General features: G+C 77.0%; 120 protein-coding genes (1 of these 120 cut by a window edge). 45 read left to right on the forward strand and 75 right to left on the reverse strand.

Going from position 1 to position 108,661, the window contains the following annotated elements:
* The coding region (locus PGB27_RS21315; protein WP_274202424.1) for a DUF4389 domain-containing protein at positions 1-931 on the forward strand (931 nt) is incomplete at its 5' end.
* 61 nt (positions 932-992) lie between these two features.
* Here the strand turns inward: PGB27_RS21315 and PGB27_RS21320 are convergent.
* Complete coding sequence (locus tag PGB27_RS21320) at positions 993-1,787, reverse strand: DUF6544 family protein (protein ID WP_274202425.1); 795 nt, start codon at positions 1,785-1,787, stop codon at positions 993-995.
* A gap of 158 nt (positions 1,788-1,945) precedes the next feature.
* On the opposite strand from PGB27_RS21320, the gene PGB27_RS21325 reads away from it, so the two are divergent.
* Positions 1,946-2,404 carry a CBS domain-containing protein gene (locus PGB27_RS21325; protein ID WP_274202426.1) on the forward strand — a complete coding sequence of 153 codons (459 nt, stop codon included), beginning with the start codon at positions 1,946-1,948 and terminating at the stop codon, positions 2,402-2,404.
* A gap of 32 nt (positions 2,405-2,436) precedes the next feature.
* On the opposite strand, the gene PGB27_RS21330 is transcribed toward PGB27_RS21325, so the two are convergent.
* Complete coding sequence (locus tag PGB27_RS21330) at positions 2,437-3,231, reverse strand: hypothetical protein (RefSeq protein WP_274202427.1); 795 nt, start codon at positions 3,229-3,231, stop codon at positions 2,437-2,439.
* A gap of 128 nt (positions 3,232-3,359) precedes the next feature.
* Here PGB27_RS21330 and PGB27_RS21335 point away from each other — a divergent pair, with 128 nt between their 5' ends.
* Complete coding sequence (locus PGB27_RS21335; RefSeq protein WP_274202428.1) at positions 3,360-4,238, forward strand: CBS domain-containing protein; 879 nt, start codon at positions 3,360-3,362, stop codon at positions 4,236-4,238.
* Here PGB27_RS21335 and PGB27_RS21340 read toward each other — a convergent pair.
* Positions 4,207-4,809: an Rv1733c family protein gene (locus PGB27_RS21340; RefSeq protein ID WP_274202429.1), complete on the reverse strand. Its 603-nt coding sequence runs from the start codon at positions 4,807-4,809 to the stop codon at positions 4,207-4,209. The genes PGB27_RS21335 and PGB27_RS21340 overlap by 32 nt on opposite strands.
* Before the next feature lie 216 nt (positions 4,810-5,025).
* Here PGB27_RS21340 and PGB27_RS21345 point away from each other — a divergent pair, with 216 nt between their 5' ends.
* From PGB27_RS21345 to cydD, 3 genes are read left to right on the forward strand one after another with little or no spacing between them, the layout of a single operon-like run.
* Positions 5,026-6,426, forward strand: a complete 1,401-nt coding sequence (locus PGB27_RS21345; RefSeq protein WP_274202430.1) for a cytochrome ubiquinol oxidase subunit I — start codon at positions 5,026-5,028, stop codon at positions 6,424-6,426.
* Between the two features lie 31 nt (positions 6,427-6,457).
* Positions 6,458-7,507 (forward strand): cytochrome d ubiquinol oxidase subunit II, encoded by a 1,050-nt coding sequence (gene cydB / locus PGB27_RS21350; RefSeq protein ID WP_274202431.1) that lies wholly within the window; start codon positions 6,458-6,460, stop codon positions 7,505-7,507.
* Complete coding sequence (cydD, locus tag PGB27_RS21355) at positions 7,504-10,962, forward strand: thiol reductant ABC exporter subunit CydD (RefSeq protein ID WP_274202432.1); 3,459 nt, start codon at positions 7,504-7,506, stop codon at positions 10,960-10,962. The genes cydB and cydD overlap by 4 nt, the downstream gene beginning before the upstream one ends.
* On the opposite strand, the gene PGB27_RS21360 is transcribed toward cydD, so the two are convergent.
* Genes PGB27_RS21360 through PGB27_RS21370 form a run of 3 tightly spaced genes read right to left on the reverse strand, consistent with a single transcriptional unit; the run spans position 10,943 to position 14,830 of the window.
* Positions 10,943-12,052: an acetate/propionate family kinase gene (locus PGB27_RS21360; RefSeq protein ID WP_274202433.1), complete on the reverse strand. Its 1,110-nt coding sequence runs from the start codon at positions 12,050-12,052 to the stop codon at positions 10,943-10,945. The genes cydD and PGB27_RS21360 overlap by 20 nt on opposite strands.
* Positions 12,052-14,565 carry a phosphoketolase family protein gene (locus PGB27_RS21365; protein WP_274202434.1) on the reverse strand — a complete coding sequence of 838 codons (2,514 nt, stop codon included), beginning with the start codon at positions 14,563-14,565 and terminating at the stop codon, positions 12,052-12,054. Before PGB27_RS21365 ends, PGB27_RS21360 begins: the two co-directional genes overlap by 1 nt.
* 31 nt (positions 14,566-14,596) lie before the next feature.
* The gene (locus tag PGB27_RS21370) at positions 14,597-14,830 is read right to left on the reverse strand and encodes a hypothetical protein (protein WP_274202435.1); all 234 of its coding nucleotides are present in this window, start codon (positions 14,828-14,830) and stop codon (positions 14,597-14,599) included.
* A gap of 219 nt (positions 14,831-15,049) precedes the next feature.
* Between PGB27_RS21370 and PGB27_RS21375 the strand changes: the two genes are divergently transcribed.
* Positions 15,050-15,376, forward strand: a complete 327-nt coding sequence (locus PGB27_RS21375) for a MarR family transcriptional regulator (protein WP_274202436.1) — start codon at positions 15,050-15,052, stop codon at positions 15,374-15,376.
* A gap of 28 nt (positions 15,377-15,404) precedes the next feature.
* Here PGB27_RS21375 and PGB27_RS21380 read toward each other — a convergent pair whose 3' ends face one another.
* Complete coding sequence (locus PGB27_RS21380) at positions 15,405-16,178, reverse strand: universal stress protein (protein WP_274202437.1); 774 nt, start codon at positions 16,176-16,178, stop codon at positions 15,405-15,407.
* A gap of 170 nt (positions 16,179-16,348) precedes the next feature.
* Here PGB27_RS21380 and PGB27_RS21385 point away from each other — a divergent pair, with 170 nt between their 5' ends.
* Positions 16,349-16,627, forward strand: a complete 279-nt coding sequence (locus tag PGB27_RS21385) for a hypothetical protein (RefSeq protein ID WP_274202438.1) — start codon at positions 16,349-16,351, stop codon at positions 16,625-16,627.
* A gap of 25 nt (positions 16,628-16,652) precedes the next feature.
* Here the strand turns inward: PGB27_RS21385 and PGB27_RS21390 are convergent, their stop codons facing one another.
* From PGB27_RS21390 to PGB27_RS21440, 11 genes are all read right to left on the reverse strand, one after another.
* A complete protein-coding gene (locus PGB27_RS21390) occupies positions 16,653-17,537 on the reverse strand; it encodes a universal stress protein (RefSeq protein ID WP_274202439.1) in 885 nt (294 codons plus the stop codon).
* The gene (locus PGB27_RS21395) at positions 17,534-18,514 is read right to left on the reverse strand and encodes a universal stress protein (protein WP_274202440.1); all 981 of its coding nucleotides are present in this window, start codon (positions 18,512-18,514) and stop codon (positions 17,534-17,536) included. Before PGB27_RS21395 ends, PGB27_RS21390 begins: the two co-directional genes overlap by 4 nt.
* A gap of 131 nt (positions 18,515-18,645) precedes the next feature.
* Entirely contained in the window at positions 18,646-19,035 is a 390-nt protein-coding gene (locus PGB27_RS21400) for a hypothetical protein (protein ID WP_274202441.1), read from the reverse strand.
* A complete protein-coding gene (locus tag PGB27_RS21405) occupies positions 19,032-19,940 on the reverse strand; it encodes a universal stress protein (RefSeq protein WP_274202442.1) in 909 nt (302 codons plus the stop codon). Before PGB27_RS21405 ends, PGB27_RS21400 begins: the two co-directional genes overlap by 4 nt.
* Before the next feature lie 112 nt (positions 19,941-20,052).
* Positions 20,053-20,556, reverse strand: coding sequence for a universal stress protein (locus PGB27_RS21410; RefSeq protein ID WP_274202443.1), 504 nt, complete (start codon positions 20,554-20,556; stop codon positions 20,053-20,055).
* Positions 20,553-21,203 carry a phosphoribosyltransferase gene (locus PGB27_RS21415; RefSeq protein WP_274202444.1) on the reverse strand — a complete coding sequence of 217 codons (651 nt, stop codon included), beginning with the start codon at positions 21,201-21,203 and terminating at the stop codon, positions 20,553-20,555. Before PGB27_RS21415 ends, PGB27_RS21410 begins: the two co-directional genes overlap by 4 nt.
* 61 nt (positions 21,204-21,264) lie before the next feature.
* Complete coding sequence (locus PGB27_RS21420; RefSeq protein ID WP_274202445.1) at positions 21,265-21,792, reverse strand: flavodoxin family protein; 528 nt, start codon at positions 21,790-21,792, stop codon at positions 21,265-21,267.
* A 30-nt stretch (positions 21,793-21,822) separates the two neighbouring features.
* Positions 21,823-23,307, reverse strand: coding sequence for a bifunctional aminoglycoside phosphotransferase/ATP-binding protein (locus PGB27_RS21425; protein WP_274202446.1), 1,485 nt, complete (start codon positions 23,305-23,307; stop codon positions 21,823-21,825).
* A complete protein-coding gene (locus PGB27_RS21430; RefSeq protein ID WP_274202447.1) occupies positions 23,304-24,182 on the reverse strand; it encodes a universal stress protein in 879 nt (292 codons plus the stop codon). The genes PGB27_RS21425 and PGB27_RS21430 overlap by 4 nt, the downstream gene beginning before the upstream one ends.
* Entirely contained in the window at positions 24,182-25,069 is an 888-nt protein-coding gene (locus PGB27_RS21435) for a universal stress protein (protein ID WP_274202448.1), read from the reverse strand. Before PGB27_RS21435 ends, PGB27_RS21430 begins: the two co-directional genes overlap by 1 nt.
* Positions 25,070-25,209: 140 nt before the next feature.
* Positions 25,210-25,746: a universal stress protein gene (locus PGB27_RS21440; RefSeq protein ID WP_274202449.1), complete on the reverse strand. Its 537-nt coding sequence runs from the start codon at positions 25,744-25,746 to the stop codon at positions 25,210-25,212.
* Between the two features lie 165 nt (positions 25,747-25,911).
* On the opposite strand from PGB27_RS21440, the gene PGB27_RS21445 reads away from it, so the two are divergent.
* Positions 25,912-26,913 (forward strand): Acg family FMN-binding oxidoreductase, encoded by a 1,002-nt coding sequence (locus PGB27_RS21445; protein ID WP_274202450.1) that lies wholly within the window; start codon positions 25,912-25,914, stop codon positions 26,911-26,913.
* Here PGB27_RS21445 and PGB27_RS21450 read toward each other — a convergent pair whose 3' ends face one another.
* Complete coding sequence (locus PGB27_RS21450; RefSeq protein WP_274202451.1) at positions 26,914-28,548, reverse strand: GAF domain-containing sensor histidine kinase; 1,635 nt, start codon at positions 28,546-28,548, stop codon at positions 26,914-26,916.
* A 277-nt stretch (positions 28,549-28,825) separates the two neighbouring features.
* Between PGB27_RS21450 and PGB27_RS21455 the strand changes: the two genes are divergently transcribed.
* Positions 28,826-31,516 carry a GNAT family N-acetyltransferase gene (locus tag PGB27_RS21455; RefSeq protein ID WP_274202452.1) on the forward strand — a complete coding sequence of 897 codons (2,691 nt, stop codon included), beginning with the start codon at positions 28,826-28,828 and terminating at the stop codon, positions 31,514-31,516.
* Between the two features lie 68 nt (positions 31,517-31,584).
* Positions 31,585-32,913: a GAF domain-containing protein gene (locus PGB27_RS21460; RefSeq protein ID WP_274202453.1), complete on the forward strand. Its 1,329-nt coding sequence runs from the start codon at positions 31,585-31,587 to the stop codon at positions 32,911-32,913.
* 3 nt (positions 32,914-32,916) lie between these two features.
* Here the strand turns inward: PGB27_RS21460 and PGB27_RS21465 are convergent, their stop codons facing one another.
* Complete coding sequence (locus PGB27_RS21465; RefSeq protein ID WP_274202454.1) at positions 32,917-33,519, reverse strand: Rv1733c family protein; 603 nt, start codon at positions 33,517-33,519, stop codon at positions 32,917-32,919.
* A 141-nt stretch (positions 33,520-33,660) separates the two neighbouring features.
* Complete coding sequence (locus PGB27_RS21470; protein ID WP_274202455.1) at positions 33,661-34,083, reverse strand: pyridoxamine 5'-phosphate oxidase family protein; 423 nt, start codon at positions 34,081-34,083, stop codon at positions 33,661-33,663.
* A 189-nt stretch (positions 34,084-34,272) separates the two neighbouring features.
* Between PGB27_RS21470 and PGB27_RS21475 the strand changes: the two genes are divergently transcribed.
* The 3 genes from PGB27_RS21475 to PGB27_RS21485 all read left to right on the forward strand — a co-directional run bounded on the left by PGB27_RS21475 (position 34,273) and on the right by PGB27_RS21485 (position 39,111).
* On the forward strand, positions 34,273-35,352 hold the full coding sequence (locus PGB27_RS21475; RefSeq protein WP_274202456.1) for an Acg family FMN-binding oxidoreductase: 1,080 nt from the start codon (positions 34,273-34,275) through the stop codon (positions 35,350-35,352).
* Complete coding sequence (locus tag PGB27_RS21480; protein WP_274202457.1) at positions 35,349-37,823, forward strand: glycoside hydrolase family 65 protein; 2,475 nt, start codon at positions 35,349-35,351, stop codon at positions 37,821-37,823. The genes PGB27_RS21475 and PGB27_RS21480 overlap by 4 nt, the downstream gene beginning before the upstream one ends.
* Positions 37,824-37,977: 154 nt before the next feature.
* Positions 37,978-39,111: an acyltransferase family protein gene (locus tag PGB27_RS21485; RefSeq protein WP_274202458.1), complete on the forward strand. Its 1,134-nt coding sequence runs from the start codon at positions 37,978-37,980 to the stop codon at positions 39,109-39,111.
* A gap of 14 nt (positions 39,112-39,125) precedes the next feature.
* Here PGB27_RS21485 and PGB27_RS21490 read toward each other — a convergent pair whose 3' ends face one another.
* Positions 39,126-39,530, reverse strand: coding sequence for a hypothetical protein (locus PGB27_RS21490; protein ID WP_274202459.1), 405 nt, complete (start codon positions 39,528-39,530; stop codon positions 39,126-39,128).
* Positions 39,531-39,675: 145 nt separating this feature from the next.
* Here PGB27_RS21490 and PGB27_RS21495 point away from each other — a divergent pair, with 145 nt between their 5' ends.
* Complete coding sequence (locus PGB27_RS21495) at positions 39,676-39,954, forward strand: hypothetical protein (protein WP_274202460.1); 279 nt, start codon at positions 39,676-39,678, stop codon at positions 39,952-39,954.
* A 12-nt stretch (positions 39,955-39,966) separates the two neighbouring features.
* Here PGB27_RS21495 and PGB27_RS21500 read toward each other — a convergent pair whose 3' ends face one another.
* Complete coding sequence (locus tag PGB27_RS21500) at positions 39,967-40,146, reverse strand: hypothetical protein (RefSeq protein WP_274202461.1); 180 nt, start codon at positions 40,144-40,146, stop codon at positions 39,967-39,969.
* Positions 40,147-40,371: 225 nt separating this feature from the next.
* On the opposite strand from PGB27_RS21500, the gene PGB27_RS21505 reads away from it, so the two are divergent.
* A complete protein-coding gene (locus tag PGB27_RS21505; RefSeq protein WP_274202462.1) occupies positions 40,372-43,137 on the forward strand; it encodes a cation-translocating P-type ATPase in 2,766 nt (921 codons plus the stop codon).
* 52 nt (positions 43,138-43,189) lie between these two features.
* Positions 43,190-43,603 (forward strand): pyridoxamine 5'-phosphate oxidase family protein, encoded by a 414-nt coding sequence (locus PGB27_RS21510; protein WP_274202463.1) that lies wholly within the window; start codon positions 43,190-43,192, stop codon positions 43,601-43,603.
* Between the two features lie 114 nt (positions 43,604-43,717).
* On the opposite strand, the gene PGB27_RS21515 is transcribed toward PGB27_RS21510, so the two are convergent.
* The 6 genes from PGB27_RS21515 to PGB27_RS21540 all read right to left on the reverse strand — a co-directional run bounded on the left by PGB27_RS21515 (position 43,718) and on the right by PGB27_RS21540 (position 47,151).
* On the reverse strand, positions 43,718-44,185 hold the full coding sequence (locus PGB27_RS21515) for a universal stress protein (RefSeq protein WP_274202464.1): 468 nt from the start codon (positions 44,183-44,185) through the stop codon (positions 43,718-43,720).
* The gene (locus tag PGB27_RS21520) at positions 44,182-44,676 is read right to left on the reverse strand and encodes a universal stress protein (RefSeq protein WP_274202465.1); all 495 of its coding nucleotides are present in this window, start codon (positions 44,674-44,676) and stop codon (positions 44,182-44,184) included. Before PGB27_RS21520 ends, PGB27_RS21515 begins: the two co-directional genes overlap by 4 nt.
* Entirely contained in the window at positions 44,669-45,664 is a 996-nt protein-coding gene (locus PGB27_RS21525) for a universal stress protein (protein ID WP_274202466.1), read from the reverse strand. Before PGB27_RS21525 ends, PGB27_RS21520 begins: the two co-directional genes overlap by 8 nt.
* On the reverse strand, positions 45,661-46,098 hold the full coding sequence (locus PGB27_RS21530) for a hypothetical protein (protein WP_274202467.1): 438 nt from the start codon (positions 46,096-46,098) through the stop codon (positions 45,661-45,663). The genes PGB27_RS21525 and PGB27_RS21530 overlap by 4 nt, the downstream gene beginning before the upstream one ends.
* 9 nt (positions 46,099-46,107) lie before the next feature.
* Positions 46,108-46,587, reverse strand: coding sequence for a universal stress protein (locus tag PGB27_RS21535; RefSeq protein WP_274202468.1), 480 nt, complete (start codon positions 46,585-46,587; stop codon positions 46,108-46,110).
* A 132-nt stretch (positions 46,588-46,719) separates the two neighbouring features.
* Complete coding sequence (locus tag PGB27_RS21540) at positions 46,720-47,151, reverse strand: CBS domain-containing protein (protein WP_274202469.1); 432 nt, start codon at positions 47,149-47,151, stop codon at positions 46,720-46,722.
* A gap of 179 nt (positions 47,152-47,330) precedes the next feature.
* On the opposite strand from PGB27_RS21540, the gene PGB27_RS21545 reads away from it, so the two are divergent.
* Complete coding sequence (locus PGB27_RS21545) at positions 47,331-48,662, forward strand: DUF4010 domain-containing protein (protein WP_274202470.1); 1,332 nt, start codon at positions 47,331-47,333, stop codon at positions 48,660-48,662.
* Between the two features lie 22 nt (positions 48,663-48,684).
* Here the strand turns inward: PGB27_RS21545 and PGB27_RS21550 are convergent, their stop codons facing one another.
* From PGB27_RS21550 to PGB27_RS21560, 3 genes are all read right to left on the reverse strand, one after another.
* Positions 48,685-49,569 (reverse strand): alpha/beta fold hydrolase, encoded by an 885-nt coding sequence (locus PGB27_RS21550; RefSeq protein ID WP_274202471.1) that lies wholly within the window; start codon positions 49,567-49,569, stop codon positions 48,685-48,687.
* On the reverse strand, positions 49,566-50,060 hold the full coding sequence (locus PGB27_RS21555) for a universal stress protein (protein WP_274202472.1): 495 nt from the start codon (positions 50,058-50,060) through the stop codon (positions 49,566-49,568). Before PGB27_RS21555 ends, PGB27_RS21550 begins: the two co-directional genes overlap by 4 nt.
* 110 nt (positions 50,061-50,170) lie before the next feature.
* Positions 50,171-51,169: a zinc-binding alcohol dehydrogenase family protein gene (locus PGB27_RS21560; protein ID WP_274202473.1), complete on the reverse strand. Its 999-nt coding sequence runs from the start codon at positions 51,167-51,169 to the stop codon at positions 50,171-50,173.
* A gap of 178 nt (positions 51,170-51,347) precedes the next feature.
* Between PGB27_RS21560 and PGB27_RS21565 the strand changes: the two genes are divergently transcribed.
* Both PGB27_RS21565 and PGB27_RS21570 read left to right on the forward strand, forming a co-directional pair.
* Positions 51,348-51,599 (forward strand): SHOCT domain-containing protein, encoded by a 252-nt coding sequence (locus PGB27_RS21565; RefSeq protein ID WP_408630106.1) that lies wholly within the window; start codon positions 51,348-51,350, stop codon positions 51,597-51,599.
* A 148-nt stretch (positions 51,600-51,747) separates the two neighbouring features.
* Positions 51,748-52,197, forward strand: a complete 450-nt coding sequence (locus PGB27_RS21570) for a CBS domain-containing protein (RefSeq protein WP_274202474.1) — start codon at positions 51,748-51,750, stop codon at positions 52,195-52,197.
* Between the two features lie 106 nt (positions 52,198-52,303).
* Here PGB27_RS21570 and PGB27_RS21575 read toward each other — a convergent pair whose 3' ends face one another.
* Positions 52,304-52,519: a DUF1918 domain-containing protein gene (locus tag PGB27_RS21575; protein WP_274202475.1), complete on the reverse strand. Its 216-nt coding sequence runs from the start codon at positions 52,517-52,519 to the stop codon at positions 52,304-52,306.
* 166 nt (positions 52,520-52,685) lie between these two features.
* On the opposite strand from PGB27_RS21575, the gene PGB27_RS21580 reads away from it, so the two are divergent.
* The 6 genes from PGB27_RS21580 (at position 52,686) to PGB27_RS21605 (ending at position 56,760) form a co-directional block, all read left to right on the forward strand.
* A complete protein-coding gene (locus tag PGB27_RS21580) occupies positions 52,686-53,051 on the forward strand; it encodes a VOC family protein (protein WP_274202476.1) in 366 nt (121 codons plus the stop codon).
* The gene (locus PGB27_RS21585) at positions 53,048-54,061 is read left to right on the forward strand and encodes a carbohydrate kinase family protein (protein ID WP_274202477.1); all 1,014 of its coding nucleotides are present in this window, start codon (positions 53,048-53,050) and stop codon (positions 54,059-54,061) included. Before PGB27_RS21580 ends, PGB27_RS21585 begins: the two co-directional genes overlap by 4 nt.
* 77 nt (positions 54,062-54,138) lie before the next feature.
* On the forward strand, positions 54,139-55,413 hold the full coding sequence (locus tag PGB27_RS21590) for a site-2 protease family protein (protein WP_274202478.1): 1,275 nt from the start codon (positions 54,139-54,141) through the stop codon (positions 55,411-55,413).
* Positions 55,410-55,679, forward strand: coding sequence for a DUF1876 domain-containing protein (locus PGB27_RS21595; protein ID WP_274202479.1), 270 nt, complete (start codon positions 55,410-55,412; stop codon positions 55,677-55,679). The genes PGB27_RS21590 and PGB27_RS21595 overlap by 4 nt, the downstream gene beginning before the upstream one ends.
* 155 nt (positions 55,680-55,834) lie before the next feature.
* Positions 55,835-56,416, forward strand: a complete 582-nt coding sequence (locus PGB27_RS21600; RefSeq protein WP_274202480.1) for a proteasome activator — start codon at positions 55,835-55,837, stop codon at positions 56,414-56,416.
* 44 nt (positions 56,417-56,460) lie between these two features.
* Positions 56,461-56,760 carry a hypothetical protein gene (locus PGB27_RS21605; protein WP_274202481.1) on the forward strand — a complete coding sequence of 100 codons (300 nt, stop codon included), beginning with the start codon at positions 56,461-56,463 and terminating at the stop codon, positions 56,758-56,760.
* Between the two features lie 79 nt (positions 56,761-56,839).
* On the opposite strand, the gene PGB27_RS21610 is transcribed toward PGB27_RS21605, so the two are convergent.
* Entirely contained in the window at positions 56,840-57,307 is a 468-nt protein-coding gene (locus PGB27_RS21610; RefSeq protein ID WP_274202482.1) for an Hsp20/alpha crystallin family protein, read from the reverse strand.
* Between the two features lie 153 nt (positions 57,308-57,460).
* Between PGB27_RS21610 and PGB27_RS21615 the strand changes: the two genes are divergently transcribed.
* Complete coding sequence (locus PGB27_RS21615) at positions 57,461-58,750, forward strand: protein kinase family protein (protein ID WP_274202483.1); 1,290 nt, start codon at positions 57,461-57,463, stop codon at positions 58,748-58,750.
* Positions 58,751-58,758: 8 nt separating this feature from the next.
* Here the strand turns inward: PGB27_RS21615 and PGB27_RS21620 are convergent, their stop codons facing one another.
* The 5 genes from PGB27_RS21620 to PGB27_RS21640 all read right to left on the reverse strand — a co-directional run bounded on the left by PGB27_RS21620 (position 58,759) and on the right by PGB27_RS21640 (position 63,802).
* Positions 58,759-59,097, reverse strand: coding sequence for a hypothetical protein (locus tag PGB27_RS21620; RefSeq protein ID WP_274202484.1), 339 nt, complete (start codon positions 59,095-59,097; stop codon positions 58,759-58,761).
* Complete coding sequence (locus PGB27_RS21625; protein WP_274202485.1) at positions 59,094-59,963, reverse strand: sigma 54 modulation/S30EA ribosomal C-terminal domain-containing protein; 870 nt, start codon at positions 59,961-59,963, stop codon at positions 59,094-59,096. Before PGB27_RS21625 ends, PGB27_RS21620 begins: the two co-directional genes overlap by 4 nt.
* 99 nt (positions 59,964-60,062) lie before the next feature.
* Complete coding sequence (ppsA, locus tag PGB27_RS21630) at positions 60,063-62,408, reverse strand: phosphoenolpyruvate synthase (protein ID WP_408630107.1); 2,346 nt, start codon at positions 62,406-62,408, stop codon at positions 60,063-60,065.
* Positions 62,409-62,453: 45 nt separating this feature from the next.
* Positions 62,454-62,882, reverse strand: coding sequence for a SpoIIAA family protein (locus PGB27_RS21635; RefSeq protein ID WP_274202486.1), 429 nt, complete (start codon positions 62,880-62,882; stop codon positions 62,454-62,456).
* A gap of 137 nt (positions 62,883-63,019) precedes the next feature.
* Positions 63,020-63,802, reverse strand: coding sequence for a SpoIIAA family protein (locus tag PGB27_RS21640; protein WP_274202487.1), 783 nt, complete (start codon positions 63,800-63,802; stop codon positions 63,020-63,022).
* Between the two features lie 377 nt (positions 63,803-64,179).
* Between PGB27_RS21640 and PGB27_RS21645 the strand changes: the two genes are divergently transcribed.
* The gene (locus PGB27_RS21645; RefSeq protein ID WP_274202488.1) at positions 64,180-64,359 is read left to right on the forward strand and encodes a 2TM domain-containing protein; all 180 of its coding nucleotides are present in this window, start codon (positions 64,180-64,182) and stop codon (positions 64,357-64,359) included.
* Between the two features lie 6 nt (positions 64,360-64,365).
* Here PGB27_RS21645 and PGB27_RS21650 read toward each other — a convergent pair whose 3' ends face one another.
* Both PGB27_RS21650 and PGB27_RS21655 read right to left on the reverse strand, forming a co-directional pair.
* Positions 64,366-64,557 (reverse strand): hypothetical protein, encoded by a 192-nt coding sequence (locus PGB27_RS21650; RefSeq protein ID WP_274202489.1) that lies wholly within the window; start codon positions 64,555-64,557, stop codon positions 64,366-64,368.
* Entirely contained in the window at positions 64,554-64,751 is a 198-nt protein-coding gene (locus tag PGB27_RS21655) for a hypothetical protein (RefSeq protein WP_274202490.1), read from the reverse strand. Before PGB27_RS21655 ends, PGB27_RS21650 begins: the two co-directional genes overlap by 4 nt.
* 364 nt (positions 64,752-65,115) lie before the next feature.
* Here PGB27_RS21655 and PGB27_RS21660 point away from each other — a divergent pair, with 364 nt between their 5' ends.
* Positions 65,116-65,721, forward strand: a complete 606-nt coding sequence (locus PGB27_RS21660) for a MarR family winged helix-turn-helix transcriptional regulator (protein WP_274202491.1) — start codon at positions 65,116-65,118, stop codon at positions 65,719-65,721.
* Between the two features lie 13 nt (positions 65,722-65,734).
* On the opposite strand, the gene PGB27_RS21665 is transcribed toward PGB27_RS21660, so the two are convergent.
* Together PGB27_RS21665 and PGB27_RS21670 are read right to left on the reverse strand one after the other, a co-directional pair.
* Complete coding sequence (locus PGB27_RS21665; protein ID WP_274202492.1) at positions 65,735-66,439, reverse strand: phosphoribosyltransferase; 705 nt, start codon at positions 66,437-66,439, stop codon at positions 65,735-65,737.
* On the reverse strand, positions 66,436-67,773 hold the full coding sequence (locus tag PGB27_RS21670; protein ID WP_274202493.1) for a phosphoribosyltransferase family protein: 1,338 nt from the start codon (positions 67,771-67,773) through the stop codon (positions 66,436-66,438). The genes PGB27_RS21665 and PGB27_RS21670 overlap by 4 nt, the downstream gene beginning before the upstream one ends.
* Positions 67,774-67,987: 214 nt before the next feature.
* Between PGB27_RS21670 and PGB27_RS21675 the strand changes: the two genes are divergently transcribed.
* A complete protein-coding gene (locus PGB27_RS21675) occupies positions 67,988-68,773 on the forward strand; it encodes a slipin family protein (RefSeq protein ID WP_274202494.1) in 786 nt (261 codons plus the stop codon).
* On the opposite strand, the gene PGB27_RS21680 is transcribed toward PGB27_RS21675, so the two are convergent.
* On the reverse strand, positions 68,719-69,597 hold the full coding sequence (locus PGB27_RS21680) for an esterase/lipase family protein (RefSeq protein WP_274202495.1): 879 nt from the start codon (positions 69,595-69,597) through the stop codon (positions 68,719-68,721). The genes PGB27_RS21675 and PGB27_RS21680 overlap by 55 nt on opposite strands.
* A 123-nt stretch (positions 69,598-69,720) precedes the next feature.
* Here PGB27_RS21680 and PGB27_RS21685 point away from each other — a divergent pair, with 123 nt between their 5' ends.
* The 3 genes from PGB27_RS21685 to PGB27_RS21695 are packed head-to-tail and all read left to right on the forward strand — an operon-like array spanning position 69,721 to position 74,041.
* A complete protein-coding gene (locus PGB27_RS21685) occupies positions 69,721-71,148 on the forward strand; it encodes a WS/DGAT domain-containing protein (protein WP_274202496.1) in 1,428 nt (475 codons plus the stop codon).
* Positions 71,145-72,662 carry a long-chain-fatty-acid--CoA ligase gene (locus PGB27_RS21690; protein ID WP_274202497.1) on the forward strand — a complete coding sequence of 506 codons (1,518 nt, stop codon included), beginning with the start codon at positions 71,145-71,147 and terminating at the stop codon, positions 72,660-72,662. Before PGB27_RS21685 ends, PGB27_RS21690 begins: the two co-directional genes overlap by 4 nt.
* Before the next feature lie 11 nt (positions 72,663-72,673).
* Positions 72,674-74,041 carry a wax ester/triacylglycerol synthase family O-acyltransferase gene (locus PGB27_RS21695; protein ID WP_274202498.1) on the forward strand — a complete coding sequence of 456 codons (1,368 nt, stop codon included), beginning with the start codon at positions 72,674-72,676 and terminating at the stop codon, positions 74,039-74,041.
* A gap of 49 nt (positions 74,042-74,090) precedes the next feature.
* Here PGB27_RS21695 and PGB27_RS21700 read toward each other — a convergent pair whose 3' ends face one another.
* Positions 74,091-74,732: a response regulator transcription factor gene (locus PGB27_RS21700; protein WP_274202499.1), complete on the reverse strand. Its 642-nt coding sequence runs from the start codon at positions 74,730-74,732 to the stop codon at positions 74,091-74,093.
* Positions 74,733-75,072: 340 nt separating this feature from the next.
* On the opposite strand from PGB27_RS21700, the gene PGB27_RS21705 reads away from it, so the two are divergent.
* The 3 genes from PGB27_RS21705 to PGB27_RS21715 are packed head-to-tail and all read left to right on the forward strand — an operon-like array spanning position 75,073 to position 78,508.
* Positions 75,073-75,549, forward strand: coding sequence for a hypothetical protein (locus tag PGB27_RS21705; protein ID WP_274202500.1), 477 nt, complete (start codon positions 75,073-75,075; stop codon positions 75,547-75,549).
* A 47-nt stretch (positions 75,550-75,596) separates the two neighbouring features.
* On the forward strand, positions 75,597-78,074 hold the full coding sequence (locus PGB27_RS21710) for a cation-translocating P-type ATPase (protein WP_274202501.1): 2,478 nt from the start codon (positions 75,597-75,599) through the stop codon (positions 78,072-78,074).
* Positions 78,071-78,508, forward strand: coding sequence for a hypothetical protein (locus PGB27_RS21715; protein WP_274202502.1), 438 nt, complete (start codon positions 78,071-78,073; stop codon positions 78,506-78,508). The genes PGB27_RS21710 and PGB27_RS21715 overlap by 4 nt, the downstream gene beginning before the upstream one ends.
* On the opposite strand, the gene PGB27_RS21720 is transcribed toward PGB27_RS21715, so the two are convergent.
* From PGB27_RS21720 to trxA, 6 genes are all read right to left on the reverse strand, one after another.
* Complete coding sequence (locus PGB27_RS21720) at positions 78,459-79,418, reverse strand: alpha/beta hydrolase (protein ID WP_274202503.1); 960 nt, start codon at positions 79,416-79,418, stop codon at positions 78,459-78,461. The genes PGB27_RS21715 and PGB27_RS21720 overlap by 50 nt on opposite strands.
* Positions 79,415-79,969: a flavodoxin domain-containing protein gene (locus tag PGB27_RS21725; protein WP_274202504.1), complete on the reverse strand. Its 555-nt coding sequence runs from the start codon at positions 79,967-79,969 to the stop codon at positions 79,415-79,417. Before PGB27_RS21725 ends, PGB27_RS21720 begins: the two co-directional genes overlap by 4 nt.
* A gap of 103 nt (positions 79,970-80,072) precedes the next feature.
* Positions 80,073-80,246, reverse strand: a complete 174-nt coding sequence (locus tag PGB27_RS21730; RefSeq protein WP_274202505.1) for a methyltransferase domain-containing protein — start codon at positions 80,244-80,246, stop codon at positions 80,073-80,075.
* The gene (locus PGB27_RS21735; protein ID WP_274202506.1) at positions 80,246-80,668 is read right to left on the reverse strand and encodes a DUF302 domain-containing protein; all 423 of its coding nucleotides are present in this window, start codon (positions 80,666-80,668) and stop codon (positions 80,246-80,248) included. The genes PGB27_RS21730 and PGB27_RS21735 overlap by 1 nt, the downstream gene beginning before the upstream one ends.
* 83 nt (positions 80,669-80,751) lie before the next feature.
* A complete protein-coding gene (locus PGB27_RS21740) occupies positions 80,752-81,057 on the reverse strand; it encodes a dsRBD fold-containing protein (protein WP_274202507.1) in 306 nt (101 codons plus the stop codon).
* A gap of 101 nt (positions 81,058-81,158) precedes the next feature.
* Positions 81,159-81,602, reverse strand: coding sequence for a thioredoxin (trxA, locus tag PGB27_RS21745; protein WP_274202508.1), 444 nt, complete (start codon positions 81,600-81,602; stop codon positions 81,159-81,161).
* A gap of 183 nt (positions 81,603-81,785) precedes the next feature.
* Here trxA and PGB27_RS21750 point away from each other — a divergent pair, with 183 nt between their 5' ends.
* Positions 81,786-82,526 carry an SRPBCC family protein gene (locus tag PGB27_RS21750; protein WP_274202509.1) on the forward strand — a complete coding sequence of 247 codons (741 nt, stop codon included), beginning with the start codon at positions 81,786-81,788 and terminating at the stop codon, positions 82,524-82,526.
* Here the strand turns inward: PGB27_RS21750 and PGB27_RS21755 are convergent.
* The 6 genes from PGB27_RS21755 to acsA form a co-directional block, all read right to left on the reverse strand.
* Positions 82,509-83,933: a M23 family metallopeptidase gene (locus PGB27_RS21755; RefSeq protein ID WP_274202510.1), complete on the reverse strand. Its 1,425-nt coding sequence runs from the start codon at positions 83,931-83,933 to the stop codon at positions 82,509-82,511. The two genes, PGB27_RS21750 and PGB27_RS21755, sit on opposite strands and share 18 nt — an antisense overlap.
* 218 nt (positions 83,934-84,151) lie before the next feature.
* On the reverse strand, positions 84,152-84,415 hold the full coding sequence (locus PGB27_RS21760; RefSeq protein ID WP_274202511.1) for a phosphopantetheine-binding protein: 264 nt from the start codon (positions 84,413-84,415) through the stop codon (positions 84,152-84,154).
* A complete protein-coding gene (locus tag PGB27_RS21765; RefSeq protein WP_274202512.1) occupies positions 84,412-85,851 on the reverse strand; it encodes a dihydrolipoamide acetyltransferase family protein in 1,440 nt (479 codons plus the stop codon). The genes PGB27_RS21760 and PGB27_RS21765 overlap by 4 nt, the downstream gene beginning before the upstream one ends.
* A 3-nt stretch (positions 85,852-85,854) precedes the next feature.
* Entirely contained in the window at positions 85,855-86,829 is a 975-nt protein-coding gene (locus tag PGB27_RS21770; RefSeq protein WP_274202667.1) for an alpha-ketoacid dehydrogenase subunit beta, read from the reverse strand.
* Between the two features lie 50 nt (positions 86,830-86,879).
* Positions 86,880-87,860, reverse strand: coding sequence for a pyruvate dehydrogenase (acetyl-transferring) E1 component subunit alpha (gene pdhA, locus PGB27_RS21775; protein ID WP_274202513.1), 981 nt, complete (start codon positions 87,858-87,860; stop codon positions 86,880-86,882).
* Positions 87,857-89,632 (reverse strand): acetate--CoA ligase, encoded by a 1,776-nt coding sequence (gene acsA, locus PGB27_RS21780; protein WP_274202514.1) that lies wholly within the window; start codon positions 89,630-89,632, stop codon positions 87,857-87,859. The genes pdhA and acsA overlap by 4 nt, the downstream gene beginning before the upstream one ends.
* A gap of 163 nt (positions 89,633-89,795) precedes the next feature.
* Here acsA and PGB27_RS21785 point away from each other — a divergent pair, with 163 nt between their 5' ends.
* Positions 89,796-90,089 (forward strand): hypothetical protein, encoded by a 294-nt coding sequence (locus tag PGB27_RS21785; RefSeq protein ID WP_274202515.1) that lies wholly within the window; start codon positions 89,796-89,798, stop codon positions 90,087-90,089.
* Positions 90,090-90,130: 41 nt separating this feature from the next.
* On the opposite strand, the gene PGB27_RS21790 is transcribed toward PGB27_RS21785, so the two are convergent.
* The 5 genes from PGB27_RS21790 to PGB27_RS21810 form a co-directional block, all read right to left on the reverse strand.
* Positions 90,131-90,379: a hypothetical protein gene (locus PGB27_RS21790; RefSeq protein ID WP_274202516.1), complete on the reverse strand. Its 249-nt coding sequence runs from the start codon at positions 90,377-90,379 to the stop codon at positions 90,131-90,133.
* A 129-nt stretch (positions 90,380-90,508) separates the two neighbouring features.
* Positions 90,509-90,703, reverse strand: a complete 195-nt coding sequence (locus tag PGB27_RS21795) for a hypothetical protein (RefSeq protein ID WP_274202517.1) — start codon at positions 90,701-90,703, stop codon at positions 90,509-90,511.
* Entirely contained in the window at positions 90,700-91,164 is a 465-nt protein-coding gene (locus PGB27_RS21800; protein ID WP_274202518.1) for a universal stress protein, read from the reverse strand. Before PGB27_RS21800 ends, PGB27_RS21795 begins: the two co-directional genes overlap by 4 nt.
* Positions 91,161-91,508 carry a hypothetical protein gene (locus PGB27_RS21805; protein ID WP_274202519.1) on the reverse strand — a complete coding sequence of 116 codons (348 nt, stop codon included), beginning with the start codon at positions 91,506-91,508 and terminating at the stop codon, positions 91,161-91,163. Before PGB27_RS21805 ends, PGB27_RS21800 begins: the two co-directional genes overlap by 4 nt.
* Positions 91,509-91,605: 97 nt before the next feature.
* Positions 91,606-92,007 (reverse strand): avidin/streptavidin family protein, encoded by a 402-nt coding sequence (locus PGB27_RS21810; protein WP_274202520.1) that lies wholly within the window; start codon positions 92,005-92,007, stop codon positions 91,606-91,608.
* Between the two features lie 240 nt (positions 92,008-92,247).
* Between PGB27_RS21810 and PGB27_RS21815 the strand changes: the two genes are divergently transcribed.
* On the forward strand, positions 92,248-92,787 hold the full coding sequence (locus PGB27_RS21815; protein ID WP_274202521.1) for an Hsp20 family protein: 540 nt from the start codon (positions 92,248-92,250) through the stop codon (positions 92,785-92,787).
* A gap of 164 nt (positions 92,788-92,951) precedes the next feature.
* The gene (locus PGB27_RS21820; protein WP_274202522.1) at positions 92,952-93,470 is read left to right on the forward strand and encodes a universal stress protein; all 519 of its coding nucleotides are present in this window, start codon (positions 92,952-92,954) and stop codon (positions 93,468-93,470) included.
* A gap of 62 nt (positions 93,471-93,532) precedes the next feature.
* Here the strand turns inward: PGB27_RS21820 and PGB27_RS21825 are convergent, their stop codons facing one another.
* The 8 genes from PGB27_RS21825 to PGB27_RS21860 all read right to left on the reverse strand — a co-directional run bounded on the left by PGB27_RS21825 (position 93,533) and on the right by PGB27_RS21860 (position 98,260).
* Positions 93,533-94,528, reverse strand: coding sequence for a universal stress protein (locus tag PGB27_RS21825; RefSeq protein ID WP_274202523.1), 996 nt, complete (start codon positions 94,526-94,528; stop codon positions 93,533-93,535).
* A gap of 52 nt (positions 94,529-94,580) precedes the next feature.
* Entirely contained in the window at positions 94,581-95,105 is a 525-nt protein-coding gene (locus PGB27_RS21830) for an HdeD family acid-resistance protein (protein ID WP_274202524.1), read from the reverse strand.
* A 35-nt stretch (positions 95,106-95,140) separates the two neighbouring features.
* Positions 95,141-95,815, reverse strand: a complete 675-nt coding sequence (locus tag PGB27_RS21835) for a hypothetical protein (RefSeq protein ID WP_274202525.1) — start codon at positions 95,813-95,815, stop codon at positions 95,141-95,143.
* 11 nt (positions 95,816-95,826) lie between these two features.
* Positions 95,827-96,324: a nitroreductase/quinone reductase family protein gene (locus tag PGB27_RS21840; protein ID WP_274202526.1), complete on the reverse strand. Its 498-nt coding sequence runs from the start codon at positions 96,322-96,324 to the stop codon at positions 95,827-95,829.
* The gene (locus PGB27_RS21845) at positions 96,321-96,515 is read right to left on the reverse strand and encodes a LiaI-LiaF-like domain-containing protein (RefSeq protein ID WP_274202527.1); all 195 of its coding nucleotides are present in this window, start codon (positions 96,513-96,515) and stop codon (positions 96,321-96,323) included. The genes PGB27_RS21840 and PGB27_RS21845 overlap by 4 nt, the downstream gene beginning before the upstream one ends.
* On the reverse strand, positions 96,505-97,140 hold the full coding sequence (locus tag PGB27_RS21850; RefSeq protein ID WP_274202528.1) for a hypothetical protein: 636 nt from the start codon (positions 97,138-97,140) through the stop codon (positions 96,505-96,507). Before PGB27_RS21850 ends, PGB27_RS21845 begins: the two co-directional genes overlap by 11 nt.
* On the reverse strand, positions 97,137-97,598 hold the full coding sequence (locus PGB27_RS21855; protein WP_274202529.1) for a PspC domain-containing protein: 462 nt from the start codon (positions 97,596-97,598) through the stop codon (positions 97,137-97,139). The genes PGB27_RS21850 and PGB27_RS21855 overlap by 4 nt, the downstream gene beginning before the upstream one ends.
* Before the next feature lie 230 nt (positions 97,599-97,828).
* Positions 97,829-98,260: a hypothetical protein gene (locus PGB27_RS21860; protein WP_274202530.1), complete on the reverse strand. Its 432-nt coding sequence runs from the start codon at positions 98,258-98,260 to the stop codon at positions 97,829-97,831.
* A gap of 165 nt (positions 98,261-98,425) precedes the next feature.
* Between PGB27_RS21860 and PGB27_RS21865 the strand changes: the two genes are divergently transcribed.
* The 3 genes from PGB27_RS21865 (at position 98,426) to PGB27_RS21875 (ending at position 102,413) form a co-directional block, all read left to right on the forward strand.
* Positions 98,426-101,461 (forward strand): AAA family ATPase, encoded by a 3,036-nt coding sequence (locus PGB27_RS21865; protein WP_274202531.1) that lies wholly within the window; start codon positions 98,426-98,428, stop codon positions 101,459-101,461.
* Positions 101,462-101,587: 126 nt separating this feature from the next.
* Complete coding sequence (locus PGB27_RS21870; RefSeq protein ID WP_274202532.1) at positions 101,588-101,860, forward strand: hypothetical protein; 273 nt, start codon at positions 101,588-101,590, stop codon at positions 101,858-101,860.
* 76 nt (positions 101,861-101,936) lie between these two features.
* Positions 101,937-102,413 carry a hypothetical protein gene (locus PGB27_RS21875; protein ID WP_408630108.1) on the forward strand — a complete coding sequence of 159 codons (477 nt, stop codon included), beginning with the start codon at positions 101,937-101,939 and terminating at the stop codon, positions 102,411-102,413.
* Positions 102,414-102,455: 42 nt separating this feature from the next.
* On the opposite strand, the gene PGB27_RS21880 is transcribed toward PGB27_RS21875, so the two are convergent.
* A complete protein-coding gene (locus tag PGB27_RS21880) occupies positions 102,456-103,673 on the reverse strand; it encodes a serine hydrolase domain-containing protein (RefSeq protein WP_274202533.1) in 1,218 nt (405 codons plus the stop codon).
* Positions 103,674-103,958: 285 nt separating this feature from the next.
* On the opposite strand from PGB27_RS21880, the gene PGB27_RS21885 reads away from it, so the two are divergent.
* Entirely contained in the window at positions 103,959-104,903 is a 945-nt protein-coding gene (locus tag PGB27_RS21885) for a potassium channel family protein (protein WP_274202534.1), read from the forward strand.
* On the opposite strand, the gene PGB27_RS21890 is transcribed toward PGB27_RS21885, so the two are convergent.
* Positions 104,904-105,878 (reverse strand): AraC family transcriptional regulator, encoded by a 975-nt coding sequence (locus tag PGB27_RS21890; RefSeq protein ID WP_274202535.1) that lies wholly within the window; start codon positions 105,876-105,878, stop codon positions 104,904-104,906. It lies immediately after the preceding gene.
* 349 nt (positions 105,879-106,227) lie between these two features.
* On the opposite strand from PGB27_RS21890, the gene PGB27_RS21895 reads away from it, so the two are divergent.
* Complete coding sequence (locus PGB27_RS21895; protein ID WP_274202536.1) at positions 106,228-106,731, forward strand: ATP-binding protein; 504 nt, start codon at positions 106,228-106,230, stop codon at positions 106,729-106,731.
* 39 nt (positions 106,732-106,770) lie between these two features.
* Here the strand turns inward: PGB27_RS21895 and PGB27_RS21900 are convergent, their stop codons facing one another.
* From PGB27_RS21900 to PGB27_RS21910, 3 genes are all read right to left on the reverse strand, one after another.
* The gene (locus PGB27_RS21900; RefSeq protein WP_274202537.1) at positions 106,771-107,508 is read right to left on the reverse strand and encodes an anti-sigma factor; all 738 of its coding nucleotides are present in this window, start codon (positions 107,506-107,508) and stop codon (positions 106,771-106,773) included.
* A complete protein-coding gene (locus PGB27_RS21905) occupies positions 107,489-108,118 on the reverse strand; it encodes an RNA polymerase sigma factor (RefSeq protein ID WP_274202538.1) in 630 nt (209 codons plus the stop codon). The genes PGB27_RS21900 and PGB27_RS21905 overlap by 20 nt, the downstream gene beginning before the upstream one ends.
* Positions 108,119-108,188: 70 nt before the next feature.
* Positions 108,189-108,661: the 3' portion of a class F sortase gene (locus PGB27_RS21910; protein ID WP_274202539.1), read on the reverse strand. Its footprint extends 97 nt past the window's final position; the window shows 473 of its 570 coding nt (coding positions 98-570); the start codon falls outside the window, past its right edge; it ends in the stop codon at positions 108,189-108,191.

Below are 108,661 nucleotides of genomic sequence, written 5' to 3' on the forward strand. Positions count from 1 at the left end.
CGGCCTCCTGGCCCTCGTCGCGATCGTCGTGCACGCCGTCCGCGGGTCGTACCCGCGACAGCTGTTCGACCTGATCATGGGCTTCGACCGCTGGGTCCTGCGCGTCGCGGCCTACGTGTTCCTGACGACGGACCGCTACCCGCCCTTCGTGCTCGAGCCGGGACCGCGCGAGCCGGGCGCACCCGCGACGACGGCGCCCTCGCCCGCACCGTCGCCGCGTCCGGGCTGGACGGTGGGCCCGGTCCTGGGGCTCGCCCTCGGCGCGGTGCTGTGCCTCGGCGCGGTGGCGCCGGTGGTCGGCGGGGTGACCGGGCTGGCGACCGACGCGGCGGGCCGCGACGCCACCGGCTACCTCACCACCCCGCCGACGGTCGTGACGGGCACGGGGTACGCGGTGCGGTCCCCGGAGCTGCTGCTCGACCCGACCGAGCCGACGTCGTTCTCGCCCGGCGCCGCGCTGGGCGACGTGCGGGTGCGGGCCGCCGCGCTCGAGCCGGGACGCCCGGTGTTCCTCGGGATCGCCCCGCGCGACGCGGCCGACCGCTACCTCGCCGGCGTGGCCGTCGGCACGGTCGCCGAGGGCCGGGACGGCGACACGCGGCCGCGTGTGGTCGAGCAGCCCGGCGGACCGCCGCCCGAGCAGCCCGCCGCCGCCGGCATCTGGGCCGCACAGACCTCGGGTCCGGGGACGCAGACCCTGACGTGGCGCCCGACGCCGGGCGACTGGGTGCTCGTCGTGCTCCAGCCCGACGGTCGCCCCGGGATCGACGTGGCCGCGGACGCCGGGGCCACCGTGCCCGGCCTGCGAGCCCTCTCGCTGGCCCTGCTCGCCGCGGGCGCGGTGCTGGTCGCACTCGGGGCGACCGCGGTGACCGTGGCCGTGGCGACGGCGCACCGTCGGGGACGGCCGACGGGCGAGCCGACGGCCTGAGACGGACGACGGCCCCGCCTCCCCTGACGGGGAGGCGGGGCCGTCGTCCGAGCGGGGCCGGCTACCAGAGCTCCCCCTCGGCAGCGTCGCCCGGCACGGCCTCGCACAGCTCGTCGAGGACCGGCCCGCCGGCGTGGACGGGTTCGAGACCCGTGAGCTGGAAGCGCAGGACCTCGCGGGTGGGCCCGGGCCCGTCGAGGCGCCACCCGAGGATGCCGGTGCTCGGCACGGTCAGGCCGTGGAACGTGCGGTGCTCGAGGATCTCCGCGCCGAAGGGCACGTCGCGGAAGAAGCCGGTGCGGTCGGGGTCGCCCCAGCGGACGGTGGTGATCCGGCGGGGCAGGCCGCCGCGGTGCAGGGTGAGGCGCACCTCGACCGGGGCCCCCGCGACCGCGAACGCGACGGAGGCCGTGTCGCGGTCCTCGACGCTCCAGCGGGCGTGCTCCGCGGGGAGCAGCACCGGGGGCACCCACATCGCGCTCAGTGCGGCGTGCGCGAGGTCGGCCCGCGCGAGGTCCGGGCCGACCAGCGCGGGGTGCACGCCCAGGCCGAGCACGGTCGTGGCGCGCCGCGCGCGGCCCGCGACCCAGGAGTCGACGACGCGCAGTCCCCCGGCCACCCGCACCTCGCGGAAGTAGCCGTGGGTCGGCAGCGTCACCTCGTGCCCGCGGTAGGGCCACCAGGTGCGGCCGACGCGCACGACGCCCCGGGTGCGCAGGCGCGCACCGATCACGTCGCGGGCCGACGGCGCCACCGAGTGGTCCCGGTACCGCGCCGCGATCGCCGGGTGGGTGTCGGGCTCCTCCTCGAGCACCGGCCCCGTGCCCTGGGCCCGCCGCTCGTCCGTCGCCACCATCGTGTCCTCCTCCGTCGCGCTCTGCGTGGCCCCCAGCGTCGGTCGCGGGACGGGGGCGCCGGCAGGGCCGGCGGCGTCGTGTGGTGACCCCGGGCGGCCTGTCATCTCCGGGCCCTCCGGCCCTGCTCGCACCGATCGCGCCCGACGACCGTCGGGTCATGACCACGCCGCCCGTGACCACCGCGACCAGCGCCGCGAGCGCCCCGCCCGAGGCCCTCGACGACGACCAGCCGGTGGGTTTCCTCATGGGTCCGCTCGCGCCGCTCGAGGTGCCGGCCACCACCCGGGTGAGCACCGCCCTGCACCGGCTGCGCGCGCTCGGCACCGACCACCTGGTGGTCCGCGGGCACGGGCCGGTGCGGGCCGTGAGCGAGGTCGACCTCCTGCGCCACCTGCTCGACGGCGGGGCCCGACCCGCACGTCAGCTGGACACGGTCGGCGCGCTCGCGACGCGCGTGCCGACGGTCGCGCCCACGGTGCGCCGGTCGCGGGCCGCGGAGCTGATGCTCGCCGAGGGCCACGCGCTGCTGATCGTCGTCGCCGACGGCGAGCCGTGCGGCGTCCTCGACGCCCGGACGCTGCTGCGCAGCGTGGCGGAGCGCTTCCGCCGGCGGTGACCCCCTGGCGGTTCCCCGTCCCCGAGCCGCCCTCAGGGGAACAGGCGGAGCGCCGCGTGCCCGACCCCGGTCTCGTGCTCCGCGGCGGCGAGCGTCGCGGCCCGGACCGCGGCGTCGTCGAAGGCCTCGACGTGCGCCTCGACCTGCAGTCCGCGCAGGGCGGCCTCGACGACCGCCCGCTCGAGCACGACGCCGGCCAGCACGGCCTCGCGCACGCCGTCGACGTGGGTGCACACCGCCAGCACGGGGTCGCGGCGCCACGGCAGATCCAGCGTGAGGGTGTCGGCCGGGACGGTCGCCGGGGTCCGCCAGGCCGGGACGCCGTCGCGGGTCGGTCCGTTGAGCAGGTGCAGCCAGGCCCCGCGGGAGGCCGCGGCGTGGGCGACGTCCACGACGCGCGACGCGTCGGCCGGCGCGGCGTAGCGCGGCGAGGCCGCACCGCCCGGGCGGCGGTCGACCCGCCGGCGGACCAGGTCCATCGGGGTCGCGGGGCGGCGCCGCGTCGCGGACACCGCGGCGAGCGGCCGCGCGTCGGCGTCGGTGGCGACGACCGTGCGGGGCGCCCACCCGAAGGAGCGCAGGGCGTTCTCCACGGCCCCGACGAGGCGGCCGGCGTGCACCAGCACGTGGTGCGCCGGGACGTCCGCCGGAGACGGGGCTCGACCGTGGAGAGCCGCCGGGTCGAGGGTGAGCTCGACCCGGCGGTCGCGCACCGACACCGCGCACGCGGGCGCCCCCGGCTCGGCCAGGGGCTCCAGGGCGTGCAGCAGGGCAGCGACCTCCGTGGGGCTCCACCGCTCGGACGACCGGGTACGCGTCGCGCTCATGCCTGGACCGTGCCCGGGTGCGCGGGCGCGCCCCAGGGCCGGACGTCACCGTCGTCGGGCCCTCCGTGCCCCCGGCACCCGGTCCGGTGGCCCTGCCGCGGCCGTGGGAACCCTCGGACGATCGCGGCATGGACACCGCCTCCGGCCCGCGCAGGGCCCGCGACCTCATGACCAGCCCCGTGCTCACGGTGCCGCCCGACGCGCCCCGCGCGGCCGTCGCGGCGCTGCTCGTGTCCCACGGCATCGCGTCGGCCCCCGTCGTCGACGCCCGCGGCCGCCTGCTCGGCGTCGTGGACGAGCGGCGGCTCGTCGGGGCCGCCGACGACGCGCCCGCCGCGGAGCTGATGACCCACGTCCCCACCGCCGACCCCGACACCCCGGTCGACGAGCTCGTGGACCGCCTCCTCGACGCCGGCTGCCGTGCCGTGCCGATCCTCCGGGAGGAGATCCCGGTCGGTGTCGTCAGCCGGCGCGACGTGCTGCGCCGCGTGGCCCGCGGCGAGCTGGACGTGCACGGGTCGCACGTCGCGGCGGATGCGCCCGTGGTCGTGGGCGTGGACGGGTCCGACGAGTCCGTGCAGGCCCTGCGCTGGGCGGCCGGGGTCGCGCAGGCGGAGGGAGTACCGCTGGTGGCCCTCACCGCCTCCGGCCCGCCCGACCTCTACGGCACCACCGGCGACCTCGCGCAGGCCGCACGCCGGCTGTTGGAGGGCGCGGTGCGTCGCGCGCTCGGCGACGACGCCGCGGAGCGGGTCCGGCTGAGACTGGAGGTCCGCGAGGGCCGGCCCGCGCGCGTGCTGCTGCGCGCGAGCGAGGACGCCCGCATGCTCGTGCTCGGCACCCGCCACGTCGAGGGCCTGGGCGACCCGCCCGGGGGCTCGGTGACGGCACGGCTGGTCAGCCGCGCCTGGTGCCCGGTCGTCGCCGTGGTGCCGGTGCCGGAGCACGCGCCGGCCGGACACGCGGCGGACGCGGTCAGCGCCGGCTGGGGTGGTCAGGCCCGGTGAAGCGGCGCCACGCCTCGTCCCACGCCCGCAGCCGGGCCCGGTCGAGCAGCCAGCGCAGGCCGGCGAGGAGGGCCGCCGAGAGCAGGAGGTCGCCGAGCAGGATGACGAGCGCGGTCGCGACACCCTGGGTGACGGGGAGGCCGGGGTCCATCGGCTCGCCGGTGGGCCGGTCGGCGGCGTCCACCCACAGCACCCGGGTGTCACCGGGCCGGGCCCGCTCGGGGACCCGCACGACCGCCTCACGGGTGGTGCCGTCCGCGGCGGTCCACCGGACGGGCGCGCGCACCTCGTCCACGACCACGTCGGGACGGCGCGACACCTGACGCGGGTCCGCCATCACCTCGCCGACGACCTGGTGACGCTCGGCCCGTTGCGCGGCGACCTGCGGTGCCAGGTCCGCCGTCACCTGGCTACCGACGGCCAGCGCCACGGGCACCGCGAGCAGACCGACGAGCAGCAGCACCCAGCGCGCCGCCACCTCGACGCGGTCACTGCGCCGCCGCAGCGTCGAGCGCTTCGGCACGAACAGCCCGATCGCGCGGTGCACCGCTCCTGTCCCCGTCGTGCTCACCGTGGCCGCCTCCTCCGTCGATGCGGGACGGAGTCGAGCGTGGGCGGGCGCAGGGGCCGTCGGCACGGGCGGCGGGCCCGTCCCCGACGGGCGGTCGGCCCGTCCGTCGGGGACCACCGGCAGGACCTTCGACCCTGATCATGAGCGGGCCCGCCCCGGCACCGTTCCTGCCGATCCCCGCGTCCGGTGCGGGGCAGGACGCGGGAGGCCCCCGAGATGGCGCTGGACCTGGCGCGCTGGCAGTTCGGCGTGACGACCGTCTACCACTTCCTGTTCGTGCCGCTGACGATCGGCCTGTCGCTGCTGGTCGCGGGCATGCAGACCGCCTGGGTCCGCACCGGCGACGAGCGCTGGCTGCGGATGACGAAGTTCTGGGGCAAGCTCTTCCTGATCAACTTCGCCATGGGCGTGGTGACCGGGATCGTCCAGGAGTTCCAGTTCGGGATGAACTGGAGCGACTACAGCCGCTTCGTCGGCGACGTCTTCGGGGCACCGCTGGCGATCGAGGGGCTGCTCGCCTTCTTCCTCGAGTCGACCTTCCTCGGCCTGTGGATCTTCGGGTGGGGCCGGCTGCCGAAGAAGGTGCACCTGGCCACCATCTGGGCCGCCGCGATCGGCACCCTGCTCTCGGCCTACTTCATCCTCGCGGCCAACTCGTGGATGCAGCACCCGGTCGGGTCCTGGGTCAACCCGGTCACCGGGCGCGCCGAGCTCACCGACTTCGGCGCGGTCCTGACGAACTCCACCGCGGTCGGCGCCTTCACCCACACCATCACCGCGGCGTTCCTCACCGCCGGCATGTTCGTCCTGGGCATCTCGGCCTGGCACCTGGCGCGGGGGAACGAGACGCGGGTGTTCCGCTCCTCGCTGCGCCTGGCGCTGGTGACCGTGCTCGTCGCCGGCGTCGGCACGGTGGTCACCGGCGACGTGCAGGCCCGCCTCATGACCGAGCAGCAGCCGATGAAGATGGCCGCCGCCGAGGCCCTGTGGGACACGAGCTCGCCGGCGTCGTTCTCGCTGTTCACCATCGGCAGCCTCGACGGCTCGCAGGAGGTCTGGAGCGTCCGCGTGCCGAAGGTGCTCTCCTTCATGGCCACCGGTGACCCCGACGGCACGGTCGAGGGGATCAACGACGTCCAGCGGGCCTCCGAGGCGCAGTTCGGACCGGGCGACTACCGGCCCAACGTGCCCGTCGCCTACTGGACCTTTCGCGTCATGATCGGCTTCGGCGCCCTCGCGATGCTCCTCGCGCTGGCCGGTCTGTGGCTGCAGCGCGGGGGTCGCGTGCCCGCGTCGCGGTGGTTCACCTGGGCGGCGCTGGCCGGCATCGGGTTCCCGGTCGTCGCCAACGCCGTCGGCTGGATCTTCACCGAGATGGGCCGCCAGCCGTGGGTCGTGTACGGCACCCTGCGGACCGCCGACGGCGTCAGCCCCTCGGTCGGCGCCGCCACCGTCGCCACCTCGCTGATCGTGTTCACCGTGCTCTACGGCGTGCTCGCCGTGGTCGAGGTGACCCTGCTCGTCCGCTACGCCCGCAAGGGGCCCGACCCCCTGCCCTCGCCCGACGAGGACGCGCCGAGCACGCCGGCGCCGCGTCCGCTCGCCGTCGCGTACTGACCCCCGGCGACCCGGGAGAAGTGAGGACATCGTGTTCGGCCTCGCGCTGACCGACATCTGGTTCCTGCTCATCGCCCTGCTCTGGACGGGCTACTTCGTCCTCGAGGGCTTCGACTTCGGCGTCGGCGCCCTGCTGACCCTGCTGGGCCGCGACGAGGTCGACCGCCGCCGGGTCGTCAACACCATCGGCCCGCTCTGGGACGGCAACGAGGTGTGGCTGCTCGTGGCCGGCGGCGCGACCTTCGCGGCGTTCCCCGAGTGGTACGCGAGCCTGTTCTCGGGGTTCTACCTGGCGCTGCTGGTGCTGCTGGTCGCCCTCATCGGACGCGGGGTGGCCTTCGAGTACCGCGGGAAGGTCGACGACGACACGTGGCGCCGACGGTGGGACGCCGTCATCGTCGCGACCTCGGCGATCCCCGCGCTGCTGTGGGGCGTGGCGTTCGCCAACATCGTCGCGGGGGTCCCGCTCGACGCCCAGCACGAGTACACCGGCACGCTGCTGACGCTGCTCAACCCCTACGCGCTGCTCGGCGGCCTGACCACGCTGCTCGTGTTCCTGCTCCACGGCGCGGTGTTCGTCGCGCTGAAGACCGACGGCGAGCTGCGCCGGCGGGCCCACCGCCTGGCCCTGCGCCTCGGGCTGGGCGCGGTGCCGGTGGCCGCCGGCTTCCTGGTCTGGACCGAGCTCGCCCACGGCGGCGGCTGGACGTGGATCAGCGCGGTCGTCGCGGCCGTGGCCCTCGTCGGCGCGGTCCTGCTGGTCGGGCGGCAGCGCGAGGGCTGGGCGTTCACGCTGACCGCGGCGACGATCGTGGCCACGACGGTGACGCTGTTCGGCTCCCTCTACCCCGCGGTCCTGCCGTCGTCCACCGACCCGGCCGGCACGCTCACGACGACCAACGCCGCCTCGACGCCGTACACGCTGCAGATCATGACCTGGGTCGCGCTCGCGGTGACCCCGGTCGTGCTGGCCTACCAGGCCTGGAGCTACTGGGTGTTCCGCCGGCGCCTGACCCGCGACGACATCCCGCCGGCCACCGGCCTGCCCCCGCGCGAGCGGCGGCCGCGGGTGCCGCGGTGAAGCCGCTGGACCCCCGCCTGCTGCGCCACGTCCGCCCGGCCCGCACCTTTGTGGTGCTCGCGGCCGCGGCGGGCGTGGCCACGGCCGGGCTGGTCGTCGTCCAGGCGGACCTGCTCTCGCGGGTGGTGGCCCGGGCGTTCCTGGACGGCGCGCCGCTCGCGGCCCTGACGACCCTGCTGGCGGGCCTCGTCGTCGTGGTCGCCGGGCGGGCGCTGCTGGCATGGGCCACCGAGGCCGCCGCCGTGCGGGCGAGCGCCCGCGTGATCGGGCAGCTGCGGGCCGACCTCGTCGACCTCGTCCTGCGACTCGGCCCGCGCGACCCCCGCCTGCCCTCGACCGGCGAGCTCGGGACGCTCGCCACCCGCGGGATCGACGCCCTCGACGGCTACCTGCGCCGCTACCTGCCCACCCTGCTGCTGGCCACGACGGTCCCGCTGCTGGTCGGGGTGCGGCTGCTGACCGCCGACTGGCTCTCCGCGGTGATCGTGGCCGTCACCGTGCCCCTGATCCCCCTGTTCATGGTCCTGGTCGGCCTGCGCACCCGCGACGACACGGCGCGGCGCTGGCGGGCCCTCGCGGTGCTGGGCCACCACTTCCTCGACCTCGTCGCCGGCCTCGACGTGCTGGTCGCCTTCGGTCGCGCCGGCGCCCAGGCCGGGCGGCTGCGCGCCGTCGCCGCCGAGTACCGGCGGGCCACGATGCGGACGCTGCGGGTGGCCTTCCTGTCCGCGCTGGTGCTCGAGGTGCTGGCGACGCTCTCGGTCGCCCTGGTCGCGGTGTCGGTGGGCCTGCGCCTGGCCGAGGGTCGCCTCGACCTCGCCACCGGGCTGCTGGTGATCATGCTGGCGCCGGAGATCTACCTGCCGCTGCGCGCGGTCGGCGCCCGGTTCCACGACAGCGCCGAGGGCCTGGCCGCCGCCGACGAGGTGTTCGCGGTGCTGGGGACGGAGCCGGCGGGCCCGGGGGGCGCCCGCCGGCCCGCGCCCGACCCGTCGCGGGTCCCGGTGCACCTCGAGCGGGTCGGCGTCGACGGACGCAGCGGCCCCGTGCTCGACGACCTCTCCCTGACCGTGGCCCCCGGCGAGGTCGTCGGGCTGCGCGGCCCGAGCGGCGCGGGCAAGTCGACGCTGCTCGACCTGGTCACGGGCCTGCGTCGCCCCGACCGCGGCCGGGTGCTCGTCGGCGGGGTCCCGCTCGACGAGCTCGACCCCGCCGCCTGGCGCGCCCGGATCGCGTGGGTGCCGCAGCGACCCGTGCTCGTCGCGGGCACGGTCGCCGACAACGTCCGCCTCGGCGCCCCCGAGGCTCCCGACGCGGCGGTCGCCCGCGCCGTCCGGGTCGCCCGCGTCGACCTGGCGCTCGACGCCCCCGTCGGCGAGCGGGGCGCGGGGCTCTCCACCGGTCAGCAGCGCCGTGTCGCCCTGGCCCGCGCGCTGCTCGCCGACCGTCCCCTGGTCCTGCTCGACGAACCCACCGAGGGCGTCGACGCGGAGACCGAGGCGGCCCTGCTGGCGTCCCTGCCCCACGCCCTCGCCGGCCGCAGCGCGATCGTCGTCAGCCACCGCCCCGACGTCCTCGCCGCCTGCGACCGGGTCGTCGACCTCGCCGGCCTCCTCACGGCCCCTGCCGCTGTCCCTGCCGCTGTCCCTGCCGCTGCCCCGACGACTGCCCCGACGGCGCCGCGGTCCGCGGCCGGACCGTCGCCGGCGGCCGAGGAGCACGACGCGCCGACGCCCGCCGCCGGTCGTGGGTCGGGTGCGCTGCGGTGGTTCGCCGCCGCCGCCCGCCCCCGCGCGGGCCGGCTCGCGGTCGCGGTCCTGCTCGGCGCCGGGGCGCTGGGCAGCGCGGTGGCGCTGACCGCCACGTCCGCGTGGCTGATCTCCGCGGCCGCGCTGCAGCCGCCGCTGCTGACGCTGATGGTCGCGATCGTCGCGGTGCGCGCGTTCGGGCTGGCCAAGGGCGTCCTGCGCTACCTCGAGCGGCTGGCGTCCCACGACGCCGCCCTGCGCCTCGGCGCCGACCTGCGCGTGCGGGTCTGGCGGGCCCTCGTGCGCCGCGGCCCGGCGGCGACCGCCGCGCAGCGCCGCGGCGATCTGCTGTCCCGCCTCACCGGCGACGTCGACGCCCAGCAGGACGTGCTGATCCGGACCGTCGTGCCCGCGGCGTCCGCGCTGCTCGTCGGCGCCGCGCTGGTCGGTCTGTTCACCGTCCTGCTCCCCGAGGCCGGCCTCGCCCTCGCGCTGGGCCTGCTCCTCGCGGGCGTCGTCGCCCCGCTGCTCGGCGTCCTCGCCGGCCGGCGCGCCGCGCGGACGACCGCCACGGCCCGTGCCGCGGTGGCCACCGGCACCCTCGAGCTGCTCGACGGTGCCGCCGACCTCCTCGTCCTGGGTGCCGCGGACCGTCGCCGTCGCCGGCTCGCCGCCCACGACACCGAGCTCGCCGGCCGTCTGGTGTCGCAGGCGGGTGGAGCGGGCGTCGGCGCGGGCCTCGGGGTCCTCGGGCTGGGTCTCGCGATGGTCGCCGCGACGGTCCTCGGCGTGCTCGCGCTGACCGACGGCCGGCTGGCGCCGACGGCCCTCGCGGTCCTGGCGCTCACGCCGCTGGCCGCCGCCGAGCTCGTCGCCGGGCTGCCCGACGCCGCGACGCGTCTCGCCGAGGCGGTCCCGGCCACCCGCCGGCTCGCCGGGCTCGAGGCGGCGCCCGCGCCCGTCGTCGACCCGCGCCGACCCGCGGCCGTGCCGGCCGACCCGGTCGTGGCGGCCGAGCAGCTCGCCGTCCGCTGGCCGGACGCGACACGCGAGGCGGTCAGCGGGGTGTCGTTCGCGCTCCCGCCCGGCGAGCGGATGGTGCTCGCCGGCCCGTCGGGCGCAGGCAAGAGCACGGTGCTCGCCGCGGTCCTGCGCACCCTGGCGGCGGCCCGCGGCGCGGTCACCCTCGACGGCCGCGACACCGCGACCATGGCGGCCGAGGACGTGCGCGCCCACATCGCGTGGTGCGGGCCGGCCGCGCACCTGTTCGACAGCACGCTGCGGGAGAACCTGCGCCTCGCCCGGCCCGCGGCGACCGACGAGGAGCTCGTCGACGCCCTGCGGCGCGCCCGTCTCGGCGGGTGGTTCGCGTCGCTGCCCGCGGGGCTCGACACGCCGCTGGGCGAGCACGGCGGCCCGGTGTCCGGGGGCGAGCGCCAGCGGCTCGCGGTGGCCCGGGTGCTGCTCGCCGACCGCCCCGTGCTCGCCCTCGACGAGCCCACCGCCCACCTGGACGCGCCCACGGCCACGGCGCTCGCCGGTGAGATCGGCGAGATGAGCCGCGGCCGGACGACCATCGTCGTCTCCCACCGACCGGCGGAGTTCCCGGACCTGCCCGTGGTCACGATCGGGGCGACGCGTGACGGGTCGGCCGGGCGCCGACGGGCGGCCTCGCCGCTCGCCGCCGTCACGCGAGGGCGTCGATGACCTCACGGGCGATGACGAGGTCCTCACGGGCGTGCACCACCACCGTGCGCGCCGTCGCGCCGGGCGCCGACACGTCGCCCTCCGCGCCGTCGACCGCCGCCGCGTCGGCGCGCGGGTCGACGGCGAGGCCGAGGAAGCCGAGCCCCTCGACCACGCGGCGTCGCAGCACCGGGGCGTTCTCCCCAACCCCGCCGCTGAACACCAGCACGTCGACCCCGCCGCAGGCCGCCGCCATCGCCGCGAGCTGCCCGCGGGCCCGGTGCACCCAGACGTCGACGGCGAGCTGCGCGTCCGGTTTTCCCGCCTCGCCGGCGGCGAGCACGCGCCGCATGTCGGCCTCCCCGGCGAGGCCCACCAGGCCCGAGGCGTGGTCGAGGGCGTGGTCGACCTCGGCGGTCGGCACGTCGGCGTGGAGCGTCAGCCACGCCACCGCCGACGGGTCGAGGTCGCCGCACCGCGTCGCCATCACCAGCCCGGCCGTGGGCGTGAACCCCATCGTCGTGTCCACCGAACGGCCGCCGCGGACCGCGCAGGCCGAGGCGCCGGAGCCGAGGTGTGCCACGACCACCCGGAGCTCGTCGAGCGGCCGGCCGACGATCTCCGCCGCCCGCGTCGAGCCCCACGCGTGCGCGAGCCCGTGGAACCCGTACTTGCGCATCCCGTGCTCGGCGCGCCAGGTCGCGGGCACCGCGTAGGTGCTCGCCGCGGCCGGCATCGTCGCGTGGAAGGCCGTGTCGAAGCAGGCCACCGACGGCACGTCCGGCAGCGCCTCGGCCACCGCGCGCAGGCCCGCGACGGCGGGCGGCTGGTGCAGCGGGGCGAGCACGGTGAGGCGGGCGATCCGCGCGAGCACGTCCCCGGCGACGACCACCGGCGCGGTGAAGTCGGCACCTCCGTGCACCACCCGGTGCCCCACGGCGTCCACGCCGCCGGCCGCCCGGGCGAGCCGGTCGACGGCGTCCTCGAGCGCGCCCTCGGCCGGTCGCCCGCGCGGGGCGTCGAGGTCGGTTCGGTGCGTCACCACGCCCTCGGGCTCGACCACGCGCAGCTTGACACTGCTCGACCCCGCGTTGACGACGAGGACCCGCATCAGCCCGGTCGCCCCGCGCCCGCGTCCTCCCGGACGTCGGCCAGCGGGTCGTGCTGGTCGGGGCCGACGCGGACGTCGTCGGGGAAGTCCGACGCGGTGTCCGCGGACGCGCCGGGCCGTCCCGCCCGCCCGTCCGGATCCCCGGAGCCCGTCCACACCCAGTCCCGCACGTCGGGCCGGTCCTCCCCGTGGCGGCGGGTGTACTCGCGGCAGGCGAGCCGCTCGTCGGCCATCCGCTGGCGCAGCCCGGCGTGGCGCACCCCCAGCCCCGGCACCCGGTCGATCACGTCCATGACCAGGTGGAAGCGGTCGAGGTCGTTGAGCATCACCATGTCGAAGGGCGTCGTGGTCGTGCCCTCCTCCTTGTAGCCGCGCACGTGCAGGTTGGCGTGGCCGGTGCGGCGGTAGGTCAGCCGGTGGATCAGCCAGGGGTAGCCGTGGTAGGCGAAGATGATCGGCTTGTCCGGCGTGAACAGGGCGTCGAACTCCCGGTCGGGCAGCCCGTGCGGGTGCTCGGTCGGGTCCTGGAGCCGCATGAGGTCCACGACGTTGACCACACGCACCTCGAGGTCGGGCAGGTGGCGGCGCAGCAGGTCGACCGCGGCGAGGGTCTCCAGCGTCGGGACGTCCCCGGCGCACGCCAGCACGACGTCGGGCTCGGCGGAGTCGTCGTTGCTGGCCCACTCCCACACCCCGAGCCCGCGGGTGCAGTGCGCGACCGCCTCGTCCATCCCCAGCCACTGCGGCGCGGGCTGCTTGCCGGCGACGATGACGTTGACGTAGTCCCGGGTGCGCAGACAGTGGTCGGCGGTGGAGAGCAGGGTGTTCGCGTCCGGCGGCAGGTACACCCGCACGAGCTCGGCCTTCTTGTTCACCACGTGGTCGATGAAGCCCGGATCCTGGTGGGAGAAGCCGTTGTGGTCCTGGCGCCACACGTGCGAGGTGAGCAGGTAGTTCAGCGAGCCGATCGGCCGCCGCCACGGGATGTCCCGGGTGACCTTCAGCCACTTGGCGTGCTGGTTGAGCATCGAGTCGACGATGTGGATGAACGCCTCGTAGCAGGTGAACAGCCCGTGTCGCCCGGTGAGCAGGTAGCCCTCCAGCCAGCCCTGACACATGTGCTCCGACAGCATCTCCACGGCGCGGCCCGTCGGGGCCAGGTGGTCGTCACCGTCGACGATCTCCCCGTCGAACTGCCGGTCGGTGACCGCGAAGACGTCCTGCAGGCGGTTGGAGGCGATCTCGTCGGGCCCGAAGACGCGGAAGTTCTCGGGGTTCTGCCGCACGACCTCCCGGATCCAGCCGCCCATCACGCGGGTGGCCTCCGCGACGGGCCCGCCGGGGCGGTCCACCGCGACGCCGTGGTCGCGGAAGTCGGGCAGGCGCAGGTCACGCAGCAGCTCGCCGCCGTTGGCGTGGGGCGTGGCGCTCATCCGCCGATCGCCGCCGGGGTGCAGGTCGGCGAGCTCGGGACGCAGCCGGCCGTCGTCGTCGAAGAGCTCCTCGGGCCGGTAGGAGCGCATCCACTGCTCGAGCTGCGCCCGGTGCTCCGCGTTGTCGCGGGTCCCGGCCAGCGGCACCTGGTGCGCCCGGTAGGTGCCCTCGACCCGTTGCCCGTCGACCTCGCGGGGCCCGGTCCAGCCCTTCGGCGTGCGCAGGACCAGCATCGGCCAGCGCGGGCGCGGCACCTCGCGGCCGGCGGCCTCGGCCTCGGCGGCCTCGCGACGGATGCGGGCGATCTCGTCGACGATCTCGTCCATCGTGTCGGCCATCCGCCGGTGCACCGCCGCGTGGTCCTCGTCGAGACCGGCCTCGACGACGGAGGGCCGGTAGCCGTAGCCCGTGAACAGCGCGAGCAGCTCGTCGTCGGGGATGCGCGCCAGCACCGTCGGGTTCGCGATCTTGTAGCCGTTGAGGTGCAGGACCGGCAGCACCGTGCCGTCGTGGACGGGGTGGCAGAACTTGTTCGCGTGCCACGCGGTGGCCAGCGGCCCGGTCTCGGCCTCGCCGTCCCCGACGACGCAGGCCACGAGCAGGTCGGGGTTGTCGAAGACGGCGCCGTAGGCGTGGGCCAGGGAGTAGCCCAGCTCGCCGCCCTCGTGGATCGAGCCCGGGGTCTCGGGCGCGACGTGGCTCGGGATACCGCCGGGGTAGGAGAACTGGCGGAACAGCGTCCGCATCCCCTCCTCGTCGGCGGTGACGTGGGAGTACCGCTCGGAGTAGGTCCCCTCGAGGTAGGCGGCGGCGACCACCGCCGGACCGCCGTGGCCGGGCCCCGAGACGAACAGCGGGTCGAACTCACCGCGTCGGGCCACGCGGTTGAGGTGGGCCCATAGGAAGGTCTGGCCCGGCGTGGTCCCCCAGTGGCCGAGGAGACGAGGCTTCACGTGGTCCGCGGCCAACGGTTCGCGCAGCAACGGGTTGTCCCGCAGGTAGATCTGGCCCACGGCCAGGTAGTTCGCCGCACGCCACCAGGCGTCCAGCAGGGACAGGTCGGATCGGTCGTCGCTCATCGCCACGGGGACCGGCTACCCCGTCCGCCCGTCACGCGGCCCTCATCGTGCGGACGTCCCGGAGAATCCTCGCGCACGCCGCCTCCGCTGCCGGGTCGACGGAGAGCCAGCCGCGCAGCCGGCTCGCCGCGGAGGCGTCGCCGTGCTCGGCGAGCACGAGGAGCTCGACCAGCGCGTCCCGCCAGTTCGCGATCTCGGGCGGGGCGGGGCTGACCGAGGACAGCGGGGCGCTCGTGGCCGGTCGCGCGGCGTCGGTGATGGTCATCGGGCCTCCTGGGACGCCGCGCGCGGGCGCGGACGGACGCGGTGGTGCGACCCTGCTCGTGCTCTGGTCGCTCCCCGCACGGTGCCGGACCGGGCACCGCGGGCGGCAGGGACGACGGCCCGCCGGAGGCGGGCTCGGTGGCACGGGTGATCGGGACGTTGGTCCGTGGCGGGACGGCCTATGATCGCCGGGCCGGACACGCCAGCACGGAAGATCGTCATGACCTCGTCGTCGCGGGGTGAGGTGCCCTCGTGGACGTTCCTCACCAACCACGGACACGTCCTCGTCGCGCTCGCCCGGGACCCGCACCGCCGGCTCCGTGACGTCGCCCTCGAGGTCGGCATCACCGAACGCTCCGCCCAGTCGATCGTGGCCGACCTCGAGGCCGCCGGGTACCTGCGGCGCGTGCGGGTGGGGCGGCGCAACCGCTACGAGGTCGAGACCGCCCGGCCCCTCCGCCACCCCGCCGAGCGGGACCACCAGGTCGGCGAGCTGCTCGGTCTGTTCACGGGCGACAGCGACCGTCCGGACGCGCAGGACCCCTGACAGGTGCAGGGGGATCGGGTGCGCCGGCCTACGCGCCGCCCGTCCGGTGCCCCGGCCCGGCCGCACCGTCGGCGCCGACACCGGCGAGCGGCGTCGGGGGCACGACCACGACGGGGCAGACGGCGTGCCGGACCACGTCCGGGGTCACGTGGTGGTGGAACCACCCGTCGTCGACGCCGAGGACGAGGACCTCGGCCCCGCGCGCCCGGTCCAGCAGCGCACGATCCACGTGGTGCCCGCCCGTCACCCGGACCGCGGCCATCGCCGTCCCCCGCCGCGCGGCCCGGTCGGCGGCGAAGCGCCAGGCGCCGGTGCAGCCGGCGGTGCCGTCGTCGCCGACGAGCACGGGGGCGTGGTCCCCGTGCGGCGCGGCCGGGTCGTAGCCGGCGGGCACGACGACCAGCGGGACGTCGACGTGCCCGGCGAGACCCCGGACGACGCCGCCGATCAGGCGGTCCCCGACGGGCCCGAGGCCGTCGCTGCCCACCACCACGAGCTCCGCCCGCCGCGCCTGGTCCCGCAGGACCGGCACCGGTCCGCCCCGGATCGTCGTCGCCTCGACCTCCAGACCCGGCGCGACGTCGCGGGCGATCGCAGCGGCGGTCTGCAGCGTCTGCCGGGCCCGTCCCCGCAGGGCGGGAGCGACCACCAGCCCCCACCCGGGGTGGTGGCCGACGGGCAGCACCAGGGCGTGCACGAGCCGCAGCCCCAGGTCCCGGTCCCGCGCCTCCCGCGCCGCCCAGCGCACGACCCGCTCGTCGGGCTCGAAGCCGAGCCCCACGACCACCACACCACACGCCACGACCCACCTCCGCGTCCGACGGGACCTGGGCCCGACCCTCCGCCGGCGGGCCCGGGGCCCGGCAGGGGCGCACGCCCCGTCCGGGCGGGACGTCCGGCCGGCGGCGGGCGACCTCCGGCCCTCGATCCCGTCGCCGCGACGGGGTCTGCTCGGGTCGGAGAGGAGCCACCATGGACACCGCGCCCGCCCGCCGACCCACCGAGGCCGTCGATCTCGTGTCGCGCGTCGTCGTCCTGCGCCGCCGCGGCGCCCCCCGCGTGACGGTGCTCGCGGCGATGGACCAGGCCCGACGGTCGCTGGACCACGAGACCCACCACGCCGTCCGCCGCACGCTGACGCGGATCCTGCGGGCCCTCGACAACGGCCTCGACGCCGGGCCCAGCCTGGACGCGGCCCTGCGGCTCGCGGACCGCGACGTGCGTCGCCCGCCGGCGGGGCCGGTGCCCTGAGCACCGGCGACGGTGTCGGGCGGTCTCAGGACGAGCGCGGCCACCACGACCGGCGGGGTGGCCCCGGCGGCGGGACGACGAGGACGGGGCAGCGCGCGCGGAGGGTCACCGCCCCGACGGGCGAGGCGGCCACGCTCGCCAGCACCCGGCCCCGCGCCGACCGACCGAGGACCAGGAGCCGCGCCCGGGCGGAGAGGTCGACCAGCGCGAGGGCGGGATCGCCCTCGGCGACCTGCACCTCGACCGGGACCTCGGGATGGATCACCCGCCAGGCCGCGAGGCGGTCCCTCCAGTACTCGCCCTCGTCGTCGGGGGTGTCGTCGAAGGGGTCGCCGCCGACCGGGGCCTCGAGGGTCCACGGGGACGGGGCCCGCAGGCGCACCGCGAGCAGCGGCGACCCGCGGTGCGCCGCGGCCGCGAAGGCGGTGGCGACGGCCTCGTCAGCGGTGCGGGGCGCGAGCGCCAGGACGACCGGACCGTGGGTGTGCGTCGGCTCGTCGGGGATCACCGCGACCGGCTCGTAGGCGGCGTCGACCAGCTCGTCGACACCGGCGAGGCGCTGGGGCACGACGAGCATCCCGCTCCCCGCGGCGGCGCGGGCGAGCCGGTCGGCCAGCGACGACGCGCCCACGACGGGCGCGAGCACCGGGCGGACCAGGCGGGCGAGGAGCCCGACCGGCCCGCCGCGCGGTGCGTCCGGCTCGTCGGGAGGGGGCTCGACGAGGAGCTCGAGGCGGGCGCCGGTGCGCCGCGCCTGCCGGCGGGCCCAGGCGACCACCGCGTGCCGGCCCGGGCCCGCCGGCGCGAACGCGCGCACGACCGCGGCCGGACGTCGCCGCGGATCCCGGCCCGCCGTGTCCTCCGCGTCGCCCCGGCGACCGGGGGCGCCGGCCGCGGAGCGGTTCCTCACGGTGCCGCGGCGTGGACGCGCTCGGCGGATCGGGGCCGGTGCCGGACGCCGGGCGGGGGCACGACGGCGACGGGGCACGGGGCGCGGTGCACCACGGCGCGGCTCACCGAGCCGAGCAGCAGGCCGGCGAAGCCTCCGCGGCCCCGCGTCCCGACCACCAGCAGCCGCGCGCCGCGCGCCGTCTCCAGCAGGGCGCGGGCCGGGCGGGAGCGCGTGACGACCGTCGTGACCTGCAGGTCCGGATGGGTCGCGGAGCGACCGGAGAGCTGCTCGACCAGCACCCGCCGCTCGTCCTCGGTGATCGCGTCGAGGTCGATGAACGCCTCGGGCACGGTCTCGATGAGGGGGTCCGACCAGGTGTGCACCGCGACCAGCGGACGTCCCTCCGCGTCGGCGACCGCCACCGCGAAGTCGATGGCGGCGTCGCTGGCGGGCGATCCGTCGACACCGACGACGACCGGCGCGTCGGGGCCCGGGCCCGCCGTCCCGCGGACGATGACGACCGGGCCCTCCGCGTGGGAGGCCACCGTGGACGCGACCGAGCCCAGCAGCGCGCCCCCGAGCCCGTCGGCGCCCTGCTCGCCGACCACGAGCAGCCCCGACCCCGCGCGCTCCATCAGCGCCTCGGCGGCGGGACCGTCGACCAGCTCCTCGCTGACCGCCACCGCGGGCGCCTCGGCCCGCGCGGCCTCGACCGCCCGGGCGAGCTCGTGGCGGGCCTGGGCCTCGATCTCGTGCTGGTAGCGGCGCCAGAGCGAGGCGTCGGCCAGCAGGGTGGGGTCGACGGCGCCGTAGGCGAGCACGACGTGCAGCCCCCGCCCCGTGGAGGCGGCGGTGCGGGCGGCCCAGCGCACGGCCGCCAGCGACGACTCCGAGCCGTCGGTGCCGACCACCACCGGCCCGCCGGGGCCGGCGCCGTGGCCGTCGCCCCCGCCGCTCGGGGCGGTCGTCGGGCCGCGGTCGCGTTCCTCGTCCATGGCGTTCTCTCCTCCGGTTCGCGCTGGATTCCTCGTCGACGAGCCTCGCCCGCCGACGCCGGTGATCGCCCGGGCCGTCCGGGCCCCGCGTGCGGGCCGTTGGTCGTGGTGCGTCCGACGGCGCGGCGGCGTCAGGCGCGGACGCGCCCCCGGCTCGCTCCTCGCTGCTGGTCCGCGCGCAGGGCCACGACGGTCAGGAGCCAGGTGACGACGACGCTCGCGACGAACACCGCGACCAGGACGGGTCCGAGCGTGGGCACGAGGCCCCAGACGAGCGCGACGACACCGATCACGAAGGTGGAGCCGCCGGCGATCACCAGGGCCGGCGTGCCCAGCGGGACGACGGAGACGCTCGCGATCGCGGCCACCGCCACCACCGCGAGCCCGAACCCCGCCATGTCGCGCGGGTCGGCGACGAGCCACGCCGAGCCCGTGGCGACGAACACGACGTACTGGACGGCGAGCAGCGCCACCAGCAGGTCGACGAGCAGGGCGCGCGGCGTCCGCAGCACGGCGGTCACGAGCGCACCTCCTGCGACACGCGCGTCGCGGTCGACGCGACGACGTCGGGCGGGGGTGGCGGCACGACGATCACCGGGCACGACGCGTGCAGGACGAGACCCGGTCGCGTCGGGTGGTGGGGGTGGCGCCAGCCGTGCTCGCCGATCCCGAGGACGACGAGCTCGGCCCCGCGCGCCTGGTCGGCGAGGACCCGGTCCGCGCGCTCCTCGGCCAGCACGACCCGCACCGAGGGCGGGCGGTCGGGGCCGAGCGCGGGGACGTCCTCGGACAGCAGCCGGGCGTCGCGGCCCGCGCGCACCACCACCAGCGGCGCCCCGCGCCTCGAGGCCCGCGCGGCCGCGAACCGCAGGGCCGCCCGCGCGCCCGGGGACCCGTCGTCGCCGACGACCACCGGGGCGGCGCCGCCCGCACGGTCGCGCACCCGCGGGTCGCAGCCCCGGGGCACGACCGCGACCGGTACGTCGACGTGGCCGACGAGACCGCGACCGATGCCCCGCAGTGCGAGGTCCACGAGACGGGGCAGGCCGTCGTTGCCGACGACCAGCAGCGACGCCGACCGGGCCTGCGCCCGCAGCACGCCGACGGGATCGCTCTCCACCAGGTCCTCGCTCACCGCGATCCCCGGGGCGACGGCCTGCGCGGCCTCCCGCATCTCCCGGAGCTCGCGCCGCGCCAGCGACCGCAGGCCGGTCCTGACGTCGATGCCGACCAGGCCGCCGTGCCCGCCCCGCGGGACGACCAGGCCGAGCACCAGGCGCAGCGGCACCCCGCGGTCCCGCGCCTCGGCGGCCGCCCACCGGACGGCGGTCTCCCCGTGGCCCTCGAGGGACACCCCGACGACCACGGCCCCACCGCGGTCGTGGCCCCGCTCGTCGATCCTCGTCCCCGACCCCGCGTCGGACATCGGCCCACCTCCTCGTCGCCCCCAGCCTGCTGGCCGCGGCCCCCCCGACGGCAGGGCCGGAGGGCCCGGGCGGCCGGGACCGGCCGTCGCCGGCGACCGGGCCGACCGGTGATCAGGCCCCGTGCCCGTCGGGCACCACCCGCACGGGGCAGGACGCGTGCAGGACGCAGCCCCACCCGACCGAGCCGAGCAGCGCGCTCGCGACCGCCCCACGCCCCCGGTGCCCGACGACGAGCTCGTCGGCGTCCGCGGCCGCGGCGACCAGGACGTCCGCGGCGTCGCCCGGCACGACCTCGACCGTGACGGCCGGGCGGACCAGGTGCTCGCCACCCAGCTCGTAGGCGACGTCGGTGACCATGCCCCGCACCGCCCCTGACAGCGACTCCTCGATCTCGGCCCGGCTGGGCAGGGGTGTGGGCGCCGCCGGCAGGCGCCACTCGGGCGGCTCGTACACCGCGACCACCCGCAGGCGCGCCCCGCGCCGCGCGGCGGAGCGCATGGCGTCGACCAGGGCGGCCCGCGAGCCGGGCGAGCCGTCGACGCCCACCACCACCGTCGGCCGGTGCTGCCCGGCCGGCGGTCCCGCCGGGCGCTCCCGGTCGGCCGTCGTCCTCATCGGCGCACCTCGCCCACGGCCCGCTCACGCAGGATCGCGACGACCTCGGCGTCGTCGACCCGGTGGAAGTCGACGTAGCTCCCGGCCACGTCGTGGAACGAGGCCGGGCGCGCGAGGACGACGAGCTCGTCCACGTCCTGCGCGAGGACGTCCACGGCGGCCGGAGCGCCCACGGGCACCGCGAGGACCACCCGTCGGGCGCCCCGGGCGCGGAGCACGGCGACGGCGGTCCGCACGGGCGTGGCCACGGCGATGCCGTCGGTGACCAGCACGACGGTGCGCTCCCCGATCGGGACGGCGGGGCGTCCGCCGCGGTAGCGCCGGACGAAGCGGTCCACGGCGGCCCGCTCGCGGCGCACCGCCTCGGCCAGCTCGTCCTCGCCGACGCCCAGCGCGCGGACCAGACCGTCGTCGAGGGCCAGCGCGCCGTCCTCGCCGGCGGCGCCCAGGACCAGCCGGGACCGGGCGGGGACGCGGATCTCCCGCGTCACGACCACGTCCAGCGGGGCGCCCAGCACCGCGGCGACGGGCACGGCGACGGGCACACCGCCGCACGGCGTGCCGAGGACCACGACGTCCTCGTCGGCGAGGTGGCCGAGCCGCCGGGCCAGGCGCATCCCCGCGTCGCGGCGATCGATGAAGGTCATCACCGTCGCCCCCGTGGCGCCGGGTCGAGCGGTCGGCGGGGGTGCCGCCGGGCGGCGGGCCTCACGGTGCTCCCCCGGCCGGCACGGCCACCTCCGCCGCGAGCGCGGCACCCCAGGCCCTCGCCCGCTCGAGCTCGCCGTCGAGCAGCGGGCCCTCCGAGCCCGCCACCCAGAACGTGTGGGGCGCGTCGCCGACGGTCAGCCCGCGGCGGTGCAGCCGGCGGGCGATGGCGCGCGCCGCGGAGCCGGGGACGCGGGGCCGCACGACGCGGGTGTCGAACGCCGCCCCGACGGTGCCGGGCCGGTCGCGCAGCGACTCCAGCCACTCGCGCACTCCGGGCCCCTGCGACACGGTCGCCCGCCCGGCCTTCGCCGCCGCGTCCTGCCGTGTCGCCGGCCGGGTCATGCCGAAGGCGTGCGTCGGCCCGCCCACGACGAGGAGGGCGACGTCGTCCCCCGGCTCCGCCGGTGCCGCGCCGACCTCCACCACCTCCACGGGCACGTGCGCCGTGATGCCCTCGGCGATCGCGCGGGCCACCGCCTCGGTGTTGCCGTACATCGACTCGAAGACCACCAGGGACCGGGACACGATCCACCTCCTCCTGTGTCGGGCTCTGTCTCAGACCTCGACGACCGTCCACGTGGCGTGCGGGCGGCGGGTGCGCACGGCGGCGAGCGCGGCGTCCACGGCGGCGTCGACGGTGCCGCCGGTGTCGATCGCCGTGGCCTCGAGCCACGGGTCGGCGTCGGCCGCCATGACCGCGGCGACCAGCGGGGTGGCGTCGGACGCCGACCCGCGCCGGCGGCGGATGCGCTCGTCCGCGACCGCGCGCGGCGCCTCGCAGCGCAACGACGTCAGCGCCGCCGAGGCGCGCGCCGCCAGGGCCGTCGCGGCCTCGCGGGGCGCCGCCGCGGTCCACGAGGCGTCGAGCACCACCGACTCCCCCAGGCCGAGGAGCTCCTCGGCCCGGTGCAGCAGCTCGCCGTAGGTCGCGGCGGTGTGCTCGGCGCCGTAGAGGCCCGTGCCGTAGTCGGCCGCGGCGCCCGTCGACGGGTCGAGGCCGGCGATCTCCTTGCGGACGCGGTCGCTGGACAGCAGCGTCGCCCCGAGCCGGTCGGCGAGCCCGCCGGCGACCGTGGTCTTGCCCGTCCCGGGCAGACCGCCGACCAGCACCAGGCGGACCCGGCCGTCGTCGAGGTGCGCGGCGGCGAGGTCGAGGAGGTCGCGGGCGAGCTCGGCGCCCTCGCCGCCCTGGTCGACCCGCACGCACGTCACCGACGAGCGCACCGCCGCCCGGTAGGCCGTGAGGTGGTGGCGCAGCGCGGGCGGCGCGGGGTCGTCGGCGAACTCGGCGTACCAGCCGAGGAAGCGCTCGGCGAGCCCGGCGTTCCCCAGGCGTTCGAGGTCCATCGCGAGGAAGGCGGCGTCGTCGAGCCCGTCGACGTAGCGCAGGTGGTCGTCGAACTCCAGGCAGTCGAGCACCACCGGGCCGTCGGGCAGGCAGAAGACGTCGTCGGCGAGCAGGTCGCCGTGGCCGTCGACCACCCGGCCCTCGCGGCAGCGCCGCTCGAACAGGGCGCGCCGGCCGTCGAGGAACGCCCCCGCGGCGGCGGCGACGTGGTCGACGACGTCGGCGGGCAGGATCGTGCCGGCGTGCCGGCGCAGCCCGTCGAGGACGCCCGTCCACCGGGCGCGGGCGGCGTCGACCGTCCCCTCCCGGTCCACGGCCGGGCCGCGCGCGGCGGTGCTGTGGAAGGCCGCGAGGCGCCGGGCGAGCGTGCGGAGCTGGTCGTCCACCGGCTCGCCGGCCCGCACGAGCGCGGCCAGGCGCCGCTCGGCGGGCATCCGCCGCATCGCCACCAGGTACTCGCAGGCCATCCCGTCGGGACCGAGCAGGCTCTCGAGCCCGAGGTAGGCCTCGGGGCTCAGCCGCCGGTTGAGGGCGATCTCCCGCAGGCACGCCTCCCGCCGGCGCTCGAGGGTGGTGAAGTCGCAGAACCCCAGGTCGACCGGCTTCTTCATCTTGTGCACGCGGTCCCCGGCGAACCACAGGACGGCCGTGTGGGTCTCGACGACCGCGGGGGCGAGGCCGGGACCGGTCACCGCGAGCCCTCCGTCGCGCCCACCGCGGCGCCGGCGGGGTCCAGGCCCCCGGGCCCGAGGACGGCGACCGCGCACGGGGCTCCCGTGAGCACCGAGCGTGCCGTGGATCCCGGCCCGCGCAGCGAGGCGGCGCCGTCACGGCGGTGGCCGACGACGACCTCGTCGGCGCCCGCGGCACGCTCCAGCAGGGCGCGGGCCGGGCGGTCGACGACCACCTCGGTGCGCACCGGCACGTCGGGACCGAAGCGGAGCGCGGCGGCGACGACCCGGTCCAGGCCGCGCCGGGCCGCCTCGAGGTCGGCCTCGCCGACCTCGGCGCCCCCGGCGTCCTCCGGGGGCGGGACGACGCGCACGGCCTCGAGCGGGACACCGAGGTCGGCCGCGGTGCGCACCGCGTGGGCGAGCACCGCGGGCGCCGAGGGCCCGTCGTCGACACCGACCACGACGGCCCGGCGGGCGACGGCGCCGCGCGGGGTCGGCCCGCGGTACTCGGGGATGACGAGGACGGGACACGGCGCGGCCGTGATCACGCGCTCGGTGGTGTGCCCCGCCTCGCTGCCCAGACGCCGGTGCCGGTCGCCGAGGACCAGCACCGAGCCCGGTTCGCAGGCGCCGACCAGGACGTCGGTGATGTCGCCGGCCCGGCACAGGAGCTCCACCGCGAGGTCGGGTGCCGTGCGGGTGAGGTAGGACTCGGCGCGGCGTCCGGCGTCGTCGTACCAGGCCGCCAGGGGCGTCTCGGGGCCGTGGGCGTGCACGAGGACCAGCGGTCCGCCGCGGCGGCGGCCCTCGCGGACCGCCCGGTCGAGCACGCGCAGGCGCAGCAGCCCGTCGTCGACACCGATCACCACGGGGGCCGGCGCGGGGGCGCGCATCACACGCCCTCCTCGGCCCACACGCGGTCGGACGCCACCCAGCGCTCGGCCGCACCGGCGGGCAGCACGGCGACCGGGCACGGCGACGCGCGCACGACCCGCTGGCTGGTGGAACCGACCAGGGTCCCCGCCAGCGCGCCCCGCCCGCGGCACCCGAGCACGATCAGCGCGGCGCCCTCCCGGGCCTCGCGGAGGATCTCCTCGCCCGGGTCCCCGCGGTCGAGCACCTCGTGGATCCGGACGCCCGGGTAGCGGGTCGCCAGCCCGGCCCGCGCCTCGGCGAGGACGCGCCGGCGCTCGTCGGCGTCGGTGTCCGCACCGTGCCGCGGGGCGACACCGACGGCCGTCACGCGCACGTGCCAGCGGTCGGCGACGTCGGTGGCGAAGGCGACGGCTCCGTGCGACTCGGGCGAGCCGTCGACGCCGACGAGGACGGGGCCGTCGTGGCGCTCGTCGGGATCCCAGCGTGGGGGGACGACGACGACCGGGCAGGCGGCCCGGGCCATGGTGTGGACCAGCGTGCGACCGAGCGTGAGGTCGAGGGCCCCGTCGAGGTGCCGCGTCCCGACGACGAGCAGGTGCGCCCGGCGGGCCACCGCGACCAGCGCCGGCCCGGCCACGCCGTCGACCACCGACAGCCGCGGCGTGAGCCCGGGCGCCGCCGCCTCGGCGATGCGGCGGGCCTGGCCCAGCAGGGACAGCGCCCGGCCGGTCGGGGCGCGCAGCTCGTCGGGGTCACGGTGGGACGGCGGCAGCACCTGGACGAGGTCGAGCGGCAGGCGCCGGCGATCGGCCTCGCGGGCCGCCCACCCCACCGCCCGCAGCGTCCCCGCATCGCCGTCCACACCGACGACCACCCCGGCGGGTGGCACCGAGCGATCGATCATTGTCCAGCCTCCTCCGGGCGGCCTCGCCGCCGCGTTCGTCGTGTGGGTGGGCCCAGCATCCGGCGCTCGGCCCCCTGCCCGTCAGGGCCGGAGGTCCGTCCGGGCCGGGCCGTGTGCCGCGGCACGGGGCCGCGGGCGTGTCAGGCGGTCGGGCCGACCGGGAGCGGTCCGGCGACGACGGCCGGGTCGTCCTGCGCGGCCTGCTCGTGCGGCACCGGCGCCGGGGGCACGACCGTGACCGGGCACGGCGCGTGCAGCACCGCCGAGAGCCCGACCGACCCGAGCACGGCGCTGCGCAGCCCGCCGCGGCCTCGGTGACCGACCACGAGCATCGCCGCGCCCTGCGCCTCCTGCGTCAGGACGAAGGCGGCGGGGCCGGTGACCGCGACGACCGTGACCGGCACCGCGCGGTGCGTCGGGTCGAGCTCGGCGCGCATCTTCTCCACGTGCTCACGGGCCGTGTCCTCGACGGCCGCCCGGATCTCGCCGCTGTCGGCGATCAGCGGGTAGCCGTACGTGGTCATCCAGGCGTCCGGGGGCTCGTGGGCGACGACCACGCGCACCGCCGCCCCCCGGCGTGCGCCCTCGGCGATCGCCCAGCGCACCGCGGCCTCCGCGTGCCGCGAGCCGTCGAACCCCACGACGATCGTCCCGCCGTCGTCCTGCGTCGTGTCCATTCCCCGTCCACCCCTCGGTTCGTCGGAGCCGCTGATCGGGGACCACCCTCACGCCGCGACGCCCTCCGGCACCGGAGGCGGACGGTCCCTCCGTGCCGGGCCGTCGGTCCCTGGTGAGCGGCCCGCCACGGACCGACGCTGGTCACCGAGATCGAGGAGGACGGCGTGGCCGCAGCAGGAGGCACCGTGACGACGCGCGAGGGCTGGACATCCGGGACGACGGACGTCGTCCAGCTCCTGCGTGCCGGGGCGAGCGCGCCGTCGAGCCACAACAGCCAGCCCTGGCGACTGCGGTGGCACCACGACGCGGTCGAGGTCCACGGCGACCCGGACCGGCGGCTCGCGGTCGCCGACCCCGACGCCCGGGAGCTGCGGCTGGCGTGCGGCGCCGCCCTGGTCAACGTGCGGCTCGCGGTGCGCGCGCAGGGCCGACGGGCCCACACGCAGCTGCTGCCCGACCCGGCCGACCGCTGGTTCCTCGGGAGGGTGCGCCCGGGCTCGGCCCTGCCGCCGTCGGCGTGGGAGAGCGAGCTGGCGGCCGCGATCCCGCGTCGGCACACCGACCGCCACCCCTTCGACGGGCGACCGCTCCCGGCCGTGCTGCGCGACCACATGGGCCGGGCGGCGGCACGGGAGAGCTGCCGGCTGGTGTTCCTCACCGAGACCGGCGAGCGGCGCCGGCTGCGCGACCTCACGTCGCGGGCCCACCGGCAGCAGCGCGCGGATCCCGCCTTCGTCGCGGAGTGGGAGCACTGGATCGGCCACGCGGCGCGGGAGGAGGACGGGCTCCCCCGCGCCCACGCGGCGCACGCCCCGCGGGCCGACGACGCCTGGCGTCCCCGGGACTTCGGCGACGTGGTCGCCGACAGCGACCGCACCGCGCACCACGTCGGCCTCGAGGACGAGCCGACCGTCGCCGTCCTGCTCTCCTACGACGACGGCGCGCTCGCCCACCTGCGCGCGGGGGCGGCGATGCAGCAGGTGCTGCTCACGGCCACGGCGCACGGGGTGGGGTCGTCGTTCGTCGCGCCACCGCTCGAGGTCGCCGCCGTGCGCGACGAGGTGCGCGCCCTGCTCGGCGGGGTGCTCTGGCCGCAGGTGATCCTGCGCCTGGGGTGGGGTCGGCCGGTGCCGCCGACCCCGCGCCGCCGTCACCCCGACGTCTGATCAGGACGGGGACACCGAGGACGACGCGTCGAGCGGCGCCCACCACGACAGGCGCGTGCCGGTCCCGGTCGTCCGCCGCCCGACGCTCGCCTCGCCCCCGAACGCCCGGGCGCGCGCGGTGAGGTTGGCCAGCCCGCTGCGCGCCACGGTGTCCGGGATGCCGACCCCGTCGTCGGTCACGTCCACCGCGAGGACGTCGTCCACCGAGACGGTGACGACCACCGAGTCCGCGCCGCCGTGCCGGACGGCGTTGGAGACGCCCTCGCGCACGACGGCCTCGACCTGCACGGCGAGCTCCTCGGGCACGGTGTCGACCGGCCCGGACAGCCGCACCACGGGCTCGGTCTCGACGTGGGCGCTCATCTCGGCGACGGCCGCCCGCAACCGCCCCCCGAGGCCCGGGGTGGTGCCGACCGCGTGGAGGTCGAAGATGCTCGTGCGGATGTCGCGGACGATGGTGTCGATCGTGTCGACCGCCTCGTTGACCCGCCCCGCGGCCTCCGGCTGGCCCCGCAGCCGGGCCTGTGTGGCCTGCAGGCCGAGACCCAGCGCGAACAGGCGCTGGAGCACGTGGTCGTGCAGGTCGGCGGCGATGCGCTCGCGGTCGGCGGCGACGTCGAGCTGGCGGCGGGCGCGCTGCGACTCGGCGAGCCGGAGCACGAGTGCGGCCTGGTCGGCGAACGACGCCGCGGTCGACAGACCCTCGGTCCCGATGGGGGCGGAGCCGGGCCGCCGCACCACCACGAGCGCACCGGTGATGACGTCCGTGCCGTCGAGCGGGACGAGCAGCGCCGGCCCGAGGTGCTCCTCGCGACCGTCGACGTCGAGCACCAGGTCGTCCTCGAGGCGCGGCAGGCGCAGGTGCGCCACCTCGCCCAGCGCGCGGCCCGCCAGCCGCGCGCCGACCGGCAGGCGGGCCTCGAGACCGACGCTCACGGTCACCCGCACGGGCGGCGCCTCGTCGGGCTCGCGCGCCGCGGCAGGCGGGGTGGTGATGATCGCGCCGACCCCGTCGGCGAGCTCGGCGGCGCGTTCGGCCGCGAGCACGAGGGCCTCGGTGGGGTCGGCGCCGGCGAGGACCTGGGTCGTGATCTCCCCGGACGCCTCGAGCCAGCGCTGGCGACGCTGCGCCTCGGCGACGAGACGCTCGGTGTCCTGGTGCAGGCGCGCGTTGTCGACGGCCACCGCCGCCGCGGCCGCGAGCGCGACGATGAGCTCCTCGTCGGCGGCGGTGAAGGCGCCGTCGCGCTTGTCGGTGAGGTAGAGGTTGCCGAAGACCACGCCCCGCACCCGGACCGGGACCCCGAGGAAGGAGTTCATCGGCGGGTGGTGGGGCGGGAAGCCGACCGAGGCCGGGTGGTCGTGCAGGTCCTCCAGGCGCAGGGGCGCCGGGTGCCGGATCAGCTCGCCGAGCAGGCCCCGGCCGCGCGGCAGGTCACCGATCTGCGCCCGCGCCGCGTCGTCGATGCCGGTGTGGACGAAGCGGGCGAGGCCGCTCCCGGCCTCGTCGAGGACCCCGATGGCGCCGTAGCGGGCGCCGACCAGGTCGGTGGCCACCTCGACCAGGCGGCGCAGGGTGGCGTCGAGGTCGAGACCCTCGGCCACCGCCACCATCGAGGAGAAGAGGGCCGCCACCTGGTCCGTACCGGCCCCGCTCAGCCGTGGGCCGGGCGAGCCCGACCCGTCGACCGGACGTCGTGTCGTGCCCTGCCTGTCCACCACGACGGCTGTCTCCCCCTCCGCGAGTCGCACCTCGACCGCCATCCTGGCCCCGACGGCCTGACGCGACCAGGGCCGGAGGTCCCGCGGTCGTGGAATCCTGCGCCGCCCTTCGCCACCCGGCCCGGAGGTCCCGTGATCGCCGGGCCGACGACCCTGCCGTGCCGACCGCGACCCCGGCTGTGCTCGGGCCATGAGCGTCCTCGACCCCGCCGATCCCGCCGTCGATCCCGCCGTCGACCGGCGCGTGCTGCTCGCGGACGGCAGCCCCGTGGACATCCGGCCCCTGGACCGGCGGGACGGGCCCGCCCTCGTGCGCCTGCACCGGGAGCTGCCCGAGCACGACCGGTGGCTGCGCTTCGCCACGCTCTCCCCGCACGCGGCCGACACCTACGCGGTCGAGGCGGCGGCCTCGGGCACCGTGTGGGGCGCCTTCCTGGGCGCCGAGCTGATCGGGGCGGTGCAGGTCGCGCCGGACGCGGCGCACCCGGAGGACGCCGAGGTCGCCGTGACCGTCGGGCACCGTGTGCAGGCCCACGGCGTGGGGACCGCCCTGCTCGAGCGGGCCGTCCAGGAGTCCACCCGGCGCGGTGTCCGGCGCTGGTCCGCCGAGGTGCTGACCGAGAACACCGCGATGCGCCGGGTGTTCGCCGATCTCGGGCTGCCCGTCACGCGCGAGCTGGACGGCCCGTCGGTCCACGTCGTCGTGACCCTGCCCGACCCCGAGGACCCGGCCGCGGCCGCGGACTTCGCGACCGCGTCGCTGGCCCGGGCGGCCCACGCGGCCCGCGCCGGCCTCGGCGCGGTCCTGCGCCCGCGCTCGGTCGCGGTCGTCGGGGCGGGTCGGCGGCCGGGTTCGGTGGGTCGGGCGGTCCTCGACGCCGTGCTCGCCGGCGGCTTCACCGGTCGCGTCCACGTCGTCCACCCGCACGCGGCCCGGGTGGCGGGCGTCCCGGCCGTGGCGTCGGTCGACCTGCTGCCCGAGGCGCCGGACCTCGCGATCCTCGCCACGCCGCCGGCCACGCTGCCGGCGCTGGTGGCGGCGTGCGGGGAGCGCGGGGTGCGGGCGGTGCTGGTGATCACGTCGGGGCTCGCGGCGGCCGGGGTCGACGGCGCCGTCCTGGAGGCCGTGCACCGGCACGGGATGCGCCTCGTCGGGCCGAACTGCCTGGGGCTGGTCGACACCGCGCCCGACGTGCGGCTCGACGCCACCTTCGCCCCGGGCGCCGCGCCGTCCGGGTCGGTCGGCGTCGTCACCCAGTCCGGCGGGGTGGCCATCGCGGTGCTCGAGGCCCTGCGCGGGCTCGGGCTCGGCGTCTCCACGCTCGTGTCGGTCGGTGACCGCTACGACGTCAGCAGCAACGACCTGCTCGCCTGGTGGTCCGAGGACTCCGCCACCCGGGTCGCCGTCCTGCACGTCGAGTCGTTCGGCAACCCGCGCGCCTTCTCCCGCCTGGCGCGGCGGGTCTCCGCCCGGATCCCCGTGCTCGCCGTGCGGGCGGCGAGCAGCGAGGTCGGGGCGCGGGCGGCGGCGTCGCACACCGCGGCGTCGGCGACCCCCGCGGTCCGCCGCGACGCCCTCTACCGGCAGGCGGGGGTCCAGCCCGTCGACGACCTCGGCGAGCTCGCCGGCGCCCTCGCCGCGCTGTCCTGGAGCGCGCCCGCCCTCGGCGACCGCGTCGCGGTGCTGGGCAACGCGGGCGGCACGAACGTGCTCGCCGCCGACGCCTGCGTCGCCGCGGGGCTGAGGGTCCCGCCCCTGGCTCCGGCCACCCGGGCCCGGCTCGACGCCCTGCTCCCCTCGACCGCGGCCACCGCCGGGCCCGTCGACACCACCGCCACCGCCGACGCGACGACCTTCGCCGCGTGCCTCGACGTGCTGCGCGAGGCCGCGGAGGTCGACGCCGTGCTCACCGTCGCCTGCCCCACGGCGCTCGGCGACCCCGGCACCGGGCTCGGCGCGGCCCTGGCCCGCTCCCCCGGCCGCGCCGTCCCCGTCGTCGCGGTCGCCCTGGACCAGCGGGCGCGGGTCGCCCCGCTGCGCGACCCGGACGGCACCCCCCGCGCCGCCGTGTTCGCCGACCCGGCCGACGCCGTGCGCGCGCTCGCGCACCTCGTCCGCCGCGGCGCCGACGTCGCCCGCGACCCCGGGCGTCCGCTCCCGGCCGACGAGCACCCGGTCGACCTGGCCCTCGCCCGGTCCGTCGTGGCGGGCGCGCTCGACGCCCACCCCGGCGGCGGGTGGCTGGAGCCCGACGACTGCGCTGCCCTCCTGCAGGCCGCGGGCCTCGACCTGCTCCCCGCCCGCGTCGTGCGCAGCATCGACGAGGCGGTCGCCACCGCCCGCGCGATCGACGGGCCGGTCGCGCTCAAGGTCGTCGCCGAGGGCGTGCTGCACAAGTCCGAGCAGGGCGGGGTCGCGCTCTCGCTGCGGGGCGACGCCGCCGTCCGGGCCGCGGCCGCCGGCTTCGTGACCGCTTTCGGCGACGCCTGGCGCGGCTTCCTCGTCCAGCCGATGGCACCCCCGGGCGTCGAGATGCTCGTGGGCGTGGCGGGCGACCCGGACTTCGGCGCCCTCGTCACGGCGGGCGTCGGCGGGACGGGCACCGACGTCGCCGACCGGCGCTGGCACCGCCTCGTACCGATGACCACCACGGATCTCTCCGAGCTCCTCGACGAGCTCCCGCTGCGCCGCGGCATCGCCGCGCGGCTGGTGGATCGTGAGCGGCTCGGGACGGTCATCGCCCGCGTCGCCCGGCTCGCCGAGCTCCTCCCCCAGATCGCCGAGATGGACCTCAACCCGGTCGTCTGCACCCCGGACGCGTGCCGGCTCGTGGACGCCCGCATCCGTGTCGCGCCGGTGATCGGCGGCCGGGCCCCTTGACAGGACCGTTGCGGCTCGGACGATGTGGTTCGTCCTCCGTACAGATTCGGCCGCCCGGAAGGGGTGCCGTGCCCGACCGCCCTGAGTCCACGACCCCCTCGGAGGGCCTCGCCTTCCCCACGGTGGCGCGGCTCGAGCTCGACGACCTGCTCGACCAGCTCATCGACCGGGCCACCGAGGTCAAGCTCACCCAGGGCCGGCTGCGCGGGCTGCTCGACGCCGTGCACCACATCACCGCGGGACACGAGCTCGACGACCTGGTCGCGCGGATCGTCGAGAACGCGCGGGGCCTGGTGCGCGCGCGGTACGCCGCGCTCGGCATCGTGCGCGACGGCCGCCTCATCCGCTTCGTGCACATCGGCATGGACGCCGGCACCGTGGCCCGGATCGGCGCGCTGCCCCAGGGGAAGGGGGTGCTCGGCGAGCTCATCGAGCACCCGCAGCCGCTGCGTCTCGACGACCTCTCCACCCACCCGTCGGCCGTCGGCTTCCCCGCCGACCACCCGCCGATGCGGTCGTTCCTCGGCGTTCCGCTGCTCGCGAGCGGCACCGTCTACGGGAACCTCTACGTCACCGAGAGCGAGCACGACGGCGGCTTCGGCGCCGACGACGAGCAGCTGCTGACCGCGCTGGCCGGGGCTGCCGGGATCGCGGTCGAGAACGCCCTGCTCCTCGACGCCGAACGTCGCCGCGCGCGGTGGCAGGCGGCCTCCGCGCAGTTGGCCAGCAGCCTGCTCGCCGGGGACCTCCCGCCCTCCGACGAGCTCGAGCACCTGCTCGAGACCGCGGTGGACGTGGCCCGGGCCCACGGTGCGGCGATCACGGAGGTCCGCGACGCCGACCCGACCACCGCCCACGTCGCGGCGGCGGCCGGACACCTCGCGCACTGGGCCGGGCGCACCGCGGAGGTCGGCGGGTCCATCACCCGGACGGCCCTCGACGCCGAGGGCCCGGTGCTCGTCGCCGACGCGACGACCGATCCCCGCACCACCGGCGTGGTCGAACGGGCACCGGAGGTGCGCTCGGTGCTGGCCGTGCCCCTGGACGCGTCGGCGTCCGGCTCCCGGTCCGTGCTCGTGCTGACTCGGACCGAGGACGACGAGGTGTTCGGCCCGGTCGAGGCGGAGATGCTGCTCTCCTTCGCCGCGCACGCCACCACCGCCATCGAGCTCGGCCGCGGCCGGCGCGACCGCGAGGCCGTCCGGGCCCTGGAGGACCGCGAGCAGCTGGTCCTGTCGCTGTCGGAGCAGGTGCTCCAGCGCGTCCAGCGGGTGGGGCTCGCGCTCACCGCCGCCGCCTCGGGCGCCGAGCCGGCCCTGCGCGACCAGCTCCTCGCCCAGGTCGCCGAGCTCGACGACGTCACCCGAGCGGTGCGCGACACGGTGTTCCCGCGCTGATCGTCAGCGTCGGCTCTCCTTGTCGGGTCCGGCGAAGCGGCGCCAGGCGTCGTCCCACGCCCGCAGCCGCGCCCGGTCGAGGACCCAGCGGAGCGCGGCGAGCAGCAGCAACGAGACGACCAGCTCGGCGAGGACCAGGCAGACGGTCACGAAGACGCCCTGGGCGGCCGGCTGGTCCGCGCGCATCGGCGGCGGCGTGGGCCGGTCCCGGCCGTCCACCCACAAGACCGCGACGTCACCGGGCCGCGCGCCGGACGGCACGTCGGCCCGGGCGACACGCTCCGTGCCGTCCGCGGCGATCCAGCGCACGGGCGCCCGCCACACCGCGGTGACGGCGTCGTCCTGCCCGTCGGCGAGGCGCTCGGGCTCCGCGGTGACCGTGGCGGTGACCTGGTGCCGCTCGGCCTGCTGCACGGCGACCTGGGGTTCGAGCCGCGCGGTGGTCTCGCTGCCGACGGCGAGCGCCACGGGGAGGAAGAGCAGGCCCAGCAGCAGGAGGAGCCAGCGCGCCCCCACCTCGATGCGGTCGCTGCGCCGGCGCAGCTCGGAGCGTCGCGGCACGAAGGCGCCGATCCACCGCCGGGTCGCCTCGGTCGTCCTGTCCATGGTGAGCCGCCTCCCGCTGCTCCTCGTGTCTCGAGGTGTCTCGAGGACGAGCGTCGGACTGCTCCGGGTGCCGCAGCACTGCCGGCGGACCCCGCGACGCCGGACGGCAGACCTGATCCGACCGGGACCATCGGCCGGTCCTCACCCGCCCTCGGTCGGGTCCAGCGCGAGCTGCCGGCCGGTGATCCGGTGCGCGGTGATGCGCACGACGTGGGCGCCCCGCCGGCGGACCCAGGGCCGGTGCGCCACGTCGATCACGGAGATGAGCTCGTCGACGTCGGTGACCACCTCGGCGCGCCCGACCACGAGCACGCTCCAGCCGGTGTGGGTGTCGGCGTCGACCTCGTCCACCTCGAAGGCCACGAGGTCGCGCCGCCGGGCGGCCTCGAGCTTCGGTCCCGGGCCGGTGCGCACGATGATCGAGCTGCCGTGCCGGAGGAAGTTCACGGGGTGCGCGGCGGGTCCCGCGTCCTCGGTGAAGACCATGCGCCCGACGGGGACGCTGTCGAGCAGGCGGTGGCACTCGGCCACCGTCATCTCGTCGGTCTCGCGGCTCCTCGTCATCGCGTGCCTCCGATCTCGTGCCTGCCCCCGCCGGTGCGCCGAACGTGGTGCGCCTCGCCCTCCCGGTTGAGGGACCCACGACCCGGATCGCGGGTCGATCGGCCCGTTCCGCGAGGCACTTCGTGCCTGGTGGCCGACGTCCTCGCGCGCGCACCGTCGAGGGCGGCGACGAGAGACGAGGAGACCGGCATGGAGACGCGCCGCGAGACCGGGGCGCTGTCCGTGGCCCCGGAGGGCGGACGGTCCGGGACGACGACGAGCCCCCGGGAGGCGGTGCTCGCCGCGCTCGAGGACTCGCTCCGGGCGCCGTCGGAGCACAACACGCAGCCCTGGCGGTGGACCCTGCTGCCCGACCGTCTCGAGCTCGCGGTGGACCCGCACCGGCGGCTGCCGTTCACCGACGAGCGCGGGGAGGGCGCGCTGCTCGCCTGCGGCGCCGCGCTGCACCACCTGCGTCTCGGTCTCGCCGCCCGCGGCTGGACCCCGCTGGTCCGTCTCGACCGGGAGGGCCCGCCGCAGCGTCGCGTGGCGGAGGTTCGCTGGCTGGCGGCCGACACCGTCCCCGAGGACGCGCGCCGGCAGGCCGCCGCGATCGAGCGCCGCCGGACCGATCGCCGCCGCTACGCCGCCGATCCCGTCGACCCCGGCGTCGTCGACGAGCTCGTCCGGGCCGCACGGGCCTTCGACGGCGGCCTGCACGTCGTCTCCGGCCACGCCCGCCGCTCCCTCGTCGACGCCATGCGCGACGCCGCCCTCCTCCAGCTCGACCGGCCCGGGTACGCCGCGGAGCTGCAGCGCTGGACACACCGCTACGCAGGTGGGGCCGACGGGATCCCCCACGGCGCCCGGCTCGCCGAGCCGCACCTCTACGACGACCTCGTGCTGCGGTGGTTCCCCGGCGGAGGCCTCCACCAGCCCCGCGGCGGCACCGACCACGAGGACGCCTCCACCCTGCTCGTCCTGACCGCCGACGGCGCCGACGGCGCCGACAGCGCCGACAGGCACACGGCCTCGGTCGTGCGCGCGGGCGAGGCCCTGAGCGCGGTCCTCCTCGAGGCGACGAGCCACGACCTCGCCGCGACCCCCATCACCCAGGTCCTCGAGGTCGACGAGACCCGCGAGCGCGTCCGCCGGCTCGTCGGGGGCCACCCGGTCGTCGTCCTGCGGGTCGGCCGGCCCGTGCCGGACGCCCCGCCGCCCCCACGCACCCCGCGCCGCGACCTCGCCGCGGTCCTGGTCGACCGGGGCGCCGAGCAGGACACCCGGTGACCGAGCCGGACATGTGGACGCTCGTGCTCGACGGCTGGGACCCCGCCGACGAGGGGCGCCGGGAGGCGCTGTGCACGCTCGGCAACGGCTACCTCGGCACCCGGGGCGCGCTGCCGGAGAGCAGCGCCGACGGCGTGCACTACCCGGGCACCTACGCCGCCGGCGTCTTCAACCGGCTGTCCGACGTGATCGACGGGGTGGCGGTCGAGAACGAGAGCATGGTCAACCTGCCGAACTGGCTCGACCTGCGGATCGCGGTGGAGGACGGTGCCTGGCTCGACCTGGCGAGCGTGCGGGTGCTGGAGCACCGCGAGCAGCTGGACACGGCACGCGGGGTGCTGCACCGCACCACCCGGTTCGTCGACGGCGCGGGCCGGCACAGCCGGCTGGACCAGCGCCGGTTCGTGCACCGCGAGCGGCGGCACCTGGCCGGGCTGCACACGGCGTTCGTCGCCGAGGACTGGAGCGGCCGGCTGACCGTCGCGTCCGGGGTGGACGGCACGGTGACCAACAGCGGGGTGGCCCGCTACCGCCACCTCTCCGGGCGGCACCTCGAGGTGCTCACGGCCGAGGAGACCGGCGACGACACCGTGCTGCTGATCGCCGCCACCACGCAGTCACGGCACCGCATCGCCGTCGGCGCCCGCACCCGGGTGACCGTCCCCGTCGACACGCCCGTCGCCCGCGTGCCGGATCGGGCGGAGGGCCGCATCGGCCACCGCCTGACCCTCGAGGTCCGTGCCGGCGAGGCCGTGGAGATCGAGAAGATCGCCGCGGTCGTCACCTCGCGGGACGTGGCGATCGCCGAGCCCGGTCTGGCCGCGACCGCGCTGCTCGCCGAGGCCCCGGGCTTCGAGGAGCTGCTCGCCGAGCACACCCGGAGCTGGGGCCGGCTGTGGCGACGATGCCGCATCGAGGTGCTCGACGGCACCAGCCCGCCGCCCGTGGAGACCGTGCGCGACCTGCGGCTGGCCGGGTTCCACGTGCTCCAGACCGTGTCCCGGCACGACCTCGACCTCGATGCCGGCATCCCCGCCCGGGGCCTGCACGGCGAGGCCTACCGGGGCCACGTGTTCTGGGACGAGCTGTTCGTGCTCCCGGTCCTCGTGCTGCGGTTCCCCGCGCTCGCCCGCGCCCTGCTGCTCTACCGGGTCCGCCGCCTCGACGCGGCGCGTCGGGCCGCGCGGGCGGCCGGTCACCGCGGGGCGATGTTCCCGTGGCAGTCGGGCAGCGACGGCCGCGAGGAGAGCCAGCGGCTGCACCTCAACCCGCTCTCGGGCCGGTGGCTGCCCGACGTCAGCGACCGGCAGCGCCACATCGGGCTCGCGGTCGCCCACAACCTCTGGCAGTACGTCCAGGCCACCGGCGACCTGGCCTTCCTGACCGACGAGGGCGGCGCCGAGGTGCTCCTCGAGGTCGCCCGGTTCTTCGCCGACCTGGCCGAGCACGACCCGGCCGACGGCCGCTTCCACATCCGCGGGGTGATGGGCCCCGACGAGTACACGACCCGCTACCCCGGGTCGGACCGTCCCGGCATCGACGACAACGCCTACACCAACGTCCTGACCGTGTGGGTCCTCCAGCGGGCCCGGGAGCTGCTCGACCTCCTGCCGCCGTCCCGGCGCGACGAGCTGACGGCGACCCTCGACCTGGGCCCGGCCGAGCTGCGGCACTGGCGCGAGGTCGGCGAACGCATGGCCGTGCCGATCCACCCCGACGGCGTGATCAGCCAGTTCGCGGGCTACCGCGATCTCCCGGAGCTCGACTGGGACGCCTACCGGCGGCGCTACGGCGACCTGCAGCGCCTGGACCGGATCCTCGAGGCCGAGGGGCGCTCGGTGGACGACTACCAGGCCTCCAAGCAGGCCGACGTCCTCATGCTCTTCTACCTCTTCTCCGCCGACGAGCTCCGCGACCTGCTCGGCGGTCTCGGCTACGCCCTGCCGCCCGAGGCGATCCCCCGCACGATCGACCACTACCTGGCCCGGACCGCTCACGGCTCCACCCTCAGCGCGCTGGTGCACGCCTGGGTGCTCGCCCGGGCGCACCGCGAGGAGGCGCTGGACCACTTCGACCGCGTCGTGCGCAGCGACGTCGCCGACCTGCAGGGCGGCACCACCGCCGAGGGTGTGCACCTCGGCGCGATGGCCGGGGCCGTGGACGTGGTGCAGCGCTGCTTCGCCGGTGTGGAGACCCGCGGCGACGTGCTCCGGTTCAACCCGCACTGGCCGGGGCGCTTCGGCGTGCTCGAGCTGGCTCTGCAGTACCGCGGGCGGCCGCTGACCGCGCGGGTGACCGACCGCGAGGTGTGCGTGTCCGCCGACGCCGGCCCCGGGGGTCCGGTCCGCGTCGCCGTCGGGGACGAGATCCGCGACCTGTGGCCCGGGGAGACGGTGCGGCTGCGGGTCCCGGGAGCGAGCGGTGTGGGCCGCCGGGCGTGGGGTCAGCGCGAGGGACTCGTCGCTCCGTGAGGTCGGCCGTCCGCGGGTGCTGCCCGGCCTCGGGCGGCCACTGGTCCTGTGACCAGGAGGACGCGCGACGGGACCTTGTGCCCTGCGGTCCGGCGACGCGGGGGGCCAGGGTGACCTCGTGGCGGGAGGCGGGACACGAGTGCGCGGCGATCGGTTGCCGCACCTGGACGCCCTGAGGGCGCTGCTGGTCGCCTGGGTGATCGGCGGTCACGCGCTGCTCGGGTACACCGCCGTCGGTGGCTGGGCGTACGACGAGGTCAACGAGGTCGCCTTCGCGCCGGCGACCGAGCTCGCGCTGGTCGCGGTCCTCGGGCCGTCGGGGCTGTTCGTGATCGGCGTGCTCTTCTTCATCGCGGGCCTCCTCGTCGAGCAGGCGGTCGAGCGACACGGCCGGTCGCGCTACACCCGCGACCGCGTCGTACGACTCGGCCTGCCGTGGCTCGCGTCCGCGCTCCTGGTGTGGCCGGCCTCGGTGTGGCTGGCGTACACCGCGGCCGACCGGCGGGTGTCCTTCTGGTGGGTGCTCGCCCACCGCGATCCGTTGCTCGACTCCGGGTCCCTCTGGTTCGCGCTCGTGCTGCTGGTGTTCTCGGTGGCGTTCGCGCTGGTGTGGCCGTGGACCGCGGTGCGGAGCGGCCGGCCCGCCCGGCTGACGGGGAGGCACGTCGTGGCGACGGCGGTGCTCGTCGCGGCGACGTCGTTCGTCGTCCGGCTGTGGTTCCCGGCGCGCAGCGGACAGGTCGCCGACCTGCACCTGTGGCAGTGGCCGCAGTGTCTCGGGCTGTTCGTCCTGGGCGTCGCGGCGGCCCGCTCCGGCTGGCACCGCCACGTCCCGGGACGGGTCCGGCGGGTGTGCGGCGCGGTGGCGCTCCTGACCTTCGTCCTCCTGCCGGTGCTCGCCCTGGCGAGCGGGCTGCGCGACGTGGGCCGCGACGCGACCTCTTACCTCGGGGGGTGGCACGTGGAGGCGCTCGCCACCGCGGGGGTCGAGGGGATCCTGGTCGTCGCCGGCGCGGTCTGGCTGGTGGGCCTGGCCGAACGCCGGTGGCGCGACGGTGCACCGGGGACACCCCGGTGGACGCGGGGGGCCTTCGCCGCGTTCGTGATCCAGGGTCCCGTGCTCCTGGCCCTCGCGAGCGCCGTGCGGCCGCTCGACCTCCCGGCCGAGGTCAAGGGGCCGCTCGTCGCCACCCTCGGGATCACGGCGTGCTTCTGGCTCGGCCGACGTCTCCCGGCCCTCGGCGGCGGGCGCACCACGCCCGCCCCGGCACCGGCCGCCGGGACGTAGCCCGGGAGAGGTCGTCAGGCCTGGTCGTCGTCGCCCGGGGGCTCTCGCCACGACGTGAGGTGGTGGATGGTCGCGAGCGCCCAGAGCACCACGGTGAGCACGACGAGGACCGCGAGCATCACCTGGCTACCGGTGACCAGGGTCCCCACCGCCGCGAGCGCGGCGAGCCCGCCCAGCGCGGCGAGCGGGCGCATGACCGCGAGCTCCCGCGCGGCCGTCCGCCAGGAACCGCCCACCACCGCCGCCGTCAGCCCGAGGACGAGCACGACGACGGCGGTGGCCCGCGTGTCGGCCAGTGGCCAGGTCGTCTCCGGGACCGACGCCATCGCGAAGGCCGCGACGGCCGCGACCACGAGGAACGCGGCGACGACGTCGTTGCGTGTCACGGCGCCCGCGCGGCGCCGTCCGGTGGAGGACATGGCTGCACTCTGCGGCACCCGCGCAGCCGGCAGCAGGGACACAGGGCCCGCCCTGCGAGGGACCTGCGGCGCCGGGCGGGCGACCGGGAGGACCTCGACCCGGGGCGCCGACGGGAGTGCGCTGAGGTCCCCGAGAGGAGCCCCCATGGACATGCCCGAGCGTCGCCGTACCGAGGCCTTCGACCTCGCCTCCCAGGTCGTGGCCCTGAGCCGTCGGGAGGTGCCGCGGGCGACCCTGCTCGCGGCCGTGGACCAGGCCCGCAGCTCGCTGCGCCGTGAACCCGACCGCGACGTCCGGCGCACCCTGACCTGGGTGGTCGGTGCGGTCGAGCAGGGCGAGCAGGCCACCGCCTGCATCGACGCGGCCCTGCGCGTCGCCGCGCGCGACCTGCAGCGCCCGCCGTCGACCAAGGACCCGCGCTGAGTCAGCCCCGTGTCAGCCCGTCCGACCGAGGACGTCGTCGATGAGCTCCTCGATGGGGCGCAACGGCCGGTAGCGCGCCCGGGCCGCGGGGGACGGGAGCGGGGGGAACGCCTCGGGCGCCGACTCGTGCCGGGGAGCCGGCGGGCCGGGAGCCGGTCCCGTCGAGTCCGCTGACGACGCGTCCTGGTCCACGGGACCTCCTCCGGATGACGTCGACGGCGTCGTGCGCTGCCCAGGGTCACCGTGGGGGGACCCGCCGTGCAGGGCCGAAGGTCCCGAGCCGGACGCCCACGGCCGGCCCCGACCGCTCCCCCACCGGGGCGAGCCGGGCGCCGGCGTCCGCGGGGCCGGTCGGTCCCGTCGTCTCGCGACCCTCGGCCCTGGGTGGTCGGTCCCGGCCGTCGCAGGCTCGGATCCGTGCCGAGGACCGCGGGAGGACCGCCGACAGCCGCCGCGGACGGGCACCACGTCGGCGCGGTCACCGACCTCGACGCCCCCCTCGAGCGCCTCTGGCACGAGCTGCGCTCCGGGCCCGAGGGGCTCGACGAGCGCGACGCCGCCCGCCGCCTCTGGGTGCAGGGGCCCAACACGCTGCCCACCCGGCGGGCGGCGTCCTGGCCGCGGGCCCTCGGCCGCCAGGTCGTCCACCCCCTCGCGCTGCTCCTGTGGGCGGCGGCGGGACTCGCGCTCCTGGCCGGCACCCCGGTGCTCGCCGCGGCGATCGTCGTCGTGGTGGTGCTCAACGCCGTCCTCGCGTTCTGGCAGGAGCAGCACGCCGAGCACGCCGTCGCCGCGCTCGAGGCGTACCTGCCGGCGCGTACCCGGGTGCTGCGCGGTGGCGCCGCCCGGGAGATCCCGGCGGCCGAGGTCGTCGCCGGTGACGTCGTCCTGCTCACCGAGGGTGCGGCGGTCCCGGCCGACGGGCGCCTCGTGGCGGGCGCCGTCGAGGTCGACATGAGCGCGCTGACCGGCGAGTCGGTGCCGGTGGCCCGGCGGGCCGGTGTCCACCCGCCCGGGCCCGTCCTCGAGGCCCCGGACCTCGTCTTCCGCGGCACGACCTGCACGGTCGGCACGGCACGGGCGGTCGTCACCGGCATCGGCGCGCACACCGAGATCGGCCGCATCGCGGCCCTGACCGGTCACGTCGGGCACCGCGAGAGCCCGCTCGAGCAGCAGGTCCGGCGCGTCGCGTGGCTGATCGCCGCCGTCGCCGTCGGGACCGGCGCCGCGTTCCTGCCGATCGGGCTGCTCGCCGGGCTGTCGTTCACCGCGGCGCTGGTGTTCGCGATCGGCCTGCTGGTCGCGAACGTCCCGGAAGGGCTCCTGCCCACCATCACCCTCGCGCTCGCGGCGGGCGTGCGCTCGCTCGCGCGCCACGGCGCCGTCGTCCGCCGGCTGTCGGCGGTCGAGACCCTGGGGTCCACCACGGTCATCTGCACCGACAAGACCGGCACGCTGACCGAGAACCGCATGCACCCGCAGGCCCTGTGGACCGCGGGCGGCGGGCGCGGCGACCCCGACCGCGACGCCGCCGCGGCCCCGGTGCTCGCCCGGGTCGCCCAGCGGTGCAGCGACGCCGACCTGCCCGATCCCGCTCGCGGGACCGGGTCCGGCGACCCCACCGAGCTCGCCCTGCTCGCCGTGGCCGCGGCCGCCGGCCTGGACACCCGCGCCGCCACGCGCGCCCGCGACCGCCGCGCGGACCACGCGTTCGACCCCGTGCACCAGCGCATGACCACCGTCGACGACACCCCCGAGGGTCTCGCGGTGCACACCAAGGGCGCGGTGGAGGCCGTCCTCACCCGCTGCACGGCGATCCGGCGGGGCCGTGACGTCGCGGCGCTGGACGCGGTCGCCCGCGAGGAGGTCCTGCGCGCCACCGACGGGCTCGCCGCGGAGGGGCTGCGGGTGCTGGCGCTCGCCGGTCGATCGGCGACGCCGGCCGACCTCGCGGGGCCCCGCGAGGAGGTGGAGTCCGGGCTCGTGCTCGAGGGGCTCGTCGGCCTCATGGACCGGCCGCGGGCGTCGGTCCCGCCCGCCGTGGCCCGCTGCCACGCCGCCGGGATCCGGGTGCACGTCGTGACCGGCGACCACCCGGTCACCGCCGCGGCCGTCGCGCGGTCGGTCGGCATCGGGGCCCACGGGTTGCGCGTGGTGGGCGGCGACGAGCTCGCGCGCCTGCGGGAGGCCGAGCTCGACGCCCTGCTCGCCACCGGCGACGAGATCGTCTTCGCCCGCGTCGCCCCCGAGCAGAAGCTGCGCGTCGTCGAGGCCCTCGAGCACCTCGGGGAGGTCGTGGCCGTCACCGGCGACGGCGTCAACGACGCGCCGGCGCTGCGGCGGGCCGACATCGGCGTGGCCATGGGCGCGTCCGGCACCGACGTCGCCCGCGAGGCGGCGACGATGGTGCTCACCGACGACGACTTCGCGAGCATCGAGCGGGCCGTGGCGGCCGGACGGCGCGTGTACGACGACGTGCGCAAGTTCGTGGTCTACATCTTCGCCCACGCCGTGCCCGAGGTCGTGCCGTTCCTGCTGTTCGCCCTCTCCGGGGGCGCGATCCCCCTCGGGCTGACGGTGCTGCAGATCCTCGCGATCGACCTCGGCACCGAGACCCTGCCCGCCCTGGCCCTCGGTCGTGAGCCCGCCGAGCCCGGCGTGATGGAACGGCCGCCGCGACCGCGGTCCGAGGGCGTCATCCGGCCGCGGATGCTGTGGCGGGCCTGGGGGCTGCTCGGCATCACCTCGGCCGTCCTGACGACCGGGGCGTTCCTGCTCGTGCTGCTGCGCGGCGGGTGGACCCCGGGCGCGCCGACCGGCCCCGGCACCGTCCTGCACCCGGTCTACCTCGAGGCCACCACCGCCACCTTCGTCGGCATCGTCGCCTGCCAGATCGGGACCGCCTTCGCCGCGCGCACCGAGCACGCGTCGCTGCGCTCGGTGGGCCTCGGCTCCAACCCGCTCCTGTGGTGGGGCATCGCCTTCGAGGTCCTCGTCACCGCCGCCTTCGTCTACCTGCCCGTCGCACGCGACGTCGTCGGCACGGCGCCGCTCGACGCGCCGACCGTCGCCCTGCTGCTCGTCTGCGCCCCGATCGTCTGGGGCGTCGACGAGATCGACCGGTGGCGCCGCCGCCGGCGCACCACCACGACCCCGTCCCCTCACGAGAGGAGAACGCCGTGAAGGCCTGGTGCCTGGAGGAACGGAAGACCGACGCAGCCCCGGCGAGGCGGCCGTGACCACGACGGAGCACGGGCTCGTCGAGCCGCTCGGGCCGGCCGAGGGCCGGGCCCTGCTGATGACCGCCGAGATCGGGCGCCTCGCGTTCACCGACGGGCACGGACCCACGGTGGAGCCCTTCGCCTTCGCGCTGGACGACGCGGCGATCGTCCTCGCCGTCGGGGCGCGCAGCGGCGCCCGGGCGGCGGTCGGGCAGACGGTGGCGTTCGAGGTCGACGAGATCGACGTCGTCCGGCGCACCGGGTGGTCGGTGGTGGCGGTCGGCACGCTGCACCGCGCCGGCCCGGAGGTCCGCGCCCGTCCCGAGCCCTGGCCGGACACGGTCGACGACGGCGAGCGGGCACTCCTCGTCCTGACCGTCGAACGGATCTCCGGGCGCCGCCTGCGCCGCGAGGTCCGGCGCGGCTGAGTGAGCCCGCGGGGCCGTGACGAACGAACGGCGCCCCCGCTGCTCCGGGGCAGCGAGGGCGCCGTTCGTCGCGCGAGGGCGCGCGTGCCGGGTGAGCCGGCGCGCCCGCACGGGTCAGCTCGGTGCGGGCACCACCGTCACCGGGCAGCGGGCCCGCAGCACGCAGCCCAGCGCGACGGGACCGGTGAGGCGTCCGTGGCGCGCCCCCCGGCCCCGGTGCCCGACCACGAGGAGGTCCGCGTCGGCCGCGACGTCGACGAGGACGTCGGCGGGCGGACCCGCCACGCCCACGACCTCGACCGCGCCGTCGGGCGACGGCTGCCCCGCCGCCGTGCGCTCGGCGACGACCTCGTCCACGAGCGCGCGGGCCCGCGTCGTGGCCCCGTTGCCGGGGTCGGGCGTGGGCGGGCGGTGGTCGAGGGCGAACAGGTCGGCCCAGTAGTCCCTCGGCAGGTAGGACACGACGACGCGCACCCCCGCGCCGCGACGTGCCGCCTCGCCCAGGGCGTGGTGCAGGGCGGCGCGCGACCCGTCGGAGCCGTCGACCCCGACGACGACGGCGTGGTCCTCCGCCGCCGTCACGAGCCGGCCGCCGCGGCGGTGCGGGCGCGCTCGGCGCCACCATCGGTGATGGCCGCCCGCACGACGGTCACCGGGCACGGAGCGTGGAGCACGCAGCCCAGACCGACGGACCCGAGGAGGGCCGAGCGGAACGCCCCGCGCCCCCGGTGACCGACCACGAGCAGGTCGGCCCCGCGCGCGGCGGCGGCCAGCACCGGGGTCGGGCGGCCGAGCCGCGCGACGACGTCGACGGGGACGTCCCGCTCGTCCGCGAGGACGTCCAGCGCGTGCTCCCGGGCGCGGCGCTCGGTGCTCTCCCGCACCTCCTCGGGGTTGACGGGGATCGACTCCACGTCGATCGCGGTCAGCGCCGGCACGTCGCACGCGGCGACCGCGAGGACGCGGCCGTGCCGTCGGCGCGCCTCGGCCACCGCGTGGTGCAGCGCCGCGTCGGCGTCGGGCGAACCATCCACACCGACGACGATCAGCGGGGCCGTCGTGTCGTCATCCATCGTCGTGTCCTCCGTCGGAGTCGGGGGTCGCCGTGGTCGTCGGACCGGTCGACCCCGGGGTGTCGGGATCGGCGGCGGGAGCAGGGTCCGGCGGCACGACCGCCACCGGGCACGGGGCACGCAGGACGGCGCCGTGGGCGACCGACCCGAGCAGCCAGCGCGCGAGGGCACCGTGGCCGGTCCGCCCGACCACGACCACGGCCGCGCCCAGCTGTTCGGCGACGTCGACCAGCGCCATGGTCGGGTCCTCGGCCCGCACGACCGTGTCGACGTGCGGGACGGGGCGGCTGCGCGCCTGTTCCTTCACGATCTCGTGCACGAACCGTTCGACGCGGGGGCGCAGCGCGTCGCGCACGCCGGCCAGCGTGGGACCCGGCAGCGGACGGAACCCGACGGTCGTCGGTGGCGGCGCGATACCGGTGACCGCGAGGACACGGGTCTCCCGGCGCACGCCCTCGTCCAGCGCGTGGCGCAGGGCGGCCGCGGACCCGGCTGAGCGGTCCACGCCGACGACGACGGGTCCGTCGGGTCCCGGCGCACGCGGCCGCACCACGAGCACCGGGCAGGAGGCCAGCGCGAGCACCCGCAGGCCGGTCGACCCGAGGACGGCGCTGCCCAACGGCCCGCGCCCGCGGTGGCCGACCACGAGGAGCGAGGCGTCGCGGGCGGCCTCGGCGAGCACCGGCGCGGGCGAGCCCGGCAGCGCGCGGACCGCGAGCGGGACGTCGCGGAGCTCGGGCGACAGCGGCGTCCGGGCCTCGTCGGCGAAGCGCTGCGCCTGCTCGCGGACCGCCGCGGCCATCCGGTCCGGGTCCGGGAGGTCGGCTCCCGAGTCGTCGCCGTCCGCCCACGAACCGGCCGCCGGGAAGGCGGTCACGGCGGTGACGGGCTCGGCCCGCCGACGGCCCTCCTCGAGGGCCTCCGCCAGCGCGATGGCGGCGGCGGGCGAGCCGTCGAGACCCACCACGATCCCCCGGGTGGGCCTCACGGCTGCCCCTCGCCGAGCAGGGCGGCCAGCATCCCGCCGGTGGTCACCACCTGCCACGTCGTCTCGGGTCGCGGCCGGACGGGCAGGGCCGGCAGACCGGTGCCCAGCAGGCGCCGGCCGGCGTGGCGCACGGAGTCCTCCGCGTCCAGCGTCTCGACCCCGCAGGGGCGGTCGAGGACGTCACGGACGGTCGTGCGGTGCTGGACGAGCGGCCCCCCGGCCGGCCAGCGCTCGGCGAGCCCCCCGGCGGTGACGACGGCGATCGGGTGTCCGTCGCGCACGACGACGCCGCAGAGGTCGGGGTCGTGGTGGAGCCGGGCCCAGGCCTGCGCGACGGGCGTCGACTCGGTGATCAGCGTGGCCGGGCGGGCGATCGGGTCCACCGGACCGTCGAGGTCGACCGGCACCGCTTCGCCGAGGGTCGAGGTGGACACGCCGGCCCCTCACGCCGCGACCGGCTCGGGGACGACGGTCACCGGGCAGCTCGCGTGGAGCACGCAGCCCAGGCCGACGGAGCCCAGCATCATGCTGCCGAACGCGCCCCGACCGCGGTGGCCGACGACGAGCTCGTCGGCGCCCCGGGAGAGGTCGACCAGGACCTCGGCCGGCCGCCCCGGCACGGCCTCGACCGTCACCTCCGGCAGCGCCGCGTCCCACTCCGTCTGCTCCAGGACGTCGTCGACCATCGCGCGGGCCGCCCCCAGCTCCTCGTCGCGCAGCGTGTCGGGATCGGGCAGCGGGATCGCCGACGCGGACCCGTAGCCCCAGGCCGCCCACATCTCCGGCGGCTCGTAGACGGCGACGGCGCGCACCCGTCCGCCCCGGCGAGCCGCGGTGCGGATGGCCTCCTGCAGCGCGAGCCGCGACCCGTGCGACCCGTCGATCCCGCAGACGATGACGCCGGCCTGACCGTTGTCGGTCATGTCTTCCCTCCCTCGGTGCGGCCTCGTGCCGCGGGTCCACCCTCACGCAGGCGGCACCGTGGGGAGCAGAGGCGGACGGTCCGCGGTCCGTCCCGCCCCGAGGGGTCGAAGGTCCCGGTCCCCCGGCCCGGCTCAGCAGTCCTCGAGCAGGAAGCCGACGACGTCGCGCATCGACACGATCCCGACGATCGGGCCGGTCGGCGGGTCCTCCCCCTCGCCGTCGCCCCGGACCAGGACGTGGCGGACCGCGGCGTCGATCATGAGGCGGGCCACGTCGAGCACCGTGGTGTCCTCGTGCGCGGAGACCAGGTCGACCGTCATGAGGTCGGTGGCCTGGGTGTCGAGGTCGCCGCCGCTCGCGATCACCGCGACGAGGTCACGTTCGGAGACCACGCCGACCGGTTCGTGCCCGTGCTGCACGACCACCACGCCGATCTCGTCCATCGCGAGCTCCTCGGCGACCTCCTGCAGCGTGGCGTCGGGCGGCACGGTGGCGAGGTCGCGCGTCGCCAACCGGTGGATCGGGGTGGTCTCCCGCGCGGGACGGGCGACGGTCGGGGCCATGTCTCCTCCTGGGGCCGGGTCTCGACCCCCGACGCTGGGCGCCGCCGGGCGGCGCCGGAAGGGACGACGGTCCGCACGGGCCGGGACCTCCGTCGTCGCCGCCGTGACCCCGGGCCCTGGCCCGCCGACGCGGCGCCGTGGCCGACTGTCTGGCGCGAACGGCGGTGGAGGAGGCCCGGGTGGACACCGTCACGGCGCTCGCCCACGTCGCCACCGCGATCGCGATCGGGCTGATGGTCGGGCTGGAGCGCGAGCGCAGCGCCCGCCACGACGATCCCCGACCCAGCGCCGGCGCCCGGACGTTCGCGCTCATCGCCGTCGCCGGTGCCGTGGCGGCCGCCCTCGGCGGCGCGGTGGCGGTGGCCGGTCTGGTCGCGGTGACGGTGCTGCTCGTCGTCGGGTACGTGGTCGGTGCGCGGGCCGGGACACGGGGTGAGCCCGACCTCGGGGCGACGACCGAGGTCGCCGGCATCGGCACCTACCTCCTCGGTGCGCTCGCCTGGACCCGGCCGTCGTGGGCGGTGGCGGTCGGGGTCGGCGTCGTCGTGGTGCTGGCGGCCAAGCGCCCGCTGCACCACCTCGCCCGGCACCTCGTCACCGACCAGGACGTCGTCGACGCGCTGCGGCTGTTCGTCGTCGCCCTGGTCGTCCTGCCCCTCCTGCCCGACCGGCCGCTGGGCCCGTACGGCGTGCTCAACCCGTCACGGATCTGGCTGCTGGTCGTCGCCCTCACCGTCGTCGGGTGGGTCGGCTACCTGGGGGTGCGGGCGCTCGGCGAACGGCGGGGACTGCTGCTCGTCGGCTTCCTCGGCGGCTTCGTGTCGGCCTCGGCGACGACCCTGGTCCTCGCCCACCACCGGCGCGAGGGCGAGACGACGCCGGCCCCGGCCGTGATGCCCGCCGTCCTCGCCGCGAACGTGGCGACCCTGGTGCAGCTCGTCGTCGTGGTCGGGGTCGCGGCCCCGCAGGTGGCGCTGCCGCTGCTGCCCGCCGCGGGCGCCGGGATCCTCGTGCTCGGCATCGAGATCGCCTGGCTGTGGCGCCGGCGACCCGCCGAGCCCTCACGCGCCGAGCCCTCACCCGCCGAGTCCTCACCCGCCGAGCCACCCGCCGAGCCCGCGCCCGCCGACGCCTCCGGGGACCGGGACCCCGTGGCCGCCCGCCCCCTCTCGCTGCGGGCGACGGTGTCGCTGGCCGCGATCCTCGTGGTGCTCCTGCTCGCCACCCGCGCCGCGGCCGACCTGGCCGGTGACCGTGGTGTCGCGGTCGTCGCCCTCGTCGGCGGCCTCGCCGACGCGCACGCCGCCGCCGTGGCCGCGGCGAGCCTCGCCGGCCCGGTGATCCCGGTCGGCGCGGCCGTCGCGGCGATCGGGCTGGCCCTGGCCGCCAACACGGCGACGAAGCTCGTCCTCGCCCTCGCGGCCGGCGGACGCCGGTTCGCGGGGCACCTGGCGCTGCTGCTCGCCGCCCCGGTCACGGCGGTCGCGGCCGGGATCGTGGCGGTCCCGTGAATCGTCGGACGGCGACCCCCGGTCAGGAGGCCGGCGCCTCCGGCTCGTCGGCCGCGCTCGGCGTGTCCTCGAGCAGCGGCGCCAGCGGGGCGTCGCCGAGCACGTTGGTGATGATCTCGGTGAACGCGTCGGGATCGGTGATCAACCAGCTGTGGGTGCCCTCCACCGTGCGCACCTCGACGTCGCCGAGGGCCAGCCGCAGCGCGGTGAGGGAGGCCTCGGGGAGGACGCGGTCCTGCCGTCCCCACACGACGACCACGGGCAGCCCGCGCCGGCGGAGCTCGTCGAGCTCGGCGCGCAGGTCGGCGGTCCGGGCGAGCTCGGCGACCTTCCAGACCGCGAACGGGTTGCGCAGGGCGTTGGTCGCCGCGTCGGAGACGATGACGGGCACGACCCGACCGAGGGCCCAGGCCGGGCCGAGGTCCTCCTGCAGGTGCAGGCCCCAGTCCCACCAGGGCCGCTCCGACATCATGCGGGGCCCGGCCGGGCCGGCCGCCCAGACCGCGCCACCGATGCTGTTGACCAGCACGAGGCGGGACACGACCTCCGGCGTGTCGTGCGCGAGGCGCACCCCGACGCCGCCGCCGAAGGAGTGGCCGACGACCGTCACGGGCGTGTCCTCGCCGACCGACCCCAGGAACCGCGTCACCCAGCGGGCGTAGCCGGCGAGCGTGGCCTCGGCCGGGGGCAGCTCGGCGGTGCCGCCGAAGCCGGGCAGGGCCGGGGCGACCACGCGGGCACCGCGGTCCGCGATCCGGGCGAGGCCGTCACGGTAGGAGGCCGGGCTCAGCGCCCAGCCGTGCAGGAACAGCACGACCGGCCCCTCCCCCGCGCTCCACCAGACCACCCGACGGCCGTCGACCACGCCCTCGTGCCGGTGGCGGACCGGGCCGCGCGCCTCGCTCACGGCGTCGGTGCCGCGGCCGGGACGAGCGGCACCTCCGGCAGCACGGTCAGGGGGCAGTCCGCGTGGCGCAGGCACCACCACCCGACCGAGCCGAGCAGCGTGGTGGCCGCCCGGCCGCGTCCCCGGTGGCCCAGCACGAGCAGCGCGGCGCCGGCGGCCGCGTCCGCGAGCACCGGGCCGGGGTCGCCGGCCACCGCCCGGACCTCGAAGCGCGGCAGCGCGCGGTCGGGGTGCTCGACGCGCTCCGCCGCGAGCACCTCGTCGACGACGGCCCGGGCGGCCGCCTCGGTCGCGGCGGCCACGTCGTCCCGCTCGGCGACGACCGGGATGCGCGCGAGCACCGCCAGGCGCTCCGGTGACATGAACGCGGTGACGACCTCGAGCGTCCCGTCGCGCCGGCGGGCCTCGTCGAGGGCGTACCTCAGGGCGGCCCGGGCACCGACCGAGTCGTCGAGCCCGACCACCACACGCCCCGCGTCATTGCCCGTCATGACCACCACGTCCCCTCCGCACGCGCGTCTGCCCGGTCACGGTGCGGTGACGGCGTGACCCGGGGCAGGGCCCACGGTCCCGTCGGCCCGGCCCCGACGGCCCGCGGCGATCAGGGCACGAGGACCGCCGCGCCGGTGACCCGGTCGGCCGCGAGGTCGGCGAGCGCCGCCCCGGCCGCGTCGAGGGGGTAGGGCACCGTGGTCACCTCGAGGTGGTGCTCGGCGGCGACGCGCAGGAACTCGCGGGCGTCGGCGCGGGTGTTCGACGTGACGCTGCGCAGCGTGCGCTCCTGGAAGAGGTGGCGCTGGTAGTTCAGCACCGGGACGTCGGTGAGGTGGATGCCGGCGAGGGCCAGCGTGCCGCCCCGGTCGAGGGCCTCGAGGGCCGGCGGCACCAGCTCGCCGGCGGGCGCGAACAGGATCGCCGCGTCGAGGGGCTCCGGCGGCGGGTCCGCGGCGCCCTGGGCGGAGGCCGCCCCGAGGCGCAGGGCCAGCTCCCGGGCCTCGGGGCTGCGGGTCATGACGTGCACCGTCGCCCCCTGGGCCAGCGCGACCTGGCTCGCGAGGTGGGCGCTGCCACCGAACCCGTAGACCCCCAGCCGTCCGCCCCGGGGCAGTTCGGCACGGCGCAGGGCGTGGAAGCCGATGATGCCGGCGCACAGCAGCGGGGCCAGCTCGGCGTCGGTGTAGCCGCTCGGCAGGCGGTGGGCGAAGTCGGCCGGCACGGTCGCGCACTCGGCGTACCCGCCGTCGGCGTCCCAGCCGGTGTAGAGCGACGCGGGGCAGAGGTTCTCGTCGCCGCGCCGGCAGTACCGGCAGGTCCCGCAGGTCCGGCGCAGCCAGGCGATGCCGACACGGTCGCCGGGGACGAAGCCCGTGACGTCCTCCCCGACCCGCTCGACGCGCCCGACGACCTCGTGCCCGGGGACCACACCCGGCCGGTGCACCGGCAGGTCCCCCTCGGCCACGTGCAGGTCGGTGCGACACACCCCGCACGCCAGGACCGCCACGAGCAGCTCGTCACGCCCGGGCTCGGGCACGGGCTCGTCCACCCGCTCGAGCGGCCCCCCGGCCGCCGGGCCCGGACGCGTCACGCGGAACGCGCGCATGCGCCTCTCCTCCCCGCTCGATCATCGGCACGGTCCTCGGGCCGCGAGGCCGACGGACAGGGCCGGCGGGCCCGGGCGGACGTGTCGATGGTCGCTGTCCGCAGGGCCCTCCGCCGCTCCCGCGCGCGTCGCCCGCGCGGGAGCGTGGCCCGGCACCGGATCGGGCGAGGAGGACACCGTGATGTGGGGCTACGGCTGGGACGGCGGGTGGATGGTCCCGCTGATGGGCGTCAGCGCCGTGCTGTGGTGGGTGCTGGTCGTGGCGATCGTCGTCGGCGTCGTGCGCTGGCTGCGGGTCGCGCCGGGCGGGACCTCCGGCGGCCCGGGGCCGCGCGGCGAGGCCCGGGACATCCTCGACCGGCGCTTCGCGCGGGGCGAGATCGACGCCGACGAGTACGCCGAGCGCCGCCGTGTCCTGAGCGGTGGCTGACCGGGCGCCGATCGCCGGCCCGCCGACGGTCACCCCGCGAGCCCTTCGGGTCGCGCCCGCGCGACCAACGGCCCTGGGCCGTTCCGCCGCCGGCGGGCTGCACTGCCCCCAGGCCGCGCCGAAGCGGCCCGACACCCAGGAGGTCCCTGTGAAGGTCCGAGACATCATGAGCCACCCGGTGGTGAGCGTGCGGCCGGACACCCCGGTCTCCGAGGCCGCCTCCCTGATGGTCGAACGCGGGTTCTCGTCGATGCCGATCGAGGACGACGCCGAGGGTCTGGTCGGCATCGTGGGCGAGGCGGACCTCGTGCGGGGCCGCATCCCGGCGCAGGACGGCGGCACCGCGGCCGCGCACGCCGGCCGCGTCGGTGACGTCATGACCCGCTCGCCGATGACCTGCGAGCCCGGTGCCGACGTCGCCGACGTCGTCGGCACGATGCTCGACCACCGGCTCCGCGCGGTCCCGGTCGTGGAGGGCGGGCGGCTGGTCGGCATGCTCGCCCGCCGCGACGTCCTGCGCTGCGTCGCGCAGGGCGAGCTCACCTCGGCGGAGGTCTGGCGGCACCGGTTCGGCCTGGTCGACCACGAGCGCGGGTGACGCGACCCTCGGCGCGGACGGGCCCGGCCCCGCTCGACGAGCGCGGTCCGGGCCGATCCGTGTCGAGGCCTGCCCGAGGATCGGCGGGGCGCCTCGCACCCGCCCGTCAGGAGACGCCGCGCACCGCGGGGTGGTGGGGGTGCTCCTCGACCCGGGCGTCCGGCCCGGGGAAGACGAGACTGCGGTGGTCGTCGTCGAGCCACCGCACCCAGAACGGCGGGCTGCCGTCGGCGTGCTCGACGCCCACGATCTGCCCCTGCCGCCGCGGTGACTCGTCGGTGAGCCCCTCCACGATCAACCAGTTCCCGACCCGCGCCTGCATCCCGGACCTCCTCGTCGACGGTGCCTCCCCCCGAGCGTCGCGCGCCGGGGGCGCCGGTCCAGGGACCTCCGACTCGGCCGCGACGGGACCCGAGGCCCCTGTCCGCCGGCGGCCTCGGCACGACCGTGGAGGGCGACGAGCCGACGACGGATGACGAGGAGACGCCATGAGCAACCCGGTCCTGCACTTCGAGATCGGGGGCGCCGACGGCGCGCGCTCCCGCCGGTTCTACGCAGAGCTCTTCGGCTGGTCGGTGACGACCGAGGACCACGGCTACGGCGTGGTCTCCACCGGCGGCAGCACCGGCATCGGGGGCGGCATCATGCAGGCCCCCGACGGCGTGCGGCCGTGGGTCACCGTGTACGTCCAGGTCGACGACCTCGAGAAATCGCTCGAGCGCGCCGAGGAGCTCGGCGGCAGCCGGATCATGGGTCCGGCGCCGATCGGCGACATGGGCGAGGTCGCCATGTTCGCCGACCCGGACGGCAACCCCATCGGCCTGCTCCGGCTCGCCCCGGAGGAGGCGCCGTGACGGCGGTCGTCCCGCGGGACGTCCTGTGCGTCGGCGACGTCGTCACCGACACCGCGATCGAGCTGATCCGGGACGACAACACGATCACCTACACCGACGACGACGGCCCGTGGCTCGCCATGCGCTCGGGCGCGAAGCTGCCGTTCGCCGGGTTCCGCGACTTCGACGCGGCAGGCAACGCCGCGAACGCGGCCGTGGCCTGCACGCGCCTGGGCCTGGACGCGGCGATCGCCACCGACGTCGGCAAGGACGACACCGGGCAGCGCATCGCGGCGCGCCTGCTCGAGCACGGCGTCGACACCGGCCTCGTCCACGTCCACCCCGACCAGCAGAGCAACCACCACTTCGTGCTCCGCCACGGCGCCGAGCGCACGATCCTCGTCAAGCACCACGAGTTCGCCTACCGGTGGCCGGACCCGGATCCCCCGCCGCGGTGGGTCTACTTCAGCTCGTTGTCCGAGCACGCCGACGCCTACCAGGACGAGATCGCCCGCTGGCTGGGCGCGCATCCCGACGTCCGGCTGGCCTTCCAGCCCGGGACGCTGCAGATCCGGGCGGGCGTCGCCCCGCTGCGTGCGGTCTACGCGCGCAGCGAGGTCGTGATCATGAATCGCGAGGAGGCCGTGACGGTCACCGGCGGCGACCACGCCGACGTGCACGACCTCCTCGCACGCCTCCACGCCCTGGGCCCGTCGAAGGTCGTCGTCACCGACGGCCCCGACGGCGCGTACGCCGCCGACGGCGAGGAGCACCTCTGGATGCCCACCTACCCGGACCCCGGCCCGCCGGTGGAGCGGACCGGCGCCGGTGACGCGTTCGCGTCGACGCTGGTGGCGGCACTGGTCCGGGGCGAGACCTTCCGGACGGCGCTGCGGTGGGCTCCCGTCAACGCGATGAGCGTCGTCCAGCGTGTCGGCGGGCAGGCCGGGCTGCTGCCCCGGGCGCAGCTCGAGGCGCTCCTGGACCGGGCGCCGGAGGGCTACGGCCCGGTGCCGTACGCACGGCCATGACGGACACGCAGGCCGTGGGGAGACCACGGAGACCACGGAGACCACGGCCCGGCCCGGGCCTGGTCCCGCTCGGCCGCGTGGCCGGCGTCCCCGTCGCGGCGCACTGGAGCGTGCTGGGCATCGTGGCGCTGCTCGCCCTCGTCATGGCGCGCTCCGAGCTCCCGCTGCTCGCGCCCGGCCGCGGTCCGCTCGCGTACGCGCTCGCCGGGGTGTCGGTCGCGGTCCTGCTCATGGCGTCGCTCCTCGCCCACGAGGTGGCCCACGCCCTGGTGGCGCGGGCGTCGGGCGCGGAGGTCGAGGGCATCACGCTCTGGCTGCTCGGCGGCGCGACCCACATGCGCGGCGAGCCGGAGCGACCGGGGGCGGAGCTGCGGATCGCGGTGGTCGGCCCGCTGGTCAGCGCGGCCCTCGCCGCGCTCGCCGGACTCGGCACGGTGCTCGCGCGGCCGGTGGCCCCCGACCTGGTGGTCGCGGTCCTCGTCGAGCTGGCCCTGGTGAACCTCGTGCTGGCGGTGTTCAACCTCCTGCCGGCCGCGCCCCTCGACGGGGGGCGGGTGCTGCGGGCGACGCTGTGGGCGCTGCGGGGCGACCGGTGGTCGGCCGCGATCGCCGCCGCACGGTCCGGCCGCGTGCTCGCGGCGCTCCTCGTCGTCGGCGGCCTCGTGCTCGCCCTCGGGGTGGGGCTGGGTGGGCTCTGGCTCGCCCTGGTCGGCTGGTTCATCGGCGTCGCCGCCGGCGAGGAGGAACGGCGCGCGCGGGAGGGCCGCGTCCTCGACGGGGTCACCGTCGGCGAGGTCGCCACGCCCGCGCCGGTGGTGCTCGCGGACGACGCCTCCCCCGGGTCGTTGGCCGCGGCGGCGAGCGCGCCCCACGCCGCGGCCGGGGGTGTCCTGCTGACCGGACCCGGCGGTGGCCCGTCCGGCTACGTGCCCCCGGAGCGGCTGCGGCTCCTCACCGCGGGGCCCGGCGGCCCGCGCGCGAGACGGCGGCCCGTCGTCGTACCGCCGTCCCGGTTGGCGACGGTACGTCCGGACGACGCGCTCGCCCGGTTCCTCGGCGACCTCGCGTCCCCCGGGGGCCGGCTCGTCGTCGTCGACGACGGCGTGCCCGTGGGTGTCGTGTCCCGGGCCGAGGTGGAGGAGCTCCTGCGGAGCGCGGGGACGTCCTCCCCCCGACCGCCGGACGCTCGGTCGGACACCGCGGAGCGCCGCGACCCGGGGGCCGACGAGCCCCCGCCGCCGGACTGGTGGTGGCACGGAGGACCGCGACGACCACCCGGAGAACCCGTTCCCGGCACGACACCGACGTGGGCCGCGTCCGCGGCCCGCGACGACGAGGGAGATCGATTATGATCCACACCGAGCAGTGGACGACGTCCATCGACATCGAGGAGCACGAGAAGACCACCCACGCCGTGGCGCGCCTCCACACCCGGGACGCGACGGCGCTCGAGGGTCGCGGGACGGCGCGGCGCAACCCCGCCGACCGCGACGTGCCCGAGATCGGGGCGGAGCTCGCGGTGGCGCGGGCGCTCGGCGACCTCCAGCACCGCCTGCTCGAGGCCGCGATCGGCGACATCGAGCGGGCGACCGGCCAGCCGGTCGAGCTCCAGGGGTGATCGGCGCCGCCCCCACGTCGCCGTGACCGGTGGCGTCCGGCCGCGGTCCGACGCAAGGACGGGTCCCGGCGGGGAGGGGCCGTCCGCCCCTGGTCCCGTGCCCGCGGCGGGGCGGATCCTCGAGCGGTCGACGAACGCCTGGAGGAGACATGGTCGTGACGAGCCAGGACCACGGGACCGACGGCCGCGGCGAGGCCGCGGGCGCCGCCACGAGCGCGCCGGTCACGGGTCCCGTCGTCCACGACACCCGGCGCTGGTCGCGTGACGGTGCCCCGCCGGCCGTCCCGGCCCCGTCCGTGCCGCGGGCGGTCCGCGCCGAGCCCGAGGCCGCCGCGGACACCGACCGGGAGGTCATCGACGCCGGACCGCTCCTGCGGATCGGCACCATGATCCGCAAGGTGCTCGAGGAGGTCCGGGAGACCCCGCTCGACGAGGGTGCCCGGCAGCAGGTCCGCGATCTGCGCACCCTGGCCGTCGACGAGCTCGTCACCCACCTCGGTCCCGAGCTGCGGGCGGAGCTCCAGGCCCTCGACGTCGGCCTGCCCGCCGACGAGGTACCGAGCGACCTGGAACTGCGGATCGCCCAGGCCCAGCTCGTCGGCTGGCTGGAGGGCCTGTTCCAGGGCGCCCAGATGGCGTTCGCCGCCGAGCAGATGGCTCAGCGCTCGCAGCTCGAGCGGCTGCGGCAGGAGGCGCAGCAGCGCGAGGCCCGACCGACGTCGGCGCCCTACCTGTAGTCCCCGGTCCGGCCCGAGCCGGAGAGAGACGGTGGTCGAGAGAGATGGAGAAGGACGCGGTGGCCGCGGTGGAGGCGGTGCTCGGTCGGCTCGACGACCTGATCGACCTCGTGCGGCGGGTGGAGGTCCGTCTCGAGCACCTGGAGCGACGGCAGGCCGGCCCGGTGGGGCTCGGCGACGACGAGGTCGGGCGACCGCACCGCCTCGCCGTCCCCCTCGAGGGCGAGCGCCCCGTCGGCTCGCTCGTCGACGACGGTGCCGAGGACGTGTTCCTCGACGCCGCCCGCCGGGACCTGTCCGGCGATCTCCCCCGCGACCTCCCGGGCCGGGCGGGAGCGACCTGAGCGCACGCCGAGGTCGGGCCGCCGACCGGCGACCCGACCTCGGGGTGCGGGCTCGGGGTGCGGACGACGCCGCGGGCCGTCAGCCCTTCTCGATCGGGATGGTCGTGGGCTCGGGGCCCTTCTCCACCGCGGGCATCGGGATCCGGACCGTGAGCATGCCGTCGGTGTAGGACGCCGTCACGGCCGCCGGGTCCACCCCCTCCGGCAGGGGCAGGCGGCGGGCGAAGGTCCCGTAGCGCAGCTCGTGCCGGTGGTAGCCCTTGTCCTCGGTGTCCTCGGTGATCCTGCGCTCGGCACGCAGGTCGAGGAGCCCGTTGTCGATGGTCAGACGCAGGTCCTTCTCCGGGTCGATGCCCGGGATCTCCGCCTTGATCACGAGGTCGCCGTCCTCGCGGTACTCGTCGACCTTGATGATCTCCTCGGGGGCCTGCATCGCGGGCCGGTCCCACATGCGGGCCGGGAACGCCCGCATCCAGTCGTCGAACATGCGGTCGAACTGCCGGAAGACGTCGCCCGAGGTCATGGGCGCGCGTCGGGTGATTGCCATGGTCTCCACCTCCGCCACCGAGGCTGTGGCGGCGCGGTGCGCGTCTCCAGGGACGAACGGCCCGCCGTGGACCGGTATCCCGTCCCGTCCGTGACGGTGCCGGCGGCCGTGTCGCCCTCTCCGGCTCCCGGCCACGCTCCCGGTAGCCGAATCGTGGGGGGGATCGTCGTGCACCTGGTCGAGCAACAGGCCGCCACGGACCCGGCGATCGAGGACGCCGACGCGCCGCTCGTCGGCGCGCGCTACCGGCTCGTGCGGCTGCTGACCGCCGACCGACGGCGACGGGTGCACGAGGCGTGGGACACGCGCCTGCAACGCGCCGTCGCCCTCGTGCTGGTCGCGCCCGCGCCCGGGACCGATCCCGGACCGACGCTGTCGCTCGCCCCGACGGCACCGGTGCACCTGCACCGGCCCGGTCTCGCCGAGCTCTACGACGGCGGCGTGCACGACGGCGAGGTCTTCCTGGTCTGCCAGCGCATCCCGGGACCGACGCTCGAACAGCGGCTGTCGACGCGCTGGACGGTGCCCGAGCTCGCCGAGCTCGCGCGGGCCGTGGCCCGCACGCTCGCCGAGGTCCACCGGCACGGCGCGGCCCACGGAGCCCTCACGCCGGGCCGTGTCCTGCTCGGCGGACCCCACCCGGTCATCGCCGAGTGCGGTGTCGCGGACCTCGTCGAGCAGTGGTCCGGGCTCGCCGACGACAGCCCCTACCGGGCGCCCGAGCAGGCCACGGGCCGCACCGGTCCCGCCGCGGACGTCTTCGCGCTCGGCCGGATGCTCCTCGACGCGCCGGTGCGTCGCCCCTTCGCCGCGGATGCGCGCGCCCTGCACGCGCTGGCCGCCCGGATGACCGTGGTCGCGCCGGACGAGCGTCCCGACGCCGTCGAGGTGGCCTCGACGCTGGCCGCGATCCTGGCCGCGTCCCGTGGCGGCCCGGGGGACGGCCGCCTGACGAGGGGGCGGACGCGCCGGCGGCTCGCCCGCACGGTCGCCGCGGGCGCGGTGCTCGGGGGGATGGTCCTGGGGGCCTCCACGGCCGTCGCCCTCCTCGGGGACCCGGCCCCGGGTGGGTCGGCCCTCGTCGCGCCGCCCGCCCCGCCCGTCGCCGCGGCGCCCAGCACCACCGGGCTCCGACCCGACGCGCCCGCCCCGACGACGAGGGTCCGGGCGACACCCCGGACCGACGGCGTCTCCCCCGTCGCGGCGACCCGGTCGTCCGCGTCCGGCGGCACGGTCGAGCCGGCGCCGCCCGACGTCGTGCCGACCGACGGGGAGCCCGGCACGACGCGCCCGTCGACCACCCCGTCGACCACCCCGTCGACCACCCCGTCGACCACCCCGTGGACGACCCCGTCGACCACCGAGCGCCCCACCACGAGCGAGCCGAGCGAGCCCACCGAGCCCACCGAGCCCACCGAGGCCGGCCCGGACACCGGCTCCTGAACGAGGCCCTACCGCGGCCCGGTGAGGTGGCGCAGCGTCGCCAGCAGCCACAGCACCACCGTCAGCAGCACGAGGGCGAACAGGGCGGCGGGGCTGCCGGACACCATCGTCACCACGGCGACGATCCCCGTGAGCAGACCCAGCGCGGCGGGCGCCCGCATCGCCGCCGGCGCGATCGGTCCGCCCCAGGCCCCACCGACGCCCGCGGCCGCCACGCCGAGAGCCGTGACCAGCAGCGCGGTCCCGCGCACGCCGTCGAACGGCGCGAGCACCGTCGTGCTGCCCAGCAGCCACACGACGACCGCCGCGAGCACCAGGAGGCCGGCGGCGACGTCCCGGGGCCTCACGGCGCCGGACGGGGCCCACCCGCCTCCGCGCCCGCCTCCGCGCCGGCCTCCACGTCGGCCTCCACGTCGGCCTCCACGTCGGCCTCCACGTCGGCCTCCACGTCGACGAGCACCGCGCGTCCCCGGTCGTCGAGGTGCACGACCCGGGTGCGGCCGCGCTCGGGGTCGTGGAAGAAGAGGAACGGCCAGCCGGAGACGCGCAGGTGCTCGACCGCCTCCTCCGGGCTGGCCGTGCGCGCGGGGTCGGGGCTGACCGTCAGGCCGTCCCGCTCCGACGCGGCCGGGGCCGAGCCGTCGGACAGGGCCAGCCGACGCCCGGTGGCGCCGACCCGGTAGACGACGGCGCGCCGGCCCGTGGTCCGCTCGACGAAGAGGTGGAAGGCCTCGTCGCGGGCCTCCATGACGGCCACCGCGTCGGTCACGGAGGTCGGCACGGCCTGGACGACGTCGTGGCGGTCGACGGCCGCGTCCGGCTCCCGCCCGCTCTCGGGGGCACCGGTGCGGTGGTGCCGGCGCCGGGCGTGGACGTCACCGACGCGCCGGCGGAGCCGATCGACGAGCAGGTCCACCGCCTCCCGGGGCTCGCTGCCGACGACGTGCACGTGGAGGCGGCGACCGGCGAGGTCGACGTGCGCGCTCGCCACCACCGGCCGCTCCCGCGCCGGGTCGTCGTGGCGGACCACGCGGACGCGGGCCGCCCCGATCGGGTGGACGCCGTGGTCGAGGGCGTGCAGGACCTTGTCGCGGACGTACGGGGCGAGGTCCCGGGCGATCGTCCCGCGCAGCTCCACGACGGGCGGGGCGACGCGGTCGGCGGCGGACGGCGTGGCGTGCGGGACCGGACGGTCGGTGGCGTGGGGAGTCATGCCGGGACGGTGACCCGACCCGCCGGAGCGCGGCAGGGTCCTTGGGCCCGGTGCCCCGTCCCGGGCGCACGGGCCGGGAGCGGGTCGGAGGACCCGGGGTCAGTCCCGGCCCCGGACGCTCCCCCGCGCGGCGTCGAGCAGCACCCGCCGCTCGGCGTGCCCGATCGCGGCCCGGACCGCGTCGACGGCGTGCGGGTCCACCGACACCGCGTCGATCCCCGCCCGGACCAGCACCTCGACGAACTCCGGCCGGCGCGTCGGCGCCTGGCCGCACAGCGACGTCGGCACCCCGCGGCCCCGCGCGGTCGCGATGATCCGCTCGATGGCGTCGACCACGGCGGCGTCGCCCTCGTCGTACACCTCGGCACAGCGCTCGCTGTCCCGGTCGACCCCGAGCATCAGCTGGGTGAGGTCGTTGCTACCGATCGAGACCCCGTCGATGCCGGCGGCGAGGTACTCCGGCAGCCGGTACACGACCGAGGGCACCTCGGCGGTCAGCCACCGCTGCAGGCCGCGCTGTCGCCCGAGCGGTCCGGCGTCGACGATCTCGAGGCACGCCTCGAGCTCCCAGCGCGTCCGGACGAACGGCAGCATCACGTGCAGGTTCGGCGACTGCTCCCGGACGCGGGCGAGGGCGCGCAGCTCGAGCGCGAACACCTCCGGCTCGCGCAGGTACCGGTAGGCGCCCCGGAAGCCGATCATCGGGTTGCTCTCCACCGGCTCGTGCCGGTCGCCCCCGACCAGCCCCCGGAACTCGTTGCTGCGCAGGTCGGTGGTCCGGTAGAGCACGGGGCGCGGGGCGAACGCCCGGGCGATCGTCCCGACCGAGGCGGCGACCTGGTCGACGAACGCCTCCTGGTCCCCGCGGGCCACCACCTCCCGCGGGTGCACCCCGCCGAGCGCCGCCGTCAGGAGGAACTCGGCGCGGAGCAGCCCGACGCCGTCCACGCCGGGCCGGGCCGCGACGCGCTCGGCCGCCTCGGGCAGCGCGAGGTTGACGTGGACCTCCGTGCCGAGCGCGGCGACCCCACCGCCCGGCACCTCCGGGGCGGCGCCGGCCGCACCCGCCGGGCGCGTGAGCGCGCCGGCGGGCCGGGTGGCGACGACGCCCGTGCCCGCGCCGTCGGTGTCGACCGCGCCGGCGAGGACCTCGCCGGTGCTGCCGTCGACGGTGACGACCCGCCCGTCGGTCAGCACGCTCGTGCCCTCGCGGGTGCCGACGACGCAGGGCACGCCCAGCTCGCGCGCCGCGATCGCGGCGTGGCACGTCGCGCCCCCGGTGTCGGTGACGATCGCGCCGGCGCGGCGCAGGGTGGGCAGCCAGTCGGGGTTGGTCAGCGGGGCGACGAGCACCTCGCCCGGCTGCAGCGCGGCGCCCTCGTCGGGCGTGCGCAGGACCCGGACCCGCCCCGTGACGCGCCCCGGTGTCGCCGGGAGGCCGCGCAGCAGGGCCGCGGCGGCGCCGCGCGAGCCGTCGTCGAGCCCGGTCGTGACCGGGCGGGCCTGGACGAGCCACAGGCGCTCGCCGGCGAACGCCCACTCCACGTCCTGGGGCCGCCCGTAGTGGGCCTCCACGCGGCGGGCGAGGGCCGCGACCGCGACGATCTCGTCGGGTCGCAGGACGGGCGCGGCCCCGCGTTCAGCGTCGAGGGGCACCGTGAGGTCGGCGCCGTCGGGCCCTCGGACGACCTGGTGGGTCTGGGTGCCGACGCGCATCGAGCGCAGCCGCCCGTCCCCGTCGACCTCGTAGGTGTCCGGCTCGACCGTGCCGCCGACCACGACCTCGCCCTGGCCGAACGCCGCCTCGATCAGCACGCGTCCGCGCTCGCCGGTGCGGGGGTCGGCGGTGAACGCGACGCCCGCGCGGTCGGCGGGCACCATCGCCTGCACCACGACCGCGATGGCCGGCTCGCTCCGGAACCCGCGGGCCGCGCGGTAGGCGACGACCCGCGCGCCGAACAGCGACGCCCAGCAGTCCACGATCCGCCGCGCCAGCTCGTCGCCGTCACGGACGTTGGTGAACGAGGCGTTCATGCCGGCGAAGGACGCCTGCGCGCCGTCCTCGCCGACCGCCGACGAGCGCACCGCGACCACGGGCTCGCCCAGGGCCTTCCACGCCGCGTGGACGTGCTCGGCGAGCGCCGGGGGCATCCCCGCCGCGCGGACGCGGTCGGCGAGCGCCGCGCAGAGGTCGGGCAGGCGGTCGGCCGGCGCCTCGAGCGCCTCCGCGTGCCCGGCCGCGAGCGCGGCGCGCGCACCGGCGGCCTCCATCGCCGACCGGTAGCCGTCGGCCGGGAGGACGAACCCGTCGGGGACGGGGAAGCCCGCGGCGATCAGCTCACCGAGGTGGGCGGCCTTGCCCCCGACCTCCTCGGCGTCGGTGGCGCGCAGGTCGCCCAGGGGCCGCACGACGCCCGTCGCCGGCCGCTCGGTGGTGGTGCTCAACGCTGTCCTCCCGGGTCGTGGGCGGCACCCCGCGGCGGCCGCCCGTCAGGGCGCGGCCGCCGGCGCGGCGCCCTCGTCGTGGGTCGTGCCGGCGGTGTGCGGCAGGGCCTCGAGCCAGGAGACGGCCTCGTCGAAGCCGTCCTCGCCGAAGACGCGCATCGGGAAGGACACGAGGAAGCTCGCGAGGTGGGCGAACTCGTCGACCCACCTGATGTCGCTGACGAGCGCGTAGCCCTCGATGGAGCGCCACAGCCGCGGGTGGCGCATCCACGCCTCGGCCTTGCCCCACACCGCGCCGGCCGTGAAGCCCTCGTACTCCGGTCCCATCCGCAGCAGGATCCGCAGGCGACGGCCCTCGCCCTCGGCCTCGGCCAGGAGCGGCTCCACCGTCGCCGCGTAGTCGTCCGCCGAGATCCGGCCGACGGCGTCGAAGCCCGCGATCCGGTCCGGGAGCCCCGGGATCTTCCGCAACATGTCCGCCTCCTGTCGTCGGGGCGGCCGCGGCCGGCAGGCGCGCCGCGACCTCGTGACGAGCCTCGGCCGCGCGGCAGGGCCCTCGGCAGGGTCGAACGACCGGCCGAGGGTCCCCGCGCCCGGGGACCTCCGGTCCGTCAGCCGGCGGCGCCGGCCGGCACCTCGCCGTCCCGACGCGCGTCCTCCTCGGCGGCCCAGGCGATCGCCGCGTCCAGGTCCGCGGACGGGAAGTGGCGGACGACCGGGTGCAGCGCCCTGTCGGCGATCGTCGCGCCCACGGTGGGGACGGTGCCGTCGACGGCGAGCGCCAGCCGCCGGATGCGGCGCTGGTGCCCCGCCACGAAGCCGAGGTGGCGCCACAGCGCGGCGACGTTCTCCCAGCCCGGCACGCCGGGTGCGTGCAGGACCAGGCCGCGCAGCTCCGGTGTGGTCCCCAGCTGCTCGTCGACGACGGCGGCGAGGGCGTCGATGTCGGCGGCCTGCAGCGGGCGGTCGGCCTCGACCACGACCACGCCGGTCCCGGGTCCGGTCCGCGTCCGGATGCGGGGCGCCTCGGGCAGGGAAAGCAGCCACGCCACGGCGTCCTCGCGCTCGGCGATGCCGAACACGCGCAGCGGGTACGGCACCGCGAAGGCGGCGAGACGGCACGCGGTGCGGATCCAGGAGACGTCGGTGACGACCGCGCACGCCGCGAAGCGCCCGATCGCGCGCACGCCGAGCCGGAGGTCCTCCCACAGCGCCGGCGGGGTGAGCCCGGTGTAGTCGTCCTCGACCTGGCAGAGGATGCGCATCCGGCGGTCCGTGCGCTCGGTCTCCTGCAGCATCGGGAGCACGACCCGGTCGTACTCGCCGCGGGTCAGCACCCCCGCTGCGCGGACGGCGACGATCTCGGGCGGCACGTCGGTCATCTTCTCGAGCACGGTTCCTCCTCGACCGGTCAGCGGGCCCGGTGGCGGGTCGCCCGTCGGCCAGCCCACCGCGGAGAGCGGTCGGAGCCAGGGGCGGTCGGGCCCCGATCGGGCGCCGAAGGGCCCGGGAGGGAAGGGCGAGGGGCCGATGGTCCCGGGCCGGCGCGACCAGTCGGGCGGACGGCCGGTCCCTCCGACCCTGCCCGGTCCCTCGGCACGCCCGCAGGCTGGCGCCACGAACCGGAAGGAGACCGCCATGACCACGCACGACCAGCGCATCGAGGGCGGCGGCGGGGACACGCCGGCGCCGCCACCCGACGAACTGCGTGAGCGGGCCATCGCCCGGCTGCGCAAGCGCGCCGACTTCCGCACCCACGTGCTTCGTCTACGTGCTCGTGAACAGCATGCTCGTCGTCATCTGGGCGATCACGGGCGCGGCGCTGTTCTGGCCGATCTTCCCCATCCTGGGCTGGGGCGTCGGGCTCGCCGCTAACGCCTGGGACGTCTACCGACCCGATCCGGTCACCGAGGAGCGGATCCAGCAGGAGATGGGACGCCTGCGGCCCTGACGGGCCTCAGGCGGCGTCCTCGACCACGGGCTGCTGCGGCGTGCACGGGACGCCGGCGTGCTCCCAGCCGGCGCTGACACTCCCGTCGGGAGACTGCACGAGACGGCGACGCACCGGATCGCCCGGGCGCACCGGGAACCAGCAGCGCTCGCACAGGGGCGGGGTCGGCAGGCGTGACCCGCCCGACGCCGCGCTCATGCCGGGACGGCCGCGTCCGGGCCGGGCCGGGCGCCCGGGACGAGGGCCCGTCGCGGGACGAGGAGGGCCGGCGCCTCGGCGTCCCGACCCAGGGCGGCCACGGAGCACCCGCAGGGCCAGAGGCGGTCGTCGACCCAGGCCCAGGTCGCCTGACCGCAGTGCGCGCAGCCGATGCCGTGCATCTCGAGGAACATTGACGATCCCGTCGTGAGGGTGGGAGCCGCCGGTGGTCGGGGGGGCGCGACCACCGGCGGCCGGTCCCCGGGGCCAGGAAGGACGTCGCGGACGCCCGGGGGTGACGACGACGTTAGGCACGCGACCCACGCCTGCGGCAGTCGCCGTCCGTCGCATCTTCACCGAGCTTTACGACGGCGCGATCGTCCGACGCGCGAACGATCGGGCGGACGGTCCGCGGCGGACGCGCAGTGTGCGCCCCGGCGCGCGCGCCGCGCCAGGGACCTTGGTCCCGAACCGGACGGACCTCGATGTGTGGGCCCCGAGCGGGGTCGACCGCTATCGTCGTCGGGCCCCGTCCGCGACCGTCGGGAGACGAGCCGGATGCACGAACTGGCCCGCCGGGTCCGTGAACTGATCGTCGCGTCCGACAGCTACCGCCGGACGATGGCGGCCGCGGCCGGCGTCAGCACCACCGAGGCCGCGGTGCTCGGGCACCTCCTCCACGACGGGCCCCAGTCGCCGTCGGTGGTCGCGGCCCGCGCCGGGCTCTCCCCCGCCGCGGCGACCTCCCTGCTCGACCGCCTCGAGCAGGCCGACCTCGTGGCACGACGCGATCACCCACGGGACCGGCGCCGGCTGCTGGTCGAGCTCACGCCGCGCGGGCGGGCCGCGATCACCACCATGTTCTCGATGTTCTCCGCGGACCTGCGCCACGCCCTCGAGCACGCGGATCCCCGCCTCCTCGCCGACCCCGAGCTGCGGGGGGTGGTCGCGGAGCTGATCAGTGCGATGGCCGCCGCCCTGCGCACCCGGGCCGGGGACGCCGTCGGCGTGGCCCAGGCGGTGTCGGCCGCGGTCTCCCCCGACCCGACGACCCCGGACTCGACGACCCCCGACGCCGCGACCGACGCCGCGACCGACGCCGCGACCGCCGCCACCGGGCCCACCGGGCCGACCGACCCGCCCGCCGGCGCCGACGCCCCGTGAGGGCCGCGCCGCCTCACGTCCCGCGTCGCTCCGGCAGCGGGACCGCGCGACGCAGGAGCTCCACCGCCTCGTCGTCCGGGACCTGGACGAAGTCCGCGTAGAACGTGCCCACCCCGAAGAACTCCTCCGGGGTCTGCAGGCACACGAGCTCGTCGACCTCGGCGCGCAGCTGGCCCGCGGTGCTCGCGAGGCACACGGGCGCCGCGAGCACGACCCTCGTCGCGCCCTGTGCCCGCACGACCCGGCACGCCGCCCGCGCCGTGGCCCCGGTCGCGACGCCGTCGTCGACGAGCAGCGCGGTGCGGCCCTCCAGCGGCACGCGATCCCGGCGCGGACGGAACCGGCGGGCGCGCCGGGCGATCTCGGTGCGCGCCCGCGCGACGATCTCCGCGAGCTCGGCCTCCCCGACGCCCGCGCGGTCCACGATCGCCTGGTTGAGCACGAGCACGCCTCCCTCGCCGACCGCCCCCATCGCGAGCTCCGGCTGCAGGGGCACGCCGAGCTTGCGCACGAGCACGACGTCGAGCGGCGCGTCGAGCTCCCGGGCCACCTCGGCGGCGACCGGGAACCCGCCCCGCGGCAGCGCGAGGACGACGGGGGCCTCGTCCCGCAGGTGCGCCAGCCGGCGCGCGAGGCGGCGCCCGGCGTCGGTCCGGTCCCGGAACGCCACGCTCGCCCCCGCACGCCGCCGGGTCCCGCCCGGCCGGCGGGCGGTCACGGCGCCACCGCCAGGGGCTGCGCCGACGGGGACAGGGCCCGGACGAACCACTCGCGGGCCAGCTCGACCGGGCGCGTCGGGATGTCGTGCGGGGAGTGCTCGCCCTCCGCACCGTGCGTGTGACCCGAGCCCATCACCACGCGGAGCCGGCTGTCCCCGCCCAGCTCGGCCCGCGCCGCGCGGTTCCGGTCGGCGAGGGCAGGGTCGCCGTCGCCGACCACCAGCAGGACGGGTGTCGTGACGTGCGGGAGCCACCGCGTGACGAGGTCGGGCCGACCGTCGCAGGACACCACCGTCGCGATGTCGCTCCGGCGCGCCGCCACCACGAACGCCGCGGCCGCGGCCGCGCCCTCGGCGAGGACGCCGACCGGGAGGTCCCGGCACACGTCGCGCCGGCGGGTGTCGGCGACGACGCCGGCGAGGCGGGTCGCGAGCACGTCGGTGTCGAACACGCACCGGCGCGCGATCTCCTCGCGCGGGGTGAGCAGGTCCACGACCAGGGTGGCGAGCCCGCCGGCCCGCAGGGACCGGGCCGTCTCGCGCTGTCGGGCGTCGAAGCGGCTGCTGCCACTGGCCGCGGCCAGCACGACCAGCCCCCGCGCGTCCACCGGCACCGTGAGGTGCCCGGGGACCCGGCACCGATCGACGGTCACCGCGATCGTCGCCGTCGGCTCGTCGTCGAGCGGACGCACGGGCCGGGTCGCACCGCCTCGTGAGAGCAGGGCCACGACCTCGTCGTCGCCGACGAGCGGGAAGTCGGCATAGGCCTCGCCGACGACGTGGTACTGCCGGAGCCGGTCGATGACGACGAGCTCGTCGGCCGCCGCGCGCAGGGTGGGGAGGGCCTCGTCGGAGCACGCCGGCACGGCCACCACGACCCGCGCCGCGGCCCGCGCGCGGGCGATCCGACAGGCGACCTGCACCGTGGAGGGGGCGACGGCCCCGTCGTCGACGATCACCGCGACCCGTCCGGCGAGCGGCTCGCGGGCCCGCACCGCGCGGTAGCGCTGCAGCGCGCGCTCGAGCAGGACCCGTTCCCGGTGCTCGACCTCGGTGAGCTCGGCCTCGCTCGCGCCGACCGTGCGGACGACGCCCTCATCGACCACGCGGGCACCGTCCTCCCCGATCGCCCCCATCGCGATCCCCGGCTGGAACGGCACCCCGAGGGGACGGGTCACGAGGACGTCCAGGGGCGCGTCCAGGGCCCGCGCGACGACGGCGGCGACCGGGACGCCGCTGCGCGGCAGCGCGAGGACCACCACGTCCTCGCCGGCCAGGTGGCGCAGGCGCCGAGCGAGACGGTGCCCGGCGTCCTCGCGGTCGTCGAACGTCATGGGGGCTCCCGGGGTGTCGCGGGGGATCGCGGGGTGTCGCGCACGCGGCGTCGCCCCGAGCGTCGGACCGGGGTCGGGCGGGCGGCAGGAACGACCGGCACCCGCTCCCGGGACGTCGGTCCCGCCGATCCGGCGCGTGGGGCCCTGTCCGTCGATCCGGCCCCGCGCGTCACTGGCCCGGCAGGCCCCGACGGGCCCGGGCGGAGGAGCGGTGATGAGCTTTCTCGGTGTGGCGATCGTCCGCCACTACGAACGCGGCGTGGTGTTCCGCTTCGGGCGGCTGCGGTCGACCCGCGAGCCCGGCCTGCGGTTCATGATCCCGCTGGTGGACCGGATGAAGAAGGTGTCCCTGCGGACGGTGACGATGCCGATCCCGTCCCAGCAGGTCATCACCCGCGACAACGTGTCCATCGGTGTCGCGGCCGTCGCCTACTTCCGCCGGGTCGACCCGGTCGCGTGCATCATCGCGATCGAGAACGTCCAGGCCGCGATCGGCCAGATCGCGCAGACCACGGTGCGCAACGTCGTGGGGCGCTCGGCGCTCGACGACGTCCTGTCGAACACCGAGGACCTCAACGAGTCGATCAAGGAGATCCTGGATCGGGTCACCGAGCGCTGGGGCGTGCTCGTGGAGCTGGTGGAGCTCAAGGACATCGAGCTGCCCCAGTCGATGCAGCGGGCCATGGCGCGCGAGGCCGAGGCGGAGCGCGAGAAGCGCGGCAAGGTGATCGCCGCCGAGGGCGAGGCCCTCAGCGCCGGGAAGCTCGCCGAGGCCGCCGACGTCATCGCCGAGCACCCGATCGCCCTGCAGCTGCGCAACCTCCAGGTGCTCTCGGAGATCGCCATCGAGCGCAACTCCACCATCGTCTTCCCGGCCCAGTTCCTGGACAGCGTCCGCGACCTGGGCGCCTTCGTGGCGCGGGAGACCCCGTCGGCGCCGTCGGCTCAGCCGGCGACGTCGACCAACGGTGCCGCCGACGGGGTCGTGAGCGTCGGGTAGAGCCACCGCAGCGCCGGCGGCGGGCTGAACGGCCGCCAGGTGCCCTCGGGCTGGGCGAGGCGGTCCGCGACCGCCCAGAGCACGGCCGGGTGCATGCCGAGGCCGAAGTGGCTGCCGACCACCGCGATCGACTCCGCCCGCTCCCCCGGCGGCTCCAGGCAGGCACGCCAGGACACGATGCCGTCCCACGGGGAGAGGATCGAGGTGCACGGCACCGGCAGGGGCGGCAGCTCGACCTCGGGCGGCGGCATGTCCTCCGCCGCGACGTGGCGGCCCGACACCGCCCGGTAGAAGCCCATCGCCCGGGTCTGGGCGGGGTGGGTCAGACGGACCGGGCTCCCCAGGGTGATCACGTGCCGGGTGAAGGCGGGCGCGCGGCGCGCCGTGTCGCGGGCATAGATCCCGCCGAGGCTCCAGCCGACGATGCTCACGCGACGGCCGTAGCGCTCGTGGAGCTCGGCGAGCCGGGCGGGCACGCCCTCCACGACCGCGGCGGTCGGGCCGAGGTTGCGGCCGAGGTGCCAGCCGTGGGCGCGGTAGCCGCGGTGCCGCAGGACGCGGCGCAGCGTCCGGGTCGACGCGTCTCCCGCGCCGAGCCCGGGCAGGACGAGGACGGGATGACCGTCACCGATCGGCGCGGCCCGCAGCACCGAGCGTCCGAGCGCGGTGATGCCGGACGCCCCGAGCGCCCGGCCCAGATCGGTCACGAACAGCGGCCACGACGGGGGCTCCTCCCCCGTCCCGGGCGCCCGGAGGGCCTCCTGGCCCGGGCGCCACGCCGGCGGGCCGTCGTCCCCGTGTCGTTCCTCGCGCCGGGCCGTCATGTGGACCACCTCCGCTCCGTGGCCCCCCGAACGCGGGATCGTAGGCACGCCGGGCCCCCCGGTCCAGCAGGACCGGGACGTCGGTCCCTGCCCCGCGTCCGTGCCCTCCCGGAGGGTGTCGGCATGACCGAGCGGACCCCGATCGCCGCCGAGGACGAGCTCTGGCTGCGGATCGACCGGCCGACCAACGTCCTCGGCATCGTCTCGGTCATCTGGACGGCCACCCCGGTCGACCCCGCGGCGCTGCGCCGCCTCCTCCTCGAGCGGGTCGTGGACCCCCACCCCGTCTTCCGGTGCCGTCCCGTGCTCGACGACGCGGCGGGCGTCGCGGTCTGGGAGGAGGACCCGGACTTCGACCTCGACCGCCACCTGCTCGTCGAACCCCTCCCGCCCGGGCGGCCCCGCGCCGTGCTGCAGCAGGAGGTGGGCCGGCTGCGCAGCACCCCGGTCGACCTCACGCGCCCGCCGTGGACCGTGCACCTGCTCCAGGGCTACGGCCGGGGCAGCGCGATGGTCGTCCGGGCGCACCACGCGCTCGCGGACGGCGTGCGCATGACGCGGCTGCTGCTCGCCCTGCTCGACCCCCTCGACGGCGACCGCGCCGACGCGGTGCCGGTGGCGACGCACGGCGCCGACGGGGTCGTGCCCGGCGTCCTCGACGCCCTGCTCGACGTCGGGCGCCGCCCGTGGCGTGCCGTCGGCGCCGGCCTCCGGCTGGCGACGTCGGCGATCGACACCGCGATCGAGACGGTCGCGATCCTCGGCTGGGTCAACCCGCGCACGGCCTGGTCGGGGCCGCCCGGTCCGGAGAAGACGGCCGCCTGGAGCGAGGCGATCCCGCTCGACCTGCTGGCCCACCTGGCCCACGAGGACGGGGCGACCGTGAACGACGTGTGCCTCGCCCTGCTCGGGGGCGCCATCGCCCGCGCGCACGGGGAGGCCCACGGCGGCCCGACGCCGTCCGACCTCGCCTGGATGGTGCCGGTCAACCTCGACCCCCTCGAGGCGGGGCCGCCCGAGCGCCTGGGCAACCACTTCGCGCTCGTGCTCGTCGCCCTGCCCCTGCGCGGCCCGTTCCGCGCCCGGCTGGCGGAGGTCCACGCCCGCGTCGAGCGCATCCGGCACAGCTGGGAGCCGGTGCTGACCCACGGGCTCCAGCGGCTCCTGGGCCGCGCGCCCACGTCGATCGGCACCGCGCTGAGCGACCTCCTCGCCGACAAGGCCATCGGCGTGATCACCAACGTCCCCGGCCCGCGGACCCCGATGGCGCTCGCCGGCGCCGAGGTCACCGGCCTCGTCGGCTGGGCACCGTGCAGCGCCGACCAGGTGCTCACCGCCTGCATCGTCAGCTACGCCGGCGCCGTGCGGATCGGCTTCGGCGCCGACCTGTGCCGCGTCGGCGACGCCCGCGTCCTGGTCCGCGCGCTGGACGACGAGCTGGCCGCCGTCCTGCGCTCCCGCCGGTGCGGCCGCCGGCCCACGCCGCCCGACCCGCCCGGCCCGCCCGACCCGCCCGACCCGTCAGCCCCGAGCCCGAGGAGGGCACGATGAGCCTCAACCTGGCCGTCCTGTTGCGCGAGTCCGCGCGGCGGCGTCCCGACCACACCGCGATCATCGCCGACGAGCACCGGCTGACCTGGGCCGAGCTCGACGCGGCGGCCGACCGGATGGCCGAGGGTCTGCGCCGCCACGGGCTGAGCCCGGGCGACACCGTCGCGCTGCAGCTGCCCAACGTGCCGCAGTTCGCGATCGCCTGGTTCGGCATCCTCAAGGCCGGCCTCGTCGCCGTCCCGATGAACGTGCTGTTCAAGGACCGCGAGGTCGCCTACGTGCTCGCGCACTCGGAGGCCCGGACCCTGCTGACCTGGCAGGACTGCGCCGAGGCCGCGGCCAAGGGCGCCGCCGAGGCCGGGGTCACCGACGTGTTCACCCTCGGCCGGCCCGACGCCGAGGACCTGCCGGGGCGGCCCTTCGAGGAGCTGCTGGCCGACCCGCCCGACGACCCCGACGGCGTGCTCGTCCCGCGCGACCCCGGCGACGTGGCCGCGGTGGTCTACACCGCGGGCACGACCGGTCGCCCCAAGGGCGCCGAGCTCACCCACTTCCAGCTGTTCATGAACGCCGACACCCCGGGCCGGCTGTTCGGGATCCGCGACGACGACGTGGTCATGGTCGCGCTGCCGCTGTTCCACGTCTTCGCCCTGTCGAGCCAGCTGGACGTGTGCGCGCGGTTCGGCGCCACGATGACGCTGGTGCCGCGCTTCGAGCCGGGGCGCGTGCTCGAGGTGATGGAGCGCGACGGGGTGACCGTGTTCGAGGGCGTCCCGACCATGTACGTCGCGCTGCTCGAGCACCCCGACCGGGCCACCCGTGACCTGCAAGCCCTGCGTGTCGGCATCTCGGGCGGGGCCCCGATGCCCGCGGAGGTGCTCGACTCGGTCGAACGCGAGTTCGGCATCGTGGTCCTCGAGGGCTACGGCCTGTCCGAGACCGCCTCGACGACGACGTTCAACAGCAGCGCCGAGGACCGCCGCATCTACAGCGCCGGCAAGCCCATCTACGGGGTCGACGTGGAGGTCCGCAACCCGGACGGCCACCGGCTCCCCCACGGGCCCGACCACCTCGGCGAGCTCGTGGTGCGCGGCGTCAACGTCATGCGGGGCTACCGCGGCGACCCGGAGACCACCGCCGCCACGCTGGTCGACGGGTGGCTCCACACCGGCGACCGGGGCTACATCGACGAGGACGGCTTCGTGTTCGTCGTCGGCCGGACCTCCGAGCTGATCATCCGCGGCGGCTACAACATCCATCCCCGCGAGGTCGAGGACGTGCTCTACACCCATCCCGCCGTCCGCGAGGCCGCCGTCATCGGGATCCCCGACCACCGGCTCGGCCAGGAGGTGCACGCGGTCGTCGCCCTGCGGCCGGGCGCCGACGCCTCCGAGCAGGAGCTGATCGCGTACGTCCGCGAGCGGGTGGCCTCCTACAAGTACCCGCGGTCGGTCGAGTTCCGGGACGAGCTGCCGACCGGCGCCAGCGGCAAGATCCTCAAGCGCGCGCTGTGACCGCGGAGCCGATGACCCCGCTGGACGCGGCCTTCCTCGAGCTCGAGGACGCCGAGCCCGAGGTGTCCATGGCGATCGCCTCGATCGCCGTGTTCGCCGGGCCGGCGCCGGCCGTTGAGGAGTTCGCGGCGCACCTGGCCGGGCGCCTCCCGCTCATCCCCCGCTACCGGCAGAAGGTGCGGCGGGTGCCCCTCGACCTCGGGCCCCCCGTGTGGGTCGACGACCCGGACTTCGCCCTGCGGCACCACCTCGTCCGTGTGGCGCTGCCGGCGCCGGGCGGCGACGCCGAGCTGACGGCGCTCATGGGCCGGGTGATGGCCGCGCGTCTCGACCGGGACCGCCCGCTGTGGCGCTACTGGCTGGTCGAGGGGCTCGCCGACGGCCGGTGGGCCCTGATCTCCCAGGTCCACCACTGCATGGTCGACGGCGTGTCCGGCACCGACCTCTACGGCGTCGTGCTCGACACCGGGCCGACACCGCGCCCGCCCGCCGCGCCCACACCCGCCCCGCTGCGGGAGCCGTCGGCCGCCGCCCTGCTGGTGCACGCGGCCCGCGACCTGCTCGCCCAGCCGCTGGCGGTGGCGCGGGACGCCGCCGCGCTGCTCGTCCACCCCGGCGAGGGCGGGCGCCGCGTCGCCGCCCTCGCGCGGGGCGGCACCGCCCTGCTGACGAGCCTGTGGCCGACCGCGCCGTCCTCGCTGACCGGCCCGCGCCACCGGCCGCGGCACTACGCCGTCGCCCGCGGCCGGGTCGACGACGTCCGGGCGATCCGGCACCGGTACGGCGGGACGTTCAACGACGTGGTGCTCGCGGCGGTCACCGCGGGCTTCCGCACGCTGCTGCGCTCCCGCAGCGAGGAGCCCGTCCGCGCGGCGGTCCGGACCCTGGTGCCGGTCTCGGTGCGGGCCCGGGGCGACGAGGCGTCCCGCGGCAACCAGGTCTCGCTCCTGCTGCCGCAGCTGCCCGTCGAGGTCGACGACCCCGTCGAGCGGCTGGCCGCGACCGTCGCGGAGCTGGAGGCGTGCAAGGCCGCCCACGAGGCCGAGGCCGGCCTCCTGATCACCGAGATGGTCCGTCACGAGCCCTACGCCCTGGTCGGTCGCGGTGTGCGGTGGGCCTCCCGGATGTCCCAGCGGTCGGTCGTCACGGTCGCCACCGACGTGCCGGGACCGCGCGAGACGCTCTTCGGCCTGGGCCGCGAGCTCCTCGAGATCATTCCCTACGTCCCGATCGGCAGCACCGCGCAGATCGGGGTCTCGATCATGACCTACCGCGGCGGGCTGGTCGTCGGGCTCACCGGCGACGAATCGGTCGAGGACCTCGACGTGCTCGCCCGCGCCATCGAGGACGAGCTGCGCCTGCTCGCCGCCGAGCCGTGACCGATGAGCCGTACCGCCGGACCGTGACCCGGTCAGGCCGGGGCCACCGTCAGCCGGCCTCCTCGCTCTTGACCTTGTTGGCCAGGACCGCGGCCTGCACCCGGCGCTGCATCCCCAGCTTGGAGAGCAGGGCCGAGACGTAGTTCTTCACCGTCTTCTCCGCCAGGAACATCCGCTGGCCGATCTCCCGGTTGGTCAGCCCCTCGCCGATGTAGCCCAGCACCTCCCGCTCCTTGGCGGTCAGCTCCGCCAGCGGGTCCGGCGCCTCGGTGCGCGTCCGGAAGCGGTTCATCAGCGCCGACGCGGCGCGCCCGTCCAGCAGCGACCGCCCGGAGCCCACCTCCCGCACCGCGTTGACGATGTCGTTCCCGCGCACGTCCTTGATGACGTAGCCCGAGGCCCCCGCCAGCACCGCGTCGAACATCGCCTGCTCGTCGGTGAACGAGGTCAGCATGAGACACGCCAGCTCCGGCATCCGGGAGCGCAGCTCCCGGCACAGCTCGATCCCCGTCCCGTCGGGCAGCCGCACGTCCAGCACCGCCACCCGCGGGCGCAACGCCGGGATCCGCGCCAACGCCTCGGCCACCGACCCGGCACCGCCGACGACCTCGAGGTCGTCCTGGGCGTCGAGCAGGTCGGCGACACCCCGCCGCACCACCTCGTGGTCGTCCACCAGGAACACCGTGATCACGGCACTATCCTCCACTGCAGCTCTGCGGGTTCGCGAGGACGGACCCGGGGACGTGACGACGACGCCCCGTGGTCGGTCAGGGGCGGGACCGGCGACGGCCGCCCGAGGCGCGCGACGAGGTCCACGCCGACCAGCATCGACCGTCGCGGCCACCGTGGACAGGGTCGAACGTCCCGACGATCACGGGACCGCCGGGGCCCGCCGCCCGGCACCTCCGGCCGGGACGTGCGACCGGTCCACGCGATGACCGAACGGCCGCCCCGGCGGGGCCCTCCGCCCGTGGGCAACGGCCGCCCCGGCGCGGAACCGTCGACGCCGACACCGACGCAGGGGGGCGAGCATGACGACGAGCACCGCACGGGCCGCGTACCGACGGGGCCGTGCGCGTCCGGGGCGACGCCCGGCGGGGCCGTGGACGACGGCGGCCCGCCTCGCGTTCGGCGGCTTCTTCCTCGCGATGGCGGCGTACAACGCGGTGGTGGTCGCGCCCCACGCCACCGACGCCTACCGCGGGGTCGCCGCCGTCGCGTGGCCGGGCGTCGACCGCCTGGTGCTCGACCTGGTCGTGCCGTGGGCGACCCCGCTCGCGGTGGCCCTCGTGGTGTTCGAGGTCGGGGTGGCCGTCCTCGTGCTCTCCGCCGGTCGCGCGGTGCGCGTGGGCCTGGTCGCCGCGGTGGTGTTCATGATCGCGCTGGCTCCGCTGATGTCGTGGTACGAGCTGGCGAACGTCCCGCTCGTCGCCCTGGCGCTGGTCCTGCTCACCCGCGAGCACGACCGGGGTCTGCTCGCCGTGCTGCGCGGCTCTCCCCGCCCGTGACCTCCGGCCCTGGTCCGCGCAGCGACCCCCGCGCACCGTCGGGTGCCGTGACGACCATCGCCTCCCGGGAGGGGCTCACCGACGCCGAGGCCGCGGTGCGCCTGGTGCGGGAGGGCCCGAACGAGCTCCCGCGCCCGCCGCGGCGCTCGGCGGCACGCCGGGTGCTCGCCCAGCTGACGGACCCGCTGGTGCTGGTCCTCCTCGTGGTCGCCGCCGTCACCACCGCCATCGGCGACCACGCCGACACCGCGGTCGTGCTGCTCGTCGTGCTCGGCAACACCACCGTCGGCGTGGTGCAGGAGATCCGCGCGGACCGCTCCGTCGAGGCCCTCGACCGGCTCGGCGCGGCCCGCGCCCGGGTCCGGCGCGAGGGTACGGTGCGGACGGTGCCGGCCCGGGAGGTCGTGCCCGGCGACGTCCTCGCCGTGGCCGCCGGGGACGTGCTCGCGGCCGACGGCACGGTCCTCTGGGGCGAGTCGCTGCAGCTCGACGAGGCCGCCATCACCGGGGAGTCGCTCCCCGTCGAGGCCCACCGTCCCGGGACGGAGGTCCTCTCCGGCAGCGTCGTCACCCGTGGGCGGGGCGAGGTCCTCGTCGGGTCGACCGGGCCGTCCTCGGCCATGGGACGCATCGCCGAGGGCCTCGTGCGCACCCGCTCGCGGCGGACCCCGCTGCAGCACCAGCTCGCGGCCCTCGGACGCCGGCTCGCCCTCGCGGCCGTCGTGGCCTGCGCGGTCGTGTTCGCCCTCGGTCTCCTGCGCGGCGAGCCCCCGGTGCTCATGCTCGTCGCCGCGCTGAGCCTCGCGGTGGCGGCCGTGCCCGAGTCGCTGCCCGTCGTCGTCACCCTCGGGCTCGCCCTCGGCGCCCGGCGGATGGCCGAGCGGCACGCGGTCGCGCGGAGCCTGCCCGCCGTCGAGACCCTCGGCGCGGTCACCCTGCTCGCCACCGACAAGACCGGCACCCTCACCGAGGGCCGGCTCCGCGTGGCCGAGACGTGGCCCGAGCAGGACCTCGACGAGCTGGCCCGGGCGGCGGTCCTGTGCAACGACGCCCCCGCCGTGCCCGACGCCGACGCCGGGCCGGGGACCGACCCGCTCGAGGCTGCGCTCGTCGACTGGGCGCGCTCCCGAGGGGTCGACGTCGCCGCGGTGCGGGCCCACCACCCGCGGCGGGGGGCGGTGCCTTTCGACGCGGTCCGCCGTCGCATGACGACCTGGCACGACGGCGGGTCCGACGGCGGGGACGATGCGGTCCTCGTCGTGGACAAGGGCGCGCCCGAGACGGTGCTGCCGCCGCCCGGGACGTCCGAGCGGGCCGACCACGCCCGGCGGTGGGCCGAGGACGCCGCGACCCGCGGGCTGCGGGTCATCGTCGTGGCCACCGGCCGCCGGGCCGACGTCCCGGGTGACGGGGACGAGGACGCCGACGTCGGGCAGGGCCTCGACGTCCTCGGCGTCCTCGCCCTCCGGGACCTGCCGCGGGAGGCGGCGCGCGACGCCCTCGCCGGCTGCCACCGCGCGGGCATCCGCACGGTGGTCCTCACCGGCGACCACCCCGGCACCGCCGCCACGGTCGCCGCGCAGGTGGGCCTCACCGGGCCGGGGGGACGTCCCGCGCGGGTGGCCGTCCCCGACGGCGCGGGCCACGACGGCGACCTGCTCGACGCCGACGTCGTCGCGCGCTGCCGGCCGGAGCGCAAGCTCGACCTCGTCGCCGGATGGCAGTCCCGCGGCCAGGTGGTGGCGATGACCGGCGACGGCGTCAACGACGGGCCGGCGCTGCGGCGGGCCGACATCGGGGTCGCCATGGGTCGCCGCGGCACCGAGGTCGCCCGCCAGGCCGCCGACCTCGTGCTCGCCGACGACGACCTGAACACCGTGGTGGCCGCCGTCGACGAGGGCCGGCGCATCCACACCAACGTCCGTCGCTTCCTCGCCTACGCGCTGGCCGGTGGCCTGGCCGAGGTCCTCGTCATGCTCGCCGGCCCGGTGATCGGGGTGGCGCTGCCGCTGCTGCCGGGCCAGATCCTGTGGATCAACCTGCTCACCCACGGCCTGCCCGGCGTCGCGTTCGGCACCGAGCCCTCCGAACCGGGCGCGATGGCGACGGGTCCACGCCGGCCCGGTGCCTCCGTGCTCGCGGGCGGCCTCTGGGTCGGGGTGCTGGTGGTGGGCGCGGTGGTGGCCGCGCTGACCGTGGCCGTCCTGGTCCTCGTCGGCGATCCGGAGCCGCGCAGCGCCGCGTTCGTCACGCTCGGTCTCGCCCAGCTCGGCGTCGCCGTCGGGCTCCGGGCACGACGGCCACGCGGCACGACGTCGCCGGGCCCGGACTGGCTGCTCATCGCGGTCGGCGGCGCGGCGCTCGCCCAGGTCGCCGCCGTGACCGTCGCCCCCCTCATGGCCCTGCTGCGCACCACCACACCCACCCCCCTCGGCTTCGCGGCCGCGGGCGCGGCCGCCGTCGTCGCCGGCCTCGTCGCACGCCTGCTCGCGCGGCCGAGGGTCATCGGAGAGGAACGACCATGATCACGATCCCCCGCCTCGAGGCGGACGCGGCCCGCCGCGTCCTCGTCCTGCTCGAGGGCCTGCTCGGGGCGAGTGCCGTGTACGGCGGCATCGGTCTCCTGACGGGCACGCTCGGCATGAGCGACGCGTGGCTCGCGGGCACGCCCTTCACCAGCTGGCGCTGGCCCGGGATCGCCCTGCTCCTCGTGGTCGCGGTGCCGATGCTCGCCGCGGCGGTCCTCGAGCTCCGCCGCCACCACCTCGCGCCCTCCGCGTCCGTGGTCGCCGGCGTGCTGCAGGTCGGGTGGATCGCGGTCCAGCTGCTGGTCATGCAGCGGTACTTCGTGCTCCAGCCGGTGGTCCTCCTCGTCGCCGCCGCGATCCTGCTCGTCGCCGGGCTCCGGGTCACCGGGGGGACGCGGCGAGGCGCTCCGGAGCACGCCGATCCTCGATGAGGTGTCGACGCAGGAACGCGAGGTGCTCGGCCGCGACCTCGTCGAACGTCCTCCCGTGGTAGACGTCGAAGTGCCCGACGGGGAGGAGCTTGACCTCGGCGCGCGGCGCCCGCGCCGCCCGGTCCGCGACGAAGCGCCACGAGATCTCCGTGTCGTCCCGGGCCAGGGTCACGAGCAGCGGCATCCCGAGGCGCTCCATGGTGCCCGCGCGGTACCGCGGGGCGTGCAGCAGGAAGCGCGGGGTCACGCGGTTCTCCCAGGTGGGGCTGGTCGTCTCGAGGTCGTGGAACCACCCGGCGAGCCCGGGATCGCTGAAGACCGCCCGGTCCATCGGTCCGAAGACCGCGATGTAGTGCGGCGACCGGTGCAGGAGCCCGCGCGCCTCGTCGACCACCGCCGCGGCGACCAGCCGCGCGGTGGCGCGGGCGACCTCACCCCATCCCAGCCCGCGCTGCGCCATCTCCCGTCGCAGGTCGCCCCGGCCCCGCCACACGTCCAGGGCGGGGACGTTCGCGACGACGGCGGCGATCGACGGGTCGTCGGCGGCGAGCTCGACGACGTGGCTGCCGCCCAGTGACGACCCCCAGAGCGCGACGGCGTCCCCGTCCACCTCGGGCTGCTCCCGGGCGAGCTCCACGGCGCGGCGGAGATCGGCACGCTGGCGTGCCGCGTCGACCAGCTGGCGCGGGGAGCCGTCGCTCTCCCCGAAGTGGCGGTAGTCGAAGAGGAGCACGGCGAGGCCGCCGGCCACGAAGCGTTCGGCGTAGGACGGGAGGAGCGCGTCCATCGTCCCGGAGAACCCGTGCGCCATGACCACGCAGGGCGCGGGCGCGTCGCCGGCGGGCCGGTGGAGGCGACCGCGGCAGGTGAGCCCGCCGGAGGTGAACGCGACGGGGCGGGTCGCCGTCATGCCCGGGCGGCGGGCGCCCGGTCACGGCGACCGGTCGGGGCGGGCAGGGTCGTGAGCACCCGGGCCACCCCGTCGGTCCAGGTGTCGATGCGGTCCCAGTCGCGGTAGTCGCCGGCACCGCGGGTGAGGGCGAACATCAGCAGCCACCCGAGCAGCGGCAGGTGGTCGTCGCGGATCACCCCGCTGACGACGAGGTGGTCGCGGAAGCTGACCCGGTCGGTGAGCTCCTCCACCAGCAGCGCCGGCTGCATCCCCGCGAGCAGGGACCACGGGAACCGCAGCGCGGCGGGCATCCCCACGCTGAGGAGCCAGACCGGCTTGGCGGCCAGCTCCGGGGCGTGCTCGGCGACGAACGCCCGGGCCTCGGGCAGCCAGCGCTGGCCGTGCACGGCGCTGGCGATGACGAAGGCGTCGAAGGACTCCGGGGCGGCCGTGTGGGCGAGCTCCTGGACCTCGACGTCGAGGCCGTACCGTCGCAACCGGGCGCCGACGTGCTCCGCGATCTCGCGGGTCGACCCGTGCGCCGTGGCGTACCCGACCAGGACCTTCATCGTCGGCCTCCTCGTGGTGTCGTGTCCGTCTGATGTGTCGGGTGCCCGGGCTCGCGGCGGAGCTCGACGAGTGCGTCGACCGCATCGCGCGTCGGCTCCCCCGTCACCCCCGCCCCTCCTCGGCCAGCCACACCGCGTTGCGGCCCTCGCCGCACGCGAGGTCGAGCGCCCGGCCCGTGGCCCGGCCCGCCAGGACCTCGTGCACCCACCAGTTGGGCGTCTCGCTCCACAGCAGGTCGCGGTCGGCGTACCGCGCGTCCCACGCCGTCGCGTCCATCAGGGCCGTCCCCCGCCGGGTCCGGCCGGGGCTCCGGTCGCGGTCGCCCCGGCCAGGGCGTCACGGACGCGCTCGAGGCGGGCGCGTGCCTCCTCCGCGATCGGTGACAGCTCGGGGGTGCCGGTCATCGTCACCATCGCGCGCGGGTCGAGCATCTCCACCAGGCTCGTCCCGCCCTCCGCCCGCACCGTCACCGTGCAGGGCAGCAGCAGGCCGACCGAGCGGTCGACCTCGAGCGCCCGGTACGCCAGCGAGGGGTTGCACGCGCCGAGGATCACGTAGTCCTCGAGCTCGACCCCGAGCTTCGCGTCCATCGTGGCCCGCACGTCGATCTCGGTCAGCACGCCGAAACCCTCGGCCGCGAGCGCCTCGCGCACCCGGGTCACCGCCTCGGCGTACGGCAGGTCCAACCGTGTCTCCATCGTCGCTCCTCCTCCACCGGCGCCGTCGCTGGTCCGCGGCGGACGCGCTCGGTCCTCGGGTCCGCCCTGGTCGACGTCCGTGGTCACGGCGCGGTGGTGGACGGCGGCGTCAGGGCCGGGCGGCCGTAGGCGTTGGCGAAGGCGTCCTCGAGCGCGTGGTCGCCGAGCCGGTGACCCAGCTCGACCAGCGCCCGTGCCGCGGCCACCTGGTGGCCGATGATCGCCACCGCGGGGTGGTCGGGCCAGCGGACCGCCCGCCCCTCGCTGGCGAGCACCTCCCCCGGGCCCACCACGTCGTCGGGCGTGCTGTCGAGGACGGCGCGCGCCCAGGTCGCGCGGTCGTCGTCGTCGTCGAACGTCACCGTGACCGTCCAGGTGCGGGTCGTCATGTCCCGACCCTGACCCGGTCCGGGGCGCAGGGGACGGGGCCCGCGGACCGGCCTGACGGGCCGAAGGTCCCCCGCGTGGCGGCGCGCCCAGGACGCCGCGGTCAGCGGTGCGCCGCGTCCCGGCCCGCGAGCTCCGCGCCGATCCACGCGAGGAGCCGGTCGGCCGGGACCGCGCCGACCTGGCGCGCGACGACGCGTCCGTCGCGCAGGAGCAGGAGCATCGGGATGCTGCGGGCGTCGTACCGGGCGGCCACCGACGGGGACCGGTCGACGTCGACCTTGACCACCTTGAGCCGCCCGGCGTACTCCCGCGCCGCGCGCTCGACGACCGGGGCGACCATGCGGCACGGCCCGCACCACGCCGCCCAGAGATCGACGAGGACGGGCAGGCGAGCGCGCTCGGCGAGGTCGGCGAAGTCCTGGTCGTCGGCGTCCACGATCCAGGGCAGCGGCGCGCGGCAGTGCCCGCAGCGGGGGCTGCCGGCCGCGGTGGGCGGGATGCGGTTGGCGCGCCCGCACTGCGGACAGGACACGGGGTCGGACACGGCCGCAGCGTCCGGCACCCGCCGGGGCCACGACAGGGCCGCTCGGGCGCCCGGGCCGGGTCCTTCGGCGCCGCGTCGGCGCCCCGGGTCCCTGTGCCCGTCCGTGGCCCCCCGGCACCGTGCCCGTGTGCGTACCGACACCGACACCACGGACGACCGGCACCCCGTACACGGGTCCGGGCGATGACGCGGGTCGGCCGGCCGCTCGCCACCGCGGCGCTGATGGCCGTCGGCTACGGCGCGCTGGCGCACCTCGGCCGGACCGCCGGGAGCACGAGGGCCGAGCGGCAGCGCGCCCTGCCCGGCGACGACCTCTGCCCCGATCCGCAGATCGTCACCACGCACGCCGCCACGATCGACGCCCCGCCCTCGCGGATCTGGCCGTGGCTGGTGCAGATGGGCTGGGGTCGCGGCCAGTGGTACACCGCGCGCTGGGTCGACCGGTTGCTCTTCCCCGCCAACGGCCCCAGCGCCGACACCCTGCGCCCCGAGCTGCAGCACCTGGCGGTCGGCGACCGCATCCTCGACGGGCCGCCCGAGGCGCACTGCGCGTTCGTGGTCGAGCGGCTCGACCCGTCGCGCCACCTGGTGCTGCACTCCACCGAGCACCTGCCGCCGGGCTGGGCCGAGCGCTGGGGCGCGGCCATCGACTTCTCCTGGGCGTTCGTCCTCGAGCCGGTCGGCGCCGACCGCACCCGGTTCCTGTTCCGCACCCGGGCCCGACTGCGGCCGTGGTGGGTGGCCGCGCTGTACCAGGCGTTCGTCGTGCCCGCGGACCTCGTGATGTCCCGGCAGATGCTGCGCGGGGTCCGGGCCCGGGCCGAGGCGACGACCGACGCCGCCGTGTCCCCGCCGCCGTCCTTCGCCGCGGCGTCGCCGTGCTCGCCCTGCTCGTCGCCGCCGGCGTCACCGCCCGGGTACTGACCAGCCCGCCGGGGCCACCGCGTCGCCCCGCCGGACGTCGGCGACGGTCGCGTCGGCGAAGAGGATCGGGAACGTGCGGATGCTCCGGTCCTCGACGTCGAAGGTCGGCCTGTTCTGCACCTGGAGGTGCAGGTGCGGCTCCCCGGAGCTGCCGGAGTCACCGACCTGACCGATCACCTGGCCCCGCCGGACCTCCTCGCCCGGCCGGACGCGGACGCTGCCCTGCCGGAGGTGCCCGTAGAGGACGTGGCGGCCTCCGCCGATGTCGAGGACCACGTGGTTGCCGGCCATGTCCCGGCGGGTGTAGCCACCCACCGGCAGATCCGGCAGGCCGTCGACGACCTCGGTGATCCGCCCGTCGGCGACGGCGAGCACCGGCTGTCCGAACACGGCGAAGTCCTCCAGGCGGGTCCCGTCGCCGCGATGGGTCCGGCCGTCGACGAGCACGACCACGTCGACGGCGTCGCGCTGCACGGTGAGCGTCCAGTGGTTGTTGACGAGGGCGCTCCGCCCGGCGGAGATCGCGTCCCACCGGCCCGGCAACGGCAGGCCGATCGTGACCGGATCGCGGGGCGCACCGACCGTGCCCACGAGCTGGGCGACGAGGACGACCGAGCCGAGCAGGGCGAGCACGTTCGTCACGACCGAGACGCGTGGCCTCGGCACGGCGACGAGGGCCGCGGCGAGGGCGAGGCCGGCGAAGAACGCCACGGTGACGAACGGTTCGGCGCCGGGGAGGTAGGACCGCCAGACGACGAGCGTCCCGGGGAGCCCGGCGGCGGCGAGGACCGCGAGGAAGATCCCGAGGTTCGCCGCCTGCAGGCCGTGGGCCCGCTCCGTCAGCCGGCGCGGGGAGCACGCACCGAGGCGCACGCGGCGCACGGCCATCACGACGGGCAGGGTGACGGCGAACGCGACCATCGCGATCACCAGCTCGCCCGCCCGGAGGGCGCGGACACCGGCGACCAGTGCGGTCACGCCCAGGATCAGCTCGCGGTGCCCGACGATCGCCGGCGCCGGGAGGTCCCGCGTCTCGGCCAGGCGCGGGAGCACCACGCACACCGCGGCGAGGGCGCCGAGGACGAGTGGTCCGTCCTCGAGGGGCACCCTCCCGAGCAGGAGGTCCGCGCCGATCGCGACCGGGACGAACGCGACGCCCGCGAGGACCGCCAGGGCGAGGTTGCGCCGGGACGCGACGACGCCGCGCTGCGGGTGACGGGCGTCGGGCTCGACCGAGAGCGCCACGAGCAGGCCGAGGACGGCGACGGCGACGAAGGCCGGCAGGTCGAGCACACCGAGGGCGGTGGCGGCGAACCACAGCACCGCCGCGCCACCGGCGATCCCCACGCGCGCGGCGTGCCCGGTGTGGCCGGGGCCCCGAGCGGTCCGGGTCTGCGTCGTCGACATGCGCTCCTCCGTGGTGGGGTGCTCGCGAGCGGTCGATCAGGACGTGGCGGCGGGCATCTCGTCGCGGGCCCGCAGGATCTGCCACGACACGCGGGTCCCGCCCTCCGGCCGTGCGATCGCCACGAGGTCGCGCGGCCCGGTCACGGCGATGGGGGGTCTCGTACGCCCGGCCGCCGTCCGCTCCGCCCGGGTCCGCAGGGCGTCCAGGGGGCCGATCATCAGCGGACGCCCGCGGCGGTGAGGAACGCGGCGGCGCTCGCGACCGTCCGCAGGCGGGGATAGTCGTCCTCGTCGATCCGCACCCCCGCCGTGCCGGACAGGTGCTCGACGAAGGCGAGGAAGTCCAGCGAGTCGAGCTCGAGGACGTCGCGGAAGTCGTCGGTGTCGCGCAGCGTATCGAGCTCGGGCCCGGGAGCGACGTGGGCCAGACCGTCGCGCACCAGCGTGCGGACGGCGTCGGTGGCCGGGTCGGCTGAGGTCATGACCACTCCTCGGGGTCGTGCAGGACGTCGTCGATCACGTGCAGGAAGCGGCCCCCGACGACGCCGTCGGTGGCGCGGTGGTCACCGGTGAGGGTGGCCGTGACGGTCGGGCGCACCCCGAGCAGATCGCCGTCGGCCCACGGCCGGCGGACGACCGCGCCGAGACCGACCAGCGCCACCTGTGGCGGGAAGATCCGCCCGTGGACCGTGTGGCCCCCCGTCTCGCCGAGGTCGGTGACCGTGATGCTGGCGTCGGCGGCGTCGGAGGACCGCAGCCGACCGGCGCGGGCGCGGGTGACGACGTCGCGCAGGGCCCTCATGAGGTCGGGGAGCGCCAGGGTGTCGGCGGCCGGGATGGTCGGCACGAGCAGACCGCCCTCGCGCAGCGAGACGACCACGCCCAGGTCGACCGACGCGGCACGCACGGCGGTCCCCTCCACCCAGTGGCCGTTGAGCTCGGGCACCCGGCGCGCCGCCTGCGCGACGGCGTGCAGCAGCAGCGCCGCGGGCACGATCCGCTCCGAGACGGGGGCGCTCCGGTTGCGTTCGCGCAGGTGGTCGAGGGCCGCGCCCAGCTCGAGGACGGCGTCGACGTGGTACTGGGGGATCTCGCGCAGTGAGCGGGTCATGCGCGCCGCGATGGCCGCGCGCATGCCGTCCGCGGCCACGCGCGCCGGGCGCGCCGACGCGGCGACCGGGGAGCTCGGCACCGGAGGGGGTCCGGCCGGCGGCGCGGCGGGGACGTCGCGTGCCCGGACCACGCCGTCCCGTCCCGGCTGCAGGTCCTCGATCGCCGCACCCCGCTCGGCGGCGAGGCGGCGGGCGTACGGCGTGATCCGCGGGCGGGGCGCCGTCGCCCCGGGTCCCGGCGGCCCCGGTGCCTCCGGCGGCTCCGGTGCCTCCGGCGGCTCCGGTGGTTCCGGCGGCTCCTGCGCGAGCGCCGCCAGGACGTCGGCACGGGTCACGGTGCCGTCGTGCCCGCTGCCCGGCAGGTCCGCGACGTCGAGCCCGTGCCGCTTGGCGAACTGGCGCACGGGCGGTGTCGCCCGGGGGTACGTCGAGGCCCCGGCCGGGACCGGTACGGCCTCGACAACCCCCGCATCGGCCGGGAGCTCCTCGACCGCTGGGGCCGTCGGTACCGCTGGGGCCGCAGGGACTGCTGGGACCGCCGGGACTGCTGGGACCGCCGGGACCGCTGCGACGTCCGCGGCGATCACGGCGAGCGGCGTCCCGACGGGGACCGTGGTGCCCACGGGCACGAGCAGGCGCTCGACGACACCGTCCTCGAAGCACTCGACGTCGATGACCGACTTCTCGGTCTCCACCGCGGCGACGAGATCGCCCCGGTGGACCCGGTCGCCCGGCGCCACCGACCACTCCACGAGCGTCCCGCTGTCCATGTCCGCCCCCAGCGAGGGCATGAGGAACTCGCCCACCCGTCACCCCACCGTCCGCCGCACCGCGGCGACGACGTCGTCGACGGCGGGCAGCGTCGCCCGTTCCAGGTGCGCGGCGTAGGGCACGGGCACCTCCGCGGAGCACACGCGCTCGGGCGGGGCATCGAGGTCGTAGAAGGCCTGCTCCGCGACGCGCGCGGCGACCTCCGCGGCGAGGCTCCCGCTGCGCCAGCCCTCGTCGACGACCACGAGCCGGTGGGTGCGGGCCACCGACGCGAGCACCGTGTCCTCGTCGAGCGGGCGCAGTGACCGCAGGTCGACGACCTCGGCGCTCGTCCCCTCCGCCGCGAGCCGCTCGGCGGCGGCGAGGGACGTGGGCAGCATGCCGCCGTAGGTCACGATCGAGACGTCCGTCCCGGCACGCCGCACGGCGGCCCCGTCGAGGGCGACCGGCCCGCCGTCGGCCTCCCCCTCGCTCGCGTAGAGACCGGCGTGCTCGAACAGGAGCACCGGGTCGGGGCTGGCCAGCGCCGGGGCGAGCATCCCCCGGGCGTCGGAGACCGTGGCCGGGGCGACGACGCGCAGGCCCGGGATGTGCGCGTACCACCCCTCGAGGCTGTGCGAGTGCTGGGCCGCGAGCTGGCGTCCCGCGCCGGTGGTCATCCGGATGACGAGCGGCACCGCGAGCTGGCCGCCCGACATGTGCGACAGGGTCGCGGCGTTGTTGAGGATCTGGTCGAGCGCGAGCAGGCTGAAGTTGACGGTCATGATCTCGACGATCGGCCGGCGCCCGCCCAGCGCCGCGCCGATGCCCGCGCCCACGAACGCCGACTCGGACAACGGCGTGTCCCGCACCCGCTCGGGGCCGAACTCCTCGAGCAGGCCCAGGCTGACCGCGAAGCAGCCGCCGTAGCGGCCCACGTCCTCGCCCATGAGGAACACCCGCTCGTCCTCGCGCAGCGCCTCCCGCAGCGCCTCCCGCAACGCCTCGCGGTAGGTCGTCCGGACGGGTCCGATCGTGCCCGTGGCGTCCACGTCCGCGTCCACGTCGGCGTCCACGTCGGCGCTCACGACGACACTCCGGACTGTTCCGCGTAGACGAACCGGGTGAGGTCCTCGACCGGTTCGACCGGTGCCGCCTCGGCGAGGGTCACGGCCTGGTCGATCTCCTCGTCGACCTCGGCGACGAGCCGGGTCCAGCCGGCCTCGTCGAGGTCGCCGTCGGCGAGCAGCAGGTCCCGCCAGCGATCCACCGGGTCCTGCTCCTTCCACCGCGTCACCTCGGCGCGGTCGCGGTAGCGGTCGGGGTCGTACATGGAGTGCGCCCGGAAGCGGTAGGTGCGCAGCTCGAGGAAGCAGGGGCCGCCGCCCGCGCGGACGGCGGTGACGGCGCGCTCGGCGGCGGCGGCCACGGCCTGGACGTCCATGCCGTCCACGGCCCACGCCGGCATGCCGTAGGCGGCGGCCCGCAGGGCGAGGTCGGTCTGGGCGTGCTCGCGCTCGAGGGCCGTGCCCATCGCGTAGCGGTTGTTCTCGCAGCAGAAGACCACGGGCAGGCGCCAGAGGGCCGCCAGGTTCAGGCACTCGTGGAACTCGCCCTCGGCCACGGCCCCGTCGCCGAAGAGGCACGCGGTCACCGCGGGGCGGCCGGCGAGGGCGTCGGCGAGGGCGAGGCCGACCGCGACCGGGAGCCCCCCGCCGACGATGGCGTTGCCGCCGTAGAAGCGACGGCCGGCGTCGAACAGGTGCATCGAGCCGCCACGACCCCGACTGCACCCGGTGACGCGGCCGAACATCTCGGCGAGGACGGACGACATCGGCACGCCGCGGGCCAGGGCGTGCCCGTGCTCGCGGTAGGTCGACACGACGGCGTCGCCGGCGTCGAGCGCCCCCAGCACACCGACGGCCACGGCCTCCTCGCCGATGCACAGGTGCATGAACCCGCGGATCCGCTCGGTGCTGTAGAGCTCGACGCAGCGTTCCTCGAAGCGCCGGATCCGCACCATCGCGCGCAGGAGGGCGAGCCGGGTCTCCACCGTCGCGGTCATGACGTCTCCACCGTCGACAGGTCGCCCTCGGGCAGGCCGAGCTCGCGCGCCTTGAGGAGCCGCCGCAGGATCTTCCCGCTGCGGGTGTGGGGCAGGTGCGGGTCGACGGTGAGCTCCTTCGGGGCGACGCTGCCGAGACGGCGGCGGGCGAACCCGAGCAGCTCGTCGTGCAGCGCCGCGTCCGGCTCCCAGCCGGGACGCAACGTGACGAAGGCCTTGACGAGCTCGCCCGCCACGGGGTCCGGCTTGCCGATGACGGCGGCCTCGGCCACCGCCGGGTGCGCCATCAGGACGCTCTCCACCTCGAACGGGCCCACGAGGTGCCCGGCGGTCTTGATGACGTCGTCGGCACGGCCGGCGAACCAGAACCAGCCGTCGGCGTCACGGCGCACGACGTCCCCGGTGAGGTACCAGCCGTCCGCGAACGACGCGGCGTAGCGCTCCTCCTGGTCCAGGTAGCCGCGGAAGAGCGAGGGCCACCCGACCCGCAACGCCAGCTCGCCGTCCGTCCCGGGGTCGACCACCTCGCGCACGCCGCCGTCCACCCGCAGCGCGCGGCCGTCGGGACCCCGCTCGAGCACTGCGGCCTCGATGCCCGGCAGCGGCCGTCCCATCGAGCCGGGCCGGATGTCCTCGGCGGCGAAGTTGCTGATCATGATGGCGCCGGTCTCGGTCTGCCACCAGTTGTCGTGCACCGGGGTGCCCAGGGCCTCGGCCGACCACCGGACGACCTCGGCGTTGAGGGGCTCCCCGACGCTGGCGACGTGGCGCAGCGCCGACAGGTCGTGGCGGGCGGCGGCGTCGGTGCCGTGCCGCAGGAGCATCCGCAGCGCGGTCGGGGCGGTGTACCAGACCGTGACGCGCTGGTCGGCCAGGACGCGGTACCACCGCTCGGCGTCGAAGTCGCCCTCGTCGACCAGCAGCGTCGCCCCGTGGGTGAGGGGCGCGACGATCCCGTACGAGGTGCCGGTGACCCAGCCGGGGTCGGCGGTGCACCAGAAGACGTCGTCCGCGCCGAGGTCCAGCGCCGCGGTCGCGGTCGCGTGGTGGGCGACCACCGCCTCGTGCACGTGGACGGCCCCCTTCGGCCGACCCGTCGTGCCGCTGGTGAAGTGCAGCAGCGCCGTGTCCTCCGGGTCCGTGGGCGGGATCGCGAACGCGTCGTCGGCGGCCTCCAGCAGGTGTGCCAGCGAGGAGAAGCCCTCGTCGCCGTCGTCGGGGCCCGCCGCGGGATCGCCGGTGAGCAGCACGTGGCGCAGCGCCGGGAGGCCGTCGCGCACCGGCCGGACCCGGCGCTCGTAGAGGCGCGGCGTCGTCACCAGGACGCAGCCCTCCCCGAGTCGCAGACGCTCGGCGACCGGTTCCGGCCCGAAGGCCGAGAACAGCGGCGAGAGCACGCACCCGGCCTTCAGGGTCCCCAGCGCGGCCACGTAGAGGTCGAGCGTGCGGGGCAACAGCGTGAACACCCGCTCCCCGCGTGTCACCCCGAGCATGCCCAGGGCGTTCGCGAAACGGCTGGTGCGGCGCCGGAGGTCCGCGTAGGTGATGTCGGTGGTCGCCCCGTCCCGTCCCAGGATCCGCAGCGCGACGGCGGTCCCCCGCGTCTCCGCGTGCCGGTCGACCGCCTCGTGCGCGATGTTGAGACCGCGCCCGTCCGGGAGGCCGCTCATCTGCGCGCGGGCCTCGGCCCAGGAGAAGGTCCGGCACGCGGCCGCGTAGTCGGGCATCCGCGCGCCGCGGCGCACCGGGTCCGGCTTGACGATCGTCTCCATGCCTCCCCCTCCCCCGGCCCGCCGGCGGGCGGGCCTGCCGGGACCCTCACGCCGAGCGGGCGCCGCCGTCAGGGACGAAGGGCCCGAGGGGCGCCGTCAGCGGGCCCTGTCGTGCCCCGGACCGGCGCCCGACGCTCGGCACGACGGAGCCGGAGGAGGAGTGATGGACGAGGGCGTGACGGGGGCGGCGGGCGGCCGCGGGGACGGGCCGGAGCGCCGGCCGGAGGACGTCGAGGAGACCGCGCGGGCGGTGCTCGCCCGCCTGGAGGAACTGGTCACCGTGGCGCGCCGCATCGACGCGCGCCTGCAGCGGCGGGAGGGTCCCGTGTGGGTCCCGGCCGACCGCGACCCGCTACCCGAGGAGCTGGGGATCGGACGCCCGCGCCGCGCGGTCCTGACACGGACCGTCACCGAGGCCGGGCGCCGCGAGGCCGCCGAGCGAGCAGGGGCGACCTGACGCTCGGGGGCCGGCTCGCGGTCGGGTACCCCGTGCGGACCTCAGGCCGTCGAGCGCAGACGCTGGCGCGCGAGCCGTTCGAGCAGCTCGGGAAGGGCACCGGGCGGCACCGCGTCGAGCTCGCGACGGCACCGGAGCACCGTCGCCGACACCACGGCGACGTGCCGCCCGGGGAACTCCGCGACGAGCCGCGTGATGGTGTGCGGGACGGTGTCGTCGTCACCGCCGGTGTCGGCCGGTCCGGCCTCACCGGCCGGGCTCGAGGGGGGGAGCGACGATGGAGCAGACATCGGGACCTGTTCGTGTCGGGGTCTCGGCACCGAGGGCCGTCTCGGGCCCGCGGGTCGGTGTTCGGCGACCCTGACGCGCTCGGGACCCACCCGGCAGGGCCGAACGTCCCGAGCCGGGCATCGTGACCCTCAGGCCGCGGACACGTCGACGATCTCGCGGGGCTCGGTGCGCCCCTGGCGCCGGCCGTCGCCGACCGCCGGCGGCAGGGGCGCACCGACGCCGCCCTGCCCGGGCGGGAGTCGGCGGTCGAGCACGTCGAGCAGGAGCGCCAGGACCATGAGTGCCGGCGGGAGCACCACCGGGACCCAGAGCAGGGTGGTCACGGGACGACGGGCTCCGGATCGGGCGCATCCGCGCCCACGACGGCCACGGGACACCGGGCGCGGCGTGCGCACCCGGCGGCGACCGACGTCAGGCGCCCGCGGCGCGTGCCGTGCCCCACGACGAGCTGCGCGGCGCCGGCGGACTCCCGCACGAGCACGTCGACGGGGCGCCCGGGCAGGGCGCGGATCGCGATCGGGACCGGGGGCCGGTCACCGAGCACCTCGCCGACGAACGCCCGCAGCGTCGCCTGCTCCGCGGCCCGGACCCCGCACGGGTCGGGGACGGGGAGCAGGTCGCCTCCGGGCAGCGAGGCGAGCGCGCCCCAGAAGTAGCCGACGGCGTCGTAGGCGGTCACGACGGTCACCCGGTCCTCGCTCGCCGAGGCCCGGCGCACCGCCTCGAGGAGGGCTCGCCGCGAGCTCGTCGAGCCGTTGACGCCGCAGACGATGCCGCCGGTCATCGCCGGCCCGCCGAGGGCATCGGAGCGGGCACCCCGCTCGGCCGGGGCTCCCAGTGACGGAAGGCGGCGTACCCGCACCCCGCCGCCACCGCGACCGGCCAGCTCACCAGACCGGTGACCGCGAGCGCGGCGACGCCGAGGTAGACCGGGACCGGGTTCGTCGGCAGGCGGTCGCGGACCCGGCCGACCATCGCCGCGCCCCGGCGCAGCTCGCGGTCGAGGACCTCGCCGACCCGGACGCCGCCGGGACTCCCGGTCGCCGGGCCGGCCGGGGTCTCCTCCGGCGGGCCGGCCTCCGGCGGGCCGGCCTGCCGCGTGGTCCCGGACTCCTCTGCTGTGGTCATGCGTCGATGCTCGGAGGCCGCCGCGCGCCGGACGAGGGCCGTTGGTCCCCCGGACAGGGGCGGACCTGCCCGGCGCCGAGACGCGGCGGGGGCATCGTCACCGCGCGGCGTCGGCCGACGCACCCGCCCGCGGTTGCGCTGCCACGTCCAGACGGACGAACAGATCCTGCCCCACGCGCGTGGAGCACCACCCGGTGTGCTCCGCGCCCTCCGCGGTCAGCAGCCAGGTGGCGTGGAGCAGGTCGGCGTCGGCGTCGTAGCGGCCGCACCACGTCGTCACCGAGTGGGCGTTGCCGAGCTCGTTGTTCCACACGACCGTCCACCCCACCGCTGCGTGGGCGTCCGCGGGCGGTGCCGGGTCGAAGCGCCCGGCCAGCGGGTAGCGCCCGGCGGCCCGTCCGACGTGCGACTCGTAGACACCGGTCAGCAGCCCCTCGGGCGACGCGACCAACGTCATCGTCGCGCCGAGCTCGTTGCGCCAGGCGCCTCCCGGTCCCATCAGCTCCTCCTCGTGGCCACCGTCCGCGCAGATCCGAGGACCCACGCGCCCCCGGCGACGGTGGGCCGCGCCGGGACGACCCCGTCAGGGTCGAAGGGCCCGGCGTCGGCGGGGACACCGTCGGCGGCCGCGGTCCCCTCGGCCGCCGAGCTCCGGGTCCACCGGCCCTGCCGAACAGGCGCGCGGCGTGGCGGGCTGGTGCCCCGGGTCCGACACCCGAGCCGCCCACGGAGGAGCACCATGTCCACCACGAGCCGAGCACGACGGACCGCGCCCGAGGAGCCCGACGGGCAGGAGCCGACCCCCACGACCGCACCGACGGACGGCGAGGACACCGCGACGACGCCGAGCGGCGTCACCGGTCTCCTCTCCCGCGGCGCCCGCGCCGTCGTCGACACGCTGGGCGCGCCCGTCGCCGACAGCCTGCTCGGCCGTCACCCGCGCTCGACCTCGATCACGACCGACGAGCGGGTCGAGGAGGGCGCCCTGGTCATCGAGGCGGAGCTGCCCGGCTTCAGCCCCGACGCCATCACCGTCGCCGCGGAGGACGGGGAGCTGCTCCTGCGGGCGGAGCGCGAGATCGAGCCGGGACACGGCCGGCTGCGGCGCCGCGAACGGCGGACGGGCGTCTTCACCCGCGACCTCGCCCTGCCGCCGGGCACCGACCCGACGACGATCACCGCGACCTACGCCGACGGGGTGCTCACCGTCCGCGTCCCCCTGCCCGAGCCGCCGGCGTCCGCCCGACGCGTCGAGATCCCCGTCCGGCACCGCCGCTGACCAGCGCGGGAGGACGGGCGACCGACCGCTCCCACCGCCCAAGCGGGACCACCAGCGGGACCACCAGCGGGACCTCCGGCCCTGAGCACGGCGCCGTCGATCGCCGATCGTCGCGGGCGACGGCCGCGCACCTCGTGCGGGCGCGATGCGAGAGGAGCACCTCCATGTCCACCTCGGCCGAGCCCCGTCCCGCCCCCGACGCGCCGCAGGACGGGCGCGGCCGCGTGGTCGTCGGCGTCGACGGCTCCCCCGGCTCCCGCGCCGCGCTGCGGGCCGCGATCCTCGCCGCCGACATCCGCGGGGATGCTGTCCAGGTGGTCACCGCCCCGCTGTCCGCGGCCGAGATCGGGGCCTGGGGCACCGGGGCGTGGCCCGCCGTGCCGCTGCCCGACCCCGACCAGATCCTCGCGTCGGCGCAGCACGCGGCACGGGAGATGGTCGACGACCTGCTCGCCGAGCTCCACGGCCGGCTGCGATCGGCACCCGACATCGAGGTGCGGGCGGTGGTGGGCGAGCCCGGCCGGGTGCTCGTCGAGGCTGCGCGCGGCGCGGACCGGTTGGTCGTCGGTCACCGCGGACGGGGAGCGGTGGGCAGCCTGGTGCTGGGCTCGGTCGGCCTGCACTGCCTGGCCCACCCGCCCTGTCCGGTGACGATCGTCCCGTCACCCGACGGCGGAGGCTGAGCGACGGCCGCCGGCACCGTCGGGGGCGACCCCGGCGGTGCCGGCGCCCCGGGCACGCCCGCTCAGCGGGCGACGGCGACGTCCCCCCGATCCGGCGCCGACCGCGGTCGAGGGATCGTCGTCCGCAGCGCCGCGGGGCCGGGCACCGCGGTGACGGGACAGGGTGCGGTCCGCACCAGTCGCAGCAGCGAGGACGGCGACCAGACGCCGGTCCGCGGGACGACCAGCTCGTCGGCGTCGAGGTCGCGGGCGGCCCCGAGGACGGCCCGCGCCGGCTCCTGGGGCCACCCGAGGACGTCGACGGTGACGCCGCGACCCGCGCCGTCCCGGCGGAGGCCCTGGACCGCGGGTGTCACCACGGCCAGCGTCGACTCGCGGGCGGCGCGCACCTGCTCGTCGACCGTGGGCGAGGGCAGGTAACCGCGGGGCCAGTCCCCCCGGACGGGCAGCGGGTGGAAGCCCGCCACCACGGTCACGCGATCCCCGTCCCGGCTCTGCTGCAGCACCTCCCCCACCGTCGTCGCCACGATCTCCGGGACCGAGGCGGCCGTCGAGCCCGCCGTCGGGTCGACGCCGACCACGACGTGCCGGGCGCCGTCGCCCCGGAGGGACGGACCCACCACCGTGACGGGGCCCGGCGCGCCGCGGAGCAGCGCCGCGACCGTCCGCCCCCGACGGGCGGGCCGACCCACGACGACGGCCGCACCGCCGCGCGCCGCGGCGAGGAGCACGTCGGCGGCGCGACCCGGGCGCCGGGACAGGGACACCGGCGGCGCCGCAGGGGCCCCGACGACCTCCGCCGCCCGCGCGGCGAGCCGCCCCAGGGCGGCCAGCTCGGCGTCCGCCAGGGCCCGGTCGGTCCCGGCCGAGCAGCCGGCCACGTTCTGCTCGACCGCACTGCGGACCGCCCGGACCACGTGGACGGCCCCGCCCGCCCGGGCCGCGCTCGCGACCGCCCAGCGCAGGGCGGACCAGGACGCGTCGTCGTCGGCGAGACCGACCACGACGTCGGGGGGAGCCGGCGCTCCCGGCTCCCCCGTCTCGTGCCTGCCGGACATCCTCGCCTCCTTCGGCGACGGCACCGTGATCACGAGGCGTCGGTCGGGGCGGTCACGCGGCCGGCCGCAGCCGGCCGGCGACGAGGATCGTCGCGCCCTCGATCAGGACCTGGACACCGAGCAGGAGCCCCAGCAGGGACGGCACCGCGATCGTGAGGTTGAACAGCACGATCAGGCCCAGGGCGATCGACAGGATGCCGCTGACGATCAGGACCACGCGGGCCGCGGGCACCTGCGTCGCGGCGAAGAGTCGGGTCAGCCCGACGGCCAGGAAGAGCGCGCCGGCCAGCAGCGTGAGGCCCGCGGCGCCCGCGAGCGGGTCACGCACCATGATCACGCCGAGGACGATGAGCACGGCCCCGCCGAGCGCGGCCGACCACGACACGCCCGACTCGCGGCGGACGAACGCCCCGACGACGGTGACCACACCCGACCCGATCGCGATCCATCCGAGGAACAGGACGGACAGGAAGGTCGCGATCACCGCGTTGCCCAGCACGAACAACCCGGCCAGCAGCAGCAGGATCCCGAGCACCACGTCCCACCCGGTCCTGCGTCGTTCCATGACGGTCGCCATGGTCGTGCTCCTTCCACCTCGAGGAGCAGCCAGCGTCATCCCGCCCGTCCACCGCCGACAGGGGTCCCAGGTCCCGGAGGTGGCGGGGCGATCGTCCCGCCGGGCAGGAGCCGGACCAGTCCGATCCCGGTGACCGTCGCCATCACCAGGGCCATGAGCGCGCCGGCCCCGAGGCCCACCAGGACCGTCACCGCCATCGACTGCCCCGGCCGCCAGAGCGGGGTGGCCACGGCGAGGAAGGTCGCGAGCCCGAGCAGCCACCCCAGTGCCGTGACGCCGACCCAGCGCGCGGCGTGGTCGACGTGGCGCCGGAGCTCCAGCCACTGGGCGCCGCCGATGCTCACGAGGACGAGGACGCCCACGACCCCGAGGAGCAGGCCGCGCAGGACGGCGGGCCAGCCGGCGGTGACCGGGGCGGTCGCCGAGGGCATGAGGCCGAGGGCGTAGGCCGCCGTCGCGGCGCCCGCGGTGAGGCCGACCCAGCGGGAGACCGAGAGGCCGGGCAGGCGGCGCCGCAGGACCCCGGCCTGGCCCGCGCCCAGCACGGCGCCCTCCAGCGCGCCCGCGGCGAGCAGCGCCGGGAACGAGACCGCCACCGGAGCGTCGACGGTCCCGGCCCCGACCACGGCCGGCAGCGCGAAGCCGGCCAGCTCGGCGAGCGCGACCACCGGGATCCATCGCGACAGCAGCGCCCCGTCCTCGCGGTCCATCGTCTCCCCGCTCAGGTCGGCGCCTCGTCGCGGGCCCGGTCGTCCGCGGGCACCAGCCGGACGAGCGGGATCGGGCGATCGGTGCGCCGCGGGTAGCGGGCGTAGTCCGGGGCCGCGTGCAGCACGCGTGGCCACCATGCGGCCGCCTCGTCGCGGGTCATCGGCACGGCGCGGACCGGCACCGTGCGGCCCTCGACCTCCACGACCGCGCGGGGGTCGTCGAGCAGGTTGAGGTACCAGGCCGGGTGGGTGGGCAACCCGCTGTTGGCCGCCACGACGACCATGTCGGCGCCGTCGGGGAAGTACTGGACCACCACGGTGCGCGGCCGTCCCGAGCGCCGGCCGCGCGTCGTCAGCACGAGCGCCCGCCGGCGCCACAGCCGGACGATCCGGCCCCGTGTGCGTCGCAACAGCCACGCGCCCGGGCGCGCCGAGTGCCGGTCCACGAGGTGCTCGAGGCGGGTCCGGAGACCGATCCGGGGCATCGCCTCCGGCACGCCGCCGGTCACCGGGTGTCCGCGCGACCGCGTCCTGCGGTCGCCACCAGGGCGGCACCGGCCACGACGAGCAGCAGGGGGACGACCACCGACCAGGACACGGCCACCACGCCCAGCTCCTGGAGCAGCAGGATGATCCCCGCGAGGAGGAAGCCGATCCCGGCCGCCGCGGCGACCGGATCGGGCACGCGCTCACTGCTCATGGAGCACCTCCACCTCGCCGAGGGCGACGTCGACGGCGACGTCGACGGGCGCCACGCCCGGTGCGGCCCACCGAGCGTGGATGCCGTCGTCGACCCGGACGCCGTCGACGACGACCGCGCCGGTGACGACCTCGACGTCGGCCCGCACCGCCGCGGACCGCGGGAGCACCAGGACGACCCGCCCGGCGCCCACCGACACGTCGAGGCGGCCCGACGGCGGCAGCGGGTGCCGGGTCAGGTCGACCGTCGCGGTGCCGGCGGCGAGCCGGACCTCGACGGGCCACTGACCGCTGGTCGGGGCGACGACCTGGTCGCCGACCGGGCCCGCGAAGCGCTCGACTTCCACCCCGACCGCGACCGCCGCGACGAGCAGGACCGCGCCGAGCCCGACGAGACCGTGGCGGGGCCATCCGCCGGCCGCGGCGAGCACGAGCGCCGCACCGGTGAGCACCAGCGCCGCGGCCGGGAACAGCCGCCACGGCACCGGCACGCCGGCCGCGTCGAGCAGCCACGCGACGCCGACGGCGACGGCGAGCGCACCGGTGACCAGCCGGCCGATGCGCCAGCGACGGGCCGGCGGGGCGGGCGCGGGTGTCGGGGGGCTGACCGTCGACACCGTGCTCACCGCCGGCTCGACAGGACGACGAACACGCCGACGGCGATCACGACCAGTGGCCAGAACACCGCGCCGTCGAACCACGGCACGAGGGCGCGGACGAACAGGAGCACACCGAACGCGACCAGCGCGACCCCGGCCACGACGGCGACGGTGTGCCGCTCCGCGGGCGGCAGCCCTTCGGCCGGCTCGTCCTCGCCCGCCTCGGGGATCACGATCCAGGCCACGACGTAGGCGAGGACGCCGACGCCGGCCGAGAGCGTCAGGACGACGGCGACGATGCGGACCAGGACCGGGTCGACACCGAGGTACTGGCCCAGCCCACCGCAGACGCCACCGAGGACGCGGTCACGCCGGCTGCGCCGCACCCGGGGGGCGCGGCGTTCGGCGGTCGGCTCCGGCGGCTCGGGCGTGGTGGCACCGGGGGCGGGCTCGCGGTCGACGGCGGGCGGTCGGGGATCGTCCATGACGGGCCTCTCGAGGGGTCGGCGCGGGACGGGTGCGCCCCTCGGCGTGGAGCGCGGTCGTCGGCGGCGGTCAGGCGGCGAGACGTCCTGACGCTGCCTCTCCGCTGCCCCCGCGCACGAGGGGCGAAGGCCCTGACCACCGGCCCGGACGGGGGTACGGGCCGGGGACCAACGGCCCGCCTCCCACCCGGCCGGCACGACGGTCGCCGCCCGGTCGACGTCGCGGGGCCTCAGGACAGGACGATGCCGTCCCGGCCCGCCAGGTGCCGGCGCAGGACCGAGCGCACGATGGCCCGGTCGGCCCACACGGTGAGGACGCCGCCCCGGCCGCGGAACGCACGGGTGCCGGCGAGCATCGCCTCGCACGACCGGTGACCGACGAAGTCGACGTCGTCGAGGGCGATCTCGAGGCGGTCCACGGCGGGGTCGGAGGTCGCCAGGGCCAGGACCTGCTGGAGCAGCCGGGCGGTGAAGAAGCTCAGCGAGCCGCCGACGCGCAACCTCCGGGCGCCCGCCTCATCGTCCAGGCCGTCGAGACCCTCGCCGCCGTCGACCACCTCGACACCGCCGAGCTCCCCACGTACCCACGCCGCGAGCTCGGGCAGGGCCTCCACCTCCCCGCGGAACAGCACCAGCGCCTCGGTGTCCACCACCGTCGTCACCGCGTCCCCCCGCCTGCCCCCCGCTCCGCCCGGCCGTGACCGGAGCGACCCGTCGCGACGAGTGTCGGCCGGTCCGCCCGGTGGCGACACCGTGTGACGTACGGATCCCGGAGAGCACGCCTCCGTGCGGTTCACGGACAGGACCGTCGATGCCACCATCACCAGGTGGGTTCACCCGGCGGGCCACGGTCGCTGACACGTCGGGAGCAGGAGGTCCTCGCCCACGTCACCGACCGGCTGACCAACACCGAGATCGCGCACACCCTCGTGCTGTCCCGGCGCACGGTCGAGAGCCACGTGTCGTCCCTGCTGGCGAAGCTGGGTGCGGCGGACCGGTCCGAGCTCGTGGCGTCCGGGGCGAGGATGCGGCTGGACGGCGCCCTCCCCGCCCCGGACGCGGGTCCGTCCGAGGCCCTCCCGGACGGGCCCTCGCTCGCCGGCCGTGACCACGAGAGGGACGTGCTGCGGCGGGCGCTCGACAGGGCGGTGGCCGGCCGGGGCTCGCTGGTCCTGCTCGCGGGCGAGCCCGGCATCGGCAAGACGAGACTGGTCGAGGAGATCTCCACGGAGGCGGCACGCCGCGGCGCCCTGGTCCTCGTCGGTCAGGCCCGCGAGCGCGGCGACCTCCCGCCCTACGGCCCGGTGGCCGTGGCCCTCGAGCGCGCGCTCGAGGAAGGGGAGCTACCGGACGATCTGGGCCCGGTGCTCGCCGGGACGGCCCCGGGGGTGGCCCGCGCGGTCCCGGCGCTCGGACGCGCCTTCCCGGCGGTCGGGGCGGGCCCCGACCTGCCCCTGGACCGGGTCCGCCGGGAGGTCCACCTCGGGGTGACGACGATCCTGGAGCGGTTGGCGCGCCCCCGGGTGGTGCTGCTGGCGATCGAGGACCTGCACTGGGCCGACGAGGCCACCCTCGCGCTCCTCGAGCACCTGGCGGAGCGCGTGACCGAGATCCCGGTGCTGGTGGTGGGCACCCATCGCGACGCCGACGCCGATCTCTGGCCACGGCTCGTGCCGTTCCTCGACCACCTCGTCCGTGGCCGCCTCGTCGACCGGCTCCAGCTGGCCCCCCTGGATCAGGAGGGCGTGGCGGCGATGCTGCGCGCCCTCACCGGTCTCGAGCCACCACCGGCGCTGGTCCACCAGCTGCACGCCGACACGACGGGGAACCCGCTCTTCGTCCGGGAGCTGATCCGGTTCCTCGTCGACGAGGGCCGCCTGGTCGCGGTGGACGGCGGACTCCTCGACGAGGTGGCCCGGGGCCGCGACGAAGTCCCCGGCTCGCTGCGGTTGATCATCCGGCACCGGCTCGACCAGCTCGACACCGCCACGGTGCGGGTCCTGCAGGTCGCCGCGGTCCTCGGACAGACCTTCGACGTCACGGTGCTGAGCGCGGTCCTCGCGGAGCGGACCGGTCCCGTGACACCGGCGCTCGACGAGCACCAGGTCGTCGACGCCGTGGAGGAGTCACTGCGGGCGGGCCTGCTCGTCGAACCGCGCGGCGCCGGCGTCCGCGACCTCATGGAGTTCCACCACGCCCTCGTCCACGCGACACTGCTGAGCACGCTCTCGGCGCCACGCCGCCGCCAGTGGCACCTCCACGTCGCCGAGGCGCTCGCGCGGATGGACCCGGACGACGCGGGCGGGCGCGCCCCCGAGATCGTCGGTCACCTCCTCGCCGCCGGTGACCGGGCCGACCGCGCCGTGCTGGCCCGTGCCTCGCTGGAGGCCGGACGGTCCGCCCTGGCCGCCGCGGCGTTCGTCGACGCCGAGCTCCACCTCGAGCGGGCCGAGCGGCTCGCTGCCCAGGGCGACGCGAGGGTGCACGCTCCTGCCCTCGAGGCCCTCGCGATGGTCCGCTACGCCCGCGGCCGGATCGACGAGGCGCTCACCTGTTGGACCGCGGCGCTCGACGGCTACGAGGCGGTCGGCGACGAGGAGTCCGTGGGCCGGCTGTGCGTGGCGCTGGGCTTCCCCCTGACCTACGCCGCGCGCACCGAGGAGGCGCTCGCGCTGTCGCGTCGTGGCCTGGACGCCCTCGGCGACCGCCCCAGCGTGGACCGGGCCCGCCTGCTCGCCCGCGTCGGGCTCATCAGCGTCTACGGGGGCGACGTGGCCGCCGGCGAGGACGCGCTGGGCAAGGCACGGGAGCTCGCCGACGAGTTCGGCGAGGACCCGGCCCTCGCTCCCCTGCACGGGGACAGCGCGGCGGCCTGCCACGCCACCCTCCGGATCGCCGACGCCGTGGAGGCCGGGTGGCGCGGCGCCCGCATCGCGCGCCGTGGACGCGACGACTGGACGAGAGCGGACATCCTGTGGCCGCTGGCCTGGGACCTCGCCTGTCTGGGCCGCCTGGACGAGGCCGTGCGGGTCGGCGAGGAGCTCGAGGTCGTCGCGGGACGGGTGGAGAACTGGGCCGCGATCGCCTGCGAGCGTCGTGGGCGAGCGATCACGCGCTTCTTCGCCACCGGCGACCTCGAGGCCTACGCCGCCTTCGCGCGCGACGACGTGGCCCTGCTCGACGCTCGGTTCGGCGGCGCGTGGACGGGCACCGGGTACGCCTTCCTCGGGCACGCGGAGCTCCTGCGGGGTCGGTGGGACGAGGCGCTGCAGCACGCAGCCCGCGGTCCGATCGGCACCGAGCCGAGCCTCGCCGGGTCCTGCTGGGGCATGGAGATGCTCGTCCGCGCCTACCGGGGCGAGCGCGAGGCGGTGCACGCCGTGCTCGGCGAGCACCGCGACGACCTGCCCGAGCCGGGTCAGCCGGCCTCCGGCGGCGCCTGGGCACTGCTGCTCGCCGCGGTCGAGTCGCTCGTCGTCCTCGGCGAACCCGCCGAGCCGGCCGCCTGGTACCCGCTGACCGTCGAGGCCCTCGGCGTCGCTCGGGCCCACACCACCAACTTCGCGCCGATGGTCCTGCTCGAGCGGATCGCCGGGATCGCCGCGAGCGCCGCAGGCCGGCACACCGAGGCCGAGGCCCACCTGCGGCGCGCGATGCACCAGGCCGACACCACCCCCCACCAGGTCGAGCGCCACGAGACCCGCCGGTTCCTCGCCGCGGCTCTCGTGGCCCGTGACCGCCCCGGGGACCGAGAAGCCGCCGCCGACCTGCTCGCCCGGGCCGTCGAGGGCTACGAGCGCCTCGGCATGCCCCGACACCGCGACCTCGCCCGCCACGCCCTGGTCGGGAACGGCTGCGGCTGACCCCGGCGCCGGGCAGAGGGACCCCGCACAGCGGGACCTCTGGCACTCCTCCGCGCCGGCGTGCCCACCTAGATTTGGCCCAACCAGGTTGGGCACGACGCCATGCCTGCGACCGAGAGGGAGCCCGTGGCCGACGACGAGGACGACGCCCGCCGCAGCGATCACCGCATCGCCGAGACCGTGCTGCGACGACTGCAGGTCCTCGATCACCCGCGGCGCTGGCAGGCGCACGTCGAGCACGGTCATCTCGTCCTCTGCGACGACTTCGACGACCCCGTCCAGCAGCACCTGGCGTCGATCATCGCCATCGCGGTGCCAGGAGTGTCGTCGATCGAGACCCACCTACGGAGCACGTGTCCCCATCACCACCGCGGGCGGCTCGCCGGCCCCGCACACTGACCGCCCGGGGTGGACTCCGGATCGGCGTCGTCCCGACGGCGCGGACTCGTGCGGCCGGATCGCTAGAGTGATGGGGGTGGTCGGCACCGATGAGCTCCCGGTGTCGTCCCACGTCGCGGCAGCGATCGTCGACCTCTTCGTCTACGTGGTCGTGCTGAACCTGTTCGTGGAGTACCTCCCCGCCGTGATCAGCGAGACCTTCACCCTGTCGATCCTGACCGCGCTGCTGCTCAAGGGCGTGCTCGAGCTCGTCGTGGCCGCCAAGAAGCGGGTCCGGTCGTGGTTCACCACGGCGACGGGAGCGGTCGGCAAGGCGCTGGCCGCGCTGGCGCTGTGGGCCGTGCTGTTCGGGAGCAAGTTCGTCGTCCTCGAGGTGGTGCACCTCGTCTTCGGCGACGCCGTCGCGCTCGGCGGCTTCTTCTCGGTGACGCTGCTGATCGTCGTGCTGATGCTCAGCCGTGCCGCCGTCAGACGCCTGGTGGTCCCGGGGGCTCCTCGGGGGCGTGGTCGACCGCGGGCAGCACGAGGACGCGCCCCCCGCGGGCGGCGGTGACGACGATCGCGCCCGCGCGGTGAACCTCCGGCCGGCGCAGCCCTACACGCGGGCGAGCACCGTCCCCAGCGCGGCGCGCAGGGCCAGGTCCCGGGGGTCGCCCTGCAGCCGCGTGCCCATCCGGTCGGTGACGTAGCCGTACCCCAGCCGCCGTGCGGGGTCGGCGAACCCCATCGAGCCGCCCGCCCCCGGCGCCCCGAACGCGGCCTCCGACCCGAAGGGGAACTCGTCGCTGGGCTTCATGAAGCCGAGCGAGAACCGCGCCGGCCCGTGGAGACACTCGTCGTACCAGCCCCGGCGCGCGGGGGTCGGCGGGGCCGCGAGGGCCTCCAGCGTCTCCGCGCGCAGACCGAGCGGACCGCCGGGGGCGGCGAGGGCGCCGTAGATCGTGGCCAGGGCCCGGGCGGTGGCCACGGCACCCCCGGACGGGACCTCGAGCTCGCGGACGACCACGTGCTCGGGGTCGACGTAGAAGCCGGTGCCGGGGTTGGCCACCAGCGAGCGGTGCAGCACCGAGCGCCGTCGCGCCGCGTCGATCGTCAGCCGCAGCGGCATGCCCGTCAGACGCCGCCACACCGGCGGCGGGACCAGGGCGGCGAGCCGTTCGTCGGGCACCGACGTCGGCGTCCCCACGTAGACCTCCTGCGCCACGCCCACGGGGCCGGCGACGTCCTCGGTGAGCACCCGCCCGATGGTCCGGTGGCCGGGGTCGACACGTCGCACCAGCTCGTTCTCGTAGAAGCCCAGCGTGATCGCGTGGTACGCCTGCCGCTCCCCGGGCGGCCAGGCGGGCCGCTGGCGTTCCATGACCCCCGCCAGACGGTCCAGGTCGGCCACGACCTCCCGGTCGACCCGCTCGTCGAAGGCGAACAGCCCGGCCTGGTGCGCGAGCAGCGTGCGCACGGTGATGTCCTGCTTGCCCGCCCGAGCGAACCCCGGCCAGTACGCGGCGACCCGCTCGTCGTGGTCGAGCAGACCACGGGAGTGCAGCAGCGCGAGCACCGCGGCCGCGAGGCCCTTGGTGGTGGAGTGGACCAGGGTCATGGTGTCCGCACGCCACGGCGCACCGCTCGCCCGGTCCCGCACACCGCCCCACAGGTCGACGACCACCTCACCGTCGACGACCACGCACACCGCCCCGCCCAGCTCCCCGCGGTCGGTGAAGTTCGCGACGAACGCATCGCGCACCCCCTCGAAGCCCGCGGCCACCGTCCCCTCGACCGTGCCGTGCCGCGCCCGCCGTCCGGTCACCTGGCCCATCCGCGATCTCCTCCCCCGCTGTCTCGGCTGCGTCGGTGCGCCCCGCGCGGCACCCGGGGCGCAGCGCCCGGCGGGCCGAGGGTGAGCGGAGGGCGCCGACGGTGGGAGGGCCGGACGACCCGGGCCGCCCGACCGTGGGGTCCCGTGTCCCGGACGCGGCCCGTCGGCGGGCGGCCGGCACGGACCGGACGTCGCCGGTGCCCGGGCCGTTGGTCCGTGTCCGCCCCGCCCCGGACACCGGAGGATGATCGGCGTGACCCCTCCGCACCTCCCGCCGGGTGTGCGGTGAACGCCGCGGGCGCCGTGCTCAGCTCGGCCGTCGGCGTGGCGTTGATCGCGAGCGCGCTGTTCGACGTGCTCGCCACCCTGTTCTCGCACCCGCGGCGGCACTCGCCGAGCCGGGCCCTGATCAGCGCGACGTGGTCGGCGTGCCACCACCTGCCCGGGACGCGGACACTGGCCCTCGCCGGGCCCCTCTCGTTCCTCGTGGTCGTCGCGAGCTGGGCAGTGTTCCTCGGATGCGGCTGGGCACTGGTGTACTGGCCCTGGATGCCCGAGGGCTTCCTGCACGCCGCGGAGCTCGACGCGGCCGGCACCGACCTGCTCGACGCCCTCTACTTCTCCCTGGTCACGCTGAGCACGCTGGGCTACGGCGACGTCTCCCCCGCCCACGGGCTGCTCCGCGTGGCCGCCCCGCTGGAGTCCCTGCTCGGGCTCGGGCTGCTGACCGCGAGCGTGTCCTGGCTCCTGTCGATCTTCCCCGTGCTCTCCCGACGACGGGCCCTCGCCTACGAGATCCGCCTGCTGGAGGAGGTCGAGGCCGACTCCGCCGACCCCGGCCCGCCGTCGCCGCTGCCCCCGAGCGTCTACGCCGACCTGACCTCACGACTGGTGGCCTGCGAGCGGGACCTGGTCACCTTCCCCATCACCTACTACTTCCACGACGAGGACGCCCGCTTCGCGCTGCCGGCCGTGATGGAGCACCTGCTGGACATCGCGGAACGGGCCCGCCGGCAGAGCACCTCCACCGACGCCCACTTCCACGGCGGGCTGCTCCTGCGCGCGATCGACGACTTCGCCGCCGGCGTCGTCGTCCGCTTCCGGCTCCCGGCCGGCGCCACCACCCGGGACGTGCTCCGCGCCTACGCGCACGACCACGCCGTCGGACCGGCCGCGCCCGGCGGCGCCCGACGCACCTCGGGTCACGGAGCCGGCACGCGCCGAGGCTGATCAGCGCCGCAGGGTGGTGGCGGGGGCTTCGCCGAAACGGCGGTGGTGGTCGGCGGCGAAGCGACCGGGGTGCGGGAACCCCCAGCGGGCGGCGATCGCGGAGACGGTGGCGCCGGTGGCGGGGTCGGCGCGGCGCAGCTCGTGGTGGGCGCGCTCGAGACGGACCTCGCGGAGGTGACGCAGCGGGGTGGTGTCGCGATGGCGGGCGAACGCCCGTTGGAGGCCGCGGGAGCTGGTGCCCGCGGCGGCAGCGATGTCGGTCAGACCGATCGGTCGGTCGGCGTTCTCGTCGATGAACGCCAGCGCGCGGCGCAGGCAGGCCGGCTCCACGGCGTCACCTCCCCCGCGCCCGTCGCGGTCGTGGGTGGTGTTCGGGAAGGTGGCGAGGACAGCGCCGGCCAGGACGCGGAAGGCGTGGTCGCGGGTCAGGGCGCTCTGCAGGGCACCGGCCTGGTCGAGCAGGGTCCGTTTGACCGTGGACGCCACCGCGGCGAGGTGGCGTCCCAGTGCCGGGCTGACGGGGCGCATGCCGGTGAAGCCCACGGCGTGGGGGGCGAGACCGCTGAGCTCGGCCCCGACCCGCTGCACGCCCTCGAGGTCGAGGGTGCCGGTCACGCCACCCAGGTCGCTCCAGCCCACGTCGTACCCGCTGCGCGTCGGGGCGAGGACCACGCCGCTGTCGACCTCGTCGCGACCGCAGCGGAAGAGGGCCCGGCCCGTCAACGGCACGGCGAACATCACCGCGTTCAACGGCTCGACCGAGGCGGTGGCCCGGAGGCCCAGGTACACCTGCTCCAGGCTCCAGGGACCGGAGTGGGCATCGACGACGTCGGAGGCCAACCGGAACGCGAAGTCCTCCCCGTCGCGCGCGAACTCCGCCCGCACCTCGGCGTACTGGGCGCCGAGGGCCTCCATCCCCTCGTCGATGTCCGTGGTGGCGAACCGGATCCGCCGCACGGGGTCGGGAGCGCTCATCGAGGGTCCGGCCATGGTCGTCACCGCCAAGGGGTTCGGGGTGTGGGCCAGGGGCCGGGGTCCCTCGGTGGCGAGGGCAGCTCACCCGTCGCCCGCGGACAGCGTGGCAGAGGATCCGCGCCGCGACACCTCCGGCCGCACGACGTCAACCGCTGTTGCCGGGCCCCACCGGCGGCGTGATCGTCGTGGGTGGCCGCCGACCGCGTGCTCCCCGGCTCCCGGGCTCCGGCTCGGGGGGTCGACTCCGGAGTGGAGCCCGCTCCACCCCGCCGTCGGCCCACCGCCCTGGCCGGTTGACGCACACAGCCGGCCAGGGTCTCCCTCTGCCCCGCCCGGAGGACACCCCCCGTTGCCCGAGCACAGCTCCCCCGGTCCGCCGCCGAGGTGGCCCACCGAGCCGGACGGGTCGGTCGCCGGCGGGTCCCCGTCACCCGCAGCCCGCAGCCTGTACTGCGCCACGACCGCCACGACCGGTCACGCCCGTCGTACCCGACGGACCCTGCGTGGCTGGGTCGATGCCCTCGACCTCGCGCAGGAGCTCGCCGAGGACCTCGTCCTGGCCGTGCACGAGGCCCTCACCAACGTCGTCGACCACGCCTACCTCGGGCGGACGCCGGGGCCCATGACCCTCCTCGCCCAGTGCGCGGGTGCGGGCATCACCGTCACGGTCAGCGATCGCGGGCACTGGCGCACGGAGGGTTCGGCGCCCGAGGACCGCCGGGGCCGCGGCCTGCCGCTCATCCGCGCCCTCGCCCCGACCGTCACCTTCGACATCCACCCCTCGGGGACGGCGGTCCACATCCACCACCCGAGTCCCGGGCACGACGACGCACCCGCGTCCCGCTGCGGCTGAGCCGCGGCCACCGGCGTACTCCGCCGGCGCGGCGCCGGCTCAGGCGGTGTGGGCGAGGCTGACGCCGGAGTGCCCCGGGTCGGAGCCGACCGGCTCCAGCGAGACGTCGAGGGGCGGCATGCCGCCCTCGGGCGGCCGAGGGAGATCGCCCGTCCAGTGCACGCGCCCGTCGAGCGGTCGCAGGGTGCCGAGGGAGCGCGGGGTACTCGCGCTCATGTCCCAGACCTCGAGGTCGGTCCCGGGTGGCACGGGCTGCGCCAGGACCACGTCCACGTGCATGGTGTCCGGCCCGTCGACGACCTCGGCCGTCACCCCGGGCCGGGCCGCCACGAGCGCGACGGCGACCGGGGCGGGCGGGGCGGGCCGATCGGGCGGGGTGGTGACGACGACGGCGGCGACGACGGCCGCGGCCGCGACGAGCGCCGCGACACCGGCACCGACCAGCCGCCGCCCGCGGGATCCGGGACGGCGCCCGCCGGCCGCCGGCCACGACTGGGCTGCGCCCACGGGCTCGCGGACGGCGCCGGCGTCCGGGACGTCCGGGGCGTCCGGGGCGTCCGGGCCCAGGCGGGCGAGGACGCCCTCCCACACCTCGGGCCGGGGCGGGGGCGCGGCGTCGAGGGCCATGGCGTCGCGGGCCCGGCCGACGGTGCGGCGGAGTCCGTCGACCTCCGCGGTGCAGCGCGCGCAGGTGGTGAGGTGGGCGGCGACCTCGGGATCGGTGGGCACGCCCGGCAGCGCGGCGTCGGTGAGCTGGTCAGCCGTCGGGTGCGGCACCGTCGGCCTCCCACCGTCGTCGCAACCTCGCCAGTCCCCGGCGCACGTGGCTCTTGACCGTGCCGAGCGGGAGCCCGGTGGCCGCCGCGACCTGCTGATGGGTGAGCTCGTCGAGCACCACCAGGCGCAGTACCCGCGCCTGGTCGGCGGGTAACTGGGCGAGCTCGTCGGCCACGACCAGGGTCTCCACGACCTCGTCGGCCAGCGGCGCCCCGGCGCCCTCGAGGTCGCGCAGGGCACCCTCGGCCTCGGCGACGTCGCCGAGCGCCCCGGGCCACGCCTCGCGTCCGCGGGCGCCGAGACGGTCGGCGACGCGACGGCGCAGAATGCCCGCCAGCCACGCCCCGAGGACCCCGCGATCGGGATCGAACCCCGCCCTCCCGCGCCACGCGTCCGCGAAGACCTGCTGCGTGACGTCCTCGGCGTCGTGGGTGGAGCCCAGACTCCGGCGGGCGCTGCCGAGGACCCACCCGCCGTGGCGGTCGTAGGCCTCGCGCAGCGCGGCCGGCTCGCCGCCGGCGAGCGCCCGGCCGATGCGGTCGTCGTCGGACACGGGGCCGGCCGGAGCGGGGACGGACGCGCGCGGTGAGGGCGCGATCCCGTCGCTCACCGCACACTCCTCACCCGTTCGTGATGACCCGGGACGAATCGGTCGAAACTTCGCGTCGGTCAGCCTGTCGTCATGCGGGCTCCGCGTACACCACGAGGTTGTCACGGTAGCTCCGGGCGTCGGTGTCGAAGGGTCCGTCGCAGGTGACGAGCACCAGGCGGGGCGGGCCGGTCTCCCGGAACAGGTCCGCGAGCGGCACCGCGTCCTTGGGGTAGGTGCGGACCTCCCGGACCCGGTGCACGATCGGGCCGCCCGGACCGTCGACAGAGATCTCGTCGCCGGGCCCCATCCGGGACAGATCGGCGAAGGCACCCTCGCCCTGGACGCGGTCGTCCACGTGGCTGGCCAGCACAGCCGAGCCGGACGCGGCGCCGGGGAGCGGCCCGAAGCGGTACCAGCCGACCTCGGCGACGTTCTCGGGCACGGCCATGAGCCCGTCGTTTGTGACGCCGACCGGCACCACCGCCGCGTCGAGGCCGACGGACGCCGCGCGGACACGGACCGGCTCGCCGGTCGACACCGCCGGGGCCACCGGAGCCGACG

Origin of the sequence: Actinomycetospora lemnae (genome assembly GCF_028737315.1) — a bacterium.
Classification (GTDB): Bacteria; Actinomycetota; Actinomycetes; order Mycobacteriales; family Pseudonocardiaceae; genus Actinomycetospora; species Actinomycetospora lemnae.

Excerpts from the sequence above, each read along its gene's own strand:
- PGB27_RS21320 (WP_274202425.1), bottom strand. The coding sequence starts at position 1,787 with ATGGTGGCGACGGACGAGCGGCGGGCCCAGGGCACGGGGCCGGTGCTC.
- PGB27_RS21325 (WP_274202426.1), top strand. The coding sequence starts at position 1,946 with ATGACCACGCCGCCCGTGACCACCGCGACCAGCGCCGCGAGCGCCCCG.
- PGB27_RS21330 (WP_274202427.1), bottom strand. The coding sequence starts at position 3,231 with ATGAGCGCGACGCGTACCCGGTCGTCCGAGCGGTGGAGCCCCACGGAG.
- PGB27_RS21335 (WP_274202428.1), top strand. The coding sequence starts at position 3,360 with ATGGACACCGCCTCCGGCCCGCGCAGGGCCCGCGACCTCATGACCAGC.
- PGB27_RS21345 (WP_274202430.1), top strand. The coding sequence starts at position 5,026 with ATGGCGCTGGACCTGGCGCGCTGGCAGTTCGGCGTGACGACCGTCTAC.
- PGB27_RS21360 (WP_274202433.1), bottom strand. The coding sequence starts at position 12,052 with ATGCGGGTCCTCGTCGTCAACGCGGGGTCGAGCAGTGTCAAGCTGCGC.
- PGB27_RS21365 (WP_274202434.1), bottom strand. The coding sequence starts at position 14,565 with ATGAGCGACGACCGATCCGACCTGTCCCTGCTGGACGCCTGGTGGCGT.
- PGB27_RS21370 (WP_274202435.1), bottom strand. The coding sequence starts at position 14,830 with ATGACCATCACCGACGCCGCGCGACCGGCCACGAGCGCCCCGCTGTCC.
- PGB27_RS21375 (WP_274202436.1), top strand. The coding sequence starts at position 15,050 with ATGACCTCGTCGTCGCGGGGTGAGGTGCCCTCGTGGACGTTCCTCACC.
- PGB27_RS21385 (WP_274202438.1), top strand. The coding sequence starts at position 16,349 with ATGGACACCGCGCCCGCCCGCCGACCCACCGAGGCCGTCGATCTCGTG.
- PGB27_RS21395 (WP_274202440.1), bottom strand. The coding sequence starts at position 18,514 with ATGGACGAGGAACGCGACCGCGGCCCGACGACCGCCCCGAGCGGCGGG.
- PGB27_RS21405 (WP_274202442.1), bottom strand. The coding sequence starts at position 19,940 with ATGTCCGACGCGGGGTCGGGGACGAGGATCGACGAGCGGGGCCACGAC.
- PGB27_RS21410 (WP_274202443.1), bottom strand. The coding sequence starts at position 20,556 with ATGAGGACGACGGCCGACCGGGAGCGCCCGGCGGGACCGCCGGCCGGG.
- PGB27_RS21415 (WP_274202444.1), bottom strand. The coding sequence starts at position 21,203 with ATGACCTTCATCGATCGCCGCGACGCGGGGATGCGCCTGGCCCGGCGG.
- PGB27_RS21430 (WP_274202447.1), bottom strand. The coding sequence starts at position 24,182 with ATGCGCGCCCCCGCGCCGGCCCCCGTGGTGATCGGTGTCGACGACGGG.
- PGB27_RS21435 (WP_274202448.1), bottom strand. The coding sequence starts at position 25,069 with ATGATCGATCGCTCGGTGCCACCCGCCGGGGTGGTCGTCGGTGTGGAC.
- PGB27_RS21440 (WP_274202449.1), bottom strand. The coding sequence starts at position 25,746 with ATGGACACGACGCAGGACGACGGCGGGACGATCGTCGTGGGGTTCGAC.
- PGB27_RS21455 (WP_274202452.1), top strand. The coding sequence starts at position 28,826 with ATGAGCGTCCTCGACCCCGCCGATCCCGCCGTCGATCCCGCCGTCGAC.
- PGB27_RS21465 (WP_274202454.1), bottom strand. The coding sequence starts at position 33,519 with ATGGACAGGACGACCGAGGCGACCCGGCGGTGGATCGGCGCCTTCGTG.
- PGB27_RS21470 (WP_274202455.1), bottom strand. The coding sequence starts at position 34,083 with ATGACGAGGAGCCGCGAGACCGACGAGATGACGGTGGCCGAGTGCCAC.
- PGB27_RS21475 (WP_274202456.1), top strand. The coding sequence starts at position 34,273 with ATGGAGACGCGCCGCGAGACCGGGGCGCTGTCCGTGGCCCCGGAGGGC.
- PGB27_RS21490 (WP_274202459.1), bottom strand. The coding sequence starts at position 39,530 with ATGTCCTCCACCGGACGGCGCCGCGCGGGCGCCGTGACACGCAACGAC.
- PGB27_RS21495 (WP_274202460.1), top strand. The coding sequence starts at position 39,676 with ATGGACATGCCCGAGCGTCGCCGTACCGAGGCCTTCGACCTCGCCTCC.
- PGB27_RS21520 (WP_274202465.1), bottom strand. The coding sequence starts at position 44,676 with ATGGATGACGACACGACGGCCCCGCTGATCGTCGTCGGTGTGGATGGT.
- PGB27_RS21535 (WP_274202468.1), bottom strand. The coding sequence starts at position 46,587 with ATGACCGACAACGGTCAGGCCGGCGTCATCGTCTGCGGGATCGACGGG.
- PGB27_RS21540 (WP_274202469.1), bottom strand. The coding sequence starts at position 47,151 with ATGGCCCCGACCGTCGCCCGTCCCGCGCGGGAGACCACCCCGATCCAC.
- PGB27_RS21555 (WP_274202472.1), bottom strand. The coding sequence starts at position 50,060 with ATGACGGGCAATGACGCGGGGCGTGTGGTGGTCGGGCTCGACGACTCG.
- PGB27_RS21560 (WP_274202473.1), bottom strand. The coding sequence starts at position 51,169 with ATGCGCGCGTTCCGCGTGACGCGTCCGGGCCCGGCGGCCGGGGGGCCG.
- PGB27_RS21575 (WP_274202475.1), bottom strand. The coding sequence starts at position 52,519 with ATGCAGGCGCGGGTCGGGAACTGGTTGATCGTGGAGGGGCTCACCGAC.
- PGB27_RS21580 (WP_274202476.1), top strand. The coding sequence starts at position 52,686 with ATGAGCAACCCGGTCCTGCACTTCGAGATCGGGGGCGCCGACGGCGCG.
- PGB27_RS21595 (WP_274202479.1), top strand. The coding sequence starts at position 55,410 with ATGATCCACACCGAGCAGTGGACGACGTCCATCGACATCGAGGAGCAC.
- PGB27_RS21605 (WP_274202481.1), top strand. The coding sequence starts at position 56,461 with ATGGAGAAGGACGCGGTGGCCGCGGTGGAGGCGGTGCTCGGTCGGCTC.
- PGB27_RS21610 (WP_274202482.1), bottom strand. The coding sequence starts at position 57,307 with ATGGCAATCACCCGACGCGCGCCCATGACCTCGGGCGACGTCTTCCGG.
- PGB27_RS21625 (WP_274202485.1), bottom strand. The coding sequence starts at position 59,963 with ATGACTCCCCACGCCACCGACCGTCCGGTCCCGCACGCCACGCCGTCC.
- PGB27_RS21635 (WP_274202486.1), bottom strand. The coding sequence starts at position 62,882 with ATGTTGCGGAAGATCCCGGGGCTCCCGGACCGGATCGCGGGCTTCGAC.
- PGB27_RS21650 (WP_274202489.1), bottom strand. The coding sequence starts at position 64,557 with ATGAGCGCGGCGTCGGGCGGGTCACGCCTGCCGACCCCGCCCCTGTGC.
- PGB27_RS21655 (WP_274202490.1), bottom strand. The coding sequence starts at position 64,751 with ATGTTCCTCGAGATGCACGGCATCGGCTGCGCGCACTGCGGTCAGGCG.
- PGB27_RS21660 (WP_274202491.1), top strand. The coding sequence starts at position 65,116 with ATGCACGAACTGGCCCGCCGGGTCCGTGAACTGATCGTCGCGTCCGAC.
- PGB27_RS21670 (WP_274202493.1), bottom strand. The coding sequence starts at position 67,773 with ATGACGTTCGACGACCGCGAGGACGCCGGGCACCGTCTCGCTCGGCGC.
- PGB27_RS21675 (WP_274202494.1), top strand. The coding sequence starts at position 67,988 with ATGAGCTTTCTCGGTGTGGCGATCGTCCGCCACTACGAACGCGGCGTG.
- PGB27_RS21680 (WP_274202495.1), bottom strand. The coding sequence starts at position 69,597 with ATGACGGCCCGGCGCGAGGAACGACACGGGGACGACGGCCCGCCGGCG.
- PGB27_RS21685 (WP_274202496.1), top strand. The coding sequence starts at position 69,721 with ATGACCGAGCGGACCCCGATCGCCGCCGAGGACGAGCTCTGGCTGCGG.
- PGB27_RS21690 (WP_274202497.1), top strand. The coding sequence starts at position 71,145 with ATGAGCCTCAACCTGGCCGTCCTGTTGCGCGAGTCCGCGCGGCGGCGT.
- PGB27_RS21695 (WP_274202498.1), top strand. The coding sequence starts at position 72,674 with ATGACCCCGCTGGACGCGGCCTTCCTCGAGCTCGAGGACGCCGAGCCC.
- PGB27_RS21705 (WP_274202500.1), top strand. The coding sequence starts at position 75,073 with ATGACGACGAGCACCGCACGGGCCGCGTACCGACGGGGCCGTGCGCGT.
- PGB27_RS21715 (WP_274202502.1), top strand. The coding sequence starts at position 78,071 with ATGATCACGATCCCCCGCCTCGAGGCGGACGCGGCCCGCCGCGTCCTC.
- PGB27_RS21720 (WP_274202503.1), bottom strand. The coding sequence starts at position 79,418 with ATGACGGCGACCCGCCCCGTCGCGTTCACCTCCGGCGGGCTCACCTGC.
- PGB27_RS21725 (WP_274202504.1), bottom strand. The coding sequence starts at position 79,969 with ATGAAGGTCCTGGTCGGGTACGCCACGGCGCACGGGTCGACCCGCGAG.
- PGB27_RS21730 (WP_274202505.1), bottom strand. The coding sequence starts at position 80,246 with ATGGACGCGACGGCGTGGGACGCGCGGTACGCCGACCGCGACCTGCTG.
- PGB27_RS21735 (WP_274202506.1), bottom strand. The coding sequence starts at position 80,668 with ATGGAGACACGGTTGGACCTGCCGTACGCCGAGGCGGTGACCCGGGTG.
- PGB27_RS21740 (WP_274202507.1), bottom strand. The coding sequence starts at position 81,057 with ATGACGACCCGCACCTGGACGGTCACGGTGACGTTCGACGACGACGAC.
- PGB27_RS21750 (WP_274202509.1), top strand. The coding sequence starts at position 81,786 with ATGACGCGGGTCGGCCGGCCGCTCGCCACCGCGGCGCTGATGGCCGTC.
- PGB27_RS21755 (WP_274202510.1), bottom strand. The coding sequence starts at position 83,933 with ATGTCGACGACGCAGACCCGGACCGCTCGGGGCCCCGGCCACACCGGG.
- PGB27_RS21760 (WP_274202511.1), bottom strand. The coding sequence starts at position 84,415 with ATGACCTCAGCCGACCCGGCCACCGACGCCGTCCGCACGCTGGTGCGC.
- pdhA (WP_274202513.1), bottom strand. The coding sequence starts at position 87,860 with ATGACCGCGACGGTGGAGACCCGGCTCGCCCTCCTGCGCGCGATGGTG.
- acsA (WP_274202514.1), bottom strand. The coding sequence starts at position 89,632 with ATGGAGACGATCGTCAAGCCGGACCCGGTGCGCCGCGGCGCGCGGATG.
- PGB27_RS21785 (WP_274202515.1), top strand. The coding sequence starts at position 89,796 with ATGGACGAGGGCGTGACGGGGGCGGCGGGCGGCCGCGGGGACGGGCCG.
- PGB27_RS21790 (WP_274202516.1), bottom strand. The coding sequence starts at position 90,379 with ATGTCTGCTCCATCGTCGCTCCCCCCCTCGAGCCCGGCCGGTGAGGCC.
- PGB27_RS21800 (WP_274202518.1), bottom strand. The coding sequence starts at position 91,164 with ATGACCGGCGGCATCGTCTGCGGCGTCAACGGCTCGACGAGCTCGCGG.
- PGB27_RS21805 (WP_274202519.1), bottom strand. The coding sequence starts at position 91,508 with ATGACCACAGCAGAGGAGTCCGGGACCACGCGGCAGGCCGGCCCGCCG.
- PGB27_RS21810 (WP_274202520.1), bottom strand. The coding sequence starts at position 92,007 with ATGGGACCGGGAGGCGCCTGGCGCAACGAGCTCGGCGCGACGATGACG.
- PGB27_RS21815 (WP_274202521.1), top strand. The coding sequence starts at position 92,248 with ATGTCCACCACGAGCCGAGCACGACGGACCGCGCCCGAGGAGCCCGAC.
- PGB27_RS21820 (WP_274202522.1), top strand. The coding sequence starts at position 92,952 with ATGTCCACCTCGGCCGAGCCCCGTCCCGCCCCCGACGCGCCGCAGGAC.
- PGB27_RS21825 (WP_274202523.1), bottom strand. The coding sequence starts at position 94,528 with ATGTCCGGCAGGCACGAGACGGGGGAGCCGGGAGCGCCGGCTCCCCCC.
- PGB27_RS21830 (WP_274202524.1), bottom strand. The coding sequence starts at position 95,105 with ATGGCGACCGTCATGGAACGACGCAGGACCGGGTGGGACGTGGTGCTC.
- PGB27_RS21835 (WP_274202525.1), bottom strand. The coding sequence starts at position 95,815 with ATGGACCGCGAGGACGGGGCGCTGCTGTCGCGATGGATCCCGGTGGTC.
- PGB27_RS21845 (WP_274202527.1), bottom strand. The coding sequence starts at position 96,515 with ATGAGCAGTGAGCGCGTGCCCGATCCGGTCGCCGCGGCGGCCGGGATC.
- PGB27_RS21855 (WP_274202529.1), bottom strand. The coding sequence starts at position 97,598 with ATGGACGATCCCCGACCGCCCGCCGTCGACCGCGAGCCCGCCCCCGGT.
- PGB27_RS21880 (WP_274202533.1), bottom strand. The coding sequence starts at position 103,673 with ATGGGCCAGGTGACCGGACGGCGGGCGCGGCACGGCACGGTCGAGGGG.
- PGB27_RS21890 (WP_274202535.1), bottom strand. The coding sequence starts at position 105,878 with ATGAGCGCTCCCGACCCCGTGCGGCGGATCCGGTTCGCCACCACGGAC.